This window comes from Azospirillum sp. UENF 112521 (assembly GCF_058780665.1).
The window spans coordinates 1-115,343 of the sequence record NZ_JBSNCI010000008.1; the positions used below are offsets into that span (position 1 = coordinate 1).

The 115,343-nt window shown below is 68.1% G+C and carries 76 protein-coding genes and 1 pseudogene (1 of these 77 running past the window's edge); 47 read left to right on the forward strand and 30 right to left on the reverse strand.

Translation table 11 applies throughout. From position 1 onward, the window contains the following. Window positions 1–335, reverse strand: a 335-nt coding sequence (locus tag ACWPN8_RS30510) for a neutral zinc metallopeptidase (RefSeq protein ID WP_492243502.1), incomplete at its 3' end; no start/stop codon positions are given. Between the two features lie 402 nt (window positions 336–737). Between ACWPN8_RS30510 and ACWPN8_RS30515 the strand changes: the two genes are divergently transcribed. From ACWPN8_RS30515 to ACWPN8_RS30535, 5 genes are all read left to right on the forward strand, one after another. After that, complete coding sequence (locus tag ACWPN8_RS30515) at window positions 738–950, forward strand: hypothetical protein (RefSeq protein ID WP_109095243.1); 213 nt, start codon at window positions 738–740, stop codon at window positions 948–950. A gap of 55 nt (window positions 951–1,005) precedes the next feature. Continuing rightward, window positions 1,006–1,539, forward strand: coding sequence for a translation initiation factor IF-3 (gene infC, locus ACWPN8_RS30520; RefSeq protein WP_081506050.1), 534 nt, complete (start codon window positions 1,006–1,008; stop codon window positions 1,537–1,539). A gap of 258 nt (window positions 1,540–1,797) precedes the next feature. Further along, window positions 1,798–3,453 (forward strand): PAS domain S-box protein, encoded by a 1,656-nt coding sequence (locus ACWPN8_RS30525; RefSeq protein ID WP_492243503.1) that lies wholly within the window; start codon window positions 1,798–1,800, stop codon window positions 3,451–3,453. A gap of 14 nt (window positions 3,454–3,467) precedes the next feature. After that, window positions 3,468–4,700, forward strand: a complete 1,233-nt coding sequence (locus ACWPN8_RS30530) for a D-alanyl-D-alanine carboxypeptidase family protein (RefSeq protein ID WP_492243504.1) — start codon at window positions 3,468–3,470, stop codon at window positions 4,698–4,700. A gap of 68 nt (window positions 4,701–4,768) precedes the next feature. Next, window positions 4,769–6,202: a tetratricopeptide repeat protein gene (locus ACWPN8_RS30535; RefSeq protein ID WP_492243505.1), complete on the forward strand. Its 1,434-nt coding sequence runs from the start codon at window positions 4,769–4,771 to the stop codon at window positions 6,200–6,202. Window positions 6,203–6,229: 27 nt separating this feature from the next. Here the strand turns inward: ACWPN8_RS30535 and ACWPN8_RS30540 are convergent, their stop codons facing one another. Together ACWPN8_RS30540 and ACWPN8_RS30545 are read right to left on the reverse strand one after the other, a co-directional pair. After that, window positions 6,230–8,479: a hybrid sensor histidine kinase/response regulator gene (locus ACWPN8_RS30540; protein WP_492243506.1), complete on the reverse strand. Its 2,250-nt coding sequence runs from the start codon at window positions 8,477–8,479 to the stop codon at window positions 6,230–6,232. Between the two features lie 287 nt (window positions 8,480–8,766). Next, complete coding sequence (locus ACWPN8_RS30545) at window positions 8,767–9,213, reverse strand: MerR family transcriptional regulator (RefSeq protein WP_492243507.1); 447 nt, start codon at window positions 9,211–9,213, stop codon at window positions 8,767–8,769. A gap of 91 nt (window positions 9,214–9,304) precedes the next feature. Between ACWPN8_RS30545 and ACWPN8_RS30550 the strand changes: the two genes are divergently transcribed. From ACWPN8_RS30550 to ACWPN8_RS30575, 6 genes and pseudogenes are all read left to right on the forward strand, one after another. Beyond that, on the forward strand, window positions 9,305–11,587 hold the full coding sequence (locus tag ACWPN8_RS30550; RefSeq protein WP_492243508.1) for a heavy metal translocating P-type ATPase: 2,283 nt from the start codon (window positions 9,305–9,307) through the stop codon (window positions 11,585–11,587). Window positions 11,588–11,627: 40 nt separating this feature from the next. Further along, window positions 11,628–12,107, forward strand: a complete 480-nt coding sequence (locus ACWPN8_RS30555; protein ID WP_109095249.1) for a DUF411 domain-containing protein — start codon at window positions 11,628–11,630, stop codon at window positions 12,105–12,107. A gap of 95 nt (window positions 12,108–12,202) precedes the next feature. Next, on the forward strand, window positions 12,203–12,472 hold the full coding sequence (locus tag ACWPN8_RS30560; protein ID WP_109095250.1) for a metal-sensing transcriptional repressor: 270 nt from the start codon (window positions 12,203–12,205) through the stop codon (window positions 12,470–12,472). Between the two features lie 10 nt (window positions 12,473–12,482). Next, window positions 12,483–13,337, forward strand: coding sequence for a nickel/cobalt efflux transporter (locus tag ACWPN8_RS30565; RefSeq protein ID WP_492243509.1), 855 nt, complete (start codon window positions 12,483–12,485; stop codon window positions 13,335–13,337). Between the two features lie 24 nt (window positions 13,338–13,361). Further along, window positions 13,362–13,676 (forward strand): annotated as a pseudogene (locus tag ACWPN8_RS30570) (YkvA family protein); the annotation flags it as partial. A 141-nt stretch (window positions 13,677–13,817) separates the two neighbouring features. Then, window positions 13,818–14,575, forward strand: a protein-coding gene (locus ACWPN8_RS30575) for an IS5 family transposase (RefSeq protein WP_492241372.1) whose coding sequence is annotated in 2 segments (ribosomal slippage) — window positions 13,818–14,142 and window positions 14,142–14,575 — 759 coding nt in all. Because the reading frame shifts where the segments join, the coding sequence is not laid out codon by codon here. Window positions 14,576–14,603: 28 nt separating this feature from the next. Here the strand turns inward: ACWPN8_RS30575 and ACWPN8_RS30580 are convergent. Together ACWPN8_RS30580 and ACWPN8_RS30585 are read right to left on the reverse strand one after the other, a co-directional pair. Further along, entirely contained in the window at window positions 14,604–15,146 is a 543-nt protein-coding gene (locus ACWPN8_RS30580; protein ID WP_492243510.1) for a D-glycero-alpha-D-manno-heptose-1,7-bisphosphate 7-phosphatase, read from the reverse strand. Window positions 15,147–15,299: 153 nt separating this feature from the next. Further along, complete coding sequence (locus tag ACWPN8_RS30585) at window positions 15,300–15,788, reverse strand: response regulator transcription factor (RefSeq protein WP_109095254.1); 489 nt, start codon at window positions 15,786–15,788, stop codon at window positions 15,300–15,302. A 192-nt stretch (window positions 15,789–15,980) separates the two neighbouring features. Here ACWPN8_RS30585 and ACWPN8_RS30590 point away from each other — a divergent pair, with 192 nt between their 5' ends. Further along, window positions 15,981–17,186, forward strand: a complete 1,206-nt coding sequence (locus tag ACWPN8_RS30590) for a helix-turn-helix transcriptional regulator (RefSeq protein ID WP_492243511.1) — start codon at window positions 15,981–15,983, stop codon at window positions 17,184–17,186. A 290-nt stretch (window positions 17,187–17,476) separates the two neighbouring features. Here the strand turns inward: ACWPN8_RS30590 and aqpZ are convergent, their stop codons facing one another. Then, window positions 17,477–18,217 carry an aquaporin Z gene (aqpZ, locus tag ACWPN8_RS30595; protein WP_109095256.1) on the reverse strand — a complete coding sequence of 247 codons (741 nt, stop codon included), beginning with the start codon at window positions 18,215–18,217 and terminating at the stop codon, window positions 17,477–17,479. Window positions 18,218–18,583: 366 nt separating this feature from the next. Between aqpZ and ACWPN8_RS30600 the strand changes: the two genes are divergently transcribed. From ACWPN8_RS30600 to ACWPN8_RS30665, 14 genes are all read left to right on the forward strand, one after another. After that, entirely contained in the window at window positions 18,584–20,281 is a 1,698-nt protein-coding gene (locus tag ACWPN8_RS30600; RefSeq protein WP_492243512.1) for a sensor domain-containing diguanylate cyclase, read from the forward strand. A gap of 291 nt (window positions 20,282–20,572) precedes the next feature. Next, window positions 20,573–20,947: a minor capsid protein gene (locus ACWPN8_RS30605; protein ID WP_109095257.1), complete on the forward strand. Its 375-nt coding sequence runs from the start codon at window positions 20,573–20,575 to the stop codon at window positions 20,945–20,947. Between the two features lie 16 nt (window positions 20,948–20,963). After that, the gene (locus ACWPN8_RS30610) at window positions 20,964–21,485 is read left to right on the forward strand and encodes a hypothetical protein (protein ID WP_109095258.1); all 522 of its coding nucleotides are present in this window, start codon (window positions 20,964–20,966) and stop codon (window positions 21,483–21,485) included. Window positions 21,486–21,569: 84 nt separating this feature from the next. Next, window positions 21,570–21,926 carry a hypothetical protein gene (locus ACWPN8_RS30615; protein WP_492243513.1) on the forward strand — a complete coding sequence of 119 codons (357 nt, stop codon included), beginning with the start codon at window positions 21,570–21,572 and terminating at the stop codon, window positions 21,924–21,926. Window positions 21,927–21,985: 59 nt separating this feature from the next. Further along, a complete protein-coding gene (locus ACWPN8_RS30620) occupies window positions 21,986–22,246 on the forward strand; it encodes a hypothetical protein (RefSeq protein WP_492243514.1) in 261 nt (86 codons plus the stop codon). Window positions 22,247–22,261: 15 nt separating this feature from the next. Then, on the forward strand, window positions 22,262–23,578 hold the full coding sequence (locus tag ACWPN8_RS30625) for a hypothetical protein (protein ID WP_492243515.1): 1,317 nt from the start codon (window positions 22,262–22,264) through the stop codon (window positions 23,576–23,578). 3 nt (window positions 23,579–23,581) lie between these two features. Continuing rightward, window positions 23,582–23,971, forward strand: coding sequence for a phage tail protein (locus tag ACWPN8_RS30630; protein WP_492243516.1), 390 nt, complete (start codon window positions 23,582–23,584; stop codon window positions 23,969–23,971). 247 nt (window positions 23,972–24,218) lie between these two features. Continuing rightward, a complete protein-coding gene (locus ACWPN8_RS30635; RefSeq protein ID WP_492243517.1) occupies window positions 24,219–24,776 on the forward strand; it encodes a phage minor tail protein L in 558 nt (185 codons plus the stop codon). A 42-nt stretch (window positions 24,777–24,818) separates the two neighbouring features. Then, window positions 24,819–25,526, forward strand: coding sequence for a C40 family peptidase (locus ACWPN8_RS30640; protein ID WP_492243518.1), 708 nt, complete (start codon window positions 24,819–24,821; stop codon window positions 25,524–25,526). Next, entirely contained in the window at window positions 25,519–29,988 is a 4,470-nt protein-coding gene (gene gpJ / locus ACWPN8_RS30645) for a TipJ family phage tail tip protein (protein ID WP_492243519.1), read from the forward strand. Before ACWPN8_RS30640 ends, gpJ begins: the two co-directional genes overlap by 8 nt. A 106-nt stretch (window positions 29,989–30,094) precedes the next feature. Beyond that, on the forward strand, window positions 30,095–30,556 hold the full coding sequence (locus tag ACWPN8_RS30650) for a carboxypeptidase-like regulatory domain-containing protein (RefSeq protein WP_146207964.1): 462 nt from the start codon (window positions 30,095–30,097) through the stop codon (window positions 30,554–30,556). Continuing rightward, entirely contained in the window at window positions 30,553–30,762 is a 210-nt protein-coding gene (locus ACWPN8_RS30655) for a hypothetical protein (protein ID WP_109095265.1), read from the forward strand. Before ACWPN8_RS30650 ends, ACWPN8_RS30655 begins: the two co-directional genes overlap by 4 nt. A 1-nt stretch (window position 30,763) precedes the next feature. Continuing rightward, window positions 30,764–37,714, forward strand: coding sequence for a LamG-like jellyroll fold domain-containing protein (locus tag ACWPN8_RS30660; RefSeq protein ID WP_492243520.1), 6,951 nt, complete (start codon window positions 30,764–30,766; stop codon window positions 37,712–37,714). Window positions 37,715–37,862: 148 nt separating this feature from the next. Beyond that, window positions 37,863–38,369, forward strand: a complete 507-nt coding sequence (locus ACWPN8_RS30665; RefSeq protein ID WP_492243521.1) for a lysozyme — start codon at window positions 37,863–37,865, stop codon at window positions 38,367–38,369. A 65-nt stretch (window positions 38,370–38,434) separates the two neighbouring features. Here the strand turns inward: ACWPN8_RS30665 and ACWPN8_RS30670 are convergent, their stop codons facing one another. Further along, window positions 38,435–39,346 carry a recombinase family protein gene (locus tag ACWPN8_RS30670; RefSeq protein WP_492243522.1) on the reverse strand — a complete coding sequence of 304 codons (912 nt, stop codon included), beginning with the start codon at window positions 39,344–39,346 and terminating at the stop codon, window positions 38,435–38,437. A 235-nt stretch (window positions 39,347–39,581) separates the two neighbouring features. Here ACWPN8_RS30670 and ACWPN8_RS30675 point away from each other — a divergent pair, with 235 nt between their 5' ends. After that, on the forward strand, window positions 39,582–40,739 hold the full coding sequence (locus ACWPN8_RS30675; protein WP_492243523.1) for a hypothetical protein: 1,158 nt from the start codon (window positions 39,582–39,584) through the stop codon (window positions 40,737–40,739). Window positions 40,740–40,992: 253 nt separating this feature from the next. Further along, the gene (locus tag ACWPN8_RS30680) at window positions 40,993–42,669 is read left to right on the forward strand and encodes a tetratricopeptide repeat protein (protein ID WP_492243524.1); all 1,677 of its coding nucleotides are present in this window, start codon (window positions 40,993–40,995) and stop codon (window positions 42,667–42,669) included. A gap of 98 nt (window positions 42,670–42,767) precedes the next feature. Here ACWPN8_RS30680 and ACWPN8_RS30685 read toward each other — a convergent pair whose 3' ends face one another. The 3 genes from ACWPN8_RS30685 to ACWPN8_RS30695 all read right to left on the reverse strand — a co-directional run bounded on the left by ACWPN8_RS30685 (window position 42,768) and on the right by ACWPN8_RS30695 (window position 46,544). Further along, window positions 42,768–44,240 (reverse strand): tetratricopeptide repeat protein, encoded by a 1,473-nt coding sequence (locus tag ACWPN8_RS30685; protein ID WP_492243525.1) that lies wholly within the window; start codon window positions 44,238–44,240, stop codon window positions 42,768–42,770. A 146-nt stretch (window positions 44,241–44,386) separates the two neighbouring features. Next, entirely contained in the window at window positions 44,387–44,830 is a 444-nt protein-coding gene (locus ACWPN8_RS30690; RefSeq protein ID WP_109095286.1) for a hypothetical protein, read from the reverse strand. A gap of 1,036 nt (window positions 44,831–45,866) precedes the next feature. Next, window positions 45,867–46,544 carry an AAA family ATPase gene (locus tag ACWPN8_RS30695; protein ID WP_109046996.1) on the reverse strand — a complete coding sequence of 226 codons (678 nt, stop codon included), beginning with the start codon at window positions 46,542–46,544 and terminating at the stop codon, window positions 45,867–45,869. Between the two features lie 362 nt (window positions 46,545–46,906). Between ACWPN8_RS30695 and ACWPN8_RS30700 the strand changes: the two genes are divergently transcribed. Continuing rightward, window positions 46,907–48,850 (forward strand): glycosyltransferase family 17 protein, encoded by a 1,944-nt coding sequence (locus ACWPN8_RS30700; protein ID WP_492243526.1) that lies wholly within the window; start codon window positions 46,907–46,909, stop codon window positions 48,848–48,850. Window positions 48,851–48,872: 22 nt separating this feature from the next. Here ACWPN8_RS30700 and ACWPN8_RS30705 read toward each other — a convergent pair whose 3' ends face one another. Both ACWPN8_RS30705 and ACWPN8_RS30710 read right to left on the reverse strand, forming a co-directional pair. Further along, window positions 48,873–50,282: a tetratricopeptide repeat protein gene (locus tag ACWPN8_RS30705; RefSeq protein WP_492243527.1), complete on the reverse strand. Its 1,410-nt coding sequence runs from the start codon at window positions 50,280–50,282 to the stop codon at window positions 48,873–48,875. A 471-nt stretch (window positions 50,283–50,753) separates the two neighbouring features. Continuing rightward, window positions 50,754–52,346, reverse strand: a complete 1,593-nt coding sequence (locus ACWPN8_RS30710) for a tetratricopeptide repeat protein (protein WP_492243528.1) — start codon at window positions 52,344–52,346, stop codon at window positions 50,754–50,756. A 227-nt stretch (window positions 52,347–52,573) separates the two neighbouring features. Between ACWPN8_RS30710 and ACWPN8_RS30715 the strand changes: the two genes are divergently transcribed. The 6 genes from ACWPN8_RS30715 (at window position 52,574) to ACWPN8_RS30740 (ending at window position 58,905) form a co-directional block, all read left to right on the forward strand. Then, entirely contained in the window at window positions 52,574–53,788 is a 1,215-nt protein-coding gene (locus ACWPN8_RS30715; RefSeq protein WP_492243529.1) for a glycosyltransferase family 4 protein, read from the forward strand. 253 nt (window positions 53,789–54,041) lie between these two features. Further along, on the forward strand, window positions 54,042–54,926 hold the full coding sequence (locus ACWPN8_RS30720) for a class I SAM-dependent methyltransferase (protein WP_492243530.1): 885 nt from the start codon (window positions 54,042–54,044) through the stop codon (window positions 54,924–54,926). Beyond that, the gene (locus ACWPN8_RS30725; RefSeq protein WP_109095363.1) at window positions 54,923–55,702 is read left to right on the forward strand and encodes a class I SAM-dependent methyltransferase; all 780 of its coding nucleotides are present in this window, start codon (window positions 54,923–54,925) and stop codon (window positions 55,700–55,702) included. The genes ACWPN8_RS30720 and ACWPN8_RS30725 overlap by 4 nt, the downstream gene beginning before the upstream one ends. 110 nt (window positions 55,703–55,812) lie before the next feature. After that, a complete protein-coding gene (locus ACWPN8_RS30730; RefSeq protein ID WP_492243531.1) occupies window positions 55,813–56,844 on the forward strand; it encodes a lysylphosphatidylglycerol synthase transmembrane domain-containing protein in 1,032 nt (343 codons plus the stop codon). A gap of 112 nt (window positions 56,845–56,956) precedes the next feature. Beyond that, the gene (locus ACWPN8_RS30735; protein ID WP_492243532.1) at window positions 56,957–57,709 is read left to right on the forward strand and encodes a glycosyltransferase; all 753 of its coding nucleotides are present in this window, start codon (window positions 56,957–56,959) and stop codon (window positions 57,707–57,709) included. A 173-nt stretch (window positions 57,710–57,882) separates the two neighbouring features. Then, complete coding sequence (locus tag ACWPN8_RS30740; protein WP_109095365.1) at window positions 57,883–58,905, forward strand: glycosyltransferase family 2 protein; 1,023 nt, start codon at window positions 57,883–57,885, stop codon at window positions 58,903–58,905. A gap of 66 nt (window positions 58,906–58,971) precedes the next feature. Here ACWPN8_RS30740 and ACWPN8_RS30745 read toward each other — a convergent pair whose 3' ends face one another. Then, window positions 58,972–60,861: a hypothetical protein gene (locus tag ACWPN8_RS30745; protein WP_492243533.1), complete on the reverse strand. Its 1,890-nt coding sequence runs from the start codon at window positions 60,859–60,861 to the stop codon at window positions 58,972–58,974. Window positions 60,862–60,911: 50 nt separating this feature from the next. Further along, window positions 60,912–62,828: an asparagine synthase (glutamine-hydrolyzing) gene (gene asnB / locus ACWPN8_RS30750; protein WP_492243534.1), complete on the reverse strand. Its 1,917-nt coding sequence runs from the start codon at window positions 62,826–62,828 to the stop codon at window positions 60,912–60,914. A gap of 218 nt (window positions 62,829–63,046) precedes the next feature. Between asnB and ACWPN8_RS30755 the strand changes: the two genes are divergently transcribed. Further along, entirely contained in the window at window positions 63,047–63,856 is an 810-nt protein-coding gene (locus ACWPN8_RS30755) for an FkbM family methyltransferase (RefSeq protein WP_492243535.1), read from the forward strand. 195 nt (window positions 63,857–64,051) lie between these two features. On the opposite strand, the gene ACWPN8_RS30760 is transcribed toward ACWPN8_RS30755, so the two are convergent. The 6 genes from ACWPN8_RS30760 to ACWPN8_RS30785 form a co-directional block, all read right to left on the reverse strand. Continuing rightward, window positions 64,052–65,170, reverse strand: a complete 1,119-nt coding sequence (locus ACWPN8_RS30760; protein WP_492243536.1) for a DegT/DnrJ/EryC1/StrS family aminotransferase — start codon at window positions 65,168–65,170, stop codon at window positions 64,052–64,054. Between the two features lie 79 nt (window positions 65,171–65,249). Then, window positions 65,250–65,906 (reverse strand): acetyltransferase, encoded by a 657-nt coding sequence (locus tag ACWPN8_RS30765; RefSeq protein ID WP_492243537.1) that lies wholly within the window; start codon window positions 65,904–65,906, stop codon window positions 65,250–65,252. 111 nt (window positions 65,907–66,017) lie between these two features. Continuing rightward, window positions 66,018–67,283: a glycosyltransferase family 4 protein gene (locus ACWPN8_RS30770; RefSeq protein WP_492243538.1), complete on the reverse strand. Its 1,266-nt coding sequence runs from the start codon at window positions 67,281–67,283 to the stop codon at window positions 66,018–66,020. 26 nt (window positions 67,284–67,309) lie between these two features. Next, on the reverse strand, window positions 67,310–68,341 hold the full coding sequence (locus ACWPN8_RS30775) for a hypothetical protein (protein ID WP_492243539.1): 1,032 nt from the start codon (window positions 68,339–68,341) through the stop codon (window positions 67,310–67,312). Window positions 68,342–68,425: 84 nt separating this feature from the next. Then, window positions 68,426–71,419 carry a tetratricopeptide repeat protein gene (locus ACWPN8_RS30780; RefSeq protein ID WP_492243540.1) on the reverse strand — a complete coding sequence of 998 codons (2,994 nt, stop codon included), beginning with the start codon at window positions 71,417–71,419 and terminating at the stop codon, window positions 68,426–68,428. A gap of 70 nt (window positions 71,420–71,489) precedes the next feature. Beyond that, window positions 71,490–73,688: a tetratricopeptide repeat protein gene (locus ACWPN8_RS30785; protein WP_492243541.1), complete on the reverse strand. Its 2,199-nt coding sequence runs from the start codon at window positions 73,686–73,688 to the stop codon at window positions 71,490–71,492. Between the two features lie 731 nt (window positions 73,689–74,419). Here ACWPN8_RS30785 and ACWPN8_RS30790 point away from each other — a divergent pair. Further along, complete coding sequence (locus ACWPN8_RS30790) at window positions 74,420–81,412, forward strand: beta strand repeat-containing protein (RefSeq protein ID WP_492243542.1); 6,993 nt, start codon at window positions 74,420–74,422, stop codon at window positions 81,410–81,412. 122 nt (window positions 81,413–81,534) lie between these two features. Then, the gene (locus ACWPN8_RS30795) at window positions 81,535–83,409 is read left to right on the forward strand and encodes an O-linked N-acetylglucosamine transferase, SPINDLY family protein (protein ID WP_492243543.1); all 1,875 of its coding nucleotides are present in this window, start codon (window positions 81,535–81,537) and stop codon (window positions 83,407–83,409) included. A gap of 29 nt (window positions 83,410–83,438) precedes the next feature. On the opposite strand, the gene ACWPN8_RS30800 is transcribed toward ACWPN8_RS30795, so the two are convergent. The 3 genes from ACWPN8_RS30800 to gmd all read right to left on the reverse strand — a co-directional run bounded on the left by ACWPN8_RS30800 (window position 83,439) and on the right by gmd (window position 86,046). Then, window positions 83,439–83,870, reverse strand: coding sequence for a hypothetical protein (locus ACWPN8_RS30800; protein ID WP_109047222.1), 432 nt, complete (start codon window positions 83,868–83,870; stop codon window positions 83,439–83,441). A 69-nt stretch (window positions 83,871–83,939) separates the two neighbouring features. Then, window positions 83,940–84,935, reverse strand: coding sequence for a GDP-mannose 4,6-dehydratase (locus ACWPN8_RS30805; protein ID WP_492243544.1), 996 nt, complete (start codon window positions 84,933–84,935; stop codon window positions 83,940–83,942). Window positions 84,936–84,990: 55 nt separating this feature from the next. Then, on the reverse strand, window positions 84,991–86,046 hold the full coding sequence (gene gmd, locus ACWPN8_RS30810; protein ID WP_247879457.1) for a GDP-mannose 4,6-dehydratase: 1,056 nt from the start codon (window positions 86,044–86,046) through the stop codon (window positions 84,991–84,993). A gap of 282 nt (window positions 86,047–86,328) precedes the next feature. On the opposite strand from gmd, the gene ACWPN8_RS30815 reads away from it, so the two are divergent. The 3 genes from ACWPN8_RS30815 (at window position 86,329) to ACWPN8_RS30825 (ending at window position 89,996) form a co-directional block, all read left to right on the forward strand. Beyond that, window positions 86,329–88,263 (forward strand): tetratricopeptide repeat protein, encoded by a 1,935-nt coding sequence (locus ACWPN8_RS30815; RefSeq protein ID WP_492243545.1) that lies wholly within the window; start codon window positions 86,329–86,331, stop codon window positions 88,261–88,263. A 56-nt stretch (window positions 88,264–88,319) separates the two neighbouring features. Further along, complete coding sequence (locus tag ACWPN8_RS30820) at window positions 88,320–89,078, forward strand: class I SAM-dependent methyltransferase (RefSeq protein ID WP_492243546.1); 759 nt, start codon at window positions 88,320–88,322, stop codon at window positions 89,076–89,078. Window positions 89,079–89,186: 108 nt separating this feature from the next. Then, entirely contained in the window at window positions 89,187–89,996 is an 810-nt protein-coding gene (locus ACWPN8_RS30825) for a class I SAM-dependent methyltransferase (RefSeq protein WP_492243547.1), read from the forward strand. Between the two features lie 54 nt (window positions 89,997–90,050). Here the strand turns inward: ACWPN8_RS30825 and ACWPN8_RS30830 are convergent, their stop codons facing one another. Further along, window positions 90,051–91,184, reverse strand: coding sequence for a glycosyltransferase family 4 protein (locus ACWPN8_RS30830; protein ID WP_492243548.1), 1,134 nt, complete (start codon window positions 91,182–91,184; stop codon window positions 90,051–90,053). 237 nt (window positions 91,185–91,421) lie between these two features. Here ACWPN8_RS30830 and ACWPN8_RS30835 point away from each other — a divergent pair, with 237 nt between their 5' ends. Beyond that, window positions 91,422–92,756, forward strand: a complete 1,335-nt coding sequence (locus ACWPN8_RS30835) for a glycosyltransferase family 10 domain-containing protein (protein WP_492243549.1) — start codon at window positions 91,422–91,424, stop codon at window positions 92,754–92,756. Between the two features lie 166 nt (window positions 92,757–92,922). Then, window positions 92,923–94,767: a tetratricopeptide repeat protein gene (locus ACWPN8_RS30840; protein ID WP_492243550.1), complete on the forward strand. Its 1,845-nt coding sequence runs from the start codon at window positions 92,923–92,925 to the stop codon at window positions 94,765–94,767. Here ACWPN8_RS30840 and ACWPN8_RS30845 read toward each other — a convergent pair. Next, a complete protein-coding gene (locus ACWPN8_RS30845; RefSeq protein WP_492243551.1) occupies window positions 94,764–95,432 on the reverse strand; it encodes a formyltransferase family protein in 669 nt (222 codons plus the stop codon). The genes ACWPN8_RS30840 and ACWPN8_RS30845 overlap by 4 nt on opposite strands. A gap of 57 nt (window positions 95,433–95,489) precedes the next feature. Then, the gene (locus ACWPN8_RS30850; protein ID WP_492243552.1) at window positions 95,490–96,614 is read right to left on the reverse strand and encodes a glycosyltransferase family 4 protein; all 1,125 of its coding nucleotides are present in this window, start codon (window positions 96,612–96,614) and stop codon (window positions 95,490–95,492) included. Window positions 96,615–96,851: 237 nt separating this feature from the next. On the opposite strand from ACWPN8_RS30850, the gene fcl reads away from it, so the two are divergent. Further along, window positions 96,852–97,820 carry a GDP-L-fucose synthase gene (fcl, locus tag ACWPN8_RS30855; protein WP_492243553.1) on the forward strand — a complete coding sequence of 323 codons (969 nt, stop codon included), beginning with the start codon at window positions 96,852–96,854 and terminating at the stop codon, window positions 97,818–97,820. Window positions 97,821–97,906: 86 nt separating this feature from the next. On the opposite strand, the gene ACWPN8_RS30860 is transcribed toward fcl, so the two are convergent. Then, a complete protein-coding gene (locus ACWPN8_RS30860; protein WP_492243554.1) occupies window positions 97,907–99,865 on the reverse strand; it encodes an O-linked N-acetylglucosamine transferase, SPINDLY family protein in 1,959 nt (652 codons plus the stop codon). A 363-nt stretch (window positions 99,866–100,228) separates the two neighbouring features. Between ACWPN8_RS30860 and ACWPN8_RS30865 the strand changes: the two genes are divergently transcribed. From ACWPN8_RS30865 to ACWPN8_RS30875, 3 genes are all read left to right on the forward strand, one after another. Then, window positions 100,229–102,322: a peptidase domain-containing ABC transporter gene (locus ACWPN8_RS30865; protein ID WP_492243555.1), complete on the forward strand. Its 2,094-nt coding sequence runs from the start codon at window positions 100,229–100,231 to the stop codon at window positions 102,320–102,322. 75 nt (window positions 102,323–102,397) lie between these two features. Continuing rightward, window positions 102,398–103,807 (forward strand): HlyD family type I secretion periplasmic adaptor subunit, encoded by a 1,410-nt coding sequence (locus tag ACWPN8_RS30870; protein WP_492243556.1) that lies wholly within the window; start codon window positions 102,398–102,400, stop codon window positions 103,805–103,807. Window positions 103,808–103,809: 2 nt separating this feature from the next. After that, window positions 103,810–105,162 (forward strand): SEL1-like repeat protein, encoded by a 1,353-nt coding sequence (locus ACWPN8_RS30875; protein ID WP_492243557.1) that lies wholly within the window; start codon window positions 103,810–103,812, stop codon window positions 105,160–105,162. 61 nt (window positions 105,163–105,223) lie between these two features. Here the strand turns inward: ACWPN8_RS30875 and ACWPN8_RS30880 are convergent, their stop codons facing one another. From ACWPN8_RS30880 to ACWPN8_RS30890, 3 genes are all read right to left on the reverse strand, one after another. Then, on the reverse strand, window positions 105,224–107,539 hold the full coding sequence (locus ACWPN8_RS30880; protein ID WP_492243558.1) for a hypothetical protein: 2,316 nt from the start codon (window positions 107,537–107,539) through the stop codon (window positions 105,224–105,226). Window positions 107,540–107,604: 65 nt separating this feature from the next. Continuing rightward, entirely contained in the window at window positions 107,605–113,781 is a 6,177-nt protein-coding gene (locus tag ACWPN8_RS30885; RefSeq protein WP_492243559.1) for a glycosyltransferase, read from the reverse strand. 369 nt (window positions 113,782–114,150) lie between these two features. Beyond that, window positions 114,151–115,343: the end of a glycosyltransferase gene (locus ACWPN8_RS30890; protein ID WP_492243560.1), read on the reverse strand. Its footprint extends 1,198 nt past the window's final position; the window shows 1,193 of its 2,391 coding nt (coding positions 1,199–2,391); its start codon lies off the right edge, out of view — the gene reads right to left on this strand; its stop codon occupies window positions 114,151–114,153.

Sequence of the window (115,343 nt, forward strand, 5' to 3'; positions counted from 1 at the left end):
AGGCCCTGCCAGGTGTCCTCGGTGTCGGCCAGCACGACGGAGACGAAGCGCTTCAGCTCGTCGTCGCCCTGGCTGCGCGGAGCGGCCTCGCCGATCTGGGTGCGGTCTGCGGTGGTCCGGTCTCCCTGCTCGCCGCCGCCCAGCAGCACCGTGGGATCGACCCCCAGCACCATCGAGACCAGCAGCACCACGATGACGCCGCCGACGCCCAGCCCGCCCGCGCCGATGCGGATGCCCCCTCCCCCGAGCCCGCCGCCGCCTAGCCTGCCGCCCAGGCCTCCCTGTCCGCGGCGGTCCTCGACATTCTCGCTTTCCCGTCCGCCCTGCCACCGCATCGCCGCCCTCCTTCGCCCGCCCGTCCCGATCGTCAGGTCCGGTGGAGACGAAACCATCAAGGGCTTCCCACGTTCCCTGCGGGTCCGGCGGTAAGACGGGGAGTCGGTGCGGAACGGCTTGAAAATCCCACCCCGCTCCCCATCTGGAGACTGGCCGAAGACCGTCTGGGCAGAACCGCTCGGGCTGTGCCGCCCCCCACCTTATCCCGCCCCGGCGGGAGAGAGCCTTCGTGGGGGCGCCGGCCGTTTGGAACATGCCCATGCCGGGGCCTGTTTTACTTTATCGGAGTCTCCTGCGGCGGTGTTGCGCCGCCGCGGCTCCCGTTTCACGACGCCACACACGAACAAGAGCCGGCCGGCACCGAAATCCATCGGTCCGCCCATCCGGCCTGGAGGATTTTCATGACGACCCCGATCGTTTCCGCCCTTTCGCAGACCGCTCGCCATTTTGCCGCCCAGCCCGCGCTTGCGCCGGTCCATCTGGCCTCTACCCGCCTCTCCGCTGGCCAATTCGCCGCAGCTGAAAGCAAAAAGCCCGATTTTCGCTCCAAGCCTGAGCCGTCCGGCTTGACCCGGGGCGAACTGCGGCAGATTGTGCTCGACATCCTGGGCTGATCCTATCGGCCCGGGCTCGTCCCTTTCTACCCATCCACGACTATAGGAGATCACCATAGCCAAGCTCTACGACGCGGACCCCGTCCGCGAAGGCCCGCGCCTCAACCGTGAAATCACCGCCCGTATGGTCCGCCTCGTCGGCGCCGACGGCGAGATGGTCGGCGTGGTGCCGCTCCGCCAAGCGCTGGAAGCCGCCGCGGATGCCGACCTCGACCTCGTCGAAGTGGCGCCCCAGGCGGATCCGCCTGTCTGCAAGATCCTCGATTACGGCAAGTTCCGTTTCGAGGAGCAGAAGAAGGCCAACGAGGCGCGGAAGAAGCAGAAGATCATCGAGCTGAAGGAAATCAAACTTCGGCCGAACATCGACGATCACGATTATGACGTGAAGATGCGTTCCGCCATCCGCTTCATCGAGGAAGGCGACAAGGTCAAGATGACCATGCGCTTCCGCGGTCGCGAGATGGCGCACCAGGATCTCGGTCTGAACGTGCTCGTCCGCGTGCGTGACCAGCTCCAGGACATCGCCAAGGTCGAGCAGATGCCCCGGGTCGAAGGCCGCATGATGGTCATGGTGCTGGCCCCGCGCTGAGCCTGGACCAAAGGGATCTCGCGGGGCGGTTCGCCGCCCCGCCCCTTTCTCGTGCCGGCCGTAAATTCCCCCGCGAATTTCCCTATTATCAAATTTTCCCGCCCTCAAATCGCGCCGGATTAATCCCGGAACATCCCGCGTGATGCGGCGGAATAATACCCGACTATTCGCATTGGGTTATTGACCCCGTCGGTGTCGAACGGGAATCATCGCACTTCCCGTGTCTCACTCCCCCCTGTGTTCCGGAAAGTCGTTGTTATGAAGGACGAACGTGTCGCGCCCGCCTGGGAGCCCATCTCCGGCGAACGGCAGTTCCGCCTGCTGGTCCAGAGCGTGGTCGACTATGCGATCTTCATGCTCGATCCCGCTGGCATCGTCCGCAGCTGGAATGCCGGGGCGGCCCGGATGAAGGGCTATGCCGCCGACGAGATCATCGGCCGGCATTTCTCCAGCTTCTACACGCCGGAGGACCGCGCCGCCGACATGCCGCAGCGCGCGCTCGCCACCGCCCTGTCGGAGGGCAGGTTCGAGGCGGAGGGCTGGCGCCTGCGCAAGGACGGCACCCGCTTCTGGGCCAGCGTCGTCATCGACCCGATCCGTGACGAGACCGGGACCTTGCGCGGCTTCGCCAAGGTCACCCGCGACATCACCGAGCGCCGCAAGGCCCAGCAGGCGCTGGATGAGGCGCGCGAGGCCCTGGCCCAGGCTCAGAAGATGGAGGCGGTCGGCCAGCTGACCGGCGGTGTCGCCCATGACTTCAACAACCTGCTGCAGGCGATCAGCAGCAGCCTGGAGCTGATCGACCAGCGGCTGTCGGTCGGGCGCAGCGACATCGCCCCCTTCACCGCCACCGCCCGCGCCGCGGTGGACCGGGCCGCCACCCTGACCCGGCGCCTGCTGGCCTTCGCCCGGCGCCAGCCGCTGAAGCCGGAGCGCGTCGAGCTGAACGGGCTTGTGGCCGGGCTGTGGGATCTGCTGGGCCGCTCGGTGGGCGAGCAGATCCGGCTGGAGCGGCGGCTGGCGGAGACGCTGTGGCCGGTCCATGCCGACGTGAACCAGATCGAGAGCGCCCTGCTGAATCTGGTGATCAACGCCCGCGACGCCATGCCGGAGGGCGGATGCGTGACGGTGGAGACCGCCAATGCCGCTTTTTCACCGGCCGACCTCGTCAACGATCCCGGGGTGCAGGCCGGCGATTATGCGGTGCTGACCGTGCGCGACAGCGGGACCGGCATGCCGCCCGACGTGCTGGCCCGCGTCTTCGAGCCCTTCTTCACCACCAAGCCGATCGGCCAGGGCACCGGCCTGGGGCTGAGCCAGCTCTACGGTTTCGCCCGCCAGTCCGGGGGCTTCGTCCGCATCGACAGCGCGGTCGGCCGCGGCACCGCGGTGCATCTCCACCTGCCGCGCGATCATGCCGCCGCCGCTTGCACCGGACAGGCGCAGCCCGCCGCCGTGCCGGCGCTGCCGCCCGGCCGGACCGGGCGGGGCACCGTGCTGGTGGTGGAGGACGAGGAGCTGGTCCGCATGCTGCTGGTGGAGGTGCTGGAGAGCGACGGCTACACCACGCTGGAAGCCGCCGACGGCACCTCGGCGCTTGCCCGACTGACAAATGCCCAAGCGGGAACCAAAGACAAAGCCGGGGCAAATCCGCCGGTCGACCTGCTGGTGACCGATGTCGGGCTGCCCGGTCTGAACGGCCGTCAACTGGCGGAGGCGGCGCAGGCGCACTATCCCGATCTGAAGGTCCTGTTCCTGACCGGCTATGCCTTTCAAGCCCTGGACGACAGGCACGGCGACGGCGAGGATGGGCTTGGCCACAACATGCGCATGCTGGTCAAGCCCGTGGCGGTCGACGCCTTCCGCGCCATGGTGCGGAAGCTTCTGTCCGACGGCCCTTCCGACGGCATCTAGGGAGACCTGAGACGATGCACCCGCTCGCCCGCGTCTCGACGCTGCTGCTCTCCCTGACCGTCCTCACGGCTCTGGTCGCGGTCCTGCTGACGCCCCTGCCGGCCTTGGCCAAGCGCTCGGCGAAAAAGACTCCCCTGCCGGTCGCGGCGGAAATCCTGATGGACGCCGGCAGCGGCACGGTCCTGCAGGGGCGCAATGCCGACACCCTGACCTATCCGGCATCGCTGACGAAGATGATGACGCTGATGCTGACCTTCGAGGCGCTGGAACGCGGCACGCTGCGGCTGGACCAAAGCCTCGTGGTGTCGCAGCATGCCGCGTCGATGCCGCCGTCGCGGCTGTGGCTGGCCCCCGGCAGCACCATCACGGTGGAGCAGGCGATCCTGGCGCTGGTCACCCGCTCGGCCAACGACGTCGCGGTGGTGCTGGGGGAGGCGCTGGGCGGCAGCGAGACCGCCTTCGCCGCGAAGATGACCGCCCGTGCCCGGGCGATCGGCATGCGCCGCACGGTCTTCCGCAACGCGTCGGGCTTGCCCGACCGGCTGCAGCGGACAACGGCGCGCGACATGGCGATCCTCTCCCGCGCGCTGATCCGCGGCCACGCCCGCCATTACGCCTATTTCCAGCGCCGCAGCTTCGACTGGCAGGGTGACACGGTCTATGGCCACAACCGCCTGATGGCGCGCTACCCAGGCATGGACGGCATCAAGACCGGCTACATCGCCGCTTCCGGCTTCAACCTCGCCGCCTCGGCGGTGCGGGACGGCCGCCGCCTGATCGCGGTGGTGATGGGCGGCCACAGCGCCAACTCCCGCGACGACCGGGTTGCCGACCTGCTGGATGCCGGCTTCAAACGCCCGACCAGCCCGGCCAAACCGGCGCCCGTGCAGCCGGATCTGCTGATTACCAAGAACAGCGCTTCGATCGCCCAGCGCAGCACGGCGGTGAGCGTGGGCGCCCCGGCGGTGAAGCCGCCCCCCGCTGCGAAATCCACCGGTGGTCCCCCCATTGGCGGTCCCTGGTCCATCCAGGTCGGCGCCTTCGCCAGCCATGCCGCCGCACAGAGCAGCGCCCGCGCCACGGCCAAGCGCCTGGGCGCCCTTGCCGCCGGCACCAGCGCTGCGGTCGTGCGGTCCGGCGGTCTCTACAAGGCCCGGCTGACCGGCTTTGCCGCGACGAAGGCCGATGCGGCCTGCGCCGCCCTGAAGACGGCCGGGAAGGGCTGCTTCGCGCTTCAGGACCGATGACGCGCCGCGGACGGCGTCTTTGGATTTCGCTTTGGATCGGGGGCCTGTTCTCGGCTATGTAGGGAGCGATGGCCACCCTCTCCGAAGCGACTCTTCTGGCGTTTGATCTGCACGCCGCAGGACGGTTTGCCGAGGCGGAAACCCTCTATGCCCGTGTGCTGGAGGCCGAGCCGGACTATCCGGACGCGCTTCATCTGTCCGGTATCCTGCTGGGCCAGACCGGGCGCCTGGAGGAGGGACTGGCCCGGGTCGCCGGAGCCGTGGCCCGGCGGCCGGACTCCGCGGAGTATCTCCTCAATTACGGCAATCTGCTGCGTGCCGCCGGCCGCACCGGGGACGCGATGCACGCCTACCGGCGGGCGCATGTCCTGGGCGCGCCGCAGGCTGCCGAGCTGCTGTCCGGCCTGCTGCTGGATCATGGCGCACGTTGCCTGGACGGCCGCGATCCGACCGCCACCGAGGCGGCCTTCGCCGAGGCGTCGCGTTTGCGTCCCGGCGATCTCCGCATCCGCACCGGGCTGGCGGATGCCCGCTTCGACCGGCAGGACTGGGAGGCCGCCTTGGCGGCTTACCGCGCCGTCCTGGCGCTGTCCCCGTCCTCGCACCTCGTCTGGTACAATTCCGGGGTCGCCGCCTGCAATGCCGGGCGGATGGCGGAGGCGGCGACCGCCTTCCGGTGTGCCGGGACCCTCGTCCCCGATCATCTGGATACGCAGGAATACCTCGTCGCGACGCTTTTCCACTGCGGGCGGATGGCGGAGGCGGCAAGCGAAGCCTGTGCGGTCCTGACGCGGAAGGCGAAAGCGGCGCGGAAGGGGCGGCAGGGCGTCGGAGTGGCGCCGGTTCCCGCAGCTTCGCAGGACGGCCGGACGCGGCGGATCATCAGTTTCAGCCTGTGGGGCTCCGCATCCCTGTACATGCAGGGCGCGCTGGAGAATGTCCGGCTTGCGGCCGAGTTCTATCCGGGCTGGACCTGCCGCATCCACCATGACAAGTCCGTGCCGGCATCCGTTCTCGGCGAGCTGGCCGCGGCGGGGGCGGAACTGGTCGCCATGGACGCGGGCAGCGGACCGGTGCGCGGCCTGTTCTGGCGCTTCCTCGTCTCCGACGATCCGACGGTCAGCCATTTCCTGTGCCGCGACGCCGATTCCCGTTTGAACAGCCGGGAGCGGGCCGCAGTGGATGCCTGGCTGGCCTCCGGCCTCCCCTTCCATGTCATGCGCGACCACATCATGCACACCGATCTGATGCTGGCCGGCATGTGGGGCGGGCGGGCCGGCATTCTGCCGCCGATGGCTCCTCTGGTGGAGGTTGCCGCCCGCGCTGAAGACGGACGCTTGCGGGACCAGCGCTTCCTTGGCCGGGTCGTCTGGCCGCTGATCGAGGGCTGCTGCCTCGTGCATGACAGCGCCCATGACGGCCATGGGCTGCCCTTTCCCGATGTGCCGATCGATGCGCGCTTCCGCTTCACCCATGTGGGGGCTTGCCTGAAGGACACCTGACGCCGGTGTGCGATCTCGGCACCCGGCTCAGCACCCGATACCGGCGCGGGAGTCCTGCAATGCCGTCATGATGTGCCCGATCAGGGCCGATGGCGGAATGGGCTTGGACAAGATGCGGATGCCGGGCTCGCGCCCCAGATCCTGCAGCACCGCCTTTTCGGCATAGCCGGTGACGATCAGGACCGGCAGGCCGGGGCGGTGACGACGGACGAGGCGGGTCAGGTCGGCGCCGGTCATGCCGGGCATGGCGAAGTCGGTGACCAGCACGCCGATGCCCTCGTCCGCTTCCAGCAAAGCCAGGGCCTCCTCGCCGCCGGCGGCCTCCGACACCATGAGGCCGGCCTCGTCCAGCGCCGCGGCATTCGCCATGCGGACCAGGGCGTCGTCCTCGACCAGCAGGATGCGCAGGGCGGCGGACGGCACGGGCAGGGGGTCGGTTCCGGTGGAGGCCGCCGGGCCGCCGGTCGCATCCACCCTGCTTCCCGGCCTGATTTCTGGCCTGGCTTCTGCTGGGCTTTCCACCGGAGCGTGGGGCAGGTACAGCGTCACCGCGGTGCCCAGGCCGGGATGGCTTTCCAGCCGGATGCCGCCGCCTGACTGGGCGGTCAGGCCATGCACCATGCTCAGCCCCAGCCCGCTGCCCTGCCCGACCGGCTTGGTGGTGAAGAAGGGTTCGCAGGCCCGCGCCAGAATGTCGGGCGGCATGCCCGACCCGCTGTCGCGCACGGTCACGGCGACATAGCCGCCGGGCGTGAGGGCGGGGGAAGCCTCCTCGCACGCAATCCCAACCGGCAGGCTGGTGACGGTAATGGTCAGGGTGCCGCCGTCCGGCATGGCGTCGCGGGCGTTGATGGCGAGGTTCAGCAGGGCGATGTCGAACTGGTGGGGATCGACCAGCGCCGGCGGCACATCGGCGTCGCGGTCGATGCGGATGCGGATGGCGCCGCCCAGCGTGCGTTCCAGCAGCGTCGCCATCCCCGCCACCTGGGTGCCGAGATCGACCGGCGCCGGGGCCAGCCGCTGACGGCGGGCGAAGGCCAGCAGATGCTGGGTCAGGGTGGCGCCGCGGTCGACCGCCTGGCTTGCGATCTCCAGCGCCCGGCGGCTTTCCGCCCCGCGCAGTTCGCCGCCGGCCTCCAGCATGTGCAGGCTGGAGCGCACCGCCTGGAGCAGGTTGTTGAAGTCGTGGGCGACGCCGCCGGTCAGCTGGCCCAACGCCTCCATCTTCTGCAATTGGCGGACATGCTCCTCCGCCTCGTCGCGGGCCTCCACCGCCTGCCGCCGCTCGCCGAGCGCGCGGTTGGCGGTCTCGTAGGCCAGGAACTGGCGGGCCATCGCCCACAGCATCAGGGCGAGCGCCACCGCGCTGACCAGCCCGGCGGCGGCGATGACGACCGCCTGACTCTCCCAGCGCGCCAGAATTTCCCCGCGCGTCCGGCTGACCGCGACGACCAGCGGGTAGTTGCGCAACTGCTGGACCGACAGGATGCGCTCCTCGCCGTCGATCGAACTTTTCAGGGTGGCTGTGGCGATGCCGGACTGGGAGAGCTGACTGTCGATGATCGGTTCGGTGGCGACAGTTCCGATCCTGTCCGGTGTTGGCGGGAAGCGCGCCAGCAGCATGCCGTCGCGCCACCACAGGCTGAAGCCGCTGCCCGGCGTCACATGAAGGCTGCGGTAGAACTGCTCGAAATAGGACAGGCGGATGACCCCGACCACCAGCCCGGCCAGCCCGCCGTCCGGGTCGTTCACGCGCCGCGCGATGTAGAGCGTCCAGTCCCGGGTGACCAGGCTCTGCGTCGGCCGGCTGAGGTAGGCGCGTCCCGGATCGGCATCCTTGAGCGCCAGATAATAGTCGCGCCGGGACAGGTCGAGCGCCGGGGCCGGGAACCGGCGGGTGAAATTGACCAGGGTGCCGTCGGCGGCGATCAGGCTCAGCGCCTCCAGCTGCGGCAGGCCGGACGCCTTGGCCTTCAGGATTTCATGAACCTGCCGGTCCGTCCGCAGCCGGTTGAAGGCTTCGGCGCTGCGCCGGTTCTCAAGCGGGATCTGGTCGGCGATCCCGCTGACGGTCAGGTCGATCCCTTCGATGGTGCGCGCCGTCTGCTCGGCCAGCGAGGCGTTGAGCGTTCGCAGGCCCAGCATCGCCTCGGTCACCGTCTCGCCATGCAGCCGGTCCAGGACCATCGCCGTGCCGCCGCACAGAACCGCCAGCAGGCCGATGCCGAGCGCCCCGATGCGCTGGAGCGGGCGGCTTTCCTTCAGAAGCCGCAGCATGACGCCCGCTTCCGGTCCGCCTTTGCCGCCGCTCCCCCACTCATGCTTGAGCCTGCTCCCTTTATCGTCGCCATGCGATCCGATCCCCCTTGCAGGCCACCTTGTGGCGCCTGCCGGAGTTACGGAAGGTTTCGACACTGCATGAGCTTGACTATAAACCCCGTGGCCCGCCGGGCAACCGGTTCCAGGTCATAGGGTGCCTCCCCCCGCTGCGGTGCTTCGTCCCGGCCAGGGTTTTCAGCGCAGTCAGGGTTTCAGCGCAGTCAGGGTTTCAGTGCCGGCAAACTTCAATGCCGGTCATGCAGGCAGTGGGCGTGGTCGGCCAGCACCTCGATCACGTGGCAGCTGCGCACCTGATCCTGGGCGCAGCCCTCCACCATCCGCCGCACCTCGTCGCGCAGGGCTTCCAGCCGGGCGATCCGGGACTCGATCTCGGCCAGATGGGTGCGGGCCAGCAGGTCGGCGTCCCGGCAGGGCTGGCCCGGATCATCGGCCATGGCCAGCAGTTGGCGGATCGCCTCCACCTCGAACCCCAGCTCACGGGCATGGCGGATGAAGCGCAGGCGGCGGACCGACCCGCCGTCGTAAGTGCGCCGGTTGCTGTCGGTGCGCGGCGCTTCCGGCAGCAGGCCGATGCTCTCGTAATAGCGGATGGTCGGGATCTTCACGCCGGTCTGCTTGGCGAGCGCCCCGATGGTCAGGGGGGATGGCGGGGTGGCGGGCAGGCTGGACATGGTCGGCATTTCCCTCTTGATCCTCCAGTCACTGGAGGATCTAGGCTTTGGAAGAGCTGCCGGCAACGGCCATGATCGAGGAGCGTCTTCCATGCACGGACCGATTTCCGATTCCTTTCCCGATCCTCCGGCCGGGACGCAGGCCGCTACCGCCCTGCGCACCAGCCGCTACCGGGTGTCCGGCATGGACTGCGGCTCCTGCGCCGCCAAGATCGAGACGGCGCTGCGCCGGGTGCCGGGGATCCATGAGGTGCGGGTGTCGGTGCCCGCCGGGACGGTGACCGTCTCGCACGAGAACATGCTGGGTGCTGATGCGGTGGTCCGTCCACTGACGGCGCTTGGTTACGGCGCCACCCCTGCCGATCCGGTGGTGGAGGCCGGACCGTCAAGCCGCGGCGGGGGCTGCTGCGGGGCCGAGGCCCAGCCGCATTCTCACGCTCACTCCCATGATCATTCCCATGGGCCCTCCCACAGCCATTCCCACAACCATTCCCATGGCCACGACGATGCGTCCGAAGCGCCCTGGTGGCGGGGACGCAAGGCTCGGCTGACCCTGGCGGCCGGCGCGGCCCTGGCCGCCGCGACGGCGCTGGGACTGCTGGTGCCGGCGGCGGAGCCCTGGGCCTTCCCGCTGGCGCTGCTGGTCGGGCTCGTTCCGGTCGCCCGCCGCGCCCTGGCGGCGGCACGGGCCGGAACGCCCTTCTCCATCGAGATGCTGATGACGGTCGCCGCCATCGGCGCGCTGCTGATCGGCGCGGTGGAGGAGGCGGCGACGGTCCTGGTCCTCTTTTTGGTCGGCGAACTGCTGGAGGGGGTGGCGGCCGGCCGGGCGCAGGCCGGCATCCGCGGCCTGACCGCACTGGTCCCCGACACGGCGTTGCTGGAACAGGACGACGCCGCCCCGCACTCCGTTCCCGCCGCCGGGCTGGCGGTGGGCTCGGTCATCCTGGTGCGGCCGGGCGACCGGGTGGCGGCCGACGGTGTCGTGCTGTCCGGCCGCAGCGCGGTCGACGAATCCCCCGTCACCGGCGAAAGCGTGCCGAAGCCGAAGGCCGAAGGCGACGAGGTCTTCGCCGGCACCATCAACGCCGACGGCGCGTTGCGCGTCCGCGTCACCGCCGCGGCGCGCGACAACACCATCGCCCGCATCGTCCGGCTGGTGGAGGAGGCGCAGGCGAGCAAGGCCCCGACCGAGCGGCTGATCGACCGCTTCGCCCGCGTCTACACGCCGGGCATCGTCGGGGTGGCGGCGCTGGTCGCCGTGGTACCGCCGCTGCTTTCCGGCGGCGACTGGACGGAGTGGATCTACCGCGCCCTGGCGGTGCTGCTGATCGGCTGCCCCTGCGCGCTGGTGATCTCCACCCCGGCGGCCATCGCCGCCGGCCTGTCGAACGGCGCCCGGCGCGGGCTGCTGCTGAAGGGCGGCGCCGTGCTGGAGGCGCTGGGCCGCATCACCACCGTCGCCTTCGACAAGACCGGCACCCTGACGGAAGGCAAGCCCCGCGTCACCGACCTGATCCCCTTGCAGGGCAGCGAGGCGGAACTGCTGGCCGATGCCGCGGCGCTGGAAGCCGGATCGAGCCATCCGCTGGCCCGCGCCATCCTGGCCGCGGCGGCCGAACGCGGCATCGCCCCGCCAGCGGCAGGCGAGGTCACCGCCCTTCCCGGTGCCGGCCTGACCGGCAAAGTGGATGGCCGCCTGCTGGCCCTGCTGTCGCCCCAGGCTGCGGCATCGTCGCTGGGTGCGGCACCGGCGGACCAGGCCGCCGCCTTCGCCGAGGCGGGCAAGACGGTCTCGGTCCTGCTGGTCGACGGTATCCCCGCCGGACTGATCGCCATGCGCGACGAGCCGCGCCCCGATGCCCGCAGCGGGATCGAGGCGCTGGAGCGCGCCGGCATCCGCTCGCTGATGGTGACGGGTGACAATGCCCGCACCGCCGGGGCGGTCGCCGGGATGCTTGGCATGGCGGCGCATGCCGAACTGCTGCCGGACGACAAGCTGCGCATCGTCCGCGACCTCCAGGCCCGGGGGCAGCGGGTGGCGAAGGTCGGCGACGGCATCAACGACGCCCCGGCGCTCGCCGCCGCCGATGTCGGCATCGCGATGGGCGGCGGCACCGACGTGGCGCTGGAGACGGCCGACGCCGCCATCCTGCACGGCCGGGTCGGCGACGTGGCCGCCATGGTGGCGCTGTCCCGCCGCACCATGGCCAATATACGTCAAAACATCGCACTGGCCCTGGGCTTGAAGGCGGTCTTCCTGCTTACCACCGTGCTTGGTGTCACCGGGCTGTGGCCCGCGATCCTGGCGGACACCGGTGCCACCGTGCTGGTCACCGCCAACGCCCTGCGCCTTCTGTCCGTCCGCCCGTGAGAGTGATGGACAATACATTGATTCTATTAGGAGAAATTCTATGAACATGACACGGCGGACGATGATGCAGGGGGCGGCGCTCGCCGTCCTGGCGCTCGGCCTCGGGTCCGTGGGGCTGCCGGGCATGGTCCGCGCCGCCGTGCCCGCCGGCAACGCGGCGGTGGAGGTCTGGAAGGCGGCGAGCTGCGAATGCTGCGAAGGCTGGGTGCGGCACATGCGCGCGGCCGGCTTCGACGTCACCGTCCATGTCGTCGACGACGTGACGCCGATGAAGCGGATGGCCGGCGTGCCGGACGATCTCGCCTCCTGCCACACGGCGCGGGTCGGTGGCTATGTGCTGGAAGGCCATGTGCCGGCCGAGGACGTAACGCGGCTGCTGGCCGAACGGCCGCAGGCCCGCGGGCTGGCGGTCCCCGGCATGCCGCAGGACGCCCCCGGCATGGATATGGCCAGCGGCCAGCCCTATCAGGTCATGCTGTTCGGCGCCGCCGGCGGCCCGCAGGTCTTCGCCCGCCACTGACCTCCCTGCCGGACCGGGATGGCGGCCCAAGCGCCATCCCGGTCCGGCAAGCCTTGTCTTTGACTCTATCCCCTCCGGGGGGATAGGATCGGGGCATGAGCAAGCACCATTCCCATCCCGACATCGTCAAGCGCCTGAAGCGCGCCGACGGTCACCTGCGCGGCATCATCGAGATGATCGAGGCCGAGCGTCCCTGTCTGGACATCGCGCAGCAGCTCCACGCGGTGGAAAGCGCCGTGCGCGAGGCCAAGAAGCTGCTGATCCATGACCATCTCGACCATTGCCTGGACGCCGCGGTCGATGCCGGACCGGAGGAGTCCCGCCGCTCCATCGCCGAGTTCAAGGCGATCACCAAATACCTCTGAGGGGGCTGGAATGCCGGATTTCGCCGCCCTGTTGCAGCAGGGAGCCGGGCAGGCCTGGCTGTTCGTTCCCAGCGCCATCCTGCTGGGCGCCCTGCATGGGCTGGAGCCCGGCCATTCGAAGACCATGATGGCCGCCTTCATCGTCGCCATCCGCGGCACGGTGTTGCAGGCGGTCCTGCTGGGGCTGGCGGCGACGGTTTCGCACACGCTGGTGGTCTGGGTGGTGGCGCTTGCCGGCTTGCGCCTTGGCCAGGGCTGGGACGCCGCGACGACCGAGCCCTATTTCCAGGTCGCCTCGGCGGTGCTGATCGTCGGAGTGGCGCTGTGGATGATGGTGCGGACGTGGCGGGAGCAACATTCGCATCGCCATCATGACCATCACCACGATCATGGTCACGGCCATCACCATGGTCACCACCGTCATGACGACGAGCCGGAGGATGCGCACGCGCGGGCGCATGCCGAGGAGATTCACCGCCGCTTCGACGGGCGGCCGGTCACCACCGGCCAGATCGTCCTGTTCGGCCTGACCGGCGGCCTGATCCCCTGCCCCGCCGCCATCACCGTCCTGCTGCTGTGCCTGCAATTGAAGGAGGTCGCCCTGGGCGGCGCGCTGGTGCTGTGCTTCAGCATCGGGCTGGCATTGACCCTGATGTCGGCCGGGGTGGTCGCGGCGCTGGGGATGCGCCATGCCGAGCGCCGCTGGTCCGGTGCCTTCGGCCGCATCGCCCGTCAGGCCCCCTATGTCTCCGGCGCTTTGATCCTGGCGGTCGGGCTTTACGTCGGTCTGCACGGGCTGTCGGGGCTGGGATACCATCTCGCCGGCTCGCCCTCCCTGTCCTCCGCCGTTCAGCGGGCGGGATAGGCCGGACAGATCATGCTTTCGGCGGCAAAGAGATGGGCGCGCGCGATCAAGCGCGACGTGCTGGCGGTCTATCTGGCGGCGCGCGACCCGCGCACCCCCTGGGGCGTCCGGGTCCTGGCGATGGCGGTCGCCGCCTATGCGCTGAGCCCGATCGACCTGATCCCCGATTTCATCCCGGTGCTGGGCTATCTGGACGACCTGCTGATCGTGCCGCTTGGCATCCTGTTGGTCGTCCGCCTGATCCCGCCGGACCTTCTGGCCGAACACCGGGCCGCCGCGGCGCGCCGTTCCGCCCAGCCGGTCAGCGTCGCCGCCGCTGCGGTCATGGTTGCCCTCTGGCTGGCGGCGGGCGTTCTCCTATGGCTGTGGTTGGCACCGCCCTTTGAAGGCTGGCTGTCCTAGGCCCAATCGACATTCATGGTTCCCATCGGGACTGAGTTGTGATTCATGGGTTTCCGCTATTTTGAGGCGGAGCTGTCGATGGGGATCAAACGCTACGAACTGACGGATTCCCAATGGGCACGGATTTCAGGATTGCTGCCCGGCAAGGTTGGCGATCCCGGCCGCTCGGGTGGCGATAATCGTCTGTTCGTCAATGGCTGCCTGTGGGTTCTCCGTTCCGGCGCCCACTGGTGCGATCTGCCTGAACGATATGGCAAGTGGAAGACGGTCCACCGCCGTTTCAGCCGCTGGTGCCACGCCGGGGTCTGGGAGCGGGTGTTCGAGGCGCTGACTGCCGACCGGGATAACCAGTACCTGATGATCGATAGCACGATCGTGCGTGCGCATCAGCAGGCGGCGAGCGGAAAAGGGGGGCCAAGGATCAGGCGCTGGGGCGTTCCCGAGGAGGATTGACCACCAAGATCCACATGCTGGCCGATGCGCTCGGCCGACCTCTGCGCTTGATTGTCACCGCCGGACAGGTCGGCGACATCACTCAGGCCGAAGCCTTGTTGGAAGGGCAGTCCGGCGCCGCTGTCCTCGCCGACAAAGCCTATGACAGCAATGCCTTGCGGGAGACGATTGCCGCCATGAATGCCAAAGCCGTCATCCCCTCCAACCGCTCTCGCAAGCTCATCATTCCTCATGATGCCGAAGCCTACAGACATCGAAACCGCATCGAGCGATGTTTCAACCGCCTCAAGCACTTCAGGCGATTCGCCACTCGCTACGACCGCAGGAAAATACACTTCAATGGCTTTCTCAGCCTCGCAAGCATCTCAATTTGGCTGAGGTGATTGTCGATCCGACCTAGCCGTTAAGCTCTCACGTCATCCTTGCCAGGATCCCGGCCACGACGGCGTCGAGGTCGCCGCCGCGGTAGAGCGTTCCCTCGATGCCCGCCCGCTGCGCCGCCTGCACGTCGGTGTCGCGGTCGCCGATCAGGAAACTGCCCCTCGGCTCCACCGGCCATTCGGCCATCGCCTGCAACAGCATCCCCGGCTCCGGCTTGCGGCAGGCGCAGTCGGTGCGGTAAGGCGGCTCGCCATGATCGGGATGGTGCGGGCAGTGATAGAAGGCGTCGACATGGGCGCCGACGGCGCGCAACTCCTGCTGCATCCAACGATGCAGGGTGCGCACATGCTCCTCGCTGTACAGGCCGCGGGCGACCCCGGCCTGGTTGGTGACGACGAAGACCAGAAAGCCGGCGTCGTTCAGCCGCTTCACCGCCTCCCTGGCTCCCGGCATCCAGGTGATCTGGTCGGGACGGTGGGCGAAGCCGATGTCTTCGTTCAGCACGCCGTCGCGGTCGAAGAAGGCAGCTTTGCGGCGTCCGGCATTCCGGGCTTGGGGTGATGTGTCGGGCATGATGGCGGTGGCGGGGCTCTTAAGGGGCGGTCGGGTTGAGAAGCCGCTTGGGCAGCATCGTTGTCAACCCGGATGCCACTTTCCCAAACAAGATGCTTTGAAAATAAAATGACATGTCTTCATGAAAATATGTAGTGAGAACATGCCATTACCTTATTCCCGTTCGATGCGACGGACGCAGCCGAGCAGCAATTCCTCCAGATTGAGCGGCGGCATATCGATGTGGATGGCTTCAAAGCCGCGGTTCCGCGCCCGGACCATCAGGTCGTGATTGGTCTCGGCGATGGACAGCAGGACTGGGCGGACGGCACCGCGCATCGCGGTCAGCCGGTCGAAGACGGATGGCCACGGACCTTCGGCTTCCCGCCGCTCCGGTCCGGTCTCCCCCAGCACGATCAGGTCGGGACCGATGGCACCGGACAAGGCGGCAGGGGACCGCGCCAGCAGAGCCAGTCCTTCCTCCATTGTTCGGCCCGCCACCACCCCCCAACCCAGCGTCTCCAGGTAAAGCCGCAGCCCCTCGCGCAGCAATGGATTGCGGTCGGCAACCAGAGCCCAGCGTACCCGGCTTCCGGTCGTCCAGTGCTGCGGCGATGGGCCGGCATGATCCATTCGGCCGTCATCGATCATGGACGCGGTCATGGGGGCGTGCTCCGGTTCGAAGGCTCCTGTCTGCGGCAGGGACTCTTCCTGTGACTTTTGAGGAAAATTCCCGGGATCGCATCCTCCACATGACGGACGAGGCGCTTGGACTATGGTCATATGCAACCGATGGCGCTTGAATGAGAAATGTTGCCTACGGGAAATTGATTGCTAACGGAGGATTTCCCTATAGTGGACAGCGCTGACCAGTTGATCGAGGCCATCTACGACGCCGTGACCTTTCCGGAGCGCTGGGGAGGGGTTTTGGAGCGGCTCTGCGCCTTGACCGATGCGACGCACGGCTTCCTGTTTACCGCCGCCCCCCGCCATGACAGCCTGACCGCGGCATTGTGGGCCCGCCACAACATCACCGACAGGCAGCTGGCCGACTACACCACGCATTTCCGCCACCGTGACGTCTGGGCGAACGCCGCGGCGGCGCGCGGTCTGCTGAACCGCTGCGTCGTCCGCCGCGGCGAGGAGCTGGTGCCGGATGCGGTTCTGCGGCGCTCGGCCTTCTTCAACGAGCTGCTGCGGGATCACGGCATGGGCCGGCTGTGCGCACTCACCCTGTCCGACGGCGGCGAGCTTTCGTCGGTGCAGCCGGTGCTGAGCCTCCATCGGCCCGCCGATGCCCTCCCCTTTTCCGACGAGACGGTCTGCCTCCTTCAGGACTGTGCCCCGCATCTCCAGCGGGCGATGCGGCTGCGCGTCCGGTTGCTGGCAGGCCGGGACGGCCGGGAGGAGGCCTGCTGGAGCGGCCGTGCCATCGACCGGCTGCCGATGGGGGTTGTCCTGCTCGACGCCGCCGGGCGGATCGCCGGCCTGAACCGGGCCGGGCAGGCGATGATCGATGCGCGGGACGGGCTGCGGCTTGTGCAGGGGCGGTTGCAGGCTGAACAGGGGGGCGAGGCGCGCCGGCTTGCCCATCTGCTGGAGGTTGCGGTGTCGGCCGGCGGAAAGGGGGCATCGGCGCACCGGGGGGAAGCGGCCGACCTGCGGGTGTCGCGCCCCTCCGGCCGGGCGCCCTATCTGCTGAGCGTTCTGCCTCTGTCGCCCGAGGCTGCGGGACCGTTCGACGATGCGGATGGCGGGGGCAGTGGTGGGGGCGGCGGTGCGCACATCCGGGCCGTGGTCTACATCGTCGATCCGGCCGCGGTGGCGCCTGGGTTGGGAAGGCGGCTGTGCGCCCTGTTCGGTCTGACGGCGGTGGAGGCCGGCCTCGTCGTCGATTTGCTGGGCGACCTGACCCCGGCCGAGATCGGCGAGCGTCGCGGCGTGGCGATCAGCACGGTGCGCAGCCAGCTGCGCAGCGTCTTCGCCAAGACCGGAACCACCCGCCAGAGCGAGCTGATGAATCTGGTGAACCGCTGCCTGATGCTGCCGGAAGGGCCGTGATTGCCGCAGCCGTGACGGTCAAGGCAGCGCCGACACCATCAGGAGGCCGAGATAGATGCCGATGAACAGGCCCAGCACGATGCCGTAATCGGCTTCCGTCATCGGGTTGGAGTCAGGGTCGAACTGCCGCATGAATACGCCTTCTGCGCCGTTGGTCCTGCCTGAATAACAGTGGACGGCGGCGGATCGTTGCGACATCGGCGTGGTATGGGGGGACGTGGTACGGGGGCGCGCCATCCGGGACCGGTTCTCTTGCGAACCGGTCCCGGATGGCGACAGGGGCACCCGCTTCAGGTGGAGCTTTCCGCCTGCCCGGTGATGGCGGGCTTCGCCGGCATCTCCTCGGCAAGGGCGCGGTAGGCCAGCCCGCCCGCGAGGCCGCCGGCCAGCGGGGCAAGCCAGAACAGCCAGAGCTGCTGCAACGCCCATCCGCCGACCACCAGGGCCGGACCGGTGCTGCGCGCCGGGTTCACCGAGGTGTTGGTGACCGGGATGCTGATCAGATGGATCAGCACGAGCGCCATGCCGATGGCCAGCGGCGCGAAGCCGGCCGGCGCCCGCCGGTCGGTGGATCCCAGGATCACCAGCACGAAGAAGAAGGTCAGCACCAGCTCGATCGCCAGGGCCGAGGTGACGCTGTACTGGCCGGGCGAATGCGCCTCGTACCCGTTGGCGGCGAGGCCGTTGACGGCCAGGCTGTAGTCGGCCTTCCCGGTGGCGATGACATAGAGGACCAGGGCTGCCGCGAAGGCGCCGACCAGCTGGGCCAGCACATAGGGCAGGATGTCCTTGGCCGGGAACCGCCCGCCGGCCCACAGCCCGACCGTGACCGCCGGGTTCAGATGACAGCCGGAGATGTGGCCGATGGAATAGGCCATGGTCAGGACGGTGAGGCCGAAGGCAAGCGACACGCCGAGCAATCCGATCCCGACCTGCGGAAAGGCGGCGGCGAGGACGGCACTGCCGCATCCGCCGAAGACCAGCCAGAATGTTCCGAGAAACTCAGCGGAGCTGCGCCTAATCATACTCATGCCAACCTCCCACTGCTGTCAGGGTTGCCGAAGGCCGGCGGATGCCGGTGCGCAGACGAGGATAAATCCACTTCCGCGGGAGGGAGTTCGCGCGTTCGGGCAGGGGGATGTGGCAGAAGAACAGGGGGGTGGAACAACCGGATCGGGATGTCGCCCACAGGGCCCGGCGCCCTGCCGAACCTTTGTCCCGTGAAGCCCTTGAATGGACGGGGCACGCCTCCTTGCCGGAATGCAAGCCGGTCCTTTCCCCCACTTTGCGACAACGCTTTGTTTAAGCTTGATTCCCTATAGAGTTGATTGCCAGGATATGCAGCATGTTCTCTGGCCGTTCGACCGATCCTGGGCGATCGATGGGGGGAGTTCGCAATGGCGGAGCAGGGTGAGCGCGACATGGACGGCGGGGCGTCCGCCGATCCCAGGCCGGGCGCTTTCCCCTTATGGCCGGCCGACGGCAGCATGTGCGGCATTGATGGAGCCGGCGTGCTGGACGCGCTGTTCTCCACCAACGCCGCCCCCATCCTGCTGATCGATCCCGGACGCGACGGCGCCATCGTCGATGCCAACCCGCGGGCCGCCGTCTTTTACGGCCACAGCCGCGACCGGCTGCGCAGCCTTCATGTCTGGGACATCAACCAGCTCGGGCGGGCGATCCTGCCGGCGATGCGCGAGATCGCGTCCTGGGAGGGCGGCCATTATCCGCAGCGTTTCCACCATCGCCTGGCCGACGGGTCGGTGCGCGATGTGCAGGTCTATGCCGGCCCCATCCACCTCGGCGGGCGCAAGCTTCTGCTGTGCATCATCCACGACATCACCGCCGTGATCGAGGCCGAGCAGTTCAACCGCCTGCTGCTGGAGAACGTGCAGGTCGGGGTGTGCGGCATCGACCGCTCGGGTGCCGTCACCTTCGTCAATCCCACCGCCACCAGCGCCTTCGGCTTCCGCCACGAAAGCGAGCTGATTCGCAGCCACATCGGACGCTTCCTGTTCCCTGCCTTCCCACCCGGCACCGCCACTGGAGGCGTCAGGCCCCATCCGGTGTTCCGGGTTGCGGAGGCCGGAGAGCCGGTGCGCGACATCGAGACGGTGCTGTACCGCGGCGACGGCACGTCCTTTCCCGTACGGCTGACCGCCAGCCCGATCCGCAAGAATGACGGGATCGTCGGGGTGGTCATCAGCTTCTTCGACCTGACGGAGGAGCGCGAGCGGGAAGCCCAGGCGAGCGATCTCGCCAATGCCCTTCCGGGTGCGGTGTTCCAGGCCGAACTCCATCCCGGCGGAGGCTTGCGCGCGACCTACTTCAGCACCGCCGCAGCCTCCCTGTTCGGCGTGCGGCCGGATGCCGACCTGACCGCCGCGCGGACCCTGGCGCCTGTGATGGCGATGAAGGGGTGGGCGCGGGTCCGGCACGGCCTGCGGCAGGCTGGCCGGGCGGGCCGGGTCTGGGAAGGCGAGATGGAGATCGCCGGCGGACGCTGGGTGCTGGGCCGCGCCCAGCCGCGCCGCCGGAGCGACGGCACCGTGCTGTTCAACGGAGTGCTGCTGGACATCACCGACCGCAAGGGGCTTGAGGCGGAGCTGCAGCAGGCGGCCATGCACGATCCGCTGACCGGTGTGTGGAACCGCCGGCGGTTCCAGCAGGCGGTGGGCGAAGCCGCGGCCAGGCTCGAGCGGTACGGGCGCCCCTATATCCTGGCGTTGATGGACATCGACCATTTCAAGCGCTTCAACGACACGCATGGGCATCAGGCAGGCGACGATGCCCTGCGCATGGTCGCCGCCACCCTGTCGGACCGGCTGCGCCGCTCGGACGCGTTGGCGCGCTGGGGGGGCGAGGAATTCGCCCTGCTGCTGACCGAGACCGATCTGCCCTCCGCCCTGGGCGTTCTGGAAGCCCTGCGGCAGAGGGTGAGCGCGCAGCGGATGGCGTGCGGCGGGGCGGTCACCATCAGCATCGGCGTCGGCCAGGCCAGGGCCGGCGAGGATATCGACAGTCTGCTCCAGCGCGTCGATGCCGCGCTGTACAAGGCGAAGGCCGCCGGCAGGAACCGCATCGAACAAGCCTGAGCGGCAGGATCGGGATCGATCTGCCTTGCCGGGGCATGCCGTGGACCGGACGGATCGGGCTTCGCTGACCGTTCGAGGGGCAAGACCATCCGTGCCCTCGGCCACGCCCCGGATTCCGGGTCAAGCCCTTGTTCCCGAATGCTTTTCCAAAAAGATGTAGCGCCTGCCCACGGGGTAAGATAATCATCCGTTTAAAGGAATTATGTCCTTTTAACGGATGAAGGTCCACTGGGACGAATGCCCTCCCCGTCATTCGCCGCCCCTCGACCGTCTTATCGGAGTCCCGACGCCATGCTGCTGCACGCATTGCTCAAACACGTCGAAGCCGAGGGGCTGGGAACCGAAGGAGGGTCCCTGTTCCTGGGCCGGGCGCCGCAGGACACCGCTGCGGGATCGGTCTTCCTGCCGCGGGGCGGAACCCGCCGCGACTATGCGCAAGGCCTTCGCCGGCTTTCCTTCCAGGTCCGCACCCACGATCCCGACTATCTCGCCGGGGAGGCCCGCGCCCTGGCGATCGCCGACGCACTGACCCTGCGGGCGGCTCCGGCCGGGGGCTGTTTCGTCATCTCGTGCCTGCCCCAGCACGAGCCGCTGATGCCCCATGACGAGACGGCAAGCACCTTCACCTTCATCGTCAACTACCGCGCCGACTGGCGTGTCGCCTGATTAGGAGACTATACCCATGGCCATCACCACCGAAGACATCGCCCTCGGTATCTGCGACGTCACCTTCGACGGCATCGATCTCGGCTCGACCAAGGGCGGCGTCGAAGTGACCGTCAAGACCACGAACTATCAGGTCAAGGCCGACCAGATGGGTGAGACCCCGCTCAAGGATGTCATCACCGGCACCGAGGTGTCGGTCAAGGTGCCGATGCTGGAAACCAACCTGACCAAGCTGCTGGCGGTGATGCCGCAGGCGGTCGGCGTCGGCGCGGCCGGTGCCGAGGTCGGGGTCGAGATCCGCTCCGGCGTCAACATCGACCTGCTGGCCATCGCCGCCCCGCTGAAGCTGCACCCCACCGCCCTGCCCGCCTCCACCACCAAGGACGATTTCGTTGCCTTCAAGGCAGCACCGCTGCCCAACTTCACCTTCAAGTACGAGAACGGCGGCGAGCGCGTCTACGAGGTCACCTTCAGCTGCTATCCGGACGGCACCGCCGGCAACCGCATCGCCGCCTTCGGCGCCCCCGTCGCCGCCTGACCGCGATGGTTCACGGCCGCGGGGGCTTTCGTCCCTGCGGCCGCCCTCGCGGACCTTGCCCGCCACCAGCGACCGGGAGCCTCCATGCCCCAGCCCACCATTTTGAACCTCGATGAGTTCCGCGTTTCCCGCAGCGTCGTCATCGGCGGGCGCGAGCGCATCCTGAAGAACATGACCGTCGAACAGTTCCTGCAGGCCGGGGACATCGAGCGGAAGCTCGAGGAGGCCGGCAGCGAGCGGGCGCAGATCCCGATCCTGGTCGATGTGATCGCCGGCCATCTCGAAGACACCCCGCGCGAGGAGATCCTCGGCCTCGATCTCGGGCAGCTCCTGGTCCTGCTGGCCTTCATCCGCGGAATCGATCCGGCGGAGCCGCCGCCGGGGAAACGCCAGCCGGGGGAGCCGCGGGCGGGCAAGCGGGGGAGCCGTCGGGCCCGCTGACGCGGCTCGACTTCGCCTACTGCTTCGCCCGCGTCAGCCGCTTCTATGGCATCGACCCGTTGCGCCTGCTGGCGCTGCCGGTGCGGATGTTCTGGACCCTGTTCAACGAGATCGACCGGCTGCGCGCGGAGGAGATGGCCGACTGGCTGCCGGTGCATCTGACGGCGGCCGGCATCGGCGCCCGCGAACTGCACGACCGGCTGCGCCAGCGGGTCGGCACGCCGCTCGCCTTCGCCGACCTGCCTGATGGCGGCCGGGCGGATGGGGAGCCGGGCCTGACCGAAAAGGCCAGAACCAGACTGCGTGCCCGCTTCGGCTAACAGAAAGGGAAAACCATGGCTGAAAACGCCGCCGGCCCGACTGTAAAACTGGTTATCGAAAACCAGGATTTCACCATTTCCATCAAACGCCTGGATGGTAGCATCACCAATCTTGCGGTGCAGACCAATTCCCAGCTGGATAGCTTGCATCAGCAAATCAGCGAGCTTCATAAGGCCGCTGAGGATCTGATCACACCGCATGAAATGGCCAGCCGCTTCGCGGCACCCTACAGTGCGGCGGGAATGCTTGCCCAGAATCAGACCGGCGGAAAGGCTGAAGCGGGCGCTCCGCCGGACGCAGCGGCGCAGAAGACCGACGAGGCCGCCAAGAAGTACAATCAGGTGATGGGCGCTGCCTTGCGTCCCCTTGGCGAACGTGTGCAGGCCAGCTTCGGCGACGGCTTGCAAACCTTGCTCAGCGGTTGGAGCGAAGGCGTGCTGAGCGTCGTGACCGGCAAGCAGCAAATCGGTCCCGCCTTTCAGAAGCTGTTCACCACCATGCGGAACAAGCTGCGGGATTTCCTCGTGAAGTCGGTTGCGGAGCAGACCGGCGCCGGGCTGCTCAACGTGCTGGGCTTCAAGACCAGCATCCCCGAAAACGGCAAATCCGCCGCGAAGGCCGGCGATCCGTCGGCATCCGCCCAAACGGACAAGAAGGACGAAGCCAAAGCATCCTCCGACACGTCCGCGAATGGAAATGGGGCAGCTGGTGGCGGATCGGCCGGCACCGGCAACGGACTTTTCAATTTCATCAACTCTCTCTTCACCTCAGACAGCCTGCTCGGCACCCTCTGGTCGAAGGTATCCTCCCTCTTCACGTCGGATGGGCTGCTCGGCGGCCTGATGTCCAGCATCTCCGGTCTCTTCTCCTCGCTGCTCAAACCCGAAGGGCCGCTGGGCGGCATCCTGTCGGGCATCGCCGGCTTCTTTTCGGCGCTCTTCCACACCGGCGGCATCGTCGGTGAAACCGGCCGGGCGGGGCGGATGGTGTCCCCCGGCCTGTTCGCCGACGCTCCCCGCTTCCACACCGGCGGTCTGGTGGCGGGCGAGGTTCCGATCATCGCCCGCAAGGGCGAGGCTGTCTTCACGCCGGAACAAATGACGAACGCAGACCGTCTGATCCAGGCGGCGCAGGATGGCGGTCCTGCGGTCACCCAGTCGGTGACGGTGAATGTCGCCGGCGGCTCCACCGGCGACCGTGAGCAGGACAAGGCGTTCGCCGAGCGGATCGGCGCGTCGGTCAAGGAGCAGCTGCGCGCGATGATGGGCAACGAGCTGCGCCAGCAGATGCGGCCCGGCGGCATGCTGAACAACATGAGCTACGGAGGCTGAGCGATGGCCGGCGAACCCACGAGCCAGACCGCCACGAGCCAGAACGGTGTCCCGGTCTTCCTGCCGCCCTGTCCGCCGGTGACGGGCAGCACCATCGAGCCGGAGGTGAAGGTGCTGACCGCCGGTTTCGGCGACGGCTACACCCAGCGGGCGCCTGACGGCATCCACAACATCCGCGACCAGTATTCGCTGGGCTGGGAGTATCTCGACACCGATCAGGCGCAGGCGATCGAGGAGTTCCTGCGGGCCCGGCGGGGTGCTGAAAGCTTCCTGTGGAAGCCGCCCGGCGAACCCGACCGCCGACGCTGGATCTGCAGCAAATGGAAGCGCACCCGCACCCATTACCTGTTCTCCAGCATCTCCGCGACCTTCGTCGAGGTCTTCGACCTCTGACCCCGCGCGGCCGCTTCGCTCCCTTCGACGGCGGGGGCGGCGCCCATCCAAGGAATCCCCATGAGCCAGACCAACATCCCCAAATGGGATGAACGGCCGGCGCTTGCCGCCGCCGTCCAGTCGCCCGATCCCGGTGCCTATGTGACGCTGTTCACGCTGGACCTGACCATGTATCCCGGCGGCACGATCCATCACTTCACCCCCTCGGGCAGTGGCGGCGAGCCGGTCCTGTTCGGCGGCATCGCCTATGTCCCGGTCGAGATGGAGACCGAAGGGTTCGAATGGACGGCGACCGGGGCGCTGCCGACGCCGCGCCTGCGCATCGCCAACATCAACCGCCAGAATCTCGGCGCTGATCTACCAGTTCTCCGACCTGCTCGGCGCCAAGGTCAGGCGGCTGCGCACCTTCGACCGCTATCTCGACGGCCGGGCGGAGGCCGACCCGCTCGCCTTCTTCCCGCCCGACCTCTACCGGGTCGAGCGCAAGAGCGCCCACACCGCCACCCATGTCGAGTTCGAGCTGTCGGCGGCCATCGACCAGGAGGGCGCCATGCTCCCTGGCCGGCAGGTGCTGCGCGACGGCTGCACCCGCCGCTACCGCCATTGGACCGGATCGGGATGGTCGGCCGAAGAGGTCGATTGCCCCTATTCCGGCAGCCTCTGCTTCACCGCGACCGGCGAGCGCACCGATCCCGCCAGGGATGCCTGTGGCAAGCGGCTGGCCGACTGCCGCCTGCGCTACCCCAACACGACCGATCTCCTGCCCTTCGGCGGCTTTCCCGGCGTCTCCCGGGTCCGGGTCTGATCCGGGTGCCGCTCCCCTCACAGCCAGAGGAGCAAGCAGCGCATGTTCACCGCTGACGCCATCCTCGCGATGAAGCGCCATGCCCTGGCCGACTATCCGCGCGAGAGCTGCGGTCTGGTGGTGGCCGGCACCTACCGGCCCCTGTCCAACTGCGCCGCCGACCCGGCGGCCCATTTCCGCATCGACGATGCCGACTACCTCGCCCATGCCGGCGCCATCGACGCCATCGTCCACAGCCATCCGGACGGGCCGCTCCACCCGTCGGCCGCCGACATGCGCGGCCAGATCGACAGCGCGGTCCCCTGGGCGATCCTGGCCACCGACGGGGAACGCTGCTCCGATCCGATCCTGTGGGGCGACGGCGTGCCGGTGCCCGATCTGCTCGGCCGCGAGTTCCGCCACGGCGTGACCGACTGCTACGCCCTGGTGCGCGACTGGTTCCAGCTGGAGCGGGGCATCCGGCTGCCGGATTTCCCGCGCGACGACGAATGGTGGCACGCCGGCAAGAACCTCTATCTCGACCATTTCGCCGATGCCGGCTTCTCGGTGGTCCGTTCCGGCGAGGCGGCGGCCGGCGACGTCGCGCTGATGACCGTCCTGTCGCCGGTGCCCAACCATGCCGGCGTCGTCCTCGACGGCGGCCTGCTGCTGCATCACCTGCCGCGCCGCCTGTCGCGCCGCGAACCCTTCGGTCCCTGGCACCGGCAGATCGTCCACATCCTGCGTCATAAGGATCTCGCTCATGGCTAGGATCCATCTGCACGGCGCGCTCGGCCGCCAATTCGGGCGCCTTGCCGACTATCAGGTCCGCGACGCCGCCGAGGCGATCCGGGCGCTCGCCGCCAACCATCCCGATTTCGAGAAGATCTTCCGCGAAGGCTCCTACCGGCTGGTCCGCGGCCCGCGCTCGCGCGGCGGCATCGACCTGACCCTCGACACCCTGACGCTCGGGCTGGGCAACGCCGACCTGCACATCATCCCGGTTCCGGCCGGCGCCAAGAACGGCGGCGCCGGCAAGGCGATCATGGGCGCGCTGGTGATGGTCGTGGCGGTGGCTGCGTCTATCCCCTCGGGTGGGACCTCTTTGGCGTTGGGCGCTGAGGTCACGATTGGAGGGGTCGGCCTCAGCGTTACCTATGGCTCAGTTGCACTGTTCGGCGCGTCGATGATGCTGTCCGGCATCAGCCAGATGCTGTCGCCGACCCCCAAGGCCAACCTGCCGGACAGCAAGCAGAGTTATTTGTTCTCCGGCCCGGTCAACGTGACCGAACAGGGCGGGTCGGTTCCCCTGGTCTATGGCCGCTGCTGGGTCGGTTCGACCGTCATCTCCTCCGGCATGGATACGGAGCAGGTCGGAACCGTCCAGCCCCAGCCGGCGGCATCCGCCGTCACCGCCGTTTCGGCTGGAGGTCCGGCAGGAGGCATCCAGGGGGCCAAGGGCGGCGGCAAGTCCGGCCGCGGCGGTTCCGGCGCCACCGAGGATCCCAACAGCCTGCAATCCGCCGCGACCGCCCGGGTGATCGATCTGCTGAGCGAAGGCGAGATCGCCGGGCTGGTCAATGAGGGGAGGAGCATCTACTTCGACGGCACGCCGCTGATCGCCTCCGACGGGACGGAGAATTTCAAAGGCGTGACCTGGAAAGAGCGCCGGGGCATTCCCTCGCAGGAGCCGATCAGCGGTTTCACCGCCAGCGAGACCACCGTCGCCGTCGGGAGCGAGGTGAAGAAGGCGGCCCCGGTCGTCCGCACCATCCATGGCGACGAGGTCGACGCCGCCCGCATCGTGCTGCGCTGGAATGCGCTGACCGAGCAGGACACCTCCAACGGCAACCTGCACGGATCGGCGGTGCAGTTGACCATCGAGGGGCGGGCGGCCGACGGCCGTTGGAAGGTTCTGGTCAACGATACGGTGACCGGCAAGACGACCAGCGCCTATGAGCGGTCCTACAAGGTCGGGCTGCGCGAGCTGGGCAGGAGCCCATATGACATCCGCGTCACCCGCGTTACCGACGATCCGCCCCGCACCGCGATCCAGAACAGCTTTTCCTGGTCGCACTATGCCGAGATCGTCGAGTCCAAGTTCGGCTACGACAATTCGGCGCTGGTCGCGCTGACGGTCAAGGCCGAGCAGTTCGGCAACTCGATCCCCGAGCGGGCCTATGACGTCAAGGGCCTGAAGATCCGGGTCCCCTCCAACTACGACCCGGAGACGCGGAGCTATACCGGCCAGTGGGACGGCAGCCTCAAGACCGCCTGGAGCGACAACCCGGCCTGGGTGCTCTACGACCTGCTGACCAACAGGCGCTACGGCCTGGGCCAGTCGATCTCCGCCGAGGCGGTCGACCGCTGGTCGCTCTACACCATCGGCGTCTATTGCGACCAGCCGGTCAAGTCGGGCCGGACCGACACCGGCGGCCGCGATATCATGGAGCCGCGCTTCACCTTCAACGGGGTGATCTCCGGCCGGACCGAGGCCTACCGCGTTCTCCAGTCCATCGCCTCGACCTTCCGCGGCCTGATCTTCTGGTCGGCCGGCGGCGTGCTGGCCCGCGCCGACATGCCGGCCGACCCGATCAAGCTGGTCACCCCTGCCAACGTCATCGGCGGCAGCTTCACCTATTCCGGCACGGCGCTGAAGGCCCGCCACACCGCGGCGCTGATCACCTTCAACGACCCCGACGACGGCTACCGCCCGACGGTCGAGGTCGTCGAGAATGCCGGGATGATCCAGCGCTACGGCTGGCGGCCGATCGAGGCGACGGCCTATGGCTGCACCCGGCGCAGCCAGGCCCGCCGCCTCGGCCTGTGGATGCTCGACAGCGAGCAGCACGAGACCGAGACCGTCACCTACCGCTGCTCCTTCGACCATCTCGACGTCATGCCGGGCGACGTGGTCAAGCTGGCCGACCCGAACTGGGCGCTGGTGCGCACCGGCGGGCGGCTGGTCGCCTACGATCCGGAGCGGCAGGTCGTCACCCTCGACGACACGGTGACGCTGGAAGCCAACCAAAGCCACGTGCTGGCACTCACCCTGCCGGACGGCCGGCTGGTCGACTGTCCGGTCCGCCGCCCGGTGCTTGAGGACCACACCACCGGCCAGCTCGTCATCGACGCGGCTCCGCTCGGCGGCGCGGTGCCGCAGCCGCATGCGGTGTGGATCCTGACCGCCACCAACCTCGCCCCGCGCCTGTTCCGGGTGCGCGCCGTCACCGAGAAATCGCCCGGCGTCTACGAGGTCACCGCCCTTCTGCACGAGCCCGGCAAATATGCCCGGGTCGAGGAGGGCGTGCAGATCGAGCCTGTGGCGACCCAGAGCGCCGCCAACGCCATCCCCTCCCCCGCCAACCTCGCGGCGGTGGAAAGCGCCTACTGGGTCAACGGCCTGCCGCAGGCCCGGCTGACCGTCAGCTGGACGCCCAGCGACGATGCCCGCATCGCCGGCTACCGCGCCGACGTGATGACGCCGGGCGGCCAGTGGCAGGAATGGAAGGTCACCCGCGCCGGCAGCTTCGACATCGAGCCGGCGGCGGAGGGCGTCTACACCCTCCGCATCACGGCATTGGCCTACGACAAGCGCCGTTCGGTGCCGGCGGAAATCCGGGCCACGGTGCACGGCAAGGGCACGCCGCCCGGCCAGCCCGCCGGGCTGGTCGCCAAAGGCGGGCTGCGCCAGATCGCCCTGTCCTGGGTCAATCCGCCCGACACCGACCTCTCCCACATCGAGGTGCTGGAGGGGGCGGCGAACGACCTGTCGGCCGCCGCCGTCATCGGCACGGTCAAGGGCAACGCCTTCGTGCGCGCCGGGTTGGGCGGGCTGGTCACGCGCTACTACTGGGTGCGCGCCGTCGATCTCGGCGGCAATGTCGGCGACGTCAATTCCAAAATCGGCACCGGCGCCACCACCGAGCAGATCTCCCACGACGACCTCGCCGACAAGCTGGTCTCGGAATCGAAGCTCGCTCCCTTCATGGCCGAGCGCATTGCCGGGATCGAGAAGATCGCCGAGACGGTCACGTCGGGTCTGGTGCGCGTCAACGACAGCTACGGCCGCATCCGCAGCGAGATCGGCAAGCGCGAGGCCGACGTCGCGGAGGTGAAGGCGGATGTCAGGCAGGTCCAGGACGACACGCAGTCACTGGCGAGCCGGGTCACCACCGTCGCCGCCCAGTTCGACGGGCAGATCGCCACCGTCAAGGAGGAGCTGACCGCCCTGGTGACGGCGGACGAGGCGACGGCGACGCGCATCGACACGGTGATCGCGGCCTGGGACGGCAATTTGGCCGGTGTGCAGGCGAAGCTGACTGCGACGGCGAACGACAGCCGGACCAATGCCGAGCGGATCGACAGCGTCGTCGCCGGCTATGACAAGAGCCTGGCCGGCTATGACAGCCGCATCACCGCCAACGCGACGGCGACCGACGCGTTGACCACGCGCCTCGATACGATCGGTGCATCGGTCGATGGCGTGAAGGCGGGGCTGACCAGCGAGCAGACCGCCCGTGCCGACGCCGTCGGTGCCCTTGCCAGCCGGATCGACAACGCGTTCGTGGCGATAAAAGATGCTTCAGGGTCTTTTCAGGAAAGCGTCAACCTGGCGGTTACGGAGGCTAAATCCGCTGTCAGCAAGGTAAACATTCTCAGCGGCACGGTCGGCAATCACACCTCGTCCATCGAGCAGGTCTCGAAAGTAACGAACGGCCTGTCGGGGCAGTGGACGGTCAAGATCGACAACAATGGCGCCATCAGCGGGTTCGGTCTTTCCTCGGACCCGGCCGATGAGAGCGGGGTGCGATCCGAGTTCTATGTGCGGGCCGACCGTTTCCTGATCGGCATTACCGGCCCCGGGGGCAGCATCGACCATCCCTTCGTCATCGGTCGGGTGGATGGGGTGCCCCGCATCTCCATGTCCGCCGCCTTCATCCAGGACGCCTCGATCGACAGCGCGAAGATCAGGGATGCAACGATCTCCAGTGCGCACATTCAGGATTCTGACAATCCGGGGCCAGAAGATCGAAGACTTCGCCACATCCAATATGAATGCGGCGCAGGGGGTGTGGGACGCGACCGTCGGTCTTCAGACAATCGGGAAACGTGTGCTGATCACCGCAGTGCGTGGTTGGCAGATCGACATCGTTACTGGCTACGGTGGCGGCGAGAGCAGTTCAGAGATTCTGGTCTCCATCTTGGGTTTCCGTTGCCTATGCGTGGATAGAGCATCCAGGACCAGGTTATTACACCTGGAAAACAGCAACATCTGACGCCTATGGGCGAAATCCACGCAATTTCTACTGCGCAATCTCAGCAGTGGAGTTGAGGAAATGACTGTATCATTTAAAAAGACCAAGAGAGAAGCTCCGCCGATCATCCAGAATGGTTCTGGCGCAGCTTCAGAGCAAAATGAAAACGTAAGCTCTTCCTACGTTTTCTATAAGCCGGAAACTGGTGAAATTCGGCAAACCGCCTGCATCGGGCCGCTGGAAGTGCCGCATATGCATCTTCCGGGCTGCGAGCGGTTGCAGGCGAAGGGTTCGGTCTTCGAAGACTACGTCGATCTTTCAGGCTCCGAACCCGCGGTACTCTCGCGTCCCGAAATCGAGAGTCTGGACGCTCTGCCCATTCCGGCGACCGTGACCGTCACCTGCCGCGCCTCCGGTGCGGTCGGCACCTACAGGGTCGAGGATGGCAGCTTCGATTACGACGATCTGCCCGGCACCTACGACGTACGCGTCAGCGCCTGGCCTCATCATGACGCCCATTTCGTTCTGGAGATCACGCCATGAAGGTGATCCCAGTCCGCACCCGCGACGAGATCGCGAAGCTGCGCCAGCAGGCCTACCTCGCCGCATGGCCGGCGGCCCGGCAGCTGGAAGCCCAGCAGGACATGCTGAACGGCGACCCCGCCAAATGGGAGCGCATGCGCGCCGACTTCTCGGCGATCCGCGCGCTCTACCCCTATTCCGACACGACCCCCAGCGAGGAGAACTGACATGGCCGGCTGGTATCGCCAAGGCACCGTCGCCCTGACCCCCGGATCGGCCGCCGTCGCCGGCGCCGGCACCATGTGGATGGGCGTCGTGCGTCCCGGCTCCGCCTTCACCACCGACGGCAGGACGCTCTACGAGATCCGTGAGGTTGCCAACGACCACACGCTGACCCTCGACCGCCCCTGGGAGGGCGAGACGGCGGCCTCCTCCCCCTATGCCGTCATCGCCGCGTCGGCGACCCTGTCCAATGCCGAACTGGCCGGCGAGATCGCGGCGATGGTCGCGAAATGGGCGGTGCGCGAGGACCAGTATGACGACTGGCTCGGCGGCTCCCCGAACGGCGGCCCGAATGCCGACGGCAAATATCCGCTGACCGACAGCAAGGGCATCACCCGTCTGGTCGAAAGCCCGGCCCGCCTGCTCCAGCTCCTCGACGACGGGGTGGTGGAGCATGCGGCACAGATCATCGCCGCCATCGAGGACGATGTGGCGACGGCGCGGCAGGCTGCCGCCGACGCCAAGGCGGCGATAACGGTCGTCGGTGCCGACCGGCAGGCCGTGGCGCAAGCCGCCGCGACCGTCGCCGCGCAGGCCGGCGAAAGCACCGCTGCCGCCGCGACCGCGACCGCCAAGGCGGCCATCGCCGTCCAGCGTGCCGATGAGGCCGCCGGCAGTGCCGCCGCCGCCGCCGGGCTGGAGGCATCCGCCACCGCGGCGCTTGCCGCCGTGGAGACGGCGCGCGACATCGTGCTGGAGGCGCGGGTCGAAGCCGGCACGGCGGCAACTGGCGCCCTGTCCGCCAGAACGGCGGCCGAGGCGGCCCGCGACACCGCGACCGCTGCGCGGGATGCCACCCAGCAGGCGCGTGACGCGGCGGTGGCGGCACGGACGCAGGCACAGGACTGGGCGGTGAAGACCGACGCCCCGGTCTCCGGCAGCCTGAAGTCGGCGCTGTCCTACGCCCTGGACGCGGCTTCCCAGGCAACCGTCGCCACCGGCAAGGCGACGGAGGCCGCCGGCAGCGCCGCCGCCGCCGCCGAGAGTGCCGCCGGTCTCGACAGTGCGGCAACCGCTGCGCAGGCCGCTGCCGCCGCTGCCGCGACCGGCGCCCAGACCGCGAGCGCCAAGGCCGCCGCCGCCGCCATCTCCGCCGACATCGCCCGTTCCGCCGCGCAGCAGGCGGAGGCCGCCGGGACCGCCAGCACCACGGCCAGGACCGCGGCGGAGGCGGCCCGCGACAGCGCAGTCTCCTCCATGACGGCGGCGCAGGTCGCGGCCTCCCAGGCCGGTCAGTCGCAGACCAACGCCGCCAACAGCGCGCAGACGTCGGCGACGGCGGCGGCGGACGCGATCTCGGCCAAGTCCGATGCCACCGCCGCCCGCGATCTGGCTGTCGCCGCCCGCACGGAGGCGCAGGGCGCCCGCGATCTGTCCCAGGCCTTCGCCCAGGGCGCCGTCGGCTATCAGCCCAGCCCGGGCGTTTATTCCGCCTTCCATTGGTCGGAGCAGGCCAAGGGCCATGCCCAGACCGCCGCGACCATCGTCGGCGGCTCCAACTTCGGCATCGTCGGCGACGGCGCCTCGCAGCGCTTCGCCGCCGACAACCCCGGCTCCCTGCTGAACCTCGTGCAGGCCCCGGGCGGCAAGCTCACCTTCAGCCCGGGCAACCACGCGGTCTCCTTCGGCTTCGATGCCGCGACCGCGCCGGTGGCGGCATCCGGCAACATCACCGCCGGCACCGTGCAGGGGGCACTGGAGGAGATCGACCACCGGCTGTCCACCCTGTCGCAGGACAGCATCGCCAACGGCGGCGGCTCGGTTCATGTGACGGAGGACGGAGCGGTCGAGATCGTCCCGGCCACCGGCCGGACGGCGAGCTACAAGGGCGGCGAGCTGCACAGCACCGCAACCGCTTACGGCAAGGCGCAGACGGATGCCGCCATCGCCGCCATGATCGCTGCCGGGCAGGCGGCCGGTGCTGCCAGGCTGACGACGCCCCGCACCATCGCCCTGTCGGGCGGGGCGACCGGCACGGCGACCTCGTTCGACGGCACCCAGAACATCGCCATCCCGGTGACGGCGGTGGCGGCGTCTGCGCTGACCGGCACCATCGACATCGCCCGTCTGCCGGCAGGCGCGCTGGAACGCCTCTATCCGGTCGCCAACGACACCGAGCGTTTCGCCTTGACCACCGCCCAGGTGCAGAAGGGTGACACGGTGCAGGTCGGCGGCACCGGCGGCCTGATGTATCTGGTCGTCGACGACAGCAATCTTGGCAACGCGGCGGGCTACCGGGCCTACACTGCGGCACGCGCTTCGGCGGTGGACTGGTCCGGGGTGGAGAGCAAGCCGGCTCTGCTGACCTCCCTCGCCTCGCTCGACAGCACCGCCGGCGTGCTGGTGCAGACCGGGGCGGGCACCGGCGCCAAGCGCACCATCGGCGTCGCCAACGGCACGGACATTCCGGATCGCGCCGCGGCGGATGGGCGCTATGCGCAGCTTGCCGCCAACAACGTTTTCAGTGGCACGCTTAACATTCAGAACTCGGGTTCGATGGAGGCGCTTCACATCGCCAACACGGCGGGGACGAAGTACACCTTTCTCGGCTGGAACGACACCGGGAGCTACGGTAGGCTCGGGGCTTACGGTTCAAGCGCTTGGCAGAACCTCGTCATTTCCGAAGGCGGCTCGTTGACCGCCATCGGCACGACCGCGCTACCGACCGGCGGGTCGAAGCTGAACGTGGCTGGCGGTATCCAGATCGACGGTATCCCGGTGTTCAAGGCGACGGATGCTTCCACCAACTCCACCGCTTACAGCCTTGTGCAGCGCGGCGCCAACGGGGAAACCTACAGCGGCAACGTCTATTCTAAAGCCGCCTATGAGTGGCCGCTGACCGGACAGTTCTCCGGTAACACTGCCGGATCGCGTGCCCATGTGCTGTCGGCCCGCTCTCGCGGCACGGTCGCTTCCCCGACCGCTGTACAGTCCGGCGACAGCCTGGGCGGCGTCGGCGTCGGCGGGTACGACGGCAGCGGTTGGACTTATGGGTGGAATGGCGGCGGTGAGTTTACCTTGGCCGCTGTCGAGAATTGGACGACCACCGCCAAGGGGGCGAAATGGGTGTTGTCGGCAACTCCGGCAGGGTCAGTCACTCCAACCACCATCGTGGAGATGTCGCCTAACGCCGCCGACTTCAAGGTTAACCCGACCGTCAACGGCACCGCACTGCTGAAATCGACCGATGCCGATGCCAATGCTACCGCCAGCAAGATCGCCATGCGCGATAGTGGGGGCGGTGTGGGTGCGTCTGTTTTCAACATGGTTGGCACGGCACCTGCGGTCAACGCCTACAACTCCGCCGCCGCCGTCGACAATCGTCTTTGGCAGACTGTCGTCAGCGGTAACACGCTCCATCAGCGGGTCAACTCCGATGATTGGTCCAGCTATGCGGACTACTTGACGGTAACACGCAGCGGCGTTTCGGTAACTTCCATCGACTTCAAGGCTCAGCCGACCGTCAACGGCGCTCCGCTCGTCACCAACAGCGCCACCAACACCGTTACCAAGTCGGCTGTCACGCTTCTTCCCGCCACCGGCACCCTCGACGTTCCCGCCAAGTCCATCCTGGGGGTGTACAGACAGTTCGTCGGCCAGACCTTCAACGTCGATTACAACACCGAGGCGCAATACACGCAGGAGAACGCCGCCACTGGCACCGATCAGGTCGGCGGCCAGTTCCAGCTTTACAACACAGCCGGCGCTCAGATCGATAGCGCCACCAAGCTGCTGATTCACGCCGATGGTGCCAACGGCTCGACCGAGATCATCGACGAGCGCGGCATCACGCCGTTCGGCACCCATTGCGGCTGGCTCGACGGGGTATCCTCGTGGAAGATTCCGCAAAGTCACAAGACAATTTTCGGCACTGGTGACTTTACCTACGAGTTTTGGTGGAGAACCTCTGTCGCGTCCTCGGGAATGCTGCTCGACACGCGAACCGCATCGGCGACGAGCAATCTATTTCTCTACTATGATGCTTCGTCGAGCAAGCTCCAGTTCAACTTTGGCACCAACGTCAACAGTGCCACCAGCATCGCGCTTGACACATGGTATCACATCGCCGCGGTTCGCCGCGGTGGCGTGTTGACTCTCTACATCAACGGTTTGGTGGACACCACGCGCCCGGACAGCACCTCTCAGGGCCTCGGTCCGATCCTGCTCGGAGCGCAATACCAGAACGGCCTTGCCAACCCCTATGGCTGGCTGGACCAAGTCCGCGTTTCCAAGATCGCCCGCTACACCGCCAACTTCACGCCCCCGGTCGCTGCCTTCACCACCGACGCCGACACCGTCCATCTGTTCAGCTTCGACGACGGTCATGGCGGGCAGGTGCTGAAGGACCGCGCCAACAGCGGACGCTCTGTCCTCTGCCGTTCGGGGCTCTCCACGGCGCAGGCCAGGTTCGGCACGTCGAGCGCCTACTGCAACCAGAGTGATGGTGGTGGCGGCGTCTTCGTCGGCGAGTACGACAACAAGTTTCATGCCGATCTCGCGTTCGGATCGGACGACTTCACCATAGATTTTCAGATCTACCCGATCAGTTGGACGAGCAACACCGGCAGTGTTTTCGGATATTCGGTGATGGGCACCGGGTTGTCGTCCTTCGGCATTCGGGCGACGACGACGACCGATCAATACAAGCTGGTCTACAGCACCAACGGCACCACTCAGATCGACAGCCCCGGTTTCACCATCGCCACCGGCGCATGGTCGCATGTCGCCGTTACCCGCAGCGGCCCCAATCTGTACATCTTCGTCAACGGTGTGCTCCAGGGCTCGGCGATCACTGTCGGCGCCGCCAGCCTGTTCCACGGCACCAACCCGTTCTGGCGCTTCGGCGAGTTCTACAATGCCGGTTATCTCAACGGCTATATGGACGAAATCCGTCTGAAGCGCGGTGAGGCGGTGTGGACATCCAACTTCACGCCGCCGACCGTTCCGCACGTTGCTGACGCCCGCACCGTCCTGCTGTTGCACTTCGACGGGGCCAATGGCGACAAGGTCACTTTGGACAGCAGCGGGTCCAGCTACGGCGCCAACGCCTTCGGCGACGCCATCACTCCCGCCCTGGCCTTTGCCAACGTCTCCCTCAGCGCCGCCCAGACCCGTGGCGGCCACAGCACCTCCCTGGCGATGGCGGGAGGATCGGGTAATGCCCTCTCGATTTCCTTTGCCGCCCCGAGCGCCGGCCATCCGCTGTATTTTGGCGCCAACACCAAGTTTTGCATCGAGACCTGGATGTATTTTGCCAGTTTCTCGACCTCGCCGCAAATTCTCAACATCTCGGACGCTGGCGGCACGGTGGGCAATTCCATGCAGCTATGGGCGGTCACGGACGGCACCCTGCGCTTCAACGGATGGGGCAGCGGCGCAATGGTGCTGTCCAACGCCGCGATGGCCACCGGCTGGCACCATATCGCCTTGGTTCGCGATGGTCTCGGCTGGTACGTCTACGTCGATGGAACCAGGTCCAACCTGCTGGCGGGACCGCAACTCAACCCAAGCTATCTGAACGCGGTCTATCGCCTCTGCATCGGCTCCTATTGGGACGGTGCGCAGGCCATCCTCAACGGCGCCATCGACGCCATCCGCGTCACCAACGGCCAGCCGCGCTATACCGCCAACTTCACCCCGGCAACGTTGGTCGCCGACGACATGACCACGCTGATGTGGGAGTTCAACGGCGCGGTCGGCCAGAAGTGGGTCAAGGAGCTGTCCGGCAACAGCGCGATGATCGCCGCAAACGGCAATGCCCGCACGGTGAAGGACGGCGTCTATCTGATGCCTGCCCTGAGTGCCAATGGCGGCCCGAAGAATGGCACTGCCCGCGCCAGGTTCGGCACCGGTGGCGTCGAGTTCGCCTACACCGGTGCTGGCGGGGCGCACCGCTATGACATGCGCGGCGCGCGATGGATGACCTGGATCGGCGGTGTCGACAGTACCTTCACCATCGACGCCTGGGTTTATGTCACCGCGTCTTCGACCAACGTCATCGCGCAGAAATACGACAGCGGCAACGGCAACGGCGTCGAAACGTGGCAGCTGTGGATCAACGCAGGCGGAAACCTTCCGCAGTTCCGTTGGCGCGATGCCGGCGGCAGCACCCGTACTTTGACGGCCAGCACCGCCATTCCGCTGAACACTTGGAAACATGTGGCGCTGACATACACCCTGCTGGCGAACGCTGGAGCCGCGACCGCAGTGTTCTACATCGACGGCGTCAGGGACGCCTCGCTGTCCGACACCATGTGCCGCAACGATGGCGATGGAGGTTTCCTGAGCCTGTTCAACGATTGCAACGGAACGGCCCCCTTCTGCGGCACGCTCGACGAGATCCGCATGAGCAACACCATGCGCTGGACTTCCAACTTCACTCCGCCAACCATCTCCTACGGCCAGCAGTACGTCACCGGCCCGTTCTATGTGGCGACGCTCGACAGCAGCCGCATCGACGTGTCGGACTGGAGCACGATCCATTCGGCGACGATCACGCAGACCACCCCGCCCGGCACCAGCATCAAGTGGTTGGTCAGCTTCGACGGCCGGGCGACGTGGCGGAAGTGGGACGGGGCGGCCTGGGTTGTCGTGCCCCTCAACAGCGGGGCCAGCATCGACACCAACGGCAACGATTATCTGACCCTGCAGAATGCCCTCAAAAACCTGAATGTGGAGAGCTACGGCACCATCGACTTCGCCTTCTCGCTGAAAACGGCCAACGCGAACGTCTCGCCCAGCGTCGATGCGGTGACGTTGGCCCGCGACGAGTACGAACTCGGGGCCGCCAAGATCGACTACACGATCAAGCGCAACGGTGCGGCCGGGGCCGAAATCCACCGGATCACCAACCTGAAGCCCTACCCGGTCAACGTCGTCTACGACTACGTCGCCTGACGCGGGGCCTGACGCGGGTGGTCCCGGGGCCATCCCCGGGACCCTGGCCCCGATCCGGTGAAGCGCTGTCGCCCTGACGGTCCCGGCAGCGCTCCGCCGGATCCGCTCCCACCCTGTCTCCTCACCTATCGCCCGGGAGTCCCGATCCATGCCCGATCCGATCTGCAAGGCCGCCATCGACCTTGTGAAGCATTTCGAAGGCCTGTCCCTCGATGCCTATCTCTGCCCGGCCGGCATTCCGACCATCGGTTACGGCCACACCGCCGGCGTGACGCTCGGGCAGAGCATCACCGCCGAAAGGGCCGAAACGCTGCTGTCCCGCGACCTCGCCGCCGCGGCGGCCGTGGTCGACGGGCTGGTGGCGGTGTTGTTGACCGGCGGGCAGCGCGGTGCGCTCGCCAGCTTCGTCTTCAATCTGGGACGGGGCAATTTCCAGTCCTCGACCCTGCTGAAGCGGCTCAACATGGGGGACCATGAGGGGGCTGCCGGCGAGTTCGGGCGCTGGGTCTACGCCACCGTCAATGGCAGGAAAACGCAGCTTCCAGGGCTGGTGAAGCGCCGGGAGGCCGAGGCCCTGCTGTTTCGTCACACTCTCTTCCTGACCAGGATCGCCGCGGCCGATCCGATGCCGCAGGCCCTCGACGATCCCGCATGATCCCGTGCTTTCCCCCTCGTCGCCGGTCCCGCCGCCAAGCCGGGGCGCAGAAGGCTTGCCGCCCGCTACGCCCCTTCCGATCCTCGCACCAACCCCTGATCCCTGGCGCGATCCAACAGGTGTTTCACCGACGACCGGCTCCAGCGCAGGCCGCCGCGCGGCGTGCGCTGTCCCATGCTTTGCAGCCGCCGCGCGATGCCATCGAGCGTGATGCCGGGCTCGGCCCGCGCCAGTCCCGCCACCATCAGCATTAGGTCGTTGCTGTCGACCCGCTTGGGTGCCGCATCGAGAAGGTTCTGACGAACCAGCCCCCCTGTGGCCAGCCGGCGGATGGCGCGGATCAGGCTGTTTGGTGTCCATGGCTTGCGGTCCCACGGCCGGGTCCGCCCCTGCGCCTTCAATGCCCGCACGACCTGATCCCATGGTGCCGCCGGGCGCAGAGCCTCGACGGTCGGCAGAAACTCCTGGGCGTGCGCGACGACCAGCTCGTCGCGAGCGGCCTCGCGGCCCTGCCGTGCCTTTTCCAGCGCCGCCGGGTCCCGTCGGCGCAGGCCGGGATTGCCGGGCTCCTTCCCCCTGGCCACCGCGGCCCTGAGCCCGGCGATCGAGCGCTCGCGGATCAATGCCCGTTCCAACTCGGCCGCAGCACCGAGAACCTGCAGGGCAAAGCGTCCCTGCGGGCTGGTGGTGTCGATCGGGTCGCCCAGCGATTTGAAGGCCACGCCGCGCTGCCCCAGCCCGTCGATCACCTCCAGCAGATGGAACAGCGACCGTGCCAGCCGGTCGATGCGCGCCACCACCAGCGTGTCGCCTTTCTTCAGGCTGGCGAGCGCCTTGGCCAGCACCGGCCGGTCACGGTCGCCACCCGAGGCATGCTCCTCGAAGATGTGCGTGCAGCCGGCCTGCTGCAGGGCGAGCAGTTGGGAGTCGGTGGACTGGTCTTCGGTGGAGACGCGGGCGTAGGCGACGAGGGCCATCGGGATGTCCTGGGCATTCTGGGCGGAAACGCGCCTCTCGGGCTCTTTGTACAGAATATCAGTCGATTTCATCCATCCGGATGAACATGGAGGCAGGATGCGAGGTGGGAACTGCCCCGGATTGCGGCGCCGGCTTTCCGGTCCCTGGTTCCGGCATCCGCTGCGCGACAAAAGGCCAGGATCACCGGCGGGGTGGGGGCAGTGTGATCGTGAGCACCAACACCCCGGACGTTGAGTGCGCCAAGCGGAAGCCTCTGAAATCGTTTTTTTCAGCATATTATGTATTGGACAGGTTCCAGATTTTTCAATGCCAAAAATTCATAACTGTCTGTTATATAAAGATATGCAGGATTTGCGTCTTTCCGATCCCCTCCTCCTTCTCGGTCCCTTGGAGCGAGCCGCCAAGGCTGTCGGGCGGCTGGCCCAGGCAACCACCGGCAGTCCGATCCTGGCGGCTTGGCTGCATCGGTCGCGGGTCGAGGCCGTTGCCGACATCGCCGACTGTCAGGGCCGCCGCGTCGATCCCAACCGACTGCGCACTCTGCTGGCTCAGGTGCCGACGCGTGCTCTACGCGACTGGGGGGCCACCATGCTGGCCCTGGACCTGATGCGGCAGATGCTCTCCGACCACAGCCCGCTGGCGTTCGTTCCGACCGGCATGGACGGGGCGCTCGCCCGGATGGAGGAGGCCCATGCCAGGGCTGGAGCAGCGGTGCTGGTCGCGTGCGGAATTGGCTTCTTCGCCCATCTGGAAGCCGGCGGCGACCGCAGCGGAGCCTGTCTGGCTGTTTCCCGTTATCTCACCGCCCAAGGGATGACGCCGCTGCCGCTGCCCTGCCTGAACGGGGTCGAGGCGATCCGCCGCGCTGAACCGGACGGGATGTGGCTGGTCGCTTTCCTCGACGGCATCGCCCGGCAAGCGGAACAGGGGGAGGATGGCCTCACCGCTTTGCTGCATCGCTGGCGCGGTTGGCGCCGGCGCGTTGGCGACCGGCGCAGCGACGCTCGTATCCGCCGGGCCGTCGATGCGGTGGCGGCGGAAGGGGTGATAGGCCCGGCCCGGCTGGCTGCCCGGCTGCGTTGCGCCACCAGTGCCGCCACCGACCTGCTGGAGGAATTGCAGCGGCTGGAAATCGCCGTGGAGATCACACGCCGGCGCACCCACCGCGTCTTCGTGGCGGAGGATCTGGCGGCGATGCTGGGGGAGGTGGCGCCGCGGGCCGCGGCCGTCGCCGCCGGGCCCGTTCCTGGGCTCGCACCTATGGTTTCCGCCGAACTGGACCGGTGGGTGGAACCGGCCGAAGGCGTCGACGATGCGCTTGCGAACCTGGAGCGCATTCTGAAGCGGCAGGACCCATTGCTGGCGCATTATGGCCGGATCGCGGGGGTGTAGGCGAGGAGTAGGGGGGACGGCACGGTATTCAAACCGGCAAAATTCTCACCTCCCCTCTCCCGTTCCCTGTTGCGGGGGAGCCAGATTGCGCCTGACGGCTTGCATGAACCGTTGGCAATCGACCGATGCAGTCAACAGCTGTGGTTAAGGGAGATGGCTGTGTGGATGGTGAATTGTTCTGGTCAGCCTCTCTCCAGCGCATTAAGGAACGCAAAGAGCTGTGCAGCGGCATTGAAGCAGGAACACCGAAGTCATGGCGACGACTGGCGACGTTCTGCGTCTGGCGGCGGATCACCACACCGCCGGGCGTCTGGAAGAGGCGATGGCTCTGTATCGCCTTGTCCTGCGCGCCGATCCTGTGAATGCCGATGGCTGGCGCCTGCTGGGCAAGGCCGCCAGGGCGACCGGCGATTATGGAGCAGGGCTGGGCTGCCTGCAGCGCCTTATCGCCCTATCCCCTGCCGACGCCACGATGTTTGCCGAACTTGCGACTCTGCTGGCGGAGCAGGGTGACGAGGCTGGCGCACTTGCTGCCTATGGGGTTGCTCTGCGCTGCGATCCGCTGATGGAGCAAGCGGCATTCCAGCGCGGGATACTCCTGTTCCGGCGTGGTGCTTTGAAGCAAGCAGAGGCCGCGTTCCGGGGAGTGGGCCTGCTTGTGCCTGCTCTGGCGATGGCGCACGTCAATCGCGGCGCTGTCTTGCATGCCCTGGGATGTCAGGAAATGGCCGAGTTGGCTTTGGCGCGGGGGCGCCGCCTGGCTCCGGAGGCAGTGGAGGCCGTGCTTAACAGTGCTCTGGTGGCGATAGCCCAAGGACGGTTGCCTGATGTGGAACGATACGGCAGGCGGGTTATCGTCCTGGCACCCAACTCTGTGCAGGGCTATGCCCTTCTTGCCAATGCGCGGGTGCATCTGGGCAGGCCACAGGATGGGATTGCCGCCTATAATCGGGCCCTGGATATTGAATCAGACAACTCGGAGCTGAAAGTAAACCGCGGTATCGCCCGGCTTCTGCTGGGAGAGATGGCCGGCGGATGGGATGATCTGGCTGCTCGCTGGGAGACCACGGCGTTGCCAGGAATGGGCGATGATCTGCCACGCTGGTCGGGTTCCGCCATACCGGCTGGACGGTTGCTGGTGGTGGGGCAACCCGGGGTGGGAGATGAGATCCTGTTTGCCAGTCTGATCCCGGACTTGGTCGAAAGCGGCATTGCTTGCCGTTTCGTATGCGATACCCGCCTCGTTTCCTTGCTGCAGCGCTCTCTGAAGGGAACGGAGGTCGTGGGGCGAACTGCCGATCCCTCTGTCGTGACGACATCCGCTCTGGTGGATGACAGTGTGGCACGGGTTCCAGCCAGCGACCTGCCGCGGTATCTGCGGCGCCGACCGGAGGATTTTGCCGGCCAACGCCCCTATCTGGTCGCTGATCCACAGCGGATTGCCGCCTTGCGGGCCCGTCACTGCGATGTCCGGCTGTGTATCGGCCTCTCCTGGCGCTCGGTTGCCAGTGCGGAACGTTCACTCGGTCTGGAGCAACTCGTGGCGGCCCTCGCTCCAGGGGTGGCGGCAGCCGGAGGGCGGCTCATCAGCTTGCAATACGGTGTCGACGACCAGGAGCGGCGCATCGCCGGCCTTTTTCATGAAACAAGCGTTGACCCATCGGGCGATCTCGATGGCTTCGCCTCCCTGGTGGCGGCAATGAATTTGGTCATCACCATCGACAACACCACGGCGCACATGGCCGGTGGGCTTGGTATTCCAGGATGGGTGCTGCTGCCGTTCATGCCGGCGTGGTTCTGGGGGGTGTCTGCGGCCACATCCCCCTGGTACCCGAGTTTGCGGCTCTTCCGCCAGACGACGCCCGGGGATTGGAGGGGCGTGCTGGGCGAGGTGGGCCAGGCGTTACGGTCCGTGGGAGGAGCGCAATGAGGACGGGGCGTCAGGCATGAGCGGGAAATTGCCTGACGCCGTGAGCACAGGGGAACCACCCCGCTCCGTCCCGACGCCCGATGGCCGCGTCCGACCCCTCAGGTCCTGAGCGCCGCCAGTTGACGCAGGGCCTGTTCGGCAGCGGCGAACACGCTGTCCCAGTCGCCCGGGGTGGTCTGGCGGAACAGGCGCATCGACGGGTACCAGGGGGTGGTGTCGGCCCACTCGCCCTTGCCGTCGCCATAGACCCAGTAGGGCATGAACTGCAGCAGGTTCCACACCGGGCGGCCCAGCGAGCCGGCCAGATGCGCCACCGAACTGTCGGTCATGATCACCAGATCGAGCCGTTCCAGCACCGCCGCGGTATCGGCGAAATCGTTGAAATGCTGCCCCAGCGGCGTGATCAGGGTAGAGGTGCCGAGCGTCTCCAGCTCCGCCTCCGGCGGGCCCTTCTGGATGCTGTAGAGCCGCACATTCGGCACGTTGAGGAAGCGCAGGAAACGGCTGAGCGTGGTGGCGCGGCGCGCGTTGTCCTTGAAGGTGACGCGGCCGGACCAGATGATGCCGACCTTGATCGTGCCGTCCGGGCCGGGAACCAGCCGGGCGGCCTTCTCTCGCGCTTCGGCCGGAACGGTCAGGCGGGTGGGCGGCGGCACCGTGTCGATGGTCGTGCCCAGCCGGTGCGGCAGGCTCATCAGCGGGCAATGGACGTCATAGGGCGGATAGGGAGTGCCGGCGCGCACGAAGCCGTCGATGCCCTCCAGCCCGGACAGCAGGCGGTGCAGCTCCGGATGGCATTCCAGCAGGACCCGGCCGCCGCGCGCCTTGACCATCGGCGCATAGCGCGCGGTCAGCAGCACGTCGCCGAACCCCTGTTCGGTGGTCAGCAGGATGGTCTTGCCGTCGAGCGGCCCGCCGTCCCACATCGTGCCGTCGGCGATGCGGTTCTGGTAGCTGGGCAGCGACAGGCGGGAATCGTAATCGCGGAAGCCTTCGGCATAGCGGCCGACCTGCAGCAGCGTCAGGGCGCGGTCCCACAGCAGCCCCGGGTCGTTGGGCCGGGCGCGCAGGGCGACGTCCAGGATCTCCAGCGCGCGGTTGAACCGGCAGCCGTGCCGCAGCGCCACCACCAAGTTGGACAGCAGGTTGGCGTTGCCGCCAGACAGCACCACCGCATGCTCCTGCGCGGCGATGGCATCGGCATATTGCTCCACGTCGCCCAGCACGTTGCCGAGATTGGTCCAGGCGCCGATATGGCGCTGGTCGATCTCCAGCGCGCGCCGCTGGCAGGCGATCGCCGCCTCCGGCTTGCCGGCCTGCCGCAGCAGGGCGCCCAGCGCGCTCCATACGTTGGGATCACGCGGCTTCTGCTCCAGCATCCCTTCCAGCATCTCGATGCTGAGCCCGTGGGAGCCCTGGCCGGCTGCCGGAGTTGGGGCCGGAGCCGGTGCCGGTGCCGGTGCGGGAGCCGATGATACCGGAACCGAGGATATCGGATGCGGCGAGGCCTGAAGGGGCAAGGCTGCCTGGGGGGACGGCGCCGGGGCGGCCTGGGTGATGTTTGCCTTCATCTCTCGTCGTCGCTGGTGGTCTGCAGTCGGTTTGGAGCAGGAGCAGAGCGCGGGTAGGGCATAGACGGCTAGTCATGGAGAGTCAAACCGTCCCTTCGGCTGCACTTGTGTGCTTCTTGTGGCCGCCCGGCGCTCATGCGGGAGGCTTAGCGCCGCCGCAGATCCTGAAGGTCGATGTCGTCGATCCGGAAGCCGGCCTGCCGAAGCGCCTTCAGCACGATCACCTTCTGGGCGGTGCCTTCGCGCGCGGCGGCCTGGCGCAGCTCCTCAACCAGATAATCGGGCAGCATCGCCTGCCACGGCCGGGTCGGCGCCGGACGGACGATGGTGGGTGCCGGAGCCGGCTGGGGTTGCGGCGCGGGCTGAACGGCGGGCTGGACAGCGGCCTGGGAGATGGCCTGGGAAACAGTGGCCGGCGATGCCGCGGGCGGCTCCGTCTCGGTCGGCAGGAAGCCCTTGCTCAATCCGTACTGGCGGATCGGATCGATGTCGTTCGTGCCCAGCCCGCCGATCCCGATCCCGCCCAATGGAGGACGGGCCGGCTTGGCGGCAGGCTTAACGGTCGGCTTGGCGGGGCTGTCGGTCGACATGGGCACTCCGGTCAGGGCGATGCCGGCTTGAAGAGGGCCGGCCAAATAAGCCATGAAGCATTATCATGACTTGGTGTCCTGTCTTCACGACATGTGGCGGGTGGGCCGTGTGCCATGGCGGAAAGCCGACCGGCGTGGCGCGGGAAGCACAGGGGGGATAGCAGGGCATCATGCCATCACAAAAAATCATGACATAAAAACATGATGACAAGTGCGGGCTGGGAGGCTCCAGGAGGGGGGCGGGCCGGCCATCGGTCGAGGAGGGATGGTATCGCCGTCCAGAGCGGAGGCATCGTCGGCGATACCATCGGGGCAGCAAAGTGTCTGTATGAACAGTAATGATGAAAACTAACCATGAAATGATGTGATGTGATCTTTGCAATGTGGGGGCCGGGCTGTGCCGGTTGTCCGGCATATCCGTGGCAGCGGGACCGCGGGAAAGGAAGATGCCGTTGTCCCGCATTGGCAGGGGGATCCGGTAAGACGCGATTGCCCTGCCCCGCCCGGCCGTTCCTCGGTCGGAATTGAACCTTCGCAGGGCTGGGCGGTCATGATTTGGCGGATGCCGCCTTTCCGGATACCAGCGTTATCGGGAATCCATGAAATGATGAAAAGGCATGTTTTGGGCGGCTGAGTTGCTGTGCTTCTCCGGTCGTGTCGACGCAGCCTTGCTCCAGCCTCATGCCTTCATCACCTTTCACCGTAACAGGAAGCCATGCCTAAAAATCATGACATGATAAATGGTGATGAAATGCCGATCCTGGCCGTCCCACTGCCGGGGTGATGGTGCCCCTTCATCTGCCGGAGGGGAAGGCAAGCCACTCTCTCAGCTAATCCGCACCGGACCGCCCACCGGTTTGGGGGGCCGGTCCCGATGCGCCCAATCCGCGGAAACGTAGCCCCGCCTCACCCTCAGGTCGCCAGCTATGCGATGAAAATCATTTCATGAAATATACAAGTAAGGACATGACCGTATCTCATGCCCTGAAGCCGCGACGGCGTTTCTCCACGGCTTCCGGAGGCCGCCCGGTCCGCCTCACCCCCGCGGGATCAGCGGATTGGCCGGTGAGCTTTCCAGGAAGGCAACGAACTCGTCGGTCAGGGCGCGGACGTTCAGGTCGGCATTGCTGTCGGGATTGACCTCGCCCGGACCGTGGCCGGTATAGGTCATCTCCTTCAGGAGAGAACGCTCGATCAGTTCGGTGCGGAAGGCCGGGACGCCATGTTCGTCCAGCAGGCCGCGGGCATGGCGGTCGACGCGGGATTCGATGGCCGCCTGGGTGCGGACGATCACCACGCTGGAGGCTGGGGTGTGTTTCAGCACGCCGACGGAATCCGCCACCACCTTGAAGGTGCGCACCGTCTCCTTCACGTCCATGAAGGACTGCTGGGTCGGGATCAGCACCCCGTCGCTGACCGAGAAGGCGTAGAGCATGGTCAGGTTGCCGAAGCCGGCAAGGTCGATCAGCGTGTAGTCGAAGCTCGGCGCGTTCTCCTGCACCGTCTGGCGGACGTTCGATTCCGTGATCTCGTCCAGCACCCGCACCCCGGCATCGTTCCGCCGCCGCGCCCATTCGGCCAGATGCCGGTTGGGGTCGCAGTCGAGCAGAAGCACGCTTGCCTCGCGCCGGCGCAGTTCGGAGGTGAGCGCCATGACCAGACTGGTCTTGCCGACGCCGCCCTTGGTGGAGGCGAAACTGATGATCCGAGCCATGCGGTGGTTCCCGGTTGCAGAGGGGGAAAGCGGGGGGACCCGAGCGGGAGCTTTGCGGATTTACACGCAAGAACAGGAAAGATGGAAGTGGTTTCACGTCATGAAGAAGAAGCATGAAATCATGATATTTAAATATAAAATGGCTTTTTGGGGAGGGGGAGAGACGCCGGGACGGCGGTGCGTCCCTGCCCCGGCGCTTGTCAGCCCCGGCATCGCCATGGCATAGCCACCCGGCCCAGCCGTTGCGGCTCCCAGCCGGCGGTATGCTGTGCCGTACCCGGATCGACCGCCGCCTGCCTGCGGATCCGTGTTCAGCCGCTCAATCCATCCGCCTCAGCCATCCCGCCGCCAGGATCCGCCGCATGACAGACGCCAGCTTCCTCCAGGTCCGGACCGATACCGAAGCGGGGCGTCCTTGGCACGCCATGGAAGGGCTGCGGCGCATCCTGCAGCGGGAGCCCGGGAATGCGGACGCCGTCGAGCTGTCGAAAACGGTCCTGACCGACATCTTTGCAAAGGGGAGCGACGCCTACCGGCATGGCCGGCTCGAGGCGGCGGTCTGGTGTTTCGTCCTTCTCGCGGAGTATGGCGCGCCGCGCGATACCTTTCGCACCAACTGCGAAGCCGTGGTTTCCATGATCCTCCAGCGCGCCATGGAGGATGCGAATGCCGGGCGGACCGGCGACGCCAGGCGTGCCTGCCGGCTGCTGCTGGTCCTCGATCCGGCGATCGCCCAGGCGCATCTGCTCATCGGGCAATTCGAGCGCGGCGCCGACGGCGACGGGGCGGTGGCGGCCATGTCGATCGCCCGGGGCCTGCTGCTTGCCCCGGAGACGGCCCATGGCGACCAGTTGCGCGACATCGCCATGCCGGCCGGCATCCGCGCCCTTGCCGAGTGGCTTGGCCGTGACCGGCCGGCGGCTCCGCTCCTGGGGGCGCTCGGCCGGCTGTGCCCGCCCGGCCACGCGGAGGCCCTGACCCGTTGCCGCGGGATGACGGTTCAGGCGGAGGCGTGGCAGGGCGCCGGCCGGACGGAGGCGCGCCGGCAGGCGGCCGCGGCCGCGATGCATTGGCTAGGAGATCTGCAGCAGGAGCGGCAGGGCTATCGTGACGCCCTGGAGGCCCACAAGCAGGGTTTCGACCTGTGGAACAGTCCGGCCGGACTGGAGCGCAAGGCGCAGGCCCAGCAGTATCTCGTCATCGAGGAGTTGCTGGAGAGCCTGAAGGGCTTCGCCTATGCCTATGTCTACGACATGGACCGGCAGGCCGCGGCCCGTGCCTCCTTCGACAGCCTGTCGGCAACGATGGAACGCCTGCTGGAGGCGCCCGGCATCGACAGCTGGACCCGCACGCAGCGCTGGACGACCCTGCTCGGCATGCGGTCGCTCGTCGGCTATGCGGCGGCGCTCGGACGCAATCCCATTCTTCCGCTGTCCGGCAATCCCTTCGCCGAAGACGCGGCCACCGCAGACATGGCGGAGGGACCGGCCGTCCCGGCGGAACCGGCATCCCGGCGGGTCTTCGACTGCTGCACCTTCTTCAACGAGGCCGAGATCCTGGAGGTCCGGCTGGCCGAACTCTACGACGTGGTCGAGCGCTTCGTCGTGGTGGAGGCGTCCCACACCCATTCCGGCGAGCCCAAGGCGCTGACCTTCGGCGACCATCGCGAGCGGTTCCAACCCTACATGGACAAGATCCGCTACGTGGTGGTGGACGAGCTTGTCGGCACCTTCTCCTGGCAGCGGGAAGCCTACCAGCGCGACGCCATCCTGCGTGGGCTGGACGGCTGCCGCGACGACGACATGGTCATCGTCTCCGACGTCGACGAGATCCTGCGGCGCGAGGTGGTGGAGCGGCTGCGCGGCGGCGGGCCGGCCTTCGACACCGTCTTCACCACCGAACTCGACCTGTTCTTCTACCGGCTGAACTACCGCTTCTCCCGTGACTGGCGTGCCGCCGGGGCCGCGCCCTTCCGCTTCATCCGGCAGACCGGCCCCAATGCCGTGCGCTACCTCGCCAAGCAGAACATCGGCCACTTCATCCGCGACGCCGGCTGGCATTTCAGCTGGATGGGCGATGTGTCGCGCTTCGCCGCCAAGCTGAACGCCTACGCCCACCAGGAGCATGCCCAGTCCTTCGGCGAAGGCAACATGGCGGACGTCGCCAGCTTCCTCGACGGCGGCGGCACCCTGCCCGAAGGTGCCCCCGGTGCCCGTGGAGGGTACGAGGTCGTGCCGCTCGACCGTCATCCCCGGCTGGTGCGCGACAACCTCGACCGCTTCCGGGAGATGGGCTGGATCCGCTGAGGCGGGCCGGCGCCGCCCGGCCTTATCCGGGCTTGACGTCGGCGGTGGTCCCGGCCCGGCGCTTCAGCCGGTGCATCGCGTGCTGGCCGCCGCCGGTGGCGCGGACCGAATAGAAATAGGCGCTGTCGTCGGTCCAATAGCGGCCCTCGCCATCGACCATCACCGTGCTGCTGTGGATGTCGGCCGGATAGACGGTCAGGCGCGGAGCCGCCTCCGCCGTGAAGCCGGCCAGATGCACGGCGGCGAGCGCCGCCTGGTCGAGGAACCAGACCGGCAGGCCGCGATCCAGGAAATGGCGGATATAGCGCCGGGTCAGGTCGAGGAAACGCAGCGCCCCCGCGGTCGGCCGGATGTGCAGCACGTCGGCGTAGAGCAGGCTCCAGATGTCCAGCCGCTTCAGCGCATGGCTCATCATCCCCAGGTCCGAGTGGGCGGAGGCCGCCAGCAGCGGGTTCAGGTCACGGATCGCCATCAGGTCGACGTCCAGCATCAGCACCGGCCGCCTCCAGCGGGACAGCAGGTCGGGCAGCACCAGGAAACGGCTGCAGGCGTAATAGGTCTTGGCATTGTCGCCCAGCGGCGTCAGGTCGATGGTCTCGCGCAGGACGATGAAGCGCCCGGCGCCATGGGCGGCGGCCAGGGACGCCACCGTCGCCTCCGCCTCCGCGTCGGGATTGATCAGGTGCAGGGCGATGGCGCAGTCCAGGCCGCTGTCCTCGACGATGGACCGCACCATGGTCGGCAGGAACTTGCGCGCATAGACCGCGTCGCAGGATGCGTAGACCACCAGCGGCCGGTCGGCGCTTCCCGCCCCTTCGGCAAGCGTGGCGCGGATGCCGGCCGGCGGCGGTCCGTCGCGCAGGGATGCCAGGAAGGCCGGGGCGGTGCGGGTGACGGCATCGCGTCCGCCATGGCGCTCCGCCGCCTGGAGGAACAGGGCGTCGGCCTCCTCCAGCCGGTGCTGTTCGGCGCACAGGCAGGCCAGCCGGCTCAGCGTGAAGGAGACCTCCGGATACAGCTCCAGCGCCCGGCGGTAGGCACGCTCGGCGCGCAGCCCCTGCCCGTCGCGGCGCAGTGCGTTGCCCAGCGCCACCAGCCCGACGCAGTCGTCGTGGCCCTGGAAGCGGGCGACGTCTTCGGCTTTGCCCAAATGGGTCAGAAGCTGCCACAGGTTGGAGCGCCGGGTCCGATCGGCGGGCGTCAGCCGCCAGGAGGCGAGCGCATGGCCGGCCGCCTCCGCCATGTCCTGTCCGACCAGCAGCCGGGCGAGCGCGTCATGGGCCACCGCCACTCCGGCTCCGCCCTCTTCCACGTCACGTTCCAGCACCCGGCGATAGAGTGCCATGGCGGTTTCGGGTCCGCCCGTCCGCTCGGCGTCGCGTGCGGCGTCCAAATCGCTCTGGAGATCGGCAGGCGGCGGGACGGAGGGCATGGCGGTCGGTCTTTCAGGCTGGGGCGGCTTTCATCCCATGACACCCGTCCGGCTGACAAGCGGCCAGCATGACCGCCATCATGCCTTCCGTCCGACCGGATCGCTTCCCCCGAGTCGCGGTTCACCGGCCCTGAACGGTCCATGCCGGGAGGGTGGCCGGTACCACAAATGCGGGTCCACCACCGCCCTGCGGAAATATAGAGGCGATACCAAGCCAAAACGATGCCGTTCAGGAGAAGGCGCTTGAACAGTTCGCCAAATATCATCAAATGTCTGTATGGACCCGGGAAAGGGTTCCAGCCGAAACTGTGCCACGCCGGTTACTCCGGCGTGGCACTTTTATATCCGCGTTTCCGGATGCGCCGCCCGCCCGCACAGGCCGCCCGGACAGGCAGGCCGGGGGGATGACGGACGCAGCGGGCGGGGCATGGCCCCCGATCCCGTTTGGGAACCCGATTTTGCCGGTGCCCCTTATCCGGCGGCGCGTTCGCGGAGTGCGCGCTCCAGCCTGTCGATGGTGTCGTCCCAGTGCTGCGGCCTTGCCTGCCGGAACAGGCGCATGGTCGGATACCAGGGGCTGTCCTCGCGGTCGAGCATCCAGCGCCAATCCGGGGCGAAGGGCACCAGGACCCAGACCGGGACGCCAAGCGCTCCGGCGAGATGGGCGACGGAGGTGTCGACGCAGACCACGAGATCGAGGTTCGCCATGATTGCGGCGGTGTCTGCGAAGTCCTTGATGTCGGGCGACAGGTTCAAAAGCGGGAAGCCGCCAGGCGGGTTTGCCGCCTGCCCTTCGGTGGGCCCCTTCTGGATGGAGACCAGGCTGACGCCGGGGATCGCGGCCAGCCGGGCGAAGGGGGCCAGCCCGATGGAGCGGTTCCTGTCGTTGCCGTGGGTGGGCGATCCGGCCCAGACGATGCCCACCTTCAGGCCGCCCCCGTCCCTTGCCAACCCCTTCAGCCGCTCGCCCCAGCGCGCAACCAGATCGGGCTCCGCCGACAGGTAGGGAACGCGGGACGGGACGGTCTCCAGCCGGGTGCCGAACAGGGCCGGCAGGCTCATCACCGGGAGCTGGACATCGAAATCGGGCAGCGGCGCCCCGGTCAGCACCACGGTGACGCCGGGCAGGCTGCGCAGCACCGGCAGCAGCGCATGCTGGCATTCCAGGAGGATGGGCCGTTCGCCGTCCTCCCCCTTCTCCGCCCCGACCATTTGCGCCAGCAGCGGCAGGTAGCGCACGCATTGCAGCACGTCGCCGAAGCCCTGTTCCCAATAGACCAGCAGCCGTCGGCCCCGCAGCGGCGATCCGTCCCAGCGCGGCTTGGAGAAGCTGCGCTGCGGCGAGGGCAGCTGGCCATGCTTCCAGCGCCATTCATAACCCCGCCAGCCCTGGACGAAATCGCCCAGCAGAAGCCGGACCAGGGATTCGTTCCAATGGGCGCCGGCGAAATCCGGCTCCAGCGTCGTGGCCCGGCGGAAAGCCAGCAGCGCCGCCCAGAAGCTGCCCCGGTCCTTCACCGTGGACCCCAGGTTGCTGTAGGCGCCGCTGTGCTGCGGGTTCAGCGCGATCGTCCGGCGGAAGCAGCCTGTGGCCTCCTCCAGCCGATGGTCGGTGCGCAGCATGGCGCCGAGGTTGTTGGCATATTCCGCCTCCATCGGGTCCAGCGCCGCCGCGCGGGCGAAGGCCTCGCGTGCCTCGTCCGGGCGTTTCGACCGCTCCAGCAGAAGGCCCAGTTCGTTCAGCACCGCCGGCTGGGCGGGATCGAGCCTTGCGGAGATCCGGTAGGTCCGGACCGCCTCCTCCCGCCGGTCGAGCTGGGTCAGCAGCGATGCCAGATTGTTCCAGCTGTTCAACGATCCCGGAACCAGCGCCAAGGCCCGTCGCAGCAGGGCGACCGCCGTTTCCTTCCGGCCGGCCAAGGCATGCAGCAGCCCCATGTTGTTGACGGCAGGGGCGAAATGCGGATCGCTGGCCGCGATCTGGGCATAGAGCCTCCCGGCCTCGTCGGCACGGCCGGCTTTCTGGAGGCCGACCGCCATCGTGAAGGCTTGCTCGATGTTCATGGGGGCCGCGGCGCTTCGGTTGGGGAACGGCGGGATCAGTAGCATGAAGATGCCGGGGCATGAAGATGCCGGCTTCTGCGAAGGGCGGCCCCCGCCATCCTGTCGGGTCCGGTGGTCCCCAGGCTTCCATCCGTCGCGAACCGCTGTCCTCCGCGTGATGGCTGTTGCATCGCACTCCCCGCCCCCGCATCAATGGCGCTCGTCGAACGGGGAGTGTGGCGGACGGCATGGCGCGGCTTCTGCTGATCAATTACGAGTTTCCGCCGCTCGGCGGCGGGGCGGCCAACGCCACCGACAACACCGCCCGCGAACTGGCGGCATTGGGCGAAGAGGTGCTGGTGCTGACCTCCGCCTTCGGCGACCTGCCGCGGCTGGAACGCCGGGCCGACGGCGTCGAGATCCGCCGCATCCCCACCCTGCGCCGCCGCCGTGACCGCAGTTCGGTGGTGGAGATGCTGGCCTTCCTCGCCAGCTCGCTGGTGATGGCGCCATTGATCGCCGCCCGCTGGCGTGCGGACGCCACCATCGCCTATTTCGGCCTGCCCTGCGGCCCTGCCGCCTGGATGGTGAAGGCGCTGTCCGGCGTGCCCTATGTCGTCAGCCTGCGCGGCGGTGACGTGCCGGGCTTCCAGTATGACGGCATTTCGCTCTACCACCGGCTGGCCGGGCCGGTGATTGGCTGGCTGTGGCGCCGGTCCTCCGCCGTCGTGGCCAACAGCGATGGGCTGGCCGGGCTTGCCCGCCGCTTCGCCCCGGACCAGCCCATCGCCATCATCCCCAACGGTGTCGACGCCACCCGCTTCTCGCCGGCCGATGCCGGGCCGGCCGATCCAAAGACAGTCGATGGCGGAAATGCCGGTGACCGCCTGTCGCTGCTGTTCGTCGGCCGGGTGGTGCGGCAGAAGGGGCTGGACGTGCTGTTCGAGGCGCTCGCATCCCTGCCCGCCGGGACGCGCAGCCGCATCGGCCTGACCATTGTCGGCGATGGCCCGGCGCGGTCGGAGCTGGAGGCGCAGGCCGCCCGGCTCGCCTTGTCGGAGCGTATCGCCTTCCGCGGCTGGCTCGGGCGCGACGAGCTTCCCGCCGCGTATCGCGCCGCCGACGCCTTCGTCTTTCCGTCGCGCGACGAGGGCATGCCCAACGTGGTGCTGGAGGCGATGGCTGCCGGCCTGCCCGTGGTGGCGACCCGCATCGCCGGCAGCCGCGATCTGGTGGTGGAGGATGAGACCGGCCTGATGCTGGACGCCGACGACACGCCGGCGCTTGCCGCGGCACTGGCACGCCTGGCTGAGGATCCGGCCCTGCGCCGCCGCCTGGGCGAGGGCGGCCGCCGCCGGGTGGTCGAGCATTTTTCCTGGCGGGCCGTTGCCGCCGCCTACCGCGACCTGATGCTTGCCGGCCGCGCCTCGACGGGACGGGTTCCGTCGGCGCAGGCGGAGTGAGGCGTTCGGGATTCCGTGCGACATACGAGGGTGTCTGGCAACATCTCCACGGATTTCACGGATTTTTCTGATCTTGGCGGCGCTCCTGCCGTCCCGAGGAGCGGCTGCCCCGCAACGCCACATTCGTGACATCCGTGTCCAAATCCGTGAAATCCGTGTCCATCTTGCCCTCCACTCTCCGCCCCTCCAAGGATAGGTGCCGCTACGCCCCCCGCTTGACGTGCTGTTGACATCCGATGGCTTTCGGGAGCGTATGGCGGCGCGGCAGAGCGGATCGGACAGCAAGGGATCGGACAGCGTGGTGGAACCGGTGAAGACGGCGGATGGCAGGGGCGGCACCCCGGCCGGACCATCCGCCCTGGCCTTCGATTTCGGCGAGAACTGGGACCATTACTCGCGCACGGTGCTGGACGAGCCGCGGCTGGTGGCGGCCATCGACAGCCTGAAGGGGCTGGTCGGGACCGACCGGCTGAAGGACGCCAGCTTCTGCGACGTCGGCTCCGGCTCCGGCCTGTTCACCATCGCCGCCGGCAAGCTGGGCGTTTCCCGTGCGCTGGGCTTCGACGTCAACCCCACCGGGGTCGAGGTCGCCCGCCGCAACCTGGGCCGCTTCGCACCGGATCTGGCCGACCGCATCGAGTTCCGCCGCGGGTCTGCGCTGGACAGCAGCTTCGCCGGCTCGCTCGGCCTCTTCGACGTGGTCTATGCCTGGGGCTCGCTGCACCACACCGGCTCCATGTGGCCGGCGATCGAGACGGTGGCGCCGCTGGTGGCGCCGGGCGGTACCTTCGTGCTGGCGCTCTACAACCGCCACTGGACCTCGCCGATCTGGACCCTGATCAAGATCGTCTACAACCTGTCGCCGAGCTTCCTGCGGAAAGTCTGGGATTGGACGCTGGGCTCGCTGATGTTCCTGGCGACCTGGGCGATCACCGGGGCCAACCCGCTGCGCAAGGAGCGCGGCATGGAGTTCTGGGTGGACGTGACCGACTGGCTCGGTGGTTACCCCTATGAATATGCCAGTGCCGACGAGGTGCGGGCGCGGATGGACGCGCTCGGCTTCGACATGCTGGAGGTCCGTCCGCCGCGCGTGCCGACGGGCTGCAACGAATTCATCCTGCGCCGGAGGCCCGCATGAGCGACGACGCATTCAAGTCCGCCACTCCCCTCTCCACTCCGTTGCCGGCGGCGGCGGCTGACCATCCCGGCGGCGTCGATTACGACGACAGCTGGGAGCGTCGCTGGAACGACATGCGCAAATACGGCCCGACCGGCCGGCATCTGCGCCGCATCGTCACCGAGATGGTGCGCCCGCTGAATTACGACAGCTTGGCTGACGTCGGCTGCGGCCAGGGCTCGCTGCTCGCCACGCTGATGCCGCTGAAGCCGCAGGCCAGCTACACCGGCCTCGACTTCGCCGCCAAGGCCATCGACGTCGCCCGCCGCAGGGCGCCCAATGCCGAGTTCGGCTTGCTCGACGTCGCCGCCGGCCATCTCGACCGCCGCTTCGACTTGGTGGTCTGCACCGACGTGGTCGAGCATATCGAGGACGATGTCGCGGCACTCCGCAACCTCGCCGCCATGACCGGCCGCTACCTGCTGGTCTCCACCCTGCAGGGCCGGATGCGCGACTTCGAGCGCACGGTCGGCCACCACCGCAACTATGCCCGCGGCGAGCTGCAGGCCAAGATCAAGTCGGTCGGGCTGGAGATCGAACGGGTGGTGGAATGGGGCTTCCCCTTCTTCTCGCCGCTCTACCGCAACGTGCTGGGGGCCGCCAGCGGCCAGGGCACCGAGGGTGATTACGGTCCCGGCCGCCGCTTCCTTGCCGAGGCGCTGTACCATATCTTCCGCCTGAACTCCTGGTCGCACGGCGACTACATCTACGTGCTGGCCCGCCGGCCGGGGTCGTGAGTTTCCTGTCTCCCTTCATGCGCCCGGCGGGTCTTCGCTCCGCCGGGCGCATGAAGGGAGGGTATGGTTTTATTTCATCACATCATGATTTCATGAAAAGGTGTCTTTAGATGCGACCCCGCCTGAAGGCCCTGGTCAGCGTGCTGCTGGTCGCCCTGTTGCTGTGGCGGGTCGACGTGGCGGAGGTCGTGCGGGTGCTGGCGGTGGCCTCGCCGGGGCTGATGGCGCTCGCCGGCCTGCTGTTCTTCCTGATGCATGTGCTGAACGCGCTGAAGCTGCGGGTGCTGCTGCCGGAACTGCGGGCGGGGCGGCTGCTTGCCTACACGCTGGTGGCGCAGCTCTATGCGCTGGTGCTGCCGGGCCAGCTGGCGGGGGAGGCGGTGAAGGCCTACCGCCTCAGCCGCGACGAAGGGCGGGGCGAAGGGCAGGGAGAGATCGACGGCGGCCGCATCGTCTCGGCGGTGGCCTTCGACAAGGTGACGGGGATCGCCGGGCTGCTGCTGTTGACCGGCAGCGGGCTGGCGGTGCAGTCGGCACGCTTCGGCGACGGGCTGCTTGTGGCGGTGGTGCTTGTGCTGGCCGGGCTGGTCGCGGCGACCGCCTTGCTGGCCTGGGCGCCGGCACGCACGCTGCTTCTGGGTCTGCTGGGCTGGCGTGCCGGGCCGAAGCGCGAAGCCTGGCTCCTCGGCCCGCTGCGCCGCTTTCTGGAAGCCTGGCGCGACCAGGCACGCCGGCCGGGGCGGGCATTGCTGTCGGTCGCCGTCGGGATCGCGGTGCAGGTGGCGGCGGTCGCCGGCAGCCAGTCGCTCGGCCTGGCGGTGGGCATCGACCAGCCCTTTTCGGTGTGGAGCGCGGTGATCGGGTTGATGTCGGTGATCGTGCTGATGCCGGTCACCGTCGCCGGCATCGGCCTGCGCGAGGCGTCGCTGGTCGGGCTGCTCGATCTGGTCGGGGTGCCGCATGCCCAGTCGCTGGCGCTGGGCTTCGGCATCCTCGCCTTCCAGGCGATGGTCGCGTTGCTGGGCGCCGTCATCGACCTGACGGTCCTGCGCAGCCGGCCTGGGGCCGGGCCGCGCGAGGGCGTCGGAGGGATCGACTGGAACGCACAGCCTCCCACAAGGATTCCGGCGGACGATCGATGATCATCCTGAATGCCATGATCGCGGAAGTGGACATGGCCGCTGTCTTGAGCCATGACGAATCCAGTCAATCAGCGGGGCCAATCGGGAAGGCCCGATCAATAGGGTAGGCAGGATGAAAGTTTCATTGGTTATCCCATGCACGCACAGGGACGTTGCCTGCGTTCCCCGCTTGCTCCAAACCTATGCGTCGGCACCTGTGAAACCCGATCAGGTGATCGTCTCGCTGAGCTTGGCGCCTCTCGCCTCAAAAGCTGCCGTGTCCGAGGTTGGCGCAATCGGGACCGCTTTCGACGATTTCACCCTGATCAAGCATGACGGTCGCATGCGGCATGGGCCAAATCGGCAAGCCGGCTCGATGAGGGCAATTCATGAAATAATTTCCTACCAGGATGCCGACGATGAGGTGCATCCGCAGCGCATCGCCATAATAAGGGCAATGTTCGAAGCGCAGGACATCGTTCACCTGAACCATACCATGATCATGGATGGAGAAGAATTTCCGCAATATAATCAAGACAGACCAACAAATTTCAATGTTCGTTGGAATCATGATATATTCAACGAGAATTTTTCTGGAGGATGGTTTCTGTCATGTAAGGAAAAACAAAGCACATATGGTCATTTTACGGGATGGAAAGTGGCATCCGGTCTTCCATCCATTAGAAAGTCCGTGCTGGAACGGGTGAGATGGAAGGATTGGAATGAGCTTTATTTAGGCGTTGCCGAAGATTATGAGTTCAACACAGAAACATGTTTCGTGTTCAGGAAGTCGATGATAATCGATGCGGCGTTGATCAAATACACGCCCTTCCAGCGTCGCGAAACAACCGATGAGCTTCTGGGGGTGGTGCCTCCAACTCCGTGATTGAGGCGGCATCCAAATCTGTAGGGGATGCGGCATCGTCGCATGGCATTGTCCTTGATCGGGGAGCCGTGCCAAGTCCGCGCCCCAATTAGCCGTTGCGCTCGCCGGATCCTGCGGCCATACCATGGCCCGGCATCGCACCCACAGATGACAGCAGCCTCCGGACCCGTTCGATGACCCTCCTGCTTGCCCCCGGATCCGCCACCACGGACACCGGCACGGTTTCCGTCTCGGTCCTGATCCCGGTCTATAACGAGGAGGACAACATCGCCCCTCTGTGCGGCCGGCTGATCCCGGCGCTCGACGGGCTGGGGCGCAGCTTCGAGGTCATCTTCGTCAATGACGGCTCCATCGACGGGACGGAGGCGGAGTTGCAGCGGGTGGCGTCCGACAGCCGCATCCGCGTCATCAATTTCCGCCGCAACGTCGGCCAGACCGCGGCGATGATGGCCGGCATCGACCATGCCCGTGGCGACGTCATCGTGCCGATGGACGGCGATCTCCAGAACGACCCGCAGGACATCGCCGGCCTGCTGTCGAAGCTGGACGAGGGCTACGACGTGGTGTCGGGCTGGCGCGCCGACCGGCAGGACGGTTTCCTGTTGCGCACGCTGCCGAGCCGGATGGCCAACAAGCTGATCTCCACCATCTCCGGCGTGAAGCTGAACGATTATGGCTGCACGCTGAAGGCCTACCGGCGCCAGATGCTCCAGGGCTACCGGCTCTATGGCGAGATGCACCGCTTCGTGCCGATCTACGCCCGCTGGCAGGGCGCCAAGCTGACCGAGATGCCGGTGCGCCATCACCCGCGCCGCCACGGCCAGTCGAAATACGGGCTGGAGCGCGTGCTGAAGGTCGTGCTCGACCTCGTCGTCGTGAAGTTCCTGACCCAGTACGAGACCAAGCCAATCTACATCTTCGGCTTCGCCGGCCTGATGTTCATGGGGCTGTCGGTGCTGGCCGGCATCTATGCCATCTACCTGAAGCTGGTCGACGGCATCTCCTTCATCCTGACGCCGCTGCCGCTCCTGGTGACGATGGGGCTGGTCACCGGCGTGATGTGCATCCTGATGGGGCTGCTGGCCGAGCTGCTGGTCCGTATCTATTTTGAAAGCCAGGGCAAGAGCCACTATTCGATCAAGACCATGCTGAACTTCGACGAACAGCCTCCGCCGGACCGCAGCCTCCGCGATTGATCGGTCCCGATAAAGAAAAGGCCCCGTACCGTTCCCGGTGCGGGGCCTTTTCGCATCAGGGCATCGTCAGGGCGTCGCCGCCACCCCGCCGGGCGGCGTCAGTTCCTTCAGCCCGCCGTCATGGCCCAGCACGAACAGCCGCACCCGCTGGCCGGCCAGGTCTGGCGGAATGGGCAGGGCGAAGCCGCTGTCGGTCATCCGCCCGTCCTTGAGGACCGTTGCGACGTCGGGCCGCGCACCGCCGGTCGGGGCGGTCGCGACGATGCGGTCGCCCACCCCCAGCAGGACGAAGGCCGCCGGCGCCGGCACCGCCGCATCGACCGCCCAGCCGAGTGCCGCCAGTGAGCCAGAGGGAAGCTGCGTGAAGCGGTCGAGCGAGCCGAGCAGTCCGCCCCCCTGGCCGCCGTCGCGCGGCACTATGTCCAGCCGCAGCTGTGCCGAGGCTTCATCCAGCTTGCCCGCCTGCAACAGGGTGGCCAGCGTTCCCCGCTCCGGCCGGCTCGCGGCATCGGCGAGGATCGTCTGCACGAAATCGGCCTTCAGATCGTAGGCGGCCTGGAGGAACGGCGCGATGTTGCGCGGCGAGGCGGACGGGCAGACCAGCGGCTGGCTCCAGTCCATCCCGGCCGGCTTGCGGATGGCTTGCAGATAGGTGGCGACGCAGCGCTCCGCCGCCCCGTCGCGCTCCGCCACCATGCGGTTGAGGCCGGCGACGCTCCAGTGCCGCCAGAAGGCGTCCGTCCCGGCGCCATGGCCGACGGCGAGCGCCGCCGCCAGCACCAGCCCGGCAAACGCTCCCGCCCCGGCTCCCACCCTCGTGCGGCGGCCGAACAGCAGGGTCCAGCCGGCGACCGCGGCGGGGAAGGCCAGCAGCACCGGATAGGCGTAGCGCGGGATGGTGCCGCAGCGCATGGCGTTGGCGATGCCCTCGCCGCACAGCCCGGCCCGGCCCAGCGCGGTGGTCATAGTGACGATCACCGTCCCGGCGATCAGCCCGGAAATGGCGAGCGCGGCATTGGGCTTCTCCCGCCCGGCGCGGCCCAGCAGCAGGCCCGCCGCCGGGATGAGGCAAAGCGCCAGGGCCGCCGCTCCCGCCGCCAGCGACAGCGGGGCTCCCACCGCCTCCACCGGCAGGCCGGCGGCGGTGGCGAAGGCGCCCAGCAGGAAGGCCCAGAAGCCGCTATGCCAGGGCAGCACCAGCGGCTGGCCGGTGTGGTTGGCGTAGGAGCCGTGGAAGGTCATCCACAGCATCGCCGCGGTCAGCAGCAGACCGCCGCCGACCGCCACCAGCGTCCGGCCATCACGCTCCCCGTCCCGGCGCAGGGCCAGCACCGCCCCCGCTCCGGCCGCCCCCAGGGCATAGCTGGCGCCGAACACCCCGGTGGAACCGAAGGCCAGCAGGAACAGCGTCGCCAGCACCAGCCGCCCGCGGGCCAGCGTGTGAAGGAACAGGAACAGGCAGGTGAAGAAGATCGGCTGGGCCAGCCCCATGTGCTGGTAATAGAAATACTCGTTGTTCAGCGTGCCGGTCAGGAACAGCCCGGCCGCCGCCACCGGCACCCCATCCCAGGCCGAGCGCACGCAGTCCCGCAGCAGCACCAGGGCGTAAGCGGCGAGCATGGCGGCGAAGGCCAGCCAGCCGACCAGCCGGAAGGTGAGGAAATCGACGCCGATGGCCTGCCACAGCCCGTGGGTCAGCAGCTTGAAGAAGGGTGCGACATGGTCGCTGTCCTTGGCGAAGATCGACTGGAAGGTCAGCGGCTGCTGCACGCCCTGGGCGGTGCCGAAGAAATAGCCCCAATCGTCCCAATAGGGCAGGCCGGTGCTGGCATGCATGTTCATGCCGAACTGATAGGCGACGATCAGCGCCCCCACCCCCAGCAGCAGCCCGACCAGGGTGCGGGCGGACGACGACGCGCGGCCGGCGGGGACCTCGGAACGGGCAGCATCGTGCATGTCCGCGCCCCCGCGCGTCCGGGGGAACGGACGATCCAGACTGTCTAGGCTCATGCGGCGTTTTCCATCGGGGTCGGTGCCGGGGTCTGGGCCGGGCGGTCCAGCGCGGTGGCGAGCGCCGTCCAGGCCCACAGCAGGCCGCGGTGGTCGGCCTGTCCGCTGCGGTGCTCGTCCCAGCGCGCCGCCAGCCACTTGCCGTCCACCCCGATGCGCGCCGCAGTTTCCAGCGGCGGCTGGGGCAGGTGGCGCAGCCAGCGGCTCAAGGGGATGCCGAAGCCCTTCTTGGGCCGAGACAGGATCGCCGGCGGCAGCAGTGGAGCCATCGCCTTCTTCAGGATCCATTTTCGCGTGCCGCCCCGAATGCCGTTCGGCTGGAGCTTCACGCCGGCCGGCAGGCGGCTGACGAAGGCGACGAGGTCGCGGTCGAGGAAGGGCGAGCGCGTCTCCAGCGAGCAGAACATGCTGGCGCGGTCGGCCTTGATCAGCAAATTCTCGCCCAGATAGAAGCGGCCGTAGAACTCGATGGAGCGGTCGACGTCGTGCCGGCTGGCGCCCGAGCGCCACAGCGCGTCGGCCTCGTCATACAGCTCGTCGGCGGTCAGCTCGACGCCGAACAGCCGCGAGACCTCCTCCACCGACGCCGGCCCCAGCCAGGCCGGCATCCAGTGCGCCGGCCGGTGGCCCAGCCCGCGCAGCGCCCGGCGCAGCTTGAAGTCGAAGCTCATGTTGCGGTCCGACCGCGGCAGCCGGTGGGCCACCGCCTCCGCCAGCCGGTGCAGCGGGCGGGGGACGGCATGGTGGTAGAGCCGCGCCGTGCGCAGCGCGTCGAAGGTGTCGTACCCCGCGAACAGCTCGTCGCCGCCGTCGCCGGTCAGCGCCACCGTCACCCGTTCGCGGGCGAAGCGCGACAGCAGATGCGTCGGCAGGATGGAGGGATCGGCGATCGGATCGTCCAGCCGGCCCAGCAGCTCCGGCAGCATTCCCGCCGCGGTGTCGAGGTTCAGCGTGCGGCAGGCATGGTCGGTGCCGTAATGGCGCGCGGCGTCGGCCGCATAGCCGCTCTCGTCGAAGCTCGGCTCGTCGAAGCCGATGGTGAAGGTCTTCATGGTGGCCGGGTCGCGGTGCTTTGCCGCGAGCGCCACGATGGCGGCGCTGTCGATGCCGCCGGACAGGAAGAAGCCGACCGGCACGTCGCTCAGCATGCGGCGTTCCACCGCGCGGTCCAGCAGCTCGCGCAGTTCCTCGGCCCACTCATCGGGGCCGCCCGGCGGCTGGTCGTCCACCACCATCCGGTATTCCCAATACCGGCTGACCGACAGCCGGCGGCTGGCCAGGTCGTAGACCATGCTGCAGCCGCCCGGCAGCTTGCGCACCGCGGCATGGGCGGTCAGCGGCGCCGGGATGAAGCCGTAGGCGAAATATTTGACCAGGGCCTTGCGGTCCAGCGTGTCCGGCACCGACGGGTGCGACAGCACCCCGGTGGCTTCCGACGCGAAGACCAGCCCGTCCGCCGTCTCGGCATAAAACAGCGGCTTCTTGCCGAAACGGTCGCGGCCGAAGACCAGCCGGCCCCGGCGGCGGTCGTACAGGCAGAAGGCGAACATGCCGTTCAGCCGCTCCAGCATGTCCAGGCCCCATTCCCGGTAGCCGTGCAGCAGCACCTCGGTGTCGGAATGGTCGGTGACGAAGCGGTGGCCGGCCTGCTCCAGCGCGCGGCGCAGCTCCGGCGCATTGTAGATCTCGCCGTTGTAGACGATGACCAGATCGCCTTCCGCCGTGGCCATCGGCTGATGGCCGCCCTCGATGTCGATGATGGCGAGGCGGCGGAATCCCAGATGCACGGCCAAGGCGCCGCCGGTGTCGATATGGACGCCGTCGTCGTCAGGACCGCGGTGACGGATGATTCTGGTCATGACGGCGAGGTCGCGCTCGCCGCCGGGTCCGGCGAAGCCGGCGAAACCGCACATGGGGCTGCTCTCCCGAAGGGACTGCCGAGGGTGGCGACGGGGGCTAGGTGTAGCGCCTCCCCCGGCCGGGTGCCATGGCGAAATGCCGGACCCTGGGTGCCGGCGAGGCGGGGACAGCGGGCGCGTGGGCGGAAAGTCGTGGCTTCCGGGTCCTGCTTTGGCTACAGCAGGGGGCGTGGTATGCGGCCAGCTTGGCCAGGTCGGATGGGAGCGGGTGGATGATCGGTGGGCCGGTGGATCTGGAAGGCGGCTTCAACCGCATGCGCCCGTGCCGTCACGGCTTGATGGTCTACAACCGCAATGACCGCTATGTCGGCCGCTCCCTCGATCTCTACGGCGAATATGCCGAGTATGAGGTGGCCCTGTTCCGCTCGGTCGTGCGTCCGGGGGACGTCGTGGTCGAGGTCGGGGCCAACATCGGCGCCCAGACCCTGCCGCTGGCCCGCATGGTCGGGCCGTCGGGCACCGTCATCGCCTTCGAGCCGCAGGAGATGCTGTTCAACCTGCTTTCCGCCAATCTGGTCCTGAACGGCGTGACCAGCGTGCGGGCCCGGCGCATGGCGGTGGGAAGCGAGGCCGGCACCATCCGGGTGCCGACGCTCGACCCGAACTGCTCCAACAATTTCGGCGCCCTCGGCCTCGGCGGGTGGGACCATGGCGAACTGGTTCCGCTGGTGACGCTGGACAGCCTGAACCTGCCGTCCTGCCGCCTGCTGAAGGCCGACGTGGAGGGCATGGAGGAGGCGGTGCTGCGCGGGGCCGGCGGGCTGATCGCGCGCCACCGGCCGGTGCTGTATGTCGAGAACGACCGGCGCGACCGCTCGCCCGCCCTGATCGGGCTGATCCGGTCGATGGGCTACCGGGTCTGGTGGCACACGGCCCGCCTGTTCCATCCCGGCAACTTCGCCGGCAACTCCACCGACCTGTTCGGCGGGGTCGGTGCCGTCAACCTCGTCGCCCTGCCGCCGGGCAGCGACATCCACATCCCCGAACCCGAGATCACCGACGATCACGCCTGGTGGCAGTGAGGCAACGGCCACGTTGCCATTCGCGACACCGAGCGCCTCGCCGAAGCCGGGGGCGGGCCCTCCGCCGGCAGCGTTGGCGATTCCCACGACAACGACTTGGCCGAGACGGTCGGCGCCCCCTGCAAGACCGAGGCGATCCGGCGCTGCGGGCCATGGCGAAATGGCAGGCCCTCCCAGATCCCGTTTGCGGGGTGGTCAGCGGCGGAAGCTGCGGATGATCTCCGTGATGCGGTCGATGTCGCCCAGGCCCAGCCCGCTGTGGCAGGGCAAATTCATGCCCCGTGCCGCCAGACCGTCGGTCAGGGGCAGATGCTCCTCCCGCTTGCGCGACGCCTCGCGGAAGGGAGGCAGGCGGTGCAGGGGATGGAAGAAGGGCCGGGTCTCGATCCGTTCCTCGGCAAGGCGGGCCATCAGGGCATCGCGGGAGCGGCCATAAGCGTCGTCCACCGTGATGCAGAACAGCCAGGGTGCGGGCTCCGCCCAGGGGGCGACCGGTTGCAACCCGATGCCGGGGATGTTGCGCAGCCGCTCGGCATAGGCGTCGAAGATGCTGCGGCGGTTGGCCAGGATTTCGTCCCGCCGCTCCAGCTGGGCGCACAGCAGGGCGCAGGCCAGATTGGTCAGGCGGAAATTGTAGCCGGTGACCGGGAAGTAATACCGCTCCGTCGGCGACATACCCTGGCCGCGCAGGGTGCGCATGCGCAACTCCAGGTGCGGATCGCTCAGGGTCAGCGCCCCGCCTTCGCCGCTGGTCATGATCTTGTTGCCGTAGAAGGAGAAGGTGGCGACCCGTGCCAGGCTGCCGCAGGGGCGCCCCTTGTACCGCGCGGTGTGCGCCTCGGCCGCGTCCTCCACCACCCACAGCCCGTGGACGGCGGCGAAGCGGTTGATGGCGTCCATGTCGGCGGGATGGCCGTAGAGATGGACAGCGATGATCCCCTTGGTGCGGGGGGTGACGTGCTGTTCCAGCCGGGCCGGGTCGATGCACCAGGTCTCCGGGTCGATGTCGACGAACACCGGCTCGGCCCCGACATAGCGCACCGCGTTGGCGGTGGCGATGTAGGTCAGCGAGGGGACCAGAACCTCGTCGCCCGGCCGCACGTCCAGCCCGAGCAGGGCGAGATGCAGGGCGATGGTGCCGTTGCAGACGGTGATCGCCGAACTGGTGCCGCACAGGTCGGCGAAATCCCGCTCGAACCGGTCGATGAACGCGCCGGTGGAGGAGATCCAGCTGCTGCGCAAGGCTTCGACGACGTAAGCCTCCTCGTTGCCGCGCAGGTCGGGGGCGGCGATCTGGATGAAGGGCTTGTCCATTACGACGGTGTTCTCGCAGAGAATGTGGCGGAATTGCCCTGCCCGCGAATAAGGCGTTCACGAGCGGGACGTTGGCGGCTTACCGTTCAAGAGGCCTTGCGGGATTGCCTACCACGGTTGCCCCGGGAGGAACATCGCGCGTGACGACGGCTCCCATTCCGATTACAGCCCCTTTGCCGATCACAAGAGGGCGATTGGGCTTTCCATCCCGAATGATGGCGCCTGTTCCGATGTAGACGTCGTCTTCAACAATGACGCGGCCGTTGATGCAGACCCGAGGAGCCAAGGTGACGAAATCGCCAACAACACATTCATGAGCGACATAAGAGTATAGATTGCAGTGAAAATGCTTGCCGATTACCACGTCTGACGTGATGATCGAGTAATCGCATATTATAGACCCTTCGGCTATTTTTACATTGTCGTAGATGCGCCGGAATGGAGAATGCACGCTGCCGATTTTAAGGCCGACGTCCTGGCAGCGCTCTGCAATTTCCCTTCGGGCTTTTGCATCGGCCAATGCGATGACAACAGAATAGTCTTTGAATTCCGGTGATGTCAGATCCGTGGGCGGCACGACCCGGATGCCGTTGATGGAGGTGTTGTGAAGCTCCTCCCGATCCGACACGAAAACGACATCGTCCTGCGCCTGCCCGGCTTCCCGCAACATCTCGCGAGCGATCGGCACAACTTCCCGACCGAAACCGCCTGCACCGTAAATGGCGATACCCATCATGAACCCTCAGAAGATTAGAGAAGCCGTTGCCGCGTCGCCCTTAGGATGATCCAGGATTCCTCAAAGGATTATGGCATGGCCCCTCAGATTATGGGAGGGGGCACGGTGTGCCTAGAATACGGGTAGAGACGCCATAAAGGCTTGATCGCCTTCGGAAACCGGGCGACCGAGCGCTTGTTTGTATAGAACTCCGAAGCCGCGTGCCGTCATGTCCCAGCGATAGGGTTTGACGGCCTCCGTTCCAATGGCCGCCAGGCGTTGGCGCAGATCGGCGTCCAGCCACATGACCCGGATCGCCTCCGCGATCTGCCCGATGTCGTCCGGATCGAAAAGATGCGCTCCGCCCTGGGATTGGGAAGGCAGGGACGTGGTGGTGGCGCAGGTCACCGGACAGCCCAGCGTGAAGGCATCCCACAAAGGCGCGCTTCCCGCCTCGAACTTGGTCGGGATCAGGGTGAAGCGGGCGAACTGGTAGAGCGTCGACAGATCGTCGCGGTCGACGTAGCCGAGGAAGCGGACCTGGTCGCCCAGCCCCAGCCGGGCGATCTCCTGATACAGAACCTGGGCATGGGCATTGAGGCTGCCGGTGCAGATCAACAGGGGCCGCAGCCCGTGCGTCCTCCTCAGACTGTCCAGCGCCCGGATGGCGCCCAGATGGTTCTTGTGAGGCCAGGTCTGGGCCGGCAGCAGCATATAGCCGTCGGGCATGAGGCCGTGGCGGGAGAGCACGCGCTTGATGCGGTCGATGTCGGGCTCCGGCACCTTGCCGGTGGTGGTTGCCCACGGCACGATGCGGACCCGCTCGGGGGCCAGATCGTACTGGGTCAGCAGATCCTGGGCGATCCAGCGCGACGTGCAGGCGACATAGGTCGCCTTGTGGCAGAAATACTGGTAGGTGGCCTCCCGCCCGATCAGGTCGTCGCGGGAGAAATAGTCCGGCAGATGGATGTGCTGCAGGTCGTGCGGGTGGTAGATGGTCGGCAGGTCGCTGTCGATGGCGAACTGGAAGGGCAGATGCACCAGGTCGACCCCCTCCCGGCGCCAGATGGCGGAAGCGTCCTGCATCGGCATGCCGAACTGCTGCACCGGGACGGTGAGGCCGAACAGCGTCTCGCTCAGCCGGTTGCGCCGGATCGGCACCACCACCTTGCGCGTCTCGAAATCGCTGTCCGAGACCGACAGGATCCGGGCATGCTCCGGGATCACGGCACTGAGCCAGCCTGTGTCGAACTTGCGGTCGCACAGCAGGGTGAAGCGGAAGTCGGCCGGATCGAGATGGGCGAGGGAGCGGGCATAGAGGCCCAACACCTCTGCCACGCCGCCGAAGGCGCCCGGCGCCACGCGGGCGTCGATGCCGATATGGATTGGGGGCGCCATCTTGGCCTCTCGTCTTTCGGTTCCGCTCAACGGCCTTGCAGGTCGGCCTGGATGCGCTCCCAGATGCCGCCATAGACCGTTTCCCAGGAATGGCGGGTCCGCACGAACTCGACCACGCCGGCGCTGCGCGCCTCATACTCGTCCCGGCCCATCGAGATGGCGCGCTCGATGATGGCGCGGTTCTGCCCGGCGTCCTGCGTCAGGTAGATCGCGTGCGGGCAGCGGAAGCCGCTTTCCGGCGTGACGATGGGCACCAGGCCGCGGGCGCAGTTTTCCAGGATGGCGGTGGCCTGGGCGTCCAGCGAACTGGTGTGGATGTAGAAGGCGCAGTTGTCCTTGATGAACTGGTTCTGCTGGGCGCTGCCATTGTCGATCCAGCCCAGCGAGATGACCTCGCGCCCCTGGATGCGGACACGCTGGTTGGTGTAGGCGCCTAGCGACGCGCTGCCCAGATGCACCCGCATCCGCTCCGGATCGATGCTGTTCAGCAGCAGGTCGAACCCCTTGTGCGGCCGCAGGTCGCTCATGTGCAGCAGGCCGTTCATGCTTTCCGGCGTGTAGCGGCGGGGCTCGCCGAACATGCGGGCCTCGCATCCCATGTCGACCCGCACAACCTTGTGCTTGATCCGGGCGATCAGGCTGTCGTCGTCCAGCGCCTGGATGCGTTCGTACCAATGTTCGCCGCAGATGCCGAAGATCAGCCGCGCCGCGTCCAGCTGGGTTTCCTGGAACGGAGTCCAGGGCCGGTATTCCTCGATGATGACAGGGAGGATCGGGGCAAGGATGTAGGTGTTGGGATGGGCCGGCCGGCCGGGTTCCAGCGCATTGTCGCGCACCCAGTCGTCGACCAGCCCGCCGCCGGCGTCGAAGGTGACGTGGCCCAGCAGGATGTCGCCGGGATTGGTGGTCACCCGTGATGCGGTGAAGGTGCTGTTGTGCACCGGCGTGTATTTGCTGAGAACGCGGCGGGCGTGTTTGCTGATTTCCGCGTTGTTGGTCTCGTATTTGTCATAGGAGTCACGGCGGAAAATATAAGGAGACCAGAAGAAATGCAGCAAAGCCGCTCTCCAACAAAATAGAGGCCATATGACGGGGGTTCTACACCCGCCGGCGGACTGGTGCAAGAATGGTCGGCCGCGCTTTTACCGCGCCCGCACCCAGGCCTGATACAGCCCGCCGAAGATCATCGGATGCTCCGCCTCCAGCCGGTCCCAGCGGGCCAGAGAGGTCATCGCCGGATCCTCGGGGAAGCGCTTGCGGTAGAGTGCCGCCACCGCCGGATCGGCCAGCCGGAAGCCCAGGAACTCCAGCTTCAGCGCGGCAAGCGCGTCGGCCAGCCAGGGCAGGGTGACGTGCAGTTCATGCACGTGCATCAGCAGGTCGCGGCAGGCGCTGGTGCCGTAGAAATCCGGGGAATGGACGACGCTGCGCGCCGGATGACCCTCCGGCAGGGCCAGGATGTCGCGGCGGACATGGCGGATGCCGTCCAGGGTCGGCGGATGGCCGCGCTCGGCGATGAACTGGCGGGCGGCCAGGATGGAGCGGCGGGCGGCGGCGCTGTAGAAGCCGATCTCCATCACGCCATGCGGGCTCATCATCCCGCGCAGCACGCGCAGGCCCGCCATCGGGTCTTCCATGTGGTGCAGGACGCCGACGCTGTGGATCACGTCGAAGCGGCGGCCCAGCGCTCCCAGCTCCAGCAGGTCGGCCTGGGCGAACTCGATGGTCTTCAGGCCCAGGCGCCGGCTCTGGCGGGTGGCGTAGGCAAGGCTGCGGCGGCTGAGGTCGACCGCCAGCACCCGTGCATTCTTCAGGGTGGAGGCCGCCCACACCGCCTCCCGTCCGGTGCCGCAGCCGGCGACCAGCACCTCCGGCGCCTCCCAGCCCGGCGCGTTCCAGGCAGGGGCGGCTGGCAGGGCGGCATGCGGGAACAGGGCATGCAGGAAGCGGGACAGCGGCATCGGCTCCGGCAGCAGCCCGGTGGTCATCCAGCGCGGATAGGGATTCTCCTCGTACTGGGCGCGCACGCCGACCGACACCGGGTGGCTGATCGGGGTCAGTTCCGGCAGCTCCGCCTGGATCGCCGCCTCGGCCAGCGGTTCGGCGACCTGCCGGTTCAGCAGCCGGGCGATCTCCTCGGGCCAGGACAGCGCCTGCAGGGCCTCCGCCCGCTCCCAGCGGTAGAGCGGCCGGTAGGCGCCGAGCAGGGCGACCAGGACCGCCGGCGGCTGCTCGCCGCTCGCCAAAGCCGCCTCCGCCGCGCGGAGCAGCACCGCCAGCACCTGGAACTCGCCGTCGGTCTCGGCGAAGACATATTCGTTGAGGAAGCACTGCTCGGCGATGGCGGCGCACAGGGTGCGCCAGGACGGCCGGTCGGGCAGGCCGGGGCCGGTCAGCGCCAGCGTCAGCACCCGGCGCAGCCGGGTCAGCGCCCGTTCCAGCCGGGGATCGCAGACCGGGGCGGCGCGCAGGTGAGCCAGCAGCAGCGCATCCTCCGCCAGCCCGGCGAGCGAGCCGTCGGCCAGCAGCGCCAGGCTTTTCCCGTCCAGCGTCCGCCCGTCGTCCTCGGGGCCCGCCTCCGGAGCGGCGAGGGCCTTGAGGACGGGCGATGCCATCAGGACGCCGGCGATGGCCCGGGACAGGCCGGCGCTTTCCACCTCCGGCCGCCCGAGCGCCGCCAGCAGGTCGGTGCGCAGGCCTTCATCCGGCCCCTCGCCGGATGCGGGCGGCCCGGCGTCCCGCAATGCTTCGACGAAGGCGATCCAGTTGCGCGGCATCTCGGGGGCGAGGCGGATCGCCTTGCGCACATAGGGCAGGGCCTGGTCGCGCCAGCCGCCTTGCAGGAACAGCGCGGCGATGCCGAAGCACAGCTCCGCATCGTCCGGAGCCGTGCGGGCGATGCCGAACGCCTCCGTCTCCGCCTCGGCCGTGCGGCCGGCGGCGATCAGCAGCGACAGCAGCGTTCGGCGCAGCGGCAGGGGAAGCGGCCGGCCGGCGGCGGCACGGCGCAGGTCCTCGATGGCGGCGTCGGGGTTGCCGGTCTCCTGGTGCAGGCGGGCGAGGTTGTTGTGGACCTCCGGCAGGTCGGGGGTGAGGCGCAGCGCGGCGCCATAGGCCTCCAGTGCGCCTGCGGCGTCGCCGCCGCTCTGCAGGGCGGTGCCGAGGTTGGCCAGCAGCGCCGTCCTGGTCCTGTCGTCCGGATCGGCGATGAGCGCCAGACCGTCGCGGCAGACGGTGACGGCTTCCGTCCAGTGGCCGGCGACGCGCAGGCTGTCGGCCAGCAGCAGCCGGGCATCGAGATGGCCGGGATCGACCGCCAGCACGCGGTGGAAGGCGGCGATCGCCGATTCAAGCTGGCCGCTGCGGTGGTGCAGGGTGCCGATCAGATGCAGCGTTCCCGCCAGCCGCGGGCGCAGCGCCACCGCCTGCTCGGCCTGCTCCAGCGCCTCCTCGTTGCGGCCGAGCCGGGCCAGCAGCGAGGCATGGTTGCCCAGGATTTCCGGCAAGACGGGGCGATGGGAGAGCGCGCGGCGGAACAGCGCCTCGGCCTCATCGACGCGGCCTTCCAGCATGCGGACCAGCGCCAGGGTGCCGAGCGCCTCGGCCTGCGCCTGCCGCAACGGCTGGGCCGGCTGCGCCGCACCGCCGGCAAGGCGCAGGGCCGTGTCGCAGGCTGCCGCCGCTTCGGCCAGCTGGCCGCGGCGCAGCCGGGCGAGCGCCTGCGCCCGGTGGGCCTGGACCGCGGCCGCTCCACCCGCCTCCTCATGCCCTGTCCGGCGCAGCGCTTCGGCTGCCGCGGCATAGCCGTCGTCGACACGGCCGGCGGCGATGAAGGCCAGGGCAAGCACGCTCCAGCCCTCCGCCCTGTCCGGCTGCCTGCGCACCGCCGCTTCGGCCCAGGCGACGCTGTCGGCCGGCCGGCCCAGGATGCGGGCGGCGTCGGCCAGCGACAGCAGTGCGGCCGGATCCTGCGGCGGGGTGCCGCACAGCGCGCGGTACGGCCCCTCCGCCTCCTCCGGCCGGCCGGACCGGCACAGATCCAGCACCTGCGCCAGACGTTGGCCGGCGGCCTGATGGTCCGGACCGCTTTGGCCGGTCGGAAGGCCGGCGGTCCCGGTTGCGCTGTCGGTGGTCATGGAACTGGACCTTTGGGCTGGAAGGAGGCCAGGGGTGACAGGGGCCGGAGAAGACGGGATCCGCCGGGCCTCAATAGGCCTGGTACGATTTTTCCTCGACCAGCTCGGAGCCGAGCAGACGGTTCAGGTCGCGCTTCAGCGCGGCGCGGCGGTCGTTGGTGTGGTAGACCTGCCGGGCCAGCTCGACGAAGCGCGGGCCGAAATCCTTGGCACGCTCGCAGTCGCGGATCTCGTCCTCGACCTCCCACAGGGTGGTGTTGACCGCGCGCAGCCCGTCGATCAGCACGGCGACCTCCGGACGCGCGGTGTCGGCCTGCACCGCCACGGCGAGCAGCGCCTCGCGCTCGCGCCGGACGTTGGCCAGCTTGTCGGCGTCGGCGATGCGCTCCGTCTTGATGTCGAGGATGGTGATCTTGTCCAGCAGTTCGCCCCAGGAGACGGGCGCCAGGATCGGCATGTCGGAAGCTCCATTCTGACGGAGGGGGAGGGAAGCGGCGCGTTCGCGGAGTGCGCGCTCCAGCCTGTCGATGGTGTCGTCCCAGTGCTGCGGCCTTGCCTGCCGGAACAGGCGCATGGTCGGATACCAGGGGCTGTCCTCGCGGTCGAGCATCCAGCGCCAATCCGGGGCGAAGGGCACCAGGACCCAGATCGGGACGCCGAGCGCTCCGGCGAGATGGGCGACGGAGGTGTCGACGCAGACCACGAGATCGAGGTTCGCCATGATTGCGGCGGTGTCGGCGAAGTCCTTGATGTCGGGCGACAGGTTCAAAAGCGGGAAGCCGCCCGGCGGGTTTGCCGCCTGTCCTTCGGTGGGTCCCTTCTGGATGGAGACCAGGCTGACGCCGGGGATCGCGGCCAGCCGGGCGAAGGGGGCCAGCCCGATGGAGCGGTTCCTGTCGTTGCCGTGGGTGGGCGATCCGGCCCAGACGATGCCCACCTTCAGGCCGCCCCCGTCCCTTGCCAACCCCTTCAGCCGCTCGCCCCAGCGCGCAACCAGATCGGGCTCCGCCGACAGGTAGGGAACGCGGTGCGGGATGGTGTCCATCTGGGTGCCGAACACCTCGCCCAGGCTCAGCATCGGCAGGTGCAGGTCGAAGTCGTCGGTGCCGAGCTGGCCGCTGACGACCCGTTCCACGCCGGGCAGCCCGGCCAGCACCCGCTTCAGCGGCGCCGGCACTCCCAGGATCACCCGGCCGCCGCGCGCCGCCACAAGGGGAACGTAGCGGCAGAATTGCAGGCTGTCGCCCAGCCCCTGCTCGCCGTGCAGCAGGATGCGGCGGCCATCCGGCGGTTCCCCCGTCCAGCGCGGCTTGGGCATGGCGGCCTGGGCGGGCGCATCCTTGCAGCGCAGCCGCCATTCATACTCGCGCCAGCCCTCCTCGAAACGGCCGCCCACCAGCAGGGCCATGCCCAGGTTGCGGCGGGCATCCGGACCGGCGGGGTCGATGGCGACGGCGCGGCGGAAGCCGGTGACCGCCTCAATCAGCCGGTTCTGGTTCAGCCGGGCGTTGCCGTGGTTGGCATAGCCGCCGGCGAAGCCCGGATCGACGGCGACGGCGCGGGCATGGGCGTGCGCCGCATCCTCCAACCGTCCCAATTCCTGCAAGGCCAGGCCGAGGCTGCTGTAGCCTGCGGCGAAATAGGGATTGAGCGCCACGGCGCGGCGATGCCACGCCGTGGCCGCCTCCGCCCCGGCCCCCGTCTTGTCCAGGGAGCGCAGCGCGATGCCCAGGTTGTTGCAGACGGCCATATTGGTGGGGTCGATGGCGATGGCGCGGGCATAGGAGGCGACGGCATCCTGCAGGTCGTCGCCCTCCTGCAGGACATTGCCCAGCCCCGCATGGCCCTCCGACCCGGCGGGGGAGAGGCGGATCGCCCGGCGATAGGCGTCCCGGGCATCGGCAGGGCGCGACAGCCCGCGCAGCAGGCCGCCCACATTCTCATAGGCGGCGGCGAAGTCGGGGCGCAGTGCGACGGCGTTGCGGTAAGCCGCTTCCGCCCCGGCTGCATGGCCCTGGTCGCGCAGCAGGTTGCCCAGATTCAGACGCGCTTCCGCTATGGCGGGATCGATCCGCAGGGCACGGATCATCAGGCGGAGTGCGGCTCCCCCCTGTCCGGCGCGGCGGGCGACCAGCCCCAGCAGATGCAGCGCGTCGGACTGCTCGGGCGTGATCTCCAGGATACGGCGGTAGAGCCGCGCTGCCGCGGCCAGATTGCCGCTCTGATGATGCCGCACTGCTGCGGCGAGCGCGTCCTGAATGGTCGCCATGCTCGATCGGTCGTCCCTGGCCCTTGGGTGTCTTCGTGTGGCGGCTGTCCGGCGGCGCCTGTTGCCGCAAGGGAATAACGGGTGTTCCCGAATTCTCCAAGCGCATCCTCGCTGCTGCGGCAAACGAAATACAGGCCGTGTTATCAACTTGTAACAACGTGGCCGTCATCGTCGAAGCCAGAGCTTGGCGGCAGATCGGCGGCGAAGTTGTGAAAGTCACGCAAGTCTTCGTCGCTCTACACTCGATTCGAGAACGGCTTCCTCCTGCCCGGGGTCACGTTCCCGCCTGGAAGCCCTTGGGACTGTGGGTACCACCAACTTCGTGCGTGCTGTGGCGATTTCGCCATACCGGGCATTTCGCAAGGCATTGCAAAGACTTGGGGGAACAGCACTCCGCCGTTCAGGATAACGGCTTCACAGAGTGTCACAAGACCGGCCAGTTCGGTCTACCCACTTCGGTAGAAACGGATTGCCATAGGCGCAGTCCTTCGGATAACAAGGGCACGGTGTGTTAGGTCGCGCTAGGACTGAGTCTGTCTGCCTGCATCCAGTGTGGCGCACACCTTAGAATGGTTCATCCGCCGGCGAGCCAAACCTGAAGGGGATTACTAATGGCTGGAACCTACACCGTAGGAGTAACTACGGGTTCAACCCTAACATTGGGGCAGTTCTCTACGATTATCGGTAACGTTGGCACCGATGTCATCACGCTCGGAACCGCCGGTAACACGGTGTCGATTTCGACGCTTGAGACCCTGATCGGCAGCACCGGCACCGATTTCATCACCTTGACTTCCGGTTCCACCCTCCAGGTTTCGCTGTTGGAAACCCTGGTCGGTAGCACCACCACCGACGTGGTCACGATTGGCACGTCCGGCTCCACCATGCTGGTGAACCTGCTTGAGACGATCACCGGTGGTGTTGGGACCGACGTCGTTACGCTGGGCACGTCCGGCAGCACCATCCTGGTCTCCGCGGTGGAGACCCTGACCGGCGGCACGGCTTCTGACATCGTCACGCTGGGCACGTCGGGCAACACGGTCCTCGTCAGCCTGATCGAGACGGTTACCGGCGGCACCGCCACCGACGTCGTCACGCTGGGCACCGGCGGCAGCACCATCACGGTCGGCGCGATCGAGACGCTGACCGGTAGCGCGACCACCGACGTCGTGACTCTGGGCACGGCCGGCAACACCCTGCTGGTCAATGCCGTCGAGACCCTGACCGGCAGCACCGCCATCGACGTTATCACGCTGGGCACCGGCGGCAGCACCGTCACGGTCGGCGCGATCGAGACCCTGAGCGGTACGGCGGCTTCCGACGTCGTGACGCTGGGCACGACCGGCACCACCCTGCTGGTCAACGCCATCGAGACCCTGACCGGCAGCACCGTCATCGACGTCGTGACGCTGGGCACGGCCGGCAGCACCATCCTGGTCAATGTCCTCGAGACGCTGACCGGCGGTGTCGGCACCGACATCATCACGCTCGGCTCGGGCGGCAGCACCATCCTGGTTTCGGGTCTGGAGACCCTGACCGGCGGCACCACCACCGACGTCGTGACTCTGGGCACGGCCGGCAATACCCTGCTGGTCAGCGGCATTGAGGCGATCACCGGCGGCACCGCCACCGACGTCATCACTCTGGCGTCGGGCGGCAGCACCATCACGGTCGGCGCGATCGAGACGCTGACTGGTACGGCGGCTTCCGACGTCGTGACGCTGGGCACGACCGGCACCACCCTGCTGGTCAACGGCATTGAGGTCATCACCGGCAGCACCGCCATCGACGTGGTCACGCTGGGCACCGGCGGCAGCACTGTCACGGTCGGCGCGATCGAGACCCTGACCGGCACGGCGGCTTCCGACGTCGTGACGCTGGGCACGACCGGCACCACCCTGCTGGTCAATGCCATCGAGACCCTGACCGGCAGCACCGTCATCGACGTCGTGACGCTGGGCACGGCCGGCAGCACCATCCTGGCCAATGTCCTCGAGACGCTGACCGGCGGTGTGGGCACCGACATCGTCACGCTCGGCTCGGCCGGCAGCACGGTCCTGGTTTCCGGCCTCGAGATCCTGGTCGGCGGCACTGCTTCCGACATCGTCACGCTGGGTACGGCCGGCAACACGGTCCTGCTGCGCGGCATCGAAGTGCTGACCGGCGGTATCGGCACCGACGTCGTCACCCTGGGCGATACGGCGAACACGCTGACCGTCGGCGGCATCGAGACCCTGACGGGCGGCTCGTCCACCGACGTGGTCACGCTGGGCACCGCCGGCAACACCCTGCTGGTCACCCTGGTCGAGACGCTGACCGGTAGCACCGTCATCGACGTCGTTACCCTGGGTTCGGCCGGCAACACCGTCCTGACCAACCTGCTGGAGACGATCACCGGCGGCGCCGGTAGCGACCTCGTCTACCTCGGCACCACGGGCAACACCGTCCTGGTTTCGGGCGTTGAGGTTCTGGTCGGCGACACGGCTTCCGATATCGTCACGCTGGGCACGGCCGGCAACACGGTCCTGCTGCGCGGCATCGACGTTCTGACCGGCGGTGTCGGCACCGACGTCATCACGCTGGGCAACACGGCCAACACGCTGACCGTCGGCGGCATCGAGACGCTGATCGGTGGCACGGCCTCCGACGTGGTCACGCTGGGCACGGCGGGCAACACCCTGCTGGTTTCGGGTCTGGAGACCCTGACCGGTAGCTCGGGCACCGATGTCGTTACCCTCGGCTCGGCTGGCGGCACCATCCTCACCAGCTTGCTGGAGACGATCACCGGCAGCAGCACCTCCGACCTCGTCTACCTCGGCACCACGGGCAACACCGTCCTGGTTTCGGGCGTCGAAATCCTGGTCGGCGGCACGGCCTCCGACATCGTCACGCTGGGCACGGCCGGCAACACGGTGCTGATGCGCGGCATCGACGTGCTGACCGGCGGTGTCGGCACCGACGTCGTCACCCTGGGCGATACGGCGAACACGCTGACCGTCAATGGCATCGAGACGCTGATCGGTGGCACGGCCTCCGACGTCGTGACGCTGAGCACGGCCGGCAACAGCCTGCTGGTTTCGGGTCTGGAGACCCTGACCGGTGGCGTGGGCACCGACGTCGTCACCCTGGGTTCGGCCGGGAACACGATCCTCGCCAGCCTGCTGGAGACGATCACCGGCGGTGCGGCGACCGACGCTATCACCATCGGCACCGCGGGCGGCACCCTGCTGGTTTCGGGTCTGGAGACCCTGACCGGCAGCACGGCGACCGATGCCGTCATCCTGGGCACCTCCGGCAACACCTTGCTGACCTCGGGCATCGAGTTCCTGCAGGGCGGCGCGGGCAGCGACCTGGTCTTCATCGGCTCGACTGGCAGCACCTTCCAAACGGTCGCGCTGGAGTTCCTGATCGGCGGTGCGGGCACCGACGTCATCACGCTGGGCTCGGCTGGCAGCACCACCACGGTCCGCGGTCTGGAAATCCTGACCGGCGGCTTGGGCACCGACGTCATCACCATCGGCGACACCGGCACCACCATGGTGGTTTCGGGCATCGAGACGCTGGCTGGCGGTGCGGCGACGGACGCCATCACCATCGGCACCGCGGGCGGCACCCTGCTGGTTTCGGGTCTGGAGACCCTGACCGGTGGCTTGGGCACCGACGTCATCACCATCGGTTCGGCCGGCGGCACGCTGCTTGCCAACGGTCTTGAGACGATCACCGGTGGCACGGGTTCGGAACTGGTGTTCCTGGGCTCGGGCGGTTCGACGGTCTCGGTGTCGGGCATCGACATCCTGATCGGCGGCGTCGGCACCGACGTGGTCACGCTGGGCACGGCCGGCAACACGGTTCTGCTGCGCGGCATCGAGACGCTGACCGGCAACGTCGGCACCGACATCCTGACGCTGGGCGACACGGGCAACACCGCGACGGTTTCGCTGTTCGAGACGATCATCGGCGGCACCGCCACCGACGTCATCGCCTTGGGCACGGCCGGCAACACCGTCTTCGTCTCGGCCGTCGAGACGCTGACCGGCAATGTCGGCACCGATGTCATCACCCTCGCCTCGGTCCTCGGCAACACCACGCTGGTGTCCGGCATCGAGACGCTGACCGGTCAGGCCGGTAACGACGTCGTCACCCTGGGCACCGCCGGCAACACCGTCCTGGTGTCGCTGCTGGAGACCCTGACCGGTGGCGTCGGCACCGATGTCGTCACCCTCGGTACCGTGGGCGGCACCCTGCTGGCCTCGGGCATCGAGACGATCACCGGCGCTTCGGGTACGGACCTCGTCTTCCTGGGCTCGGCCGGCAACACGGTCCTGGCTTCCGGTCTGGAGTTCCTGATCGGCGGTGCGGGCAGCGATACGGTCAACCTGGGCACTTCGGGCAACACGGTCATCGTCCGTGGCATCGAGAGCCTGACCGGCGGCTTGGGCACCGACGTCATCACCATCGGCGACACCGGCACCACCATGGTGGTTTCGGGCATCGAGACGCTGGCTGGCGGTGCGGCGACCGACGCCATCACCCTGGGCACCGCGGGCAACACCCTGCTGGTTTCGGGCCTGGAGACCATTACCGGCGGCACGGCCACCGACGTCGTGACCATCGGTTCGACGGGCGGCACGCTGCTTGCCAATGCGCTGGAAACCATCGTTGGCGGCACGGGTTCGGAACTGGTGTTCCTGGGCTCGGGCGGTTCGACGGTCTCGGTGTCGGGCATCGACATCCTGATCGGCGGCGTCGGCACCGACGTTGTCACGCTGGGCACGGCCGGCAACACGGTCCTGCTGCGCGGCATCGAGACGCTGACCGGCGGCGTGGGCACCGACGTCCTGACGCTGGGCAACACGGCCAACACCGCGACAGTTTCGCTGTTCGAGACGATCATCGGCGGCACCGCCTCCGATGCCATCACGATCGGCACCACGGGCGGCACCCTGCTGGTTTCGGGTCTTGAGACCCTGACCGGTAGCTCGCTCTCCGACGTCGTCACCCTCGGCTCGGCCGGCAACACCCTCGCGGTGACGCTGATCGAGACGCTGAACGGCGGCTCGGGCGTCGACGTCGTGTCGCTGGGCACGGCGGGCAACACCCTGCTGGTCTCGGCTCTGGAAACCATCACCGGTTCCACCGCCACCGACCTGATCACCATCGGCACGGCCGGCAGCACGCTGCTCGCCAACCTGCTGGAGACGGTCACCGGCGGTCTTGGCACCGACGTGATCTTCCTGGGCTCGTCCGGCAACACGATGCTGGCTTCGGGCATCGAGATCCTGGTCGGCGGCACCAACACCGACGTCGTCACGCTGGGCACCACGGGCAACACCCTGCTCCTGCGTGGCCTGGAGACCCTGACCGGCTCCGTCGGCACCGACGTCGTCACCATCGGCGACACCGGCACCACCATGCTGGTTTCGGGCATCGAGACCCTGGCCGGCGGCGCAGGCCTCGACCTGATCCAGCTGAGCACGGCGGGCAACACCTTGCTGGTTTCGGGTCTGGAGACCCTGACCGGTAGCGTGGGCACCGACATCATCACGCTGGGCACCGTGGGTAACACCCTGGTGGTCAACGCGATCGACACGCTGACCGGCGGCACGGGTTCCGACCTCGTGTTCCTGGGTTCGGGCGGTTCGACGCTGCTGGCGGCTGGCCTGGAAATCCTGGTCGGCGGCACGGGCGTCGACGTGGTCACGCTGGGCACGGCTGGCAACACGGTGCTGCTACGCGGCATCGAGACGCTGACCGGCGGTCTGGGTACCGACGTCATCACGCTCGGCAACACCGCCAACTCGCTGATCGTCGGCGGCATCGAGACGCTGATCGGTGGCCTCGCCTCCGACATCGTCACGCTGGGCACGGCGGGCAACACCCTGCTGGTTTCGGGTCTGGAGACCCTGACCGGTGGCGTGGGCACCGACATCGTAACCATCGGCTCGGCCGGCGGCACGCTGCTGGTGAGCGGCATCGAAACGGTGATCGGCGGCACGGGCCTGGAGGTGATCTTCACCAGCACGGCTGGTTCGACCCTCACCGTCTCGGGTGCGGACTTCGTGATCGGCAGCGCCGGCACCGACGTCCTGACCCTGGGCACGGCCGGCAACACCACCACCATCCGCGGCATCGAGACGCTGATCGGCGGTGCGGGCAGCGACCTGGTGATCCTGGGCGACACCGGCAACACGCTGAACCTGGGCTTGGGCATCGAGATCCTGGTCGGCGGCACTGGCACCGACGTGCTGACCATCGGCACCTCGGGCACGACCCTGCTGACCCGCGGCATCGAGACGCTGATCGGCGGCGTGGGCACCGACGTCATCACGCTCGGTGACACGGTGAACACCATCACCGTGACGGGCATCGAGACCCTGACCGGCGGTGCGAACACCGACGTCGTCTTCACCGGTTCGGCCGGCGTGACGATGACGGTCTCGGGCGTCGAGTTCCTGGTCGGCGGCACCGGTTCGGATGTCGTGACCCTGGGCTCCTCGGGCAACACGGTCATCACCCGCGGCATCGACACCCTGTCGGGCGGTGCGGGCAGCGACCTGGTGTTCCTGGGCGACACCGGCGTCACCATGACGCTGGGTTCGGGCATCGAGATCCTGGTCGGCGGCGCTGCCACCGACGTCATCACTCTGGGCACCTCGGGCAGCACCCTGCTGACCCGTGCGGTCGAGACGCTGATCGGCGGCGTGGGCACCGACGTCATCACCCTGGGCGACACCCCGAACACGGTCACCGTGACGGGCGTTGAGACCCTGGTCGGTGGCGCCAACACCGACATCGTCTTCACCGGTTCGGCCGGCGTGACGATGACGGCCTCGGGCGTCGAGTTCCTGGTCGGCGGCGCCGGTTCGGATGTCGTGACCCTGGGTGCGGCGGGCAACACCGTCATCACCCGCGGCATCGACACCATGATCGGCGGTGCGGGCAGCGACCTGGTGATCCTGGGCGACACGGGCGTCACCATGCGGGCCGAGAGCGGGATCGAGATCCTGGTCGGCGGCGCCGGTTCCGACATCGTCAGCCTCGGCGATGGCGGCAACACGGTCCTGCTGCGCGGCATCGAGACCCTGACCGGTGGCACCGGCAACGACGTGATCACGCTGGGCAACACCGGTGTGACGATGTCGGTCTCGGGCATCGAGACGCTGATCGGCGGCACGGGCACCGACGCCATCACGGTGACCGGCGGTGCGGGCATCCGCTTCCAGGCCGGCACGGGCGACAGCCTGAGCCTGGCTTCGGGCAGCGGCACCGACACGGTGGTGTACTCGTCCTTCACCGACATCTCGGCGCTGGGCGCGAACACCGGCTTCGTCTCGGTCTCGAACTTCCAGTCGGGCACCGACAAGGTGCAGCTGACCGGTACGGCCCGGACCGCTGCGGATAAGAACGGCGATGCCTCGCTCTCGACGGCCTCTGCTGCGACCAACGGCGTGAACATCGGCTCCAACGAGCTGGTGAGCCTGACCTCGGTCGTCAGCGGCAGCCTGACGGACGCTTCGCTGGCCAGCTTCCGCTCGGCCCTGGGGACGCTGACGAACTCGTCGGCTGGTGCAAGCACGCTGGTTCTGGCCAACAACGGCACCAGCTCCGGCCTGTACCAGGTGGTCGACACCAACGGCGACGGCCAGGTGGCCGCCACCGAGGTCCGGCTGCTCGGCGTCTACAACGGCACCGTCCTCTCGCTCTCCGACATCAACCTCGGTTGATGATGGGGCTCGGTTGATGATGGGGGCGTGAGCCCAAGCCTGCTAAAAGGAGGGGGCGCCCGCAGGGGCGCCCCCTTTCTCTTTGTGCGGACCTATCCCGGTAAGCGGTGTTTCGGCTCCCGATGGCCTCGATCCAAGATGTCTTCACCCATGCCCAGCAGCGTCATGCCGCCGGGCATTTCGCCGAGGCAGCGGCGCTCGCGCGGGAGGTGCTGCGGCTGGCGCCCGATCATGCCGTCACCCGCCACATGCTCGGCACCGCCTTGTGCGCATCCGGCCATGGCGAGGAGGGGCTGGCCCACATTGGCACGGCCATGCTTCTTGATCCGGGCCAGCCGGTCTATGCGGTGAACCTGGCCATCCTGCTCCATTCCTTTGGCCTCAAAGCCGATGCGGCCTTCCATCGCGCCTTGCGGCTGCGGCCGGGGGATGCCCGGTTGCTCGACGGGTTGGGAAGCTGCATGAGCGAGCAGGGCGATAACCCGCAAGCGCTCATTCCCTTGAGGCATCGGTTGGCGCTGGAACCCAGCGTGGCAGAGGCCTACCGCAAGGTTGCCATCGTTGCCCAGCGTGCCGGCCAACTGGAGGAGGCGCGGCGGGCTTACCGTCGGGCTTGGCGGCTGGGCGGCGGAGACGGGCTTTTGGTGCGCGAGGCGCTGACCTTGCCGGCCATTCCCCGCTCAGCGACCGAGATCGAGGAAAGCCGCGCCCATTGCGCCGCCGTGCTGCGGCAGGCGCGCGAGCACGGCCTGCGCATCGACGACCCGCTGCGCGAGGTCGGCGTCACGTCCTTTTTCCTGTCCTATCATGGGCTCGACAATCGTGCCTTGAACGGCGAGCTGGCTGCCTTGTACCAGGAGGCTTGCCCCTCCTTGCTCTACACCGCCGCACATTGCCGGGAGCCCGGATGGCCCGGCGCGGCGGAGGACAGGGCCGGTCGGCGGCTCCGCGTCGGCTTCATCTCCGACTATTTCCACAATCACACCATTGGCATGCTGAACGAGGGGCTGATCGAGCGGCTGTCGCGCGAACGCTTCGAGGTGGTGCTGTTCCTCACGCCAGGGCCGGACGACGACCTGCGGCGCCACTTGCGCACCGTGGCGGACCGCGCGGTCGACATTCCGCGCGATCTCGGTGCCGCACGGCATATCATCGCCGAGGAGCGCTTGGATGTCCTGTACTATACCGACATTGGCATGTCGCCCTTCACCTACTTCCTCGCCTTTGCCCGGCTGGCGCCGCGGCAATGCCTGAGCTGGGGGCATCCGGACACCACCGGCATTCCCACCTTGGACGTCTTCTTGAGCTGCGATGCGATGGAGCCGGAGGATGGCGAGGCTCATTACAGCGAACGCCTGATCCGCTTGCCTGGCCCGACCGTCTGCTACCGGCGCCCACGGCTGGCCGAACCGCGCAAGACCCGCATCGATTTCGGCCTGGCCGCCGAAAGCCGGCTCTATCTCTGTCCGCAGAGCTTGTTCAAGATTCATCCCGTCTATGACGACGCCCTGATCGCCATTCTGCGACGGGACCGTGACGGCATCCTTGTCTTTGTCGATCCGCGCGGCCAAGGCGCTGCCCTGACGCGGCGGCTGGGCGCCAAGGGACCCGATGTGGCCGGTCGCATCCACCTGCTGCCGGGGCTGGGGACCGCGGATTTCATCGCACTGACCGCCGACGCCGATGTCATGCTCGACCCGTTCCATTACAGCGGTGGCAAGACAAGCTTGGAGGCTCTGGCCTTCGGCACGCCGGTGGTGACCTGGCCTGGCGCCTTCATGCGCGGACGCCATACCCTGGGTTTCTACAGGCTGATGGGGCTTGACGACTGCGTGGCGAGCGATCCGGCCGATTATGTCGATCGGGTGGTCCGGCTCGGCACCGATCAGCGGCTGCGCGCCCAGGTCCGGCAGCGCATCCTTGAGCGAAGCGCCGTCCTGTTCGACGACGGGACGTCGATCCGGGCGATCGAACGCTTTTTCCAGGAAACGTCCTGACCGGAGCGCGGCCAAGCCGTTTGGGGGGATCAGTGTGCGGGCAAGGCCGACAGGCGGTCGGCCATCCGCAGGACGCCCTGGGCCAGCCGGACGATGGCGGGAGAGCCGATGAACAGCTCCCGCAGGGCCGCCCCTTCGCCGAAGCGCAGGACGAAGCCGTTCGGGTTGAAGACCACAGCGACCTTGGCCGTCTCCGACAGGACATGCTGGGTGCGTCCCTGGAACACGGCGTCCAGGATCGACCGCGCAAGCTCGCGGGCGTCCTCGACGTCCAGGGAGGCTATCTCCGGCCCGAGCCGGCTTTCGTTGAACAGGAAGACGCCCTCCAGCCGCAAGGCGCCTTCGCCGTCCGCCGCTTCGCCTTCATGCAAGGCGATGTGGGACAGGAACTTGCCGTCCGGGAACAGGACAGTGCGGTCGTCCACCTCGATGTTGATGACGAGCTTGCTCCTGGCCGACATGGGGCGGGCTTTCTTCGGAAGGCTGTTCCGGACGGATGAGGGTCTCGGAAAGCGAATTGGGACAGGGGCTCAGGCGACCGACCGGCGTGCCATTTCGGCATCCGCCAGCCCGGCGACCACCTGGGCCATGCGGCGTTCGGCACGCCATCCCAGCATCCGGTCCGCCTTGGCGGAGTTGCCCACGCTGAAGGCGATGTCCGAGGGGCGGAGCAGGTCCGGATTGCCGCTGACGTGACGGCGCCAGTCCAGGCCGAAATAGGAGAAGGCCTGGGCGACGAACTCCTCCAGCCGGTTCGCCTCGCCGGTGGCGATCACGAAATCATGGGGTTCGTCCAGAGCCAGCATGCGGGCCATGGCGTCGACATATTCCGGGGCCCAGCCCCAGTCGCGGGCGATCGACAGCGTCCCCAGCTCCAGGACGTCCGTCTTTCCCTCGGCGATGTCGGCAGCCCCGCGGATGATCTTCTGCGTGACGTAACGGGTGGGCCGCAACGGCGATTCATGATTGAACAGGATGCCGGAGCAGGCGAACAGGCCGTAGGCCTCGCGGTAGTTGGCGACCGCCCAGAAGGCGGCGGCCTTGCCGACGCCATAGGGGCTGCGCGGATGGAAGGGGGTGGATTCGTCCGCCGGCGCCTCGGTGTTGCCGAAACATTCGCTGGAGCAGGCGCTGTAGAAGCGGGTGTCCAGCTTCAGGAAGCGGATCGCTTCCAGAATGTTGATGGTGCTGGAGATGGTGCTGTTCAGCGTCTCGACCGGCTGGTCGAAGGACAGTCCGACCGAGGCCTGGCTGGCGAGATTGTAGATCTCGGCCGGCCGGACCCGGGCGATGACCTCGACCACGCTGCGGAAGTCGGTCAGCACGGAGGAATGGAGGATCACCCGGCCGAAGATGCCGAGCCGCCGCAAATTGGCAAAGCCCGCCATCTCCCGGTCGCGCGAGGTGCCGTGGACCGCATAGCCCTTGTCCAGCAGAAGCTGGGAGAGATAGGCGCCATCCTGGCCCGAAACGCCGAAGATCAGTGCGCTCTTCGGATCGCTTCGGGTCACTTCTCCAATGGTCATCGGACGGCGCCTACATCGGTTGCCGGGCGGTCACTGAGCGGTCGCGGGGGCGGTGTCAGCGGTGATCGTCGCCGCCGGCGAGAAGACGCATGTCGGACTCGACCATCTCCCGGACCAGATCGCGGAAGGCGGTGGTGTGGGTCCAGCCCAGCTTCTCGCGCGCCTTGCTGGGGTCGCCCAGCAGCAGGTCGACCTCGGTCGGGCGGAAATAGCGGGGGTCGATGCGAACCACCACCTTGCCGGTCTTCTGGCAGATGCCTTCCTCGTCCACGCCTTCGCCGCGCCATTCGATCCCGCGGCCGATGTGGCCGAAGGCCAGCTCGACGAACTCGCGCACGCTGTGGGTCTCGCCGGTGGCCAGCACGTAGTCGTCCGCCTCGTCCTGCTGCAGGATGCGCCACATGCCCTCGACATAGTCGCGCGCATGGCCCCAGTCGCGCTTGGCGTCCAGGTTGCCGAGATACAGGCAGTCCTGGCGGCCCTGCTCGATGCTGGCCACCGCGCGGGTGATCTTGCGGGTGACGAAGGTCTCGCCGCGGGTCGGGCCTTCATGGTTGAACAGGATGCCGTTGCTGGCGTGCATCCCGTAGGCCTCGCGGTAGTTCACCGTGATCCAGTAGGCGTACAGCTTGGCCGCGGCATAGGGGCTGCGCGGGTAGAAGGGCGTGGTCTCGCGCTGCGGCGTCTCCTGCACCTTGCCGTACAGCTCCGAGGTGGAGGCCTGGTAGAAGCGCGCGGTCTTCTCCAGACCCAGGATGCGGATCGCCTCCAGAAGACGCAGCGTGCCGATGCCGTCGGCGTTGGCGGTATATTCCGGCGTCTCGAAGCTCACATGCACGTGGCTCTGGGCCGCCAGATTGTAGATCTCGGTCGGCTGCACCTGCTGGACCAGGCGGATCAGGTTGGTGCTGTCCGTCAGGTCGCCGTAATGCATGAAGAAGCTGACGTCCTCCTCATGCGGATCCCGGTAGAGATGCTCCACCCGCCCCGTGTTGAAGGACGACGACCGGCGCTTGATGCCGTGGACGATATAGCCCTTCCCCAGCAGAAGCTCGGCAAGATACGCGCCATCCTGGCCGGTGGCGCCGGTGATGAGGGCAACTTTGCGCAAAGGACCGACCCTTGATCTGTACGGCGTTAATGATCGGGCACTATCCTCAAAGGATCCTGGCAAGGCAAGGGGCGTTGCGCCCGATCCCAGATAAGGCACGGGCATTGTGCCGCATTATCGGCTTTCCGGCGGGGCGATGGAGAAGCCGGCGGCGGCACGAACGGAGTTGAAGCGCCTATCGCGGAACGATAGGGTGCGCGCCGAACGGGCCGGCCATCCCCGGCGGCCCCGGTCGGGTGCGGCCGTGGAGCCGGGGCCGGAGGCCGCACAGCACGGATTGTCATGGCTACCGTCGCCGAAGCATTGCAGATCGCCGTGGGACTTCAGCGTGCCGACCGCCTGGACGAGGCGCGCGCGCTCTATCTGCGCATTCTGGAGGTCGATCCACGCAATGCCCATGCCCTGCATCTGCTGGGGCTGATCGAGCGGCGCCAGAACCGCCGGGACAAGGCGCTGGACCTGATCCGGGCCGCTCTCGACATCGCGCCGGAGATGGCGGACGCCGCCTGCAACCTCGGCAGCACCCTGTCCGAACTTGGCCAGATCGATGCCGCCGCCGCGGCGTATCGCCGGGCGATCCAGTTGGATCCGGCGCTGGAAGGCGCGCATCAGGCGCTTGCCGCCCTGCTGGGCGGGCGTGGCGGGCCGCGCGACTGGGCGACGGCCGCTGTGGCCTATCGCCGCGCATTGCGGCTGAACCCCTACCGTTCCGAAAGCTATCACGACCTCGGAATCGCGCTGCGGCAGGACGGGGCGGTGGAGGAGGCGCAGGCAAGCCAGCGAAACGCGCTCGTCCTGCATCCGGGATTTGCCGGTGCCCACATGAACCTGGGCAACCTGCTGGTCGAGGTCGGTCGTCTCAACGAGGCGCTGACTTGTTTCCGCCGCGCGCTGCTGATCCAGCCAGGGCATGGCAGCGTGCTCTACAACCAGGGCAATGCCCAGCATGCCGCCGGACTGGCCGAGGCGGCGGTCGACAGCTATGCCGGTGCGGCACGTGCCGGCCTCAACATGGCGCTGACCCGGCTGGCGGACGTGCTGACCGGCCTTGACCGGCTGGCCGAGGCGGAGCAGGTGCTGCGGCTGGCGCTGACCCAGCCGGGCAGCGACGTGCCCGGCGCCATCGACATGCTGTCGGCCCTGCTGGCGCGCCAGGGGCGGCATGAGGAAGCCCGGCGCTTCTTCGCCGACTACCGCTATCCGCATGCCGCCGATCCCGCCATGTTCCGCATCGAATGCCTGACCGCGGTCGCCGAGAACTGGCTGGCTGCCGGCGAGACCGACCGTGCGGTGGAGGTGCTGGCCGGGGTTCATGGCCATGGCAGCCGCTTCTTCACCGTCAAGTCGATCGCCGGGCTGCAGCAGTCCCTGGCCCGGCAGGGCCGTCGGCTGGAGCGTCCGGCCAACTCCGACCCGTCCCTGCCGCGCATCTGTTCGTCCACGCTGGCGACCCATGGCCGTTTCGCCCACAACGCCCTGGAATATGTGCTGCTGCGGCTCTACGCCGAGAAATTCGGCTACCGGCTGGAGACGCCGGACTGGGTCGGCGGCCATTACTTCGATCTCGACGATCCCAGGCCCGGCGGCGGGCTGAAGCCGATGCATTTCGGCCGGCGCATCCTGAACGATCTGGTGACCGGGCGACGCGACGACCCGCGCCCCGGCGTCGACATCCTCTCGCCGCTGTTCCTGTTCGATTATCGCGAGGAGTGGCGCGAACGGGTACAGTCCTGGCTGAAGCCACGGCCCGACTGGCTGCCTCATGTCGATCCGGTGATGCAGGCGTTGAAGGCGCGCGGTAACACGGTGGTGGCCCTGCACATCCGCCGCGGCGACTTCGTCTGGTTCCGCTACACCATCACCGAGACCTCCTGGTACGTCGACTGGCTGAAGGCGCTGTGGCCGACGCTGGACCGGCCGGTGCTGTACATCGCCACCGACGACCCGGCGACCATCGGCGACTTCGCGGAGTTCGCGCCGGTTTCGCTCGACGATCTGGCGAAGGACGGGGCGGTGGAGCCGTGGAAGGGGCTGGAGTTCCTGCAGGATTTCCACGTGCTGATGAACGCCGACGTGCTGGGCGTCAGCGCCCAGAGCGGTTACAGCCAGCTGGCGGCCCTGCTGAACCGCAATGCCCGCCTGTTCGTCGAGCCGGATGCGGCGGCGCAGCGGATCAGGCCCTATTCCCCCTGGACGAGTTCGTCCGGCACCCCTTAAGACCACCACCATCACGATCAACGCGACGCCCTCGAAAAGGGCAGGAGGGCAGCCCCATGGATCTCGCGACCAAGGAATTCTACGACGACTTCTGGCCCCGTTTCGTGCCGATCTACGACGAGACCAAGAAGTACATGCTGGAGACGCTGACCGAGCGGCAGATCGGCCGGGCGCTGGATGCCGGCTGCGGCCACGGCATCTGCTCCGTCATCCTGTCGGAAATGGCGGAGCGGGTGGTGTCGGTCGACGTCTCGTCGGACAGCCTTGCCACGGCCCGCCAGCAGGCCCAGCGCTTCGGCCGCGACAACATCGAGTTCCACCACCAGGATCTCCAGGAACTGGACACGAACCTGGGTCCGTTCGATCTGGTCTGGTGCTGGGGGGTTGCGATGATGGCGCCCGACCCGATGAAGGTGATGCGCAACCTGATGGCCGTCACCAAGCCGGGCGGCACCGTCTATCTCGGCCTCTACCTGAAGACCTGGCTGTCGCCGGTGCATGAGGGCGTGCGCCATTTCTGCCGTGCCTACATGGACACGCCGGCCCGGCGCAAGCTGGTCGGCGGCTTCTTCACCGGCCTGACCAAGGTCGCCTGCGCGCTGAAGGGTCAGGAGATCAACCGCCGCGCCGACAACGTGTCGATCCAGGCCCAGGTCGAGGACTGGTACTATCCGCCCTACAAGACCTTCTATTCGATCGAGGAGATCGTGGCGCTGTTCGAGCGCAACGGCTTCAAGGCCGAATGCATCCAGGACCGTCTGGGCCGGATGAAGAGCGCCACGATCTTCGTGATCCGGGCGACGAAGAATGGCTGAGGCGGCGGCGGGCCGGCAGGACCGGGCGGCTCCCCCGACTGGGAGGAACTGGGCCGGCTGCTGTCCCGCGGCTACATCGACAGCGGCTTCATCGGCGGCGTCACCCGCGTGCCGGTGAAGGACGTCGTGCGCGACATGCTGTCGGAGGCGCGCGCCGACGAACAGGTGGCGGAGCTGCGGCGGACGGCCGCGGCCGCCGGCGTCGATGCCGGCAACGCCCGCATCCTGGAGGTCGGGTCCGGCTGCGGCATGACCGTGGTGCGCGGGCGCACGGCGCATGGGCTGGACATCCACGGCATCGAGCCCAGCATGGGCGAATACAGCTCCACGCTCGACGTCTGCCGCCGGCTGATCGACCATTACGGCCTGCCGGCGGACGCGGTGCGCGACGCCACCGGCGAGGCGATTCCCTTTCCGGACGCCAGCTTCGACATCGTCTATTCCTCCAACGTGCTGGAGCATGTCGGCGATCCGGCGGCGGTGCTGGACGAGGCGCTGCGGGTGCTGAAGCCTGGCGGGCTGCTGCTGATCGTCGTGCCGAATTACGGCTCCTGGTGGGAGGGGCATTACGGCATCCTGTGGCTGCCGCGGATGCCGGCCGGTCTGGCGAAGCTCTATGTCCGGCTGTTCGGCCGCGACCCATCCTATGTCGACACCCTCAACCTGATCGACCGCCCCTGGTTCGACCGCTGGCTCGGCCGCCATCCCGGCCGGCTGGAGGTGCTGGACTGGGGCTGGGGCGTCTTCGAGCAGCGCCTGCGCACGCTGGGCTTCGGCGACTGGGCGGCTCTGTCGGTCGCCAAGCGCATCGTCACCTTCGTCCACCGCTCCGGCCTGCTGGAACCGGCGATCTGGCTCGCCCGGCGCCTGCATTGGGAAACGCCGATTATCTTCGTGGCGCGCAAGCGGCCGGACTGACCGGCCTCCGCGCCGCCGCCCTGCTCGCCGTTGCCCCGCGCGCCGCCGGCCCGGTCAGCGCCCCATCCGGTACAGGGCGATCAGCGACTTCCATTCCAGTGCCCGGTTTTCCCAGCGGTAATTGGCGCCGATCGCCTGCCGCTGGTGCCGGAGCGACGCCTGGAGGTCCGCTCCGTCGCCGTTGCTCCACTGCCCGATCTTGGCGACCAGGGCGTCGGTGAAGGCCTTTTCAAACCCGTCTCCGCCCTTGCCATAGGGGACCATGGTGGCGAAGCCGGCCGCGCTTTCCGGCAGTGCGCCGCGGTCCGTGCAGACGAGGCTGCAGCCGGCGGCGAGCGCCTCGATGGGGGCAATGCCGGAGGTCTCCTCGAACGCGGTGGGGTAGGCGACGACGGCGGTGTTCAGCAGCCGCTCGGTCAGGCGGGCATGGGAAAGCGGGCCGCGATAGTCGACGCCTTCCATCGTCATGCCGCTGAGCAGGCGGTGGATGGGGTCGTCGGCCTGCGCGACGCCGTAGATCGACTGCCCGGAATAGACGGTCAGCGTTGCGGCCGGGCATTTCGCCCGCACCTCCGGCCACAGCTTCAACAGGGTTTCCAGTCCGCGCGTCGGTGCCGAGACATAGGCCACCTCCAGTGCCGCCCGCTTGGCCGCGAACAGCCCCGCCTCGTCGTCATGCCGCCGCAGGACGAAGGGGTTGCAGGCGTTGCGGATCACATGGCACCGCTCCGCCGGGACGGTGTCCCTAAACTTTTCCAGGAAGACCCGCTTCTGCCATTCGCTGACGAACACGATGCCGTCGGCGGAGCGCGCGTGGTCGGTGTCCAGATAATGGGCCAGGCATTTCAGGTCGTGGAACCACACATCGTGCTGGATGTGGACCCACAGGAAGACAGGCACGGAGGGGACAAAGCGCTTCACCGCCGTCACGTTGTCGGCGTTGTTGCTGACGATGACCGCGTCGGTCCCGGTCAGGTCCCCGGCGGTGATCTTGGTGCAGTCGACGACCTTGACCCCGCTGCGGCGCGCATCCTGGCCGCTGCCGATGGCAAGCACGACCTCGTGCCCCTCGGCGGCGAGGCAGTCGGACAGGTAGATCAGCGACGAGGCGATCCCACCCATTCCTTCCGTTTCGCTGTAGGCATCGCTCGCCTTCGTCAAATGGGAGTCGATGAGGAGGAGCTTCATGGGTCGAAAAGCCTTTTTCGGAAGGGCGGCAGGCTGCACGGGGCCGGTGGGGCGGGACCGGTCGGCGATCCCGGAGTTATAGGCCGCCTGCCCGCCGGTTTCATAGCGTCTGCATCCGCCGGACGATAAGCGCTTCATGTTGAAAAGGCGGGCGGACTGTCCGAGATTGGCCGTCTCTCAGCCTCATCCTTCGCCGTGACGGGCGGGGGAGAAAACCTTCGAGTGGTCAGCCGATCGATGCGTCAGCGCCTTCAGTTCACCGCCCCGGGCCAGTTCGAGGCCCTGCTGCGGCAGTGCGTCCACCGTCTGTCCGTCGATCCGGCCGATGCCAACCAGTGGTTCGTCCTGGCACAGGGGTTGGAGGGCGTCAGGCGGGACGGGCAGGCGCTTCGCCTTGCGCGACGGGCGATGGCCCTGCTTCCCGGCCAGCCTGTGCTGCTGCGTTTCGTCGGGGCGCTGTCCAAGCGCCTGAACCGGCTGGACGAGGCGAAGGACTGCTATGGCGAGATTTCCCGTCTTCTGCCCGGCGACGAGGAGGCCCTGGCCGAACTGGCCGACATCGACAGCCGGCAGCGCATCCTGAGCGCCCCCCTGCGCGTCCGGGCGGAGCCGAAGGGGACAACACCGTCCGCTCCGGTCACCGTCAACCTGCTGTACAAATGGTGGGACCAGCCCTGGCTGCGGCAAACTCCCGGCGGGACCGGGCGCTGGGGAAACCACCAGTTCGTCGCCAACCGGCGGGGCGGGCAGTCGGACTGGGTGGTGGTCTACGAGGATCTGGATGTGCCCAGGACGGTCACCTGCCGGCAGGGGAATCTCGTCCTGGCGACCGGGGAACCGCCGTCCCTGTCCCGCTACAGCCGCGGATACCTGGACCAGTTCGATCTGGTCGTCACCTCCCATGAGGATTTGGAGCATCCCCGCGCCCTGCTCTCGCAGGTTCCACTGCCCTGGCACATCGGGCTGTCCGGTGTGGAGGCGTGGCCCGGCTCCGGACCCATCGGCTACGACCTGCTGTCCGGCGTGACGGGGATGGACAAGGCCTTCGCCGTCTCCGCCATCGTGTCCGACAAGGTGCTCACCGAGGGGCATGTCGTCCGCGGGGAGTTCCTGAGGCGGTTGAAGGCCCTCATGGGTGACAAGCTTCACCTGTACGGCCGGGGATATTGCGAGGTCGCCAACAAATGGGCGGCGATCGCTCCGTACAAATTCCATCTGTGCATAGAGAATTACCAGAGCAGCCATTACTGGACGGAGAAGCTTTCCGACGCCTATCTCGGCTGGTCGATCCCGATCTATCATGGGTTCACCAAGGTCAGGGAGGCATTCGATCCCTCGACCTTCTGCGAGATCGACATCCGCGATCCGGAAGCGACATACCGGCGGATCATGGATTTCATGGAACGGCACAGGGACACCGACGTGTCCGACCTGCTGGCCCGGCAGCGTGCCGCCGTCTTGAACGGCCACAACATGTTCAACCGTCTGGCCGAAATCTGCGCCGATGCCACGGGAACAGCTTGGCGTCAGGTGACCATTCATCCCGAGGTCTCCTTTCAGAAGGGCCGCTGACGGTCCACCCTCCGGGGATCGGGCCGCCGGGTTCATTTGACCGGCCAAATTGGCCTGTGCTATGCCGCCGGATGGGCCGGGGATCGGGCGGGGTGCCGTTTTCCTCGCCCAAGTTCTTCGCCCAAGCGTCTGCTTTCCCCTGTTCTTCCCCGGTCAAGGCCACGCCATGGGACATGTCACCGATCGCGCCATCGAACTGTACAAGGCCGGGCGCCGGGACGAGGCGCTGTCCCTGGTCGAGCAGGTGCTGCGCGAGAATCCCGTCGACCGCGACGCCTTGAGCCTGGCGGGCGCCATCCTCTACCAGTCGGACCGGCTGGACGAGGCGGAGCGGATGCTGCACCGGCTGGTTGCCGGCCACCCGCTGTTCGCACAGGGGCGCATCAATCTGGCGACGGCGATGCTGGCGCGCGGAGCCAAGCGGGAGGCAATCGGCCATCTGCGCGTCGCCTGCCTGCTGACGCCCGGCGATCCCGATGCGCACGGCCGTCTCGGCAACCTGCTGCACGGGGCCGGCGATTACGCGGCGGCCACGCGCCACATGACCCATGCCGCCCGGCTGTGCCCCACCGATCCCGACCGGCAGGTCCTGCTGGCGGTGGCCCTGCTGTCGCACTGCGACCATGCCGGGGCGGTGGAGGTGTTGACCCCCGTCCTGGCCCGGCATTCCGGCCATACCGATGCCCGCACCCATCTGGCCGCGGCCTGGCTGTCGCTCGGCCGTCCGGATCTGGCGGAAGAGACCCTGCTGGCGGCGGGTCCATCGGGCGCCAAGCCGCCGGCCGCCCAGGGGATCGCCCAGGGGGCCTCGCAGGGCGATCCCATACTGTCCCGCGCCCGGCTCTACCGCCAGGTTGCCGCCGACGCCCAGCGGCCCCACACGCCGGAGGGGCTGCTGGTCCGCGCCCCCTTCTCCGTGCTGTCCGGCTATGGCGACTTCGCCCAGCATTTCGTGCGCAGCCTGATGGAATGCGGGACGACCCTGCGGCTGGCCGGGCTGATGGGGGAGGAAAGCTGGCGCCCGGCCTTCACCGACCCGATCCTGCAGGCGGCCGCCCGGCGCCTCGGCGATCCGGTGCGGGCGCGGCTGGCGCTCAGCGTGCTGACCCCGCCACTGGTGGAGCCGGTCCCCGGCCTGCCGACGGTCAACTACACCATGTTCGAGGGGCCGCGCATCCCGGACTCCTGGGCCGTCTGCAACCGGGCCCACGAGATGGTCGTCGTGCCGACCGACTCCTCGCGCCTGGCCTGGATCGCCGCCGGCCATCCCGAAGACCGCATCCGCGTCTGCCCGCCCGGCATCGCCCCCCATCCGGCCGATGCGGCGGCGCAGCCGCTGCCCATCGTCGGTCCGGGCGGACGCAGCGTGATGGATTACCGGGTGCGGGTTCTCAACATCTCCGACTTCGTCGCGCGCAAGAATCTCGCCGGGCTGCTGCGGGTCTGGCTGCGCGGCACCCGTGCCGGTGACGATGCGATCCTGATCCTGAAGGTGGGAAAGGGCGGGTCGTCCCTCATGGGCGAGATGCGCCGTCTGGTCGAGGAGGGCATGCGTGCCACCGGCCGGCGGCTGGATGAGGCGGCTCCCATCGCCCTGCTGACCGACCGCTACGACGATGCGGGAATTGCCGGCCTCTATGCCATGGCCACCCACTATCTCAGCCTGTCGCATGGCGAGGGCTGGGACCTGCCGATCACCCGCGCCGGCTGCCTGGGGGCCGGGCTGATTGCGCCCCGGCACAGCGCCTACACCGCCTATCTGAACGACCGGGTCGCCCACCTGATCCCCTGCACCACCGGCCCGGCGCTGATGCCGTACAGCAGCGCCTATTACCAGCCCTTCCATGGGCTGGACTGGTGGCATCCGGACGAGGAGGCCGCGGCCGACATCCTGTCCCGCGTCATCCGCGACCCCGAAGGGGAGCGCCGCGACGCAGCCCGTCATCTGATGGACAATTTCACCTGGGACGCCGCCGCCCGCCGTCTGCTCGACGCCCTCGACGGGGTCTAATCCTCCAGCACGAAGCGGCGGCCATGCAGGGCGATGCGGGGGCGGAGCCCCTCCTGCTCGACGCTGCGCAAGGCCCGGATGCGGCGCTCCATCTCTTCCGCACCGATGTCGGAGGGCAGGGTGCGGAGGTCGTCCAGCGCCTTGGCCGTGCAGCGGCGGCTGTGGTCCCAGGCAAGCTCGGTGCGGGGCAGGGGCCGGCCGGTCGCCGCCAGCTGGGGCGCCAGCATCACGAACAGATGGACCAGCGCGGTATGGGCCTGGTCGATCAGCCAGACCGGGTCGGGATCGGCGGGCAGGGCGAAGCTGAGTGCACCGACGATCGGGCCGGCATCCACCCGCTCCACCATTTCGTGGGCGGTGACCCCATACTCCGCCACCCCGTCATAGAGTGCGAAGGCGAAGGGGTAGCGGCCGGGATAGGCGGGCGGGGCCGGGTGGAAATTGTAGGAGGGGCCCGAAACCCGCCGCAGCAGCTCCGCCGGCACCACGCAGTTGGTCCGGAAGGCGACGAGGCGGTCGATCTGCCCACGGTCCGCCATCGCGGCTTCCAACTGCGGGCGGTCGGCGACCGTCACGACGGTCAGGTCGTGGTTGGCTCCGGCGAGGATGGCGGCAAGATGGCGCGCATCCCCCGGCTGGGCCAACAGGACCAGGGTGGCGGGCATGACCGGACCTCCTCCCTCAACAATCCTGGCGAAAGCCCCGGCTTCACTGCCCCGGCTTCACTGCGTGGCGTCGACGAACGCCTCGGCGAAGGCGCGCCAGCTGCGCTCGGTGCGGATGAAGGCCTTGGCGCGCGCGGCGCGTGCCTTGGCGGCGGCACGGTCGGCGTAGAGCCGCTCCAGCGCCTCCACCAGCTCGTCGACCGAGGATTCGCCCCAGCCGAAGCGGCTGCCGTCGCGGTCGGCGACCGGAACCTGACGGTCGAGCGTCAGGCACAAATCGTCGCCCTGGGTCGGGCTCTTCAGCAGGTCGCGGTGACCGGTGTTGTTGGACAGAACCACCGGAACGCCGCAGGCCATCGCCTCCATCGCGACGAGGTTGGTCGCCCCCTCGCAGCGGTTGGGGAAGACGGCGGCGTGGCAGTCGGCGAGGATCCCGGCGATCTGGTGGCGGCCGAGGAAGCCCAGATCGACGAAGCCCTCCTCGTCGGCGCCGTTCTCCATCGCCCAGCTCTTCACGTCGATCATGTTGTTGGGCAGGACCCGCGGCGGCTTCGGCGCCAGCGGCGATTCCGCCATCGTCATGCCGACCTCCGGCCAGGCGTTCTGCCAGGCGGTGACCAGCAGCGCGTCGGGATGGCGCTGACGGAAGGCGCGGAAGGCGGCCAGCACGATGTCCTGGCCCTTGCGGAACTCCAGCTTGCCGCCGGAAAAGACGACGAAGCGGTCGCCGAAGCGGCCACTCGGTTCCGCCTCCACCATTTCGGTCGGGTCGATGCCCTGGAAGGCGAGGCCGACATTGTCGAAGCCCCAGATCTCCAGAAGCTGCCTGTTGTAGGTGGAATGCACGACGATGCGGTCGTACTGGCGGGCGCGGGCCATCACCTCGGGCGTGAAGCGGGTGTCCTCATAGGCGATGACGCCGATGTTGCGCCGGCCGCGGAAGCGCGTCGACGGACCGCCTGCGGTGAAGCCGTTGCCCAGCGCGTGCAGGACGTCGAACTCCTTCAGCAGCAGCATGTGGCCCTTGGCGTTGTCGGCCATGGCGGCGATCTGCTGGTAGGGGGCTTCCAGCGGCTGCAGCTTTTCGCGGTTTTCCGGGCGCAGGGTACCCATCAGCGGCTTTTCCAGCAGCAGCGGCGGCCGCCCGGCGTCGGCGAGGTAGAGGGCGGTGTGGACACCCACCAGTCCCCAACCGTGGACCTCCGTGAGCTGCCAGGTGAAAGCCAAGTTCGGAATCATGATGGAAACCCCAATTCTGGGTGCAGGTCCGCCAGCCCAGGCGGGCGCCCAAGCGGGCGCCGAGCGGCGGGAAGATCCCGCGCCGGGGCGGCGCTTGTCAAGCCGAGCGGAGCGGACTGGATTCCCCGCCTGCCCGATGCTACGACAGCGGCGGCTTTCCATAGCGGGATGGTGCTCAAGGTGCGGACGGAATCGCTTTTCTCCCTGGAGGGCAAACGGGTCTGGGTGGCCGGGCATCGCGGCATGGCGGGCGCCGCCGTCGTCCGCCGGCTGGAGCGCGAACCCTGCGACCTGCTCACCGTCGGGCGCGACCGCGTCGACCTGCGCCGCCAGTCGGAGGTGGAGGACTGGATGGCCGAAACGAAGCCGGACGTGGTCTTCGTTGCCGCCGCCACCGTCGGCGGCATCCTCGCCAACTCCACCCGGCCGGCCGAGTTCCTCTACGACAACCTGGCGATCGAGACCAACATCATCCATGGGGCCTACCGGACGGCCGTGAAGAAGCTGGTCTTCCTGGGATCCTCCTGCATCTACCCGCGGCTGGCCGAGCAGCCGATGCGCGAGGACGCCCTGCTGACCGGCCCGCTGGAGCCGACCAACGAGTGGTATGCCATCGCCAAGATCGCCGGCATCAAGATGTGTCAGGCCTACCGGCGCCAGTATGGCTGCGACTTCATCTCGGCGATGCCGACCAACCTCTACGGCCTGAACGACAATTTCGACCTGCAGGGCGGGCACGTCGCCGCGGCATTGCTGGCCAAGATCCACCGGGCCAAGGTGGAGGGGCTGCCCTTCGTCGAGCTGTGGGGGACGGGTGCGCCCAAGCGCGAGTTCCTGTTTGCCGACGATCTGGCCGATGGCCTGGTCTTCCTGGCCCGGCATTATTCGGGCGAGCCGCACGTCAATGTCGGTACCGGAAGCGAGGTGTCGATCCGGGAACTGGCAGAGCTGATCCGCGACGTCGTCGGCTATGAGGGCGAGTTCCGCCACGACACCTCCAAGCCGGACGGCAGCCCGCGTAAGCTGATGGACGTCAGCCGGATGAGCGGGATGGGCTGGACCGCGCCCACGTCCTTGCGCGACGGCTTCGCCACCACCTACCGCTGGTTCCTGGAGACTGTCGACCGCGGCGGCCTGCGGGGGGTATGACCCCCGAACGGTGAAGCCTGCCGGGAGAGGGCGCGGCGCCGACGGGGCCGTGCCCTCTCCTCTTCATCCCCTCGGGTGGCGTTCCCTCAGGCGGCGCTGCGGGCCACCCAGTCGCGCCACATGGCGCGGTAGGCCGCCTCGACCCCACGGGCGAAGCCCGTGTAGTCGGTCAGCGGGGCGGCGCTCAGCCGGCTGCGCATCGTCCGGCGCAACCGGTCCAGGCGGCCCGGGTCGCCGGCGAGCGCCACTGCGGTGGCGATGTAGCCCTCCATGTCGGAGGCCACCAGCTCCGTCAGCCCGCAATGGGTCAGCAGGCTGGCGCCGACGCGGGCGACATGGTTGGCGCCCGTCAGCGTCACCACCGGCACACCCATCCACAGGGCCTCGCAGGTGGTGGTGGTACCGTTGTAGGGGAAAGGGTCGAGCCCGATGTCGATGCGGTCGTAGGCGCGCAAATGCCCGTCGGCCGCGTCGATGCGGGCCAGAAGCTCGACCCGGCCGGCGTCGATCCCGCACTGGACGAAGGTGTTCAGATAGCGCCGGCGCGTCTCCTCGTCGCCCATCTGGGCGCTCTTGACGATCAGGCGCGAGCCCGGCACCCGCTTCAGGATCTCCGACCAGACACGCACCACCTCCCCCGTCACCTTGGAGGTGTTGTTGAAGGAGCCGAAGGTGACATGGCCGCTGGCGCGGAACGGCGGTTCGGCCGGCGGGGCGACGTCCACCGGCGGGCGGTAGCTGTGGAAGCCATGCGGCAGCCTGACGATGCGTTCCGCGCTCAGCCGGTCGGCCTCGCCCGGCGGCTCGGCGATGGCGTCGCTGAAGCGCCAGTCGATGGCGCGCATGCCGGTGGTGTCGGGATAGCCCAGCCACGTCGCCTGCACCGGCGCCGGCTTGCGGGCGAACAGGGTCAGCCGGTTGTTGGCGGTGTGGCCGGTCAGGTCGACCAGGATGTCGATGCCGTCCTGCTCGATCAGCGCCGCGGCGCGGGCATCGTCCACCCCCACCAGCGACCGCCAGCCGTCGGACAGCCCCTTCAGCCGTTCGGTGACCATGTCGGAGCGTGCGTTCGCGTGGTAGCAGAAGACCTCGAAGTGCCCGCGGTCATGCTCGCGGATCAGCGGCTCCGCGAAGAAGGCGACCGAATGGGCGCAGAAGTCGGGCGAGACGTAGCCGATGCGCAGGCGACGTTCGGGATCGCGCGGGTTGGGGTGGCGCCTGCCGGCGGGCAGCAGCGGGTCGGCATGGCGCTGTGCCCATGCCACATGGGCCCTGAAGATGGTCTCGGGCGGAACGGCCGGGGTGTAGTGCAGGGCCAGCAGCAGGTTGGAATGCATCAGCGCGTGGGCGGGATGCGCCTCCAGCCCCTTCTGGAAGACGGCGACCGCCTCCTCGATGCGTCCCATCTCCTTCAGCGTTTCGCCCAGGTTGTTCCAGGCCTCGGCCGATTTCGGGTCGGCCTTCAGCGCGGCGACGAAGCACTCCACCGCGCGGGTGAGTTCGACCGCCCCCTTGTGCAGGTCGCCCAGGTTGCACAGCGCCGACGCCATGTCCGGCTTCAGGCGCAGCGCCTCGCCGTAGGCGGCCTTGGCCGCCTCGCGGTTGCCGCGGTTGCGCAGGATGTTGGCGAGGTTGAAATGGGCCTCGGCATACTCGGGCTTCAACCGGATGGCGGTGCGCAGCGCCTCCTCCGCCTCGGCGCTTCGGCCCATGTCCTGCAGCAGGCAGCCATGGTTGCTGTGGACGAAGGGATCGGCCGCGTTGCGGGCGAGCGCCCGGCGGTAGCAGCCCAGCGCCTCCTCCCAGTCGCCGCGGGCCCGCAGGATGATGGCGAGGTTGTTGTTGGCGTTGGGGTGGCCCGCATCGGCAGCCAGCACGGCGCGGTATCCGGCCTCCGCCTCGGCCGTCCGGCCTTCCCGGTGCAGGCTCAGCGCCCGACCGAAGCCGGCGTCCCCTGCCGAAACCGCCGGAGCCGTGCTCTGCGGGGAGGGGGCCGGAATGGCCGGGCGCTTGGCCCTGGCCTGCTTGCGTGAAGGCTTTTTCATCGGGCTGACCGCTTGGCGTTAATTCGTCGTCGGCAGAAGAGCCGTCCTGCCGGTCGATAGCAATGACCATGCGCTGCCGCAAGCGGCATCTCGTCTCCGGATGGATGTGCCGCAACGGCCACATGGGGTGGAGACATATGATGGATGATGGATGGGCCCTGGGACAGATGGCTTGCCGCTGTTGGGCCAATTCTGCTATTCCAGCGGAATCGCGTGGTTATACATCGTCTGCAAGTGGCGGACCCTACGCGCTTCGTCGCGCCCCTGGGCCCCAAGGAGCGCATGGTCGATCAAGACCGGGTGACCGAACGGTATGAAGACCTTGCTTTCGCGACGCATTTCACATTTTTCACGGCGGTTCCCATGACCCTCGCTGCGGAAGTCCCTTGCGCCCACACCGGGCTGCATTCCCTGGCTGTCGTCGCGCGCCAGCGTGGCCTCGACGTTTCGGCCGAGCGGCTTCAGCACAGCAACGTCATCGGAAACGAGGAGCTGGACACCGCGCGCCTGCTGCGCGTCGCCAAGTCGATCGGCCTGAAGGCCGAGGCGACGACGCTGGACTGGGACGATCTGGGCAAGCTCCACGATGCCTTCCCCGCCATTCTGCGCCTGCGCAACGGCAACTCGATGGTTGTCGTCGGCTTCGGCAAGCAGGGCGACACCGACGTCGCCATTTTGCAGGATCCGCTGGCGGGCCAGGAGTTGATCCTGCCGGTCGACCGCATCCGCCTCAGCCAGGCCTGGGCCGGCGAGGTGGTGCTGCTGAAGCGCGACTACGGCCTGACCGACGCCGAGCAGCCTTTCGGCCTGAAATGGTTCCTGGTGGAGATCCTCCGCCACAAGCGCATCTTCCGCGACATCGGCATCGCGGCGATCCTGATGAGCCTGTTCGCGCTCGCCGTGCCGATCTTCTTCCAGCTGGTGATCGACCGCGTGCTGGTCCACCGCAGCATGGGTACGCTCGGCGTGCTGATGATCGGCATGGTCGGCGTCATCATGTTCGAGGCGGCCTTCTCCTACCTGCGCCAGTACCTGATGCTCTACGCGACGAAGAAGATCGACGCGAAGATGAACGTCCAGGTCTTCAACAAGCTCGTCGGCTTGCCGATGCATTATTTCGAGCGGGTATCGTCGGGCGAGATCGTCAAGAACGCCCAGCAGGCCGAGCGCATCCGCAACTTCCTGACCGGCCAGCTCTTCATGACGCTGCTGGACACGGTCTCGCTGGTCGTCTTCCTGCCGATCATGTTCATGTACAGCGTGCCGCTGACCTTCCTGGTCCTGGCATTCTCGATTCTGATGGCGATCAACATCGGCATCATGATCCCGCTGATCAAAGGCCGGATGAAGGAGCTCTATCAGGCCGAGGTGCGCCAGCAGTCCTTCCTGATCGAGAACATCCACGGCATGCGCACGGTGAAGTCGCTGGCACTGGATTCCCGCCAGAAGCAGGAATGGGACCACCGCGTCGCCCGCGCCGCCGAACAGCGCTTCGACGTCGGCCGCATCATGATCATCGGCCAGACGATCGCACAGCCGCTGAACCAGCTGATGATGGCCTGCCTGCTCGGGCTCGGCACCTATCTGGCGCTGAACGGCGAGATGATGATGGGCGCGCTCATCGCCTTCTACATCCTGGCCGGGCGCGTCACCCAGCCGCTGCTGCAGATGGCCCAGCTGGTGCAGCAGTTCCAGGAAGTGTCGATCTCGGTCCAGATGCTGGGCACGATCATGAACCACGCTCCGGAAGAGGGGCGGACCGGTCGCGGCCTGCGCACGCCGCTGCGCGGCACGGTGGAGTTCCAGGAGGTCCGCTTCCGCTATGCCCCCTCCACGCCGCCGGCGCTCGACGGGGTGTCCTTCATCGCGTCCGAGGGCACCATTCTCGGCGTGATGGGCCGCTCCGGCTCCGGCAAGACCACCGTGACCAGGCTGCTGCAGGGCCTGCACCGGGCGCAGGAAGGGCTGATCCGCATCGACGGCCGGGATCTGCGCGAATACGACCTCGATCACCTGCGCGCCTCGATCGGCGTCGTGTTGCAGGACAATTTCCTGTTCACCGGCACCATCCGCGAGAACGTCTCCGCCGCCAAGCCGGGGGCGACGACCGAGGAGATCCTGAGGGTGATCCATCTGGCCGGCGCCGACGAGTTCGTCGAACGCCTGCCCAAGGGCCTGGAAACGATGCTGGAGGAAGGCTCGTCCAACCTGTCCGGCGGTCAGCGCCAGCGTTCTGGCCATCGCCCGCGCGCTCCTGACCAACCCGAAGATCCTGATCATGGACGAGGCGACCTCGGCGCTGGACGCCGAGAGCGAGGCGATCGTCCAGGCCAATCTGATGAACATCGCCCGTGGCCGCACCATGATCATCATTTCTCACCGCCTGTCGTCGCTGGTGCCGTCCGATACCATCCTGGTGATGGACCGCGGCAAGGTGGTGGACAGCGGCAAGCATGACGAACTGCTGATGCGCTGCGACATCTATCAGCATCTCTGGCACCAGCAGAACCGGCACATCTAGGAGCGCGTCCCTTGACCGCACAGAAGCTTGCGAAAATTGAGACCGCGCGCGTTCCCGCCAACGATGTGGCGCCGCAAGGGCCGCTGGACAAACGGGCCAAGGCGCGCGGAAAGGCGGCGATCGGGGCCTTCCAGAAGGATACGGAGGCGATCCAGAACGCCCCCGATCCGTTCCTGGCGCGCGTCACGCTGCATCTGCTGGCTCTGTTCGTCATCGGGGCGATCACCTGGGCGTCGATGGCCTATCTGGACAAGATCGTCGCCTCCCAGGGCAAGATCATCTCGACCGAGCCCAACGTGATGGTCCAGCCGCTGGAGATGGCGGCGATCAAGCAGGTCCTCGTCCGTGCCGGCGACGTCGTGCATCAGGGGCAGGTCCTGGCGACGCTGGACCCGACCTTCACCCAGGCCGACGTGCTGCAGCTGGAATCCCGCCTCGCCAATGCCGACGCGCAGATCGCCCGGCTGGAGGCCGAGCATGACGGCAAGCCCCTCGTGCCGGTCGCGGATCGCTATGGCTACGGCACGCTGCAGCAGGCGCTGTGGCGTGAGCGCCAGGCGCAGTACCAGTCGCAGATGCAGAATTATGAGGAGAAGCTCGCCCGCCTGCAGTCCAACGTCTCCAAGTACGAGATGGACCGCCTGCACCTGAACGAGCGGCTGAAGGTGGTGCGCGAGATCGAGAACATGCGCTCGTCGCTGCTGGCCACCCAGGTCGGCAGCAAGCTGAACCTGCTGCAGGCCACCAGCGACCGCATCGACATCGAGCGCAATCTGGTCCTGAACCAGAACGAGCTGCAGGGCAACCGTCACGATCTGCAGGCCCAGCTGGCGGAGCGCGACGTTTTCATCCAGCAGTGGAACGGCAAGATCATCGAGGAGCTGGCCACCCAGAGCAACGAGCGCGAGGCGCTGCGCGAGCAGCTGACCAAGGCGCGCAAGCGTCAGTCGCTGGTCCAACTGGACGCGCCGGTCGACGCCATCGTGCTGGAGGTCTCACCCAAGGCCACCCCCGGTTCCATCGCCAAGGAAGCCGAACCGCTCTTCACCCTGGTGCCGGTCGGGGCTCCGCTGGAGGTCGAAGCCAACATCGATGCCCGCGACCTCGCCTTCGTCCAGATCGGCGACAAGGTGCGCGTCAAGCTGGATGCCTATCCCTACATGCAGCACGGGTCGCTGGAGGGAGAGGTCGCGACGATCAGCGAAGACTCCTTCTCCAGCAAGGAAAACGGGAACGGCATGCTCTTCTACCGGGCGCGGATCAGGCTGCTGACCACCACGCTCGACAATGTGCCCTCTAACTTCCGCCTGATCCCCGGCATGCCGCTGACGGCCGACATCAAGGTCGGCGAACGCCGGATCATCACCTATTTCCTGCGCCCCATCCTGCGCGGGTTCGACGAAAGCCTGCGGGAGCCCTGATTGTGTTCGGCAAACTGCTGAAGCGAAGCAAAACCACCAGTTTCCGCAAGCCGGACTTCCAGCAAGGTCTGGCCGCCTTCGAGGCGGATGACCATGCCGGCGCCGTGGCCAACTGGATGCCGCTGGCCGAACGCGGCCATGCCGAAGCGCAGTTCCGCATGGGACAGCTCTACGCCCGCGGGCAGGGGGTGGTGCGCGATTTCGGCGACGCCGCCCACTGGTTCCGCAAGGCGGCCGAGCAGGGCCACACCGAGGCGCAGTTCTCGCTCGCCCTGTGCTACGCCAACGGCGAAGGGGCGGCGCAGGACACGGCCTTGCCGGTGCGCTGGTACAAGACCGTGTCCAAGGCCAGCCCGCCGACGGCGGAGGCCAACCTGGCCCTGCTTTATCCCAACGGGCTGGGCATCGCGCCCGACATCGCCCAGGCGCTGCACTGGTACCGGCTGGCTGCCGAGGCCGGCCACGCCGAGGCGCAGTACCACATGGGCCTGCTGCATGCCTACGGACAGGGAATGCCGCAGGACCAGGTCGTGGCCGCCGACTGGTACCGGCGCTCGGCCGAAGGCGGCTATGCGGTGGCCCAGCATGCGCTCGCCTCCTTCTACGCCAACGGCCAGGGGGTGGAGCGCGACATCGGTCAGGCCATCGCCTGGTACGGGCGTGCGGCCGAACAGGGCTATGCCAACTCGCAGCTGGCGCTCGCCATCATCTACGAGCACGGCACCGGGGTGGAGGCCGATCCGGCCCGCGCGGCGGAGTTCTATCGTCTGGCGGCCGAGCAGGGCCATCCGGTGGCGCAGGTCAATCTGGGCCTGCTCTATGCCCGTGGCCAGGGCGTGCCCAAGGATTACCGCGAAACCCTGAAATGGTGCCGCCTGTCGGCCGAGAAGGGCAACGTCAACGCCCAGTTCAACCTGGGCCTGATCCATTCCAACGGACTGGCCGGCCAGCCCGACTATGCCGAGGCGGCTCTCTGGTACCGCAAGGCGGCCAACCAGGGGAATGTCGGCGCCCAGGTCAATCTGGGGCTGATGCTGATCCATGGCTGGGGCGGCCGCCCCGAGCTGGTGGAGGGGGTGGACTGGCTGCGCAAGGCCGCAGCGCAGGGTCACACCGGCGCCATGAGCAACCTCGGCGCGCTCTATGCCGATCAGAACAGCAAGGCTTACAACCCTGTCCAGGCTTATGTCTGGACCATCATGGCCGCCGCCGGCACCCAGTCCGGAGCCGAGCGCGACGGGCTGGAAGCCAAGGCGCATCAACTGGGCAATGCCTTGACCAGCGATGACCGCCACAAGGCCCAGCTCATCATGGAAGAGTGGAAGAAGAACCCCAAGTCGATGGCGATGGCCTGATCATGCCCCTGGCCGGCAGCGGATTTCTCCGTGGATTTCCCAGTGCCGGCCAGGGCCCCGTTCAGGTGCCGGACCCGCCGCCGTCGCCATTCGCCTCCTGCTGCAACCGCCCGACGACATCCATGATCAGGTGCTGGGCCTCGGCCATCCGGCGGCGTCCGGCCGCGATCTCCTGTTCGGCCAGTTCGGAGAAGGACGGGTCGTCACGGGGGGCGTAATCGGGCATGCGGCCCTCGGCCATGCCGTATTGAACGAAATGGCTGTAGCCGTCGGGGAAATGGCCGGCCAGGACCGCGCTGCGGACATCCGGATTGGCCGTCAGGTAGGCGTCTTCGTCGAAGGGCAGGCGGCGGCCCGCTTCGCGGTGGATCTGCCGGTAGGTCAGCACCCCGTCGAGTGACGCCGGCGTCGCCAGCCCGATCCGCTTCAGCAGCGCCAGCAGACAGAGATCGGCGATGCGGTCGGTCGACCGCTCCGTCCGGATCGCCTCGATGTCCGGAAGCCCCGCCCTGTCCGCCGCGCCGTGCAGGCGGCCGATGGCGTCCAGCCAGGCGGCCTCGCTGTTCTGCACCAGCAGTCCGGCCGGCAGCGTGCTGGCGGCATGGGCGGAGCAGGCGGAATAAATCCCGCGGTGGCCGGCCGCGCCGAACAGCATCATCCGTTCGTCGCCCGGAAGCGTGCCGCTGCACTCCACCCCGTCATCGACCGGAGCCAGGGCGATCAGCGGTTCGCATTGCAGCAGGGAATTCAGGATCGCCGGCCGCGTCGCCGCCGCCTGGATGCGGATGTCCGGGATGAACCGGAAGAAATCCGGGTCGGGGGCACCGAACCACAGAAGCGGCAGTCCATAGCGTGCGGACGCCTTGGCGATGACGGTCAGGACCGGTCCCTTGGACGCGGCGAGAGGCAGGCCGTCGCTGGCGTCCATGACCATGGCGACGGGCCGCCCCGCCGAAGCCGGCGCGCTGCCGGGCAGAGTGCCGGGCAGATCGAGGGCCGGCGGCAGCAGGATGCCCTGCCGGCTCGCATCCACCCGGTTCAGCAGCCCCGGGGATGAGGCGCACAAGGTCGTCTGTCCACCCATCAGGCGGCGCAGGGCGCTTCCGGTCCCGCCGCTCCCGGTGCCGCCCGCTGCTCCTTCGAGATGCAGTCCCCGCCGTTCCGTCGTCAGCAGGGTCGCTTCCACCATGGAGCGGCTGGGGGTGCCGCAGACCAGGACCGCGTCATGGAGGTCGCCGGACGAGGGCTTGCCGTAGCGCTCGACTGCCGGGGCCTCGATCCCCTCCGCCTCCTGCACCACCGTCAGGCCAACCAGCCGTCCGCGCCGGATCAGCGACGCGAACAGGGGAAGCAGCGCGTCCACCCGCCGCCGGCCGGCTTCGCCGCCGGCCACCAGCAGAACGCTTCCCATATCCGGTCCGGCGGTGGGGGCCGCGGGGCGGCGGGACGCCGGCTTGGTCAGCGCGCGCAGCGCGGGCGCGCCATCCGACGGCATTTGCGGGACCGGCAGGGCGACCTGCCGGGCGGTCAGGTCGCGCAGGATGGTCGCGGTGTCCTCCTCGCCGGTCCAGGACATCAGCCCGATGCTGTTGCGGGCGCAGATGGCACGCCGCATCGCGGTCGCCAGATAAGGCTCGCCGCAGACATGGAAGGGGTCGATCGTCACCGCGGCTTCGCTCAGCAGCCGTCCGAGCGTTTCCGGCACGGGAGCGGCCAGAAGCTGCGTGTGGGCCGGCAGCAGGTCTGGCGGCGGGCTGGCGGAGCGGAAGGGCAGATGCACCAGGGCGACGGAAAGCCCGGCCCGTATCAAGGCGCCGGTGAGCATCCCGAAGGCCTGCGCCTGCGGGGCCAGAAGGGCAAGGTCGCCCATCACCAGGATCTGGCGGGGCTTTGCCGAGCGGTTCACCCGCAAGGCTGCCGGGCAATCGGCAGGCAGGTGGAGAAGGGGGGTGCCGGCCGGCAGGACGGCGTGGGCCAGATCGGCCTGCGCGGCGTCCAGTATGAAGCCGCCGGCGGCGTCCGCCGTCTTCCAGGCGGCCCGTGCCGCGTCCAGCCCGTCGCCCGCGGCGTCCATGCCCGCCATGTCGCAGAATTTGCGAACCAGCGGCAGGGCGTAGGACGGCAGGGCGAACCGCTCGGGTGTCAGCCACAGCGCGGTGGCGGGGCGATGGTCGCGCAGGACGGCGGTCTGCATCTCGCCTGCGCCATCCCGTTCGGAGGCTGACCATTCGCAAGCGGCCGGCAGGGCCGACATGGTCGCGCCGAGCTTCGCGGCCAGAAGCGCTTCCGCAATCTGGCTGCTGCGGCAGGACGCGACGGTGACGGTCTGGCCGTCCTTCAGGCGCGGGCCGCTGGCGAAGACGTGAACGGTCGTCATGGCTTCTTTCGGCTGGAAAGGGCGGGACGTCTCCGGACCGGTGCCGGAGACGTCAGGCCCTTCTGTCAGACAAGGCAGGGAGAGTCCACATCCGGCAGGGACAAGTCCCGGGGCTGGTCCTGCGGAGATCGGAACGGGGGGCGGCGCGGCGGGAAGGCCAGCCCCGCATCCGTCGTCTCAAGCGTCAGGTTCGGGTTGTAATAGGGGTCCTCGGCCAGGGCATCGCCCCAGCGTGCCCGCAAAGCCGCCGTCTCCGCCGCAGGTGCCGGCGGGGCTGCCTCGCGGCAGACCATCTGGGCGAGCGGCGTGTACAGGGACCGGAACCCCACACCGGCCAGACGCAGGCACAGGTCGACGTCGTGCAGAGCCTGCGGCAGGCCCTCGTCGAAGCCTTTGGCGGCCATGAAGCGATCCCGCCTTATGGCCATGCAGGTGACGGACACGGACGACACCGTCTGCCGCAGCACGGCCCGCCCGCCCGGACCGACCATGGCGATGTGCTGGCCCGCGTAGGCCGCGCTTCCCTGCGCCTCACCGCCGAGCCGGTATCCGGCATAGCGGATGAGGCCGTTCGCAGTCACCAGCCGCGCGCCGGCGGCGCCGACCCCCGGCGCCATGCACTGGCGCACCAGCTCGGCCAGCCAGATGCGGTGCATCGGTCTGGTGTCCTCGTCGAGGAAAACCAGAACCTCCCCGGTCGCCGCCTTGGCCGCGGTGTTGCGCAGGCTGGCCGGCGCCTTGTCCATCGGCAGCAGCCGCAGGTTCCGCCATCCTTTTGCCGCCTTGGCCATATCGGCGGAAACGGCGGCGGGGCAGGTCACGATCACCTCGGAGACGGACCGGGCGGTGAACCGCTTCAGGACGTCGAGGGTGTCGGCAAGCCTGGCTCCGTCGCCCCGGCAGGACAGGATGACCGAGACCTTCGGCCAAGCCTCCAGCCGGGGGCGCAGATGCAGGAAGGGCGGCTGCAGGCTGGGGCAGGCGCGGGCCTTCAGCCCCCGTCGCTTCAGCGACGCCTCCAGGCCCTTGCGCATGGCGTCGGCCGCATAGTCCTTCTCGTCGATCCTCAGGGCGGTGGACCCCGGAACGGCCCGCCAATGGTAAAGGACGTGCGGGATGTGGCGCACCGCCGCGGGCGGGCTGTGTTCGATCACGCGCAGGGCGAGGTCGTAGTCCTGCGACCCTTCCAGCCCGACGGTGAAGCCGCCGAGACGGCGCATCAGGTCGATGCGGTAGACCCCGAGATGGCTGATGCAGTTCTGCGCGGCCAGGAGATCCGGATTGTAGCCGCCCTTGAAATAGGGCTCGAACCGCTCGCCGGCCTCGTCGATCTTGTCCTCGTCGCTGAAGATCAGGGTCGCTTCGGGGTTGGTCAGGATTTCCTCGGCCACCAGAAGCAGGGCGTGTTCCCTCAGCAGGTCGTCATGGTCGAGCAGGACCGCGAACTCGCCCGTCGCCAGTTCCAGTGCGCTGTTGCTGGCGGCGGAGATGTGGCCGTTGACGGGACGGTGCACGACGCGGATGCGGCGGTCGGCGCGGCTTTCCTCCTTCAGCAGCGCGGCGATCTTCGGATCGGTCGAGGCATCGTCGGCGATGCACAGCTCCCAATCCGGGTAGATCTGCCGGCGAACCGAGGCGATGGCCTCGCGCAGCAGGGGCACGGGCGTGTTGTAGACCGGCATCAGCACCGACAGCAGCGGTCGGCGGGGCAGGGCGTCGAGCCGTGCCCGCATGGCCTCCCGATCTGCCGGCGTCACGGTGTCGTAGCGTTCGACCCAGGCGCGGTAGGTCCGGCACAGGTCGACCGTCAGCGGGCTGCCCGGCAGGTCCCGGCCGGTGCCGGCGATCCGGACCCGGATTTCCGCCATCGCGGACTCCGCCCCGGGCGGCGGCGCCGGCGGCCGGCAGCGGAAGCCGCTGGCGAGGCGCATCGCATCGATCGCTTCCAGGTCGGGACGATCGACGTCGGCCGTGAGTGTCCTGTAGGGGCGGCCGTCGACCAGGATGTCGACACGGATCGGAACGTCGGGGGTCTTCTCGTCATAGGCCCAGCCGACGATGTCGCCGTCCGCCGCGAACGTCACATGCCCGCGCCAGGACGGCTCCGCCGCCGGCTGGACGGTCAGCGGCGATCCCGGCACATGCTGGCCGGTGGCGGCGACGACGAAGGCGACCCGATGCGGCTTGCCGTCGCACAGGGCATCGGGGATCGGCCAGGAGAAGCCGTGCCGCTCGGAACCGATGCCGACCAGCTTCAGGCCGGATCGCAGCCGGTCGGCGGTCACCGTGCCCCAGACCTCATCGTCCACCAGCACCGCCAGTTCGACAGGGCGGGCGGCCCGCGCGGTGTTGCAGCACCAGCCCGAAACGGTCCGCCCGTTCACCCCGTCCATCTGGCCGATGCAACGGCCGGCGGGGTCGGGCTGCTGGAAGCGCAGGGGCTTGGCGTTCAGCATCGCGCCGCTGTCGGCGATGGCCAGATCGATGCGGTGCGGCTTGCCGTCGCACAGTTCGGACGGCAGGGTCAGGCGGAAGCCGCCGCGACGGGGTTCCCCGACCCCGGCCTTCGGCCGTTCCAGATTAGCGGCGAGCCGGTAGCGCGGACGGCCGTCCACCAGCACGACAACCCGTTGCACCTCGTCCGGGCGGTCGGGATCGAAGGCCCAGCCGGAAATCTGGTTCTGGATCATCCATTCCACCCTGCCCAGGGCCACCTTGCCCAGGTCCAGCCCGTCCCGGGTGCTCGGGGCGGATGCGCCCGTGGGAGCGGCGGCAGGAGAACCGGGGGCGGCCATGGGCGCCGGGGCGGGGTGGACCTGGGCGGGGCTCGCCGCCTGCGGAACCGGTGCCGGCGCGTCCTGAGCCGCTTCGGCCTCTTCCTCCCCGGCGGAGGACGCCGAAGGGGACGCCGCGGGGGCGTCGGCCGGAGCCGGCGGGGGGGCCTCCGCAGCCTTGCGGGCGTGCGTGCCGGCCCGGGCGGACGCGGCGGTGCGCACCGGCTTGCTCCGCTCCAGCGTCTCGTCGAGGAGCGCGGTCCAGGCCGCCAGATAGCGGTCGTGGTTGAACAGGTCGAGGGCGGTCAGCCGTGCCCGTTCGCCGATCCTGCGGGCCGCAGCCCGGTTGCGGCAGAGGTGAACCAGATAATCCGCCAGCTCCTCCGGCGACTCCCCGCAGAAGCCGTTGACGCCGTGGCGGATGAACAGGTCCACGTCATCGCTGCGCAGGCAGACCGGGACGACGCCGCACAGCATCGCTTCGGCGCGCGACCGCGGCATCGGCGAGCGCCGCGTCGTGTCGAGATAGGCGGTGAAGCTGCGGATGCGGTCGATGTATCCGCGGAACTTGGATCGCGCGTAGCCGTTCGTTTCCCGCGGCCACAGGCCGCCATCCTGGTTGACCGCGGTTTCCACCCGGATGTCGGCCGGCAGGCGGGCCATGACCCTCTCATGCTCGTAGGCGCCCCGGTAATGCGGCCGCTCCCACATGGAGGAGCCGAGGGCCAGAACGTCGCGTTCGTAGCGCGCGTCGGGATATTCCTGGGGATCGAAGCCGTGCCAGATCACCCGGCTGTCCGCGAACCCCCACTCCGCCTGCGCCTGCCAGGCGTTCACCACGACCGGGATGCCCCGTTCCGCCAGCAGGTCGACGAGTGACCGCCGTTCGGCTTCGTGGATCTGGAAGCGATCGATCGGGCCGCGCATCGTGCCGTATTGGCCGACGAAAGCCGGGGTGCCGTGGCAGAGGGCGATCTTGGGCAGCGGAACGTTGGCCAGGAACCAGCGGAAGGCGTTTCCCCAATCGTCGGGCAGCGCGCCGGCCCCCATCTGCGGAGCCAGGACATTCTCGTCGAAATGCAGGATGGCGACGTCGTACTTCGACGGGTCGAGCTCCTCCATATCGACGAAGCGGACATTCGGGCGTAGCGGGCGCTGCTCGTAATCCCAGCGGTCGGTCAGGCCCGGTCCCAGGCCGCGCACCAGGGTGAACTCGTGCGGCAGCTTGTACAGTTCGTACTGGTGTCCGCAATGCCAGCGGTAGGACAGCACGCGCAGGGGCTTGCGCGCCGCCCGGCGCAGGGCCGGGGAGGCGGCGGCCGCGCCGAAGCGGGACTTCAGCTCCGCATAGGCCGGCGTGTGCAGGGACTCTCCCTGGCGATCGTCCGCGCGGATGGCTTCCAGGATGCTGCCGGCTTCGGCCACCACCCAGCGCCGCGCCACCAGCGCCAGTTCGGGATAGGGCCGGAACAGGCTGTTGAAGCCCTCCATCCGGCGTTCCTGCGGCGTGAGCCCGTCGGCGGCGGCCTCGTCCGTGGCCCTGGCGCCGTTTGCGGTGCGGATGGCGAAGGCATGCTCCGTCCGGCCGAAACGCGCCCCGGCCCGGTACAGCAGGTAACCCAGCACCAGATCGTCGAAGCGGTTCCGGCCTTCCCCGGCGGCCCCCTGAAGGATGCCGGGGAAGGCGTCCTCCTGCGGAAGGGCGAGGCGGCGCAGCAGGGTCGATTTGACCGACAGGTTCCCGGCGGCGACATTGAGAAAGCCGTCCGGCTGCACCGGATCCCGCATCCTGATGCGGTCGCGGGCGTGGTTGGCGTCGGCTTCCAGCTCATCCAGCAGGCGGTCGGGATTGCGGCCGTCCGCCGCCACCGGCGGGGCTCCGATCACGGCGTCGAAATCGGGATGGCGATGCGCGAAGGCGTGGGCCGCCAGGAAGTCGCGGTTGACGTGGAGATCCGCATCGAGGACGACGCAGACGTCCGCGTTCGTCAGCGTGGCGGCCTGGAGCAGGCGCCGGCCCTGCGTCTTCCCGGCGCCGGCCGGCGCGATGTCGTGTTCCTCCTGGTCCACCGCTTGGCACACCACTTTGATGTCCAGCCGGGTCCGCCGGTCGCGCTGTCCCCACAGCTGGGCCCGGATGCCGAAATCCTCCGACGGGCCGGGATCGCTCAGCAGGAGCAGGGTGACCGGACCGCCGTAGCTCTGGCCGGTCAGGGTATGGAGAACCGCGTCGAACGCCTCCTCGCCGCCGCGCAGATCGCAGACGACCGCGATGTGCGGCAGGGCGGCATGGAGCGCCGCGTCGCGGAGGCCGCGCAGATCCGGCACCGCTTCGGGGGCGCCGTCCGCCCAGGCGGCCCGGCCGTCCGGCCCGGCGACGAGGGCGTGACGGCAACGCCTTGCGGTCTGGAGCGGCCCGGTCAGCGCCCGCTGCAGCCTGCCGTCCAGCCGCAGGCCGGCCGCCGGCTGCCCGCCGGTGCCGAGAGTGCCGGTGTCGACATGGATGGTGCAGACCAGTCCGGCGTCCAGCAGGGCGACCGTCTCGTCGTAAAGGCGGGTCGCCTCGCCCGCCTGCGGGTGCAGATCGACGAACAGGACGACATCCTGCGCCGACAGCCGCGGCAGCAGAGCGGCCCAGCCCCCATCCGGGAGGCTTTGCAGATCGATGGTGTGATCGGGGAAGGCACGGCCGAGGAATGTCGCCACCGAACCCGGCCGCGGATGGTCGTCCGGCACCAGGGCGCAGACCCGCAGATGCCCCTGCCCATGCGGGGTCGTACCGCGGGCGGCGCGCGACCGCTCCACATATTGCGCCAGGCCCGTTTCGGCGCCGAGAAGCCCCAGGCCGGGGGCGGGCGGGCGGGCGGGAAGCCCCTCGCGGTTGACCAGCACGCAGTTGCAGTCGTCCGCCGCCGCCGTGGGCGAGGTCAGGCTGACGCGATAGGTCTCCCCGACCCGGAGCGGGATTCCCGCAAGATCGAAATCTACATACTGCGGCACCGGCCGGGGCATCGGCCGGATCGAGCGCATCAGCAGAAGATTGCCGTCCCTGTCATGCAGTTCCAGCTGCAGCGGCACCGTGCCGCGCGCCATCCGCGGGGCGACGCGGATGCCCAGCGCGTCGACGGCGGCGGCCGGAGCCTCGAAACAGAATTCCAGGCTGGAATGGGAATAGACGGGCAGCGGGATCAGGCCGAAACGCTTCTCCAGCCACTCTTCGGTCGTCACCTGCATGCGGGCGCCATGTTCGACCCATTGCAGGCGCCACATCGGTTCCCGGCGGACGGCCGGGGTGACCTCGACGGACGGCTCGGGGCAGGCGGTGGCGGTGATGCAGCCCCAGACGCCGAAGCCGCCCTGCGGGGCATCCCCGTCTGGCCGCAGCATGACGCGATAGAGGCGCTTCTCCCGCAGCGGCGCGCCGATCAGGTCGAACAGGACGGTTCCGTTGCCCTTGGACGGCGGCACGGTCAGCTGGGTGGTGTGGAGGATTCTGTTCGGCGATCCCGTCGCCCGACGGCTCGAAGGAGCTGATCGTCAGGGTCAGCCTGCACGGGTCCGCCAGTCCCCGGCTGTCCAGCTCCAGGGAAAGGGAGTGAACCCCGCTCTGTCCGCGGATGGTGAAGGCCAGCCCGTCCGCGCCCAGCCGCTGCTGGACGGGGGCACCCATTCCCGCTGTCGCCGCGCTGACGGCATAGCGGATGACCTGGCCATCCTCGTGGCGGATCAGCTGATGGAGGGGAAGGAACTCTGCGCGCTTCGCGACGTGGGACACCGGAGGAAACACCAGGGAAGAGGCGGGAATGGGAGCGTCGTTCATATCCGGGCGGCTTTCGGTCATCGCCTGCGCTTTTTCCGTTGGGACGGGCGCTGGGTTGCCGGAATGGACGCGGGGCGCGCCTTGTGCTGCGGAGCGGGCGGAACGGCCCGTACCACGGCTGCCTCCAGCGGCTTGGCGAGGGCAGGGGCGGGGGCAGCGGCGGCGGGGGCGGATGCCGGGGCCTGGACGGCGGCCGGCGCGGGGAGTGCCAGGGCGTCCAGGGTCCGCTCGACGAGCACCTCCACGGTGAAGCGGCGGTGGACGTCGGCCTGCGCCTCCGCGGCCAGCCGGCGGCGGTCCTCATGGTTGCGCAGCAGGAACAGGCAGGAGCGCGTCAGCCCGTCGAGATCGTCGGTCCCATGCATGTAGGGCAGCAGGCCGGGGCTGAGGGCGGACGGGGTGCCGCCCGCGCAGGTGCAGACCACCGGAAGCGCCTGCCACTGCGCCTCCATGATGACGTTCGGCAACCCCTCGGCCTTGGCCGTGTGGAGAAGCAGGTCGGCGGCCCCCAGCAGGACGTTCACGGACTGGCTGCGCCCCAGGAAATGGATGGCGTCCTCGATGCCGAGTGCCCGCAGCCGCCGTTCCATCGCCTCGCGAAGAGGCCCGATGCCGGCGACCACCGCCTTGACGTGCGGGATCTCCCGACGGATGCGGGCGATCACCTCGACGAACAGAAGGGGCTGCTTTTCCTGAGCGAGCCGGAACACGCCGGCGATCAGCGGGCGGGAGGAGCCGACCCCGATCGACAGGCGGGTCTCGACCCGTTGCGCCAGTGTCGGCTGCGGCAGATCCTCCACGGCGATCCCGTTGACGATGGTCTTGACCGCCTCCGGCTTCAGCATCAGCCAGGCGGCGTAGGATCGGGCGCCGGCCTCGGCATTGGCGCTCATCACCACGCGCGGGGAGCGCAGGAGCATGCGGTACAGGCCGTAGAACCACGGGCGGTAGAGGTTGGGGAAATGGGTCGGGTTGACGTTGCGGCCGGACAGAAGGATGCGGGGCACCCCCACCAGAAGGGCGGCGAGCCCGCCGACCACATTGACCATGTCGAGATAGCAGATCACGGCGGCCGGCCGCAGCCGGTGCATCCGGATCATCGCCTCGATCACCGGCAGGCGGACTTCCTCCGGCAGGCGCCGCAGGGTCGGGGCCGCCGCCCACAGGATGTGGCGGAACTCCTCGTCCCCGGTCGCCAGGACGAAATCGC

Coding starts and splice junctions, on each gene's coding strand:
- ACWPN8_RS30780 (WP_492243540.1), bottom strand. CDS start 71,419: ATGACCACCGACAGCGCAACCGGGACCGCCGGCCTTCCGACCGGCCAA.
- ACWPN8_RS30685 (WP_492243525.1), bottom strand. CDS start 44,240: ATGAAGGCAAACATCACCCAGGCCGCCCCGGCGCCGTCCCCCCAGGCA.
- ACWPN8_RS30650 (WP_146207964.1), top strand. CDS start 30,095: ATGACTGTATCATTTAAAAAGACCAAGAGAGAAGCTCCGCCGATCATC.
- ACWPN8_RS30755 (WP_492243535.1), top strand. CDS start 63,047: ATGATCGGTGGGCCGGTGGATCTGGAAGGCGGCTTCAACCGCATGCGC.
- ACWPN8_RS30770 (WP_492243538.1), bottom strand. CDS start 67,283: ATGGCGCCCCCAATCCATATCGGCATCGACGCCCGCGTGGCGCCGGGC.
- ACWPN8_RS30865 (WP_492243555.1), top strand. CDS start 100,229: ATGACCCTCGCTGCGGAAGTCCCTTGCGCCCACACCGGGCTGCATTCC.
- ACWPN8_RS30660 (WP_492243520.1), top strand. CDS start 30,764: ATGGCCGGCTGGTATCGCCAAGGCACCGTCGCCCTGACCCCCGGATCG.
- ACWPN8_RS30665 (WP_492243521.1), top strand. CDS start 37,863: ATGCCCGATCCGATCTGCAAGGCCGCCATCGACCTTGTGAAGCATTTC.
- ACWPN8_RS30730 (WP_492243531.1), top strand. CDS start 55,813: ATGCGACCCCGCCTGAAGGCCCTGGTCAGCGTGCTGCTGGTCGCCCTG.
- ACWPN8_RS30640 (WP_492243518.1), top strand. CDS start 24,819: ATGTTCACCGCTGACGCCATCCTCGCGATGAAGCGCCATGCCCTGGCC.
- ACWPN8_RS30760 (WP_492243536.1), bottom strand. CDS start 65,170: ATGGACAAGCCCTTCATCCAGATCGCCGCCCCCGACCTGCGCGGCAAC.
- ACWPN8_RS30820 (WP_492243546.1), top strand. CDS start 88,320: ATGGATCTCGCGACCAAGGAATTCTACGACGACTTCTGGCCCCGTTTC.
- ACWPN8_RS30840 (WP_492243550.1), top strand. CDS start 92,923: ATGGGACATGTCACCGATCGCGCCATCGAACTGTACAAGGCCGGGCGC.
- ACWPN8_RS30735 (WP_492243532.1), top strand. CDS start 56,957: ATGAAAGTTTCATTGGTTATCCCATGCACGCACAGGGACGTTGCCTGC.
- ACWPN8_RS30695 (WP_109046996.1), bottom strand. CDS start 46,544: ATGGCTCGGATCATCAGTTTCGCCTCCACCAAGGGCGGCGTCGGCAAG.
- ACWPN8_RS30765 (WP_492243537.1), bottom strand. CDS start 65,906: ATGATGGGTATCGCCATTTACGGTGCAGGCGGTTTCGGTCGGGAAGTT.
- ACWPN8_RS30795 (WP_492243543.1), top strand. CDS start 81,535: ATGGCCTCGATCCAAGATGTCTTCACCCATGCCCAGCAGCGTCATGCC.
- ACWPN8_RS30785 (WP_492243541.1), bottom strand. CDS start 73,688: ATGGCGACCATTCAGGACGCGCTCGCCGCAGCAGTGCGGCATCATCAG.
- ACWPN8_RS30530 (WP_492243504.1), top strand. CDS start 3,468: ATGCACCCGCTCGCCCGCGTCTCGACGCTGCTGCTCTCCCTGACCGTC.
- ACWPN8_RS30805 (WP_492243544.1), bottom strand. CDS start 84,935: ATGACCATTGGAGAAGTGACCCGAAGCGATCCGAAGAGCGCACTGATC.
- ACWPN8_RS30880 (WP_492243558.1), bottom strand. CDS start 107,539: ATGACGACCGTTCACGTCTTCGCCAGCGGCCCGCGCCTGAAGGACGGC.
- gpJ (WP_492243519.1), top strand. CDS start 25,519: ATGGCTAGGATCCATCTGCACGGCGCGCTCGGCCGCCAATTCGGGCGC.
- ACWPN8_RS30710 (WP_492243528.1), bottom strand. CDS start 52,346: ATGAACATCGAGCAAGCCTTCACGATGGCGGTCGGCCTCCAGAAAGCC.
- ACWPN8_RS30555 (WP_109095249.1), top strand. CDS start 11,628: ATGAACATGACACGGCGGACGATGATGCAGGGGGCGGCGCTCGCCGTC.
- ACWPN8_RS30610 (WP_109095258.1), top strand. CDS start 20,964: ATGGCCATCACCACCGAAGACATCGCCCTCGGTATCTGCGACGTCACC.
- ACWPN8_RS30740 (WP_109095365.1), top strand. CDS start 57,883: ATGACCCTCCTGCTTGCCCCCGGATCCGCCACCACGGACACCGGCACG.
- ACWPN8_RS30515 (WP_109095243.1), top strand. CDS start 738: ATGACGACCCCGATCGTTTCCGCCCTTTCGCAGACCGCTCGCCATTTT.
- aqpZ (WP_109095256.1), bottom strand. CDS start 18,217: ATGAGTATGATTAGGCGCAGCTCCGCTGAGTTTCTCGGAACATTCTGG.
- ACWPN8_RS30680 (WP_492243524.1), top strand. CDS start 40,993: ATGGCGACGACTGGCGACGTTCTGCGTCTGGCGGCGGATCACCACACC.
- ACWPN8_RS30815 (WP_492243545.1), top strand. CDS start 86,329: ATGGCTACCGTCGCCGAAGCATTGCAGATCGCCGTGGGACTTCAGCGT.
- ACWPN8_RS30565 (WP_492243509.1), top strand. CDS start 12,483: ATGCCGGATTTCGCCGCCCTGTTGCAGCAGGGAGCCGGGCAGGCCTGG.
- ACWPN8_RS30670 (WP_492243522.1), bottom strand. CDS start 39,346: ATGGCCCTCGTCGCCTACGCCCGCGTCTCCACCGAAGACCAGTCCACC.
- ACWPN8_RS30605 (WP_109095257.1), top strand. CDS start 20,573: ATGCTGCTGCACGCATTGCTCAAACACGTCGAAGCCGAGGGGCTGGGA.
- ACWPN8_RS30525 (WP_492243503.1), top strand. CDS start 1,798: ATGAAGGACGAACGTGTCGCGCCCGCCTGGGAGCCCATCTCCGGCGAA.
- ACWPN8_RS30800 (WP_109047222.1), bottom strand. CDS start 83,870: ATGTCGGCCAGGAGCAAGCTCGTCATCAACATCGAGGTGGACGACCGC.
- ACWPN8_RS30585 (WP_109095254.1), bottom strand. CDS start 15,788: ATGACCGCGTCCATGATCGATGACGGCCGAATGGATCATGCCGGCCCA.
- ACWPN8_RS30690 (WP_109095286.1), bottom strand. CDS start 44,830: ATGTCGACCGACAGCCCCGCCAAGCCGACCGTTAAGCCTGCCGCCAAG.
- ACWPN8_RS30715 (WP_492243529.1), top strand. CDS start 52,574: ATGGCGCGGCTTCTGCTGATCAATTACGAGTTTCCGCCGCTCGGCGGC.
- ACWPN8_RS30630 (WP_492243516.1), top strand. CDS start 23,582: ATGGCCGGCGAACCCACGAGCCAGACCGCCACGAGCCAGAACGGTGTC.
- ACWPN8_RS30830 (WP_492243548.1), bottom strand. CDS start 91,184: ATGAAGCTCCTCCTCATCGACTCCCATTTGACGAAGGCGAGCGATGCC.
- ACWPN8_RS30700 (WP_492243526.1), top strand. CDS start 46,907: ATGACAGACGCCAGCTTCCTCCAGGTCCGGACCGATACCGAAGCGGGG.
- ACWPN8_RS30835 (WP_492243549.1), top strand. CDS start 91,422: ATGCGTCAGCGCCTTCAGTTCACCGCCCCGGGCCAGTTCGAGGCCCTG.
- ACWPN8_RS30845 (WP_492243551.1), bottom strand. CDS start 95,432: ATGCCCGCCACCCTGGTCCTGTTGGCCCAGCCGGGGGATGCGCGCCAT.
- asnB (WP_492243534.1), bottom strand. CDS start 62,828: ATGTGCGGTTTCGCCGGCTTCGCCGGACCCGGCGGCGAGCGCGACCTC.
- ACWPN8_RS30580 (WP_492243510.1), bottom strand. CDS start 15,146: ATGCCCGACACATCACCCCAAGCCCGGAATGCCGGACGCCGCAAAGCT.
- ACWPN8_RS30635 (WP_492243517.1), top strand. CDS start 24,219: ATGTCCCGGTCGAGATGGAGACCGAAGGGTTCGAATGGACGGCGACCG.
- ACWPN8_RS30720 (WP_492243530.1), top strand. CDS start 54,042: ATGGCGGCGCGGCAGAGCGGATCGGACAGCAAGGGATCGGACAGCGTG.
- ACWPN8_RS30560 (WP_109095250.1), top strand. CDS start 12,203: ATGAGCAAGCACCATTCCCATCCCGACATCGTCAAGCGCCTGAAGCGC.
- ACWPN8_RS30655 (WP_109095265.1), top strand. CDS start 30,553: ATGAAGGTGATCCCAGTCCGCACCCGCGACGAGATCGCGAAGCTGCGC.
- ACWPN8_RS30545 (WP_492243507.1), bottom strand. CDS start 9,213: ATGTCCAGCCTGCCCGCCACCCCGCCATCCCCCCTGACCATCGGGGCG.
- ACWPN8_RS30600 (WP_492243512.1), top strand. CDS start 18,584: ATGGCGGAGCAGGGTGAGCGCGACATGGACGGCGGGGCGTCCGCCGAT.
- ACWPN8_RS30705 (WP_492243527.1), bottom strand. CDS start 50,282: ATGCCCTCCGTCCCGCCGCCTGCCGATCTCCAGAGCGATTTGGACGCC.
- ACWPN8_RS30535 (WP_492243505.1), top strand. CDS start 4,769: ATGGCCACCCTCTCCGAAGCGACTCTTCTGGCGTTTGATCTGCACGCC.
- ACWPN8_RS30540 (WP_492243506.1), bottom strand. CDS start 8,479: ATGCTGCGGCTTCTGAAGGAAAGCCGCCCGCTCCAGCGCATCGGGGCG.
- ACWPN8_RS30745 (WP_492243533.1), bottom strand. CDS start 60,861: ATGCACGATGCTGCCCGTTCCGAGGTCCCCGCCGGCCGCGCGTCGTCG.
- ACWPN8_RS30615 (WP_492243513.1), top strand. CDS start 21,570: ATGCCCCAGCCCACCATTTTGAACCTCGATGAGTTCCGCGTTTCCCGC.
- ACWPN8_RS30625 (WP_492243515.1), top strand. CDS start 22,262: ATGGCTGAAAACGCCGCCGGCCCGACTGTAAAACTGGTTATCGAAAAC.
- ACWPN8_RS30860 (WP_492243554.1), bottom strand. CDS start 99,865: ATGAAAAAGCCTTCACGCAAGCAGGCCAGGGCCAAGCGCCCGGCCATT.
- ACWPN8_RS30725 (WP_109095363.1), top strand. CDS start 54,923: ATGAGCGACGACGCATTCAAGTCCGCCACTCCCCTCTCCACTCCGTTG.
- ACWPN8_RS30550 (WP_492243508.1), top strand. CDS start 9,305: ATGCACGGACCGATTTCCGATTCCTTTCCCGATCCTCCGGCCGGGACG.